Raw genomic sequence first — 115,343 nt, forward strand, 5'->3', positions numbered from 1 at the left:
GCATCCGGCGCGGTGGTGTCGACGGTGAGCGTGAAGTCGGCAGACGGTGCACTTTCGTTGCCCGCGGCATCGGTGGCGGTGACGCTGAAGACGTGTTCGCCATCGGCGAAGCCAGTCGCCGGCGTGAAGCTCCAGGTGCCATTGGCATCGGCGGTGACTGTCGCGATTTCCTCACCGTTGTGGGTGATCGTGATGGTGCTGCCGGCTTCGGCGCTGCCGGTTAGCGTCGGAGTCGCGTCATTGGTGCTGTCGCCATCGGCGAGGGCGCCGGTTACGGCCGCCACGTCATCGGTGGCAGATGCGATGGTCGGCGCATTCGGCAAGGTGACGTCTGCATCTTCCGGCACGGTCAATGCGGCAGAGGCTGCGCTTTCATTGCCTGCAGCATCAGTGACGGTAGCCGTCAGCTCGGTGCCAGCATTCTGCTTCGGCGACAGCGTGATGCTGAAGGTGCCGTCATCGGCAACGGTGCCGGTGCCAAGCACAACGCCATCGACATCGGTGATCTCGACGGTCCCCCCGGCCTCGGCGCTGCCATTGACGGTGCTGCCGTTGGCGGTCTCGCCATCGGTCTCGGACAGAATCGGCGCATCCGGCGCAGTGGTATCAACCGTCAGCGTGAACTCGCCAGACGCCACACTTTCGTTGCCTGCAGTATCAGTGGCAGTGACGCTGAAGACGTGTTCGCCATCGGCGAAGCCAGTCGCCGGCGTGAAGCTCCACGTGCCGTTGCTGTCAGCGGTGGTGGTGCCGATCTCTTCACCATTGTGGGTGAGGGTCACGGTGCTGCCGGCTTCGGCGCTGCCGGTCAGCGTCGGAGTCGCATCATTGGAGCTGTCGCCATCGGCGAGGGCGCCGGTATCGGCTTCCACGTCATCGGTGGCAGATGCGATGGTCGGCGCATTCGGTGCGGTGACGTCGGCATCTTCCGGCACCACCAGGGTGTCGGAGACAGCACTTTCGTTGCCAGCGGCATCGGTGACGGTGGCGCTAAGTTCGGTGCCAGCATCCTGCTCGGGAGACAGCGCGACCGAGAAGTTGCCATCGGTGTCGACCTCAGCAGAGCCCAGGACGTCGCCAGCAGTATTGGTGATCTCGATCGTGGTGCCGGCTTCGCCGGTGCCCGCGACGGTGGTGCCATCGGTCTCAGCCAGCACTGGTGCATCCGGCGCGGTAGTGTCGACGGTGAGCGTGAAGTCGGCAGACGGTGCACTTTCGTTGCCCGCGGCATCGGTGGCGGTGACGCTGAAGACGTGCTCGCCATCGGTGAAGCCAGTCGCCGGCGTGAAGCTCCAGGTNTTCACCGGTCCCGGTGACGGTGGTGCCATCGGTCTCGGCCAGAACGGGCGCATTCGGCGCGGTGGTGTCGACGGTGAGCGTGAAGTCGGCAGACGGTGCACTTTCGTTGCCCGCGGCATCGGTGGCAGTGACGCTGAAGACATGCTCGCCATCGGCGAAGTCAGTCGCCGGCGTGAAGCTCCAGGTGCCATTGGCATCGGCGGTGACTGTCGCGATTTCCTCACCATTGTGGGTAATCGTGACGGTGCTACCGGCTTCGGCGCTGCCGGTCAGCGTCGGAGTCGCATCATTGGTGCTGTCGCCATTGGCGAGGGAGCCGGTCACGGCTTCCACATTATCCGTGGCGGAGGCGATGGTCGGCGCATTCGGGGCGGTGACGTCGGCATCTTCCGGGACCACCAGTGTGTCGGAAGCCGGGCTCNGCTCGCCATCGGTGAAGCCAGTCGCCGGCGTGAAGCTCCAGGTGCCATTGGCATCGGCGGTGACTGTCGCGATTTCCTCACCATTGTGGGTAATCGTGACGGTGCTACCGGCTTCGGCGCTGCCGGTCAGCGTCGGAGTCGCATCATTGGTGCTGTCGCCATCGGCGAGGGAGCCGGTGTCGGCTGGCACATTATCCGTGGCGGAGGCGATGGTCGGCGCATTCGGCGCGGTGACGTCGGCATCTTCCGGGACCACCAGGGTGTCGGAGACAGCACTTTCGTTGCCAGCGGCATCGGTGACTGTGGCGGTCAGCTCGGTGCCGGCATCCTGCTCGGGAGACAGCGCGACCGAGAAGTTGCCTTCTGAATCGACGATCGCGGTGCCCACCACATCATCGTTGGCATTCGTGACTTCCACCGTGGTGCCCGCTTCACCGGTCCCGGTGACGGTGGTGCCATCGGTCTCGGCCAGAACGGGCGCATTCGGCGCGGTGGTGTCGACGGTGAGCGTGAAGTCGGCAGACGGTGCACTTTCGTTGCCCGCGGCATCGGTGGCAGTGACGCTGAAGACATGCTCGCCATCGGCGAAGTCAGTCGCCGGCGTGAAGCTCCAGGTGCCANCTCGGGAGACAGCGCGACCGAGAAGTTGCCTTCTGAATCGACGATCGCGGTGCCCACCACATCATCGTTGGCATTCGTGACTTCCACCGTGGTGCCCGCTTCACCGGTCCCGGCGACGGTGGTGCCATCGGTCTCGGCCAGAACGGGCGCATTCGGCGCGGTGGTGTCGACTGTGAGCGTGAAGTCGGCAGACGGTGCACTTTCGTTGCCCGCGGCATCGGTGGCAGTGACGCTGAAGACATGCTCGCCATCGGCGAAGTCAGTCGCCGGTGTGAAGCTCCACGTGCCGTTGCTGTCAGCGGTGGCGGTGCCGATCTCTTCACCGTTATGGGTGAGAGTGATGGTGCTGCCGGCTTCGGCGCTGCCGGTCAGCGTCGGAGTCGCATCATTGGTGCTGTCGCCATTGGCGAGGGAGCCGGTCACGGCTTCCACATTATCCGTGGCGGAGGCGATGGTCGGCGCATTCGGGGCGGTGACGTCGGCATCTTCCGGGACCACCAGTGTGTCGGAAGCCGGGCTCTCATTGCCAGCGGCATCGGTGACTGTGGCGGTCAGCTCGGTGCCGGCATCCTGCTCGGGAGACAGCGCGACCGAGAAGTTGCCATCGGTGTCGACCTCAGCAGAGCCCAGGACGTCGCCAGCAGCATTGGTGATCTCGACCGTGGTACCGGCTTCACCGGTCCCGGCGACGGTGGTGCCATCGGTCTCGGCCAGAACGGGCGCATCCGGCGCGGTGGTGTCGACGGCGAGTGTGAACTCGCTAGACGCTGCACTTTCGTTGCCGGCTTCATCGGTGGCAGTGACGCTGAAGACGTGATCACCATCGGCGAAGCCAGTCACCGGTGTGAAGCTCCACGTGCCGTTGCTGTCGGCGATGACGGTGCCGATCTCTTCACCGTTGTGGGTGAGGGTCACGGTACTGCCGGCTTCGGCGCTGCCGGTCAGGGTCGGAGTCGCGTCATTGGTGCTGTCGCCATCGGCGAGGGTGCCGGTTACGGCCGCCACATCATCTGTGGCGGAGGTGATGGTCGGCGCATTCGGTGCGGTGACGTCGGCATCTTCCGGCACCACCAGGGTGTCGGAGACAGCACTTTCGTTGCCAGCGGCATCGGTGACGGTGGCGCTAAGTTCGGTGCCGGCATCCTGCTTCGGAGACAGCGTGATGCTGAAGGTGCCGTCATCCGCGACGGTGCCAGAGCCCAGCAGGTCGCCATCACCGTTGGTGATCTCGACGGTGCCACCGGCTTCGGCGCTGCCATTGACCGTACTGCCATTGGCGGTTTCGCCATCGGTATCGGCCAGCACTGGTGCATCTGGCGCGGTGGTGTCGACGGTCAGCGTGAACTCGCTAGACGCCACACTTTCGTTGCCTGCAGCATCAGTGGCAGTGACGCTGAAGACGTGTTCGCCATCGGCGAAGCCAGTCGCCGGCGTGAAGCTCCACGTGCCGTTGCTGTCAGCGGTGGTGGTGCCGATCTCTTCACCATTGTGGGTGAGGGTCTCGGTGCTGCCGGCTTCGGCGCTGCCGGTCAGGGTCGGGGTCGCATCATTGGTGCTGTCGCCATCGGTGAGGGCGCCGGTTACGGCGGCCACATCATCCGTGGCGGAGGCGATGGTCGGCGCATTCGGCGCGGTGACGTCGGCATCTTCCGGGACCACCAGGGTGTCGGAGACAGCACTTTCGTTGCCTGCGGCATCGGTGACGGTAGCCGTCAGCTCAGTGCCGGCTTCCTGCTTCGGAGACAGCGTGATGCTGAAGGTGCCGTCATCGGCAACAGTGCCGGAGCCCAGCAGATCGCCATCACCGTTGGTGATCTCGACCGTCCCGCCGGCTTCGGCGCTGCCATTGACCGTACTGCCATTGGCGGTTTCGCCATCGGTCTCGGCCAGCACTGGTGCATCTGGCGCGACGGTGTCGACGGTGAGCGTGAAGTCGGCAGACGGTGCACTTTCGTTGCCTGCAGCATCAGTGGCAGTGACGCTGAAGACATGCTCGCCATCGGCGAAATCGGTCTCGGGCGTGAAGCTCCAGGTGCCGTTGCTGTCGGCGGTGGTGGTGCCGATCTCTTCACCGTTGTGGGTGATCGTGATGGTGCTGCCGGCTTCGGCGCTGCCGGTCAGCGTCGGAGTCGCGTCATTGGTGCTGTCGCCCGAGGCGAGGGTGCTGGTGCCATCAGGCACGTCGTCGATCGCGGAGGCGATGGTCGGCGTGTTCGGGGCGGTGACGTCGGCATCTTCCGGCACGGTCAATGCGGCAGAGGCTGCGCTTTCATTGCCTGCAGCATCAGTGACGGTAGCCGTCAGCTCGGTGCCAGCATCCTGCTTCGGCGACAGCGTGATGCTGAAGGTGCCGTCATCGGCAACGGTGCCGGTGCCAAGCACAACGCCATCGACATCGGTGATCTCGACGGTCCCCCCGGCCTCGGCGCTGCCATTGACGGTGCTGCCGTTGGCGGTCTCGCCATCGGTCTCGGACAGAATCGGCGCACCCGGTGCGGTGGTATCGACGGTCAGCGTGAACACGTTCGAGACGTCGCTGACATTGCCGGCCGCATCGGTGGCGGTGACGCTGAAGGTCTGATCGCCCTCGGTCAGCGCGCTCGTCGGGGTGTAGGTCCAGCTGCCATTGGTATCGGCCGTGACAGTAGCGATCACTTCACCGTTGTGGGTGATCGTGACGGTGCTGCCAACCTCGGCGCTGCCGGTCAGGGTCGGGGTGGCGTCGTTGGTGCTGTCGCCATCGGCGAGGGTGCTGGTGCCATCAGGCGTGTCGTCGATCGCGGAGGCGATGGTCGGCGTGTTCGGCGCGGTGGCATCGATACCGGTATCCACGACGGTCGGTGCTGAATCACTGCTGATATTGCCCGCGGCATCAGTGGCGGTCGCCGTCAGCGTCTCGCCATCTTCCTGTGCCGGATCCAGGACAATGTCGAAGGAACCGCCATCCTCGGCAGTGCCACTACCGACGTTCTGACCATCGCCGTTGGTGATGACGACATCGCTGCCAGCCTCGGCCGTGCCGGAGACAGTGGTGCCATCGGATTCGATCAGCGTCGGGGCACCCGGTGCGGTGGTATCGACGGTCAGCGTGAACACGTTCGAGACGTCGCTGACATTGCCGGCCGCATCGGTGGCGGTGACGCTGAAGGTCTGATCGCCCTCGGTCAGTGCGGTCGTCGGGGTGTAGGTCCAGCTGCCATTGGTATCTGCCGTGACAGTAGCGATCACTTCACCGTTGTGGGTGATCGTGACGGTGCTGCCAACCTCGGCGCTGCCGGTCAGGGTCGGGGTGGCGTCATTGGTGCTGTCGCCATCGGCGAGGGTGCCTGTGACAGCCTCCATATCATCGATGGCGGAGACAATGGTCGGCGCATTCGGCGCGGTGACGTCGGCATCTTCCGGCACGGTCAATGTGGCAGAGGCTGCGCTTTCATTGCCCGCGGCATCGGTAGCAGTGGCGCTCAGTTCGGTTCCTGGCTCCTGCAGCGGATCCAGCTCAACGACAAAGCTGCCTTCGGCATTAGCCGTTGCGGTGCCCACGATCTCACCGGATGCATTGATGACTTCGATAGTGGCGCCGGGCTCGCTGATGCCGCTGAGGACCATGCCATTTGTGTCGCTCAGAAGAGGAGCATCGGGCGCTGTCGTGTCCGCATCGGAGGAAGCGCTATCACCAGAAGTGGCTGCGGCAACCCCAACGCCGGCGGCTACTGCAACACCGCCTGCCACCAGTCCGGCAGTACTGATGCCGGCGCCAGCCCCTGCGCCTGTGGCTGCTTCCGCCCCGGCGCCGACAGAGCTTGCTCCCGCAGCCGCTGTGGCGAGGGCAGACTCTGCCGTGGTCAATGTCGCAGTGCTCGTGAAGGGGACTGCGCCACTAGCACCGGCCTCGCCAAGGCCGACCTGGAATAGTTCTCCAGCGAATTCATCACCCTGAAGATACAGATGACTGAGTTCGCTGGGGTCGGCGTAGAAACTCTCGATCGTGACCAGATCCCCGTTCTCGAGAGTGACGAGCAGGTTGTCCCCTTGGCGGGTCATCATTTCTACGTCACGTGGATGGAGGTCCAGACTGACATCCGAGGCTTCATTGAGGGTGATGTTATCGACTTCACGCAGGATAGCTTCCTGACTTTCGAGTTGACCGTGCGAAGCGACCTTGGCATTGACTGGCATATTGTTGTCCTCAATGGTTCTTCTTGTGTACTTTTACGACTTTTTATTAATTATCAATAATTAACATAGCATTGTGAGCGGGTGCATTTTTCTGGTACTACCGTATTGATGGATACCGTTTATATGTCGTTTAATATATTTTTTTGTATTTCTAAATTTCTTGTTCAACACGCCGAATGTCATTACGCCCCTGATGCTAGGGTACCATGGAGGTATGGCGTGTGTTTTCAAGAACGCTGCAAAGACGTATCTGGATCATTCCCTAGGTATGATTATTCTAGTTTCGTATTGATACGTTCATGGAATGTCGCTAACTGATTAATATCGTGGCGAAAAATCGCATTACTTTAAGATATCCTTATAAGTAGGTGCCCGCTGGCCAGTAATGTCCGTTGTTTAAACGTTTGAAATATGTTTCTGAGCTCACAAAAAAACGCCACCCTGGCGGGTGGCGTTTTCATGGTTCGAGAGGAAATCGTGTCGTCAGCGTTGGAGAGGGCGAGAATTCTCCCCTCCTTGCCACTCCAGGTAGGCATCGATCTGTGACCGAGAGGCTTCGATCGGTGATTTCATCACAAACCAGGTAACGGGTTCAGAACATGGCGGAGTGGTCAGCGAGCCGGAGTATTGCCAGCCAGCATTCTCGCGTGGCAGTAGCAAGTTGGCCGACAGTCCGCTTGTCAGAGTCTCGGAGAGTCCTCGCTGTGGAAGACGGCTCAACAGACGGCTGAGCGCCAGGTTGTCATGTCCTTCCTCGACCAACACGGCCAGCACTGCTAACTTGCCTTCTGGAGTGGTGTGCACCAGATGGATTTCCATGGCAGCGCGCTTGCCATCGATCGCGTGTTCCGAGGGCACATGCAGATGCACCTGTGACAGAGTGTAGGGGGTGCCATCCAGTGTCATCGTGTTTCCGCTGGCCCCTTCGATCTGCAAGGTGTGCCCCGTGTCCCGAGTGACGAGCAGCGGCGAGTGGTAGTCGAGCTTCGGCCCTGTTTCATCCAGAGGGCGTGACTGACTGTCGATGTCGATCGGTGATTGCCGGGCACCACTGGCGCATTCCGCGTAGCCGGGGGTGAGGTCTCCCCAGTGTTCCGGTCCATTGGCGCTGTCGCCCGACTCACTCGAGTAGCTCCATTCGGTGACGGATGTTCCCGGGGCTGGTGCCGTTTCATTGTCATTGGCCAAGGCCGGGAGGGATGACGAAGCGGTGGCAAGCAGCACAGCCATGGTGAGTGGGCGCAACAACGCACGAGGCGACGAGGAATTGGCTGGCATTGAGATGTCCTTGCTCAAGAGTCCGGAACATTCCAGCGTTCTGGCCTGCGGTTGGCAGGCCAGAACGCTGACGAATAAAAGCAGTCAGTGTGCCGGACTCAGAGGGAAGGTCAAGATGACGCTGGAGGGTCACTCGGTTGTCGCATTCCAGCGTCAGAGGAGGTGGGGATGCCGGTCAGTAGCGGAAATCACTCAACTCTCCAGCCATAGACACTCCACACTGTCGCCGGGGCTTATCTGTGCGTGGGGAGGGATCACGGCCAATGCCTCAGCGCCGACGCATGAGGAGAGCACGGCTGAGTTCTGGTCCGGGAAGGCGTGAGCCTCAAGCTGGCCATCATCGGCTGGCGTCAGCGTGACACGCAGATGGTCCTGACGGATGGCAGTGTTGGCCGAGAAGGCGGAACGTACCCGGAGGCTTCTCAAGGCCCGCAGTGCGTCACACTCGAGCATTTCGCCCAGTATGGGGCGAAGAAATAGCCAGCCGCCGACCCAGCTCGACACCGGGTTGCCAGGTAGCCCCACCACACGCACCGAGTCGCCTTGCGTGTTGAGGATGCGCCCCAGCGCCAGTGGCTTGCCCGGTTTGATGGCCAGGCGCCAGAGATCCAGGCTGCCGAGCGCCTCGATGGCAGGGCGGACGTGATCTTCCTCTCCGACGCTGACCCCGCCACAGGTGACGATCAAGTCGGCCTGTTCTGCCGCTGTCGCAAGAGCATCGCGAGTGGCCTCGAAGGTATCGGCCACATTGAGTGGCGCAAGCACCACGTCAGCCCCGAAGTCGCTGAGCATCTGGCTGAGCATCACGCGATTGGAGTTGTAGATCTGCCCCGGTTTGAGCGGCTGGCCGGGTTCGATCAGTTCATCGCCGGTCGCGAACAGGGCAACGCGTACCTTGTGTCGTACCGATACGTAGCTGAGCCCTTGACCACAGAGCAGGCCAAGCATCGCGGCATCCAGGCGAGTGCCGGCGGCGATCAGCCGAGTGCCACGAGTGACGTCGCGTCCCTGTCGGCGGATATTGTCGCCGGGAATTCGTGGGCCGGGCAGCCAGGCTTCCGTGGTGCCATCTTCGTTCTCACGCAGTGTCACTTCTTCCTGCATGACCACAACGTCGGCGCCTTCGGGGATTTCCGCCCCGGTGAACAGCCGTGCACAACTTGCCGAGGCGAGTGCCGAGGTGGGCTGGCCTGCCGCGATGCGCTGGCTGATTGGCAGCCAGGCGCCATCACCGATATCCGCCACTCTTGCACAGTAGCCATCCATCTGTGAGTTGTCGGCAGGAGGAACGTCCAGTTCGGCGTAGATATCCTCAGCGAGGACACGCCCCGCGGCCTTGCTGACAGGGACTTGCTCTACCGGCATTACCGGACAGCATTCGCGCAATGCGGACAAGGCCCTGGAAAGAGGGGCCAGGCCCTTGGCGCCAACCGGCACGCTATCGCAGCCGCAGGCGGTCGTTGCCTGGCCCGCCCGGGATGCCTCTTGTGCAGAAGAGGAGTCAGTGGGCATGGGTTCCGCGCTCCGGGATCACCAGATTGGCGAAGTTGCAGGGACGGTGACGGCTGTCGAGCTGCTCCTTGAGGATGCCGTTCCAGGCTGTCCTGCAGGCCCCGGTGGAGCCGGGTAGGCAGAACACCACGGTACGGTTGGCCAGCCCTCCAAGACAGCGGCTCTGGATCGTGGAGCTGCCGATTTCCTGATGGGAAAGCTGACGGAACAGCTCGCCGAAGCCCTGGATTTCCTTGTCGAGCAGCACGCGGATGGCTTCCGGTGTGGAATCACGTCCGGTGAAGCCTGTGCCGCCGGTGGTCAGGATGACCTGCACGGCCGGGTCCGCGATCCACTCGCTGACCACGGCGCGCAACTGATAGATGTCATCGGGGACGATACGTTTTTCATGCAGGGTATGGCCGGCTGCCGTCAGGCTCTCGACCAGGGCGTCACCGGAGCGATCAGTGTCCTCGGTGCGCGTGTCGGAGACGGTCAATACCGCGATGGTGAGGCCGATCTGTTCGTCATTGCCGCTCATGATCAGTCCTTCTTGCCTTGTTGACGAGCCTCGAGCGCTGCGAGTTGCTCAGGGGTCGCCTTGGCCTGGTGATGTGTCTTCCACTCGGAATAGGGCATGCCGTAGACGTGCTCGCGCGCCGCGTCATAATCGAAGCTAACGCCGCGTTCCTCGCCGGCGGCCATCAGCCACTTGGACAGGCAGTTGCGGCAGAAGTCGGCGAGGATCATCAGATCGATGTTCTGGACATCCTTGTTGTCATCCAGGTGCTTGAGCAGACGGCGGAAAGCGGCCGCTTCCAGCTCGGTGCGGGTCTGCTCGTCCAGCTGGTTCAGGTCCTGGACGGTCTGGGGGGTCGGGTCGCTCATGGAAATCTCCTGAGAAGGCGCGGCATGGCGCAGGCCTTCATGGTAGAGGGGGCCTGGTGAGACCAGGCCAGATACCTGAAACTTTACGCAACTAATGCAGGGCTGTGAACCGGTGCGAGAGGCCGGGCGACGGGCAGGGAGAGGCGATATCAATGCAAAACGCCCGGCAGGCGAACCTGACCGGGCGAATCATCACTCATCCAGCGGATGTCTGGCCTCGGACTAATTCGGGCGTTGCTGACGCGCCAGGCTGTCGTCAGGTGCCGTGGCGGGGTCTGATGCCGGGTCCGCCGCCTCGGCCTGCTTGACCTCGTCATACCACAGATTGTGGTGTTGCTTGGCCCAGGTTTCATCGACGTAACCGGTCTTCATGCCCTCGAAGGCACCTTCCGTGCCGGCGGTACCGATGTAGATGTGGCCGAAGGACACCGCGATCAGCATCAATGAGGCAACGCCGTGGAAGACATTGGCCCACTGCATGTTGTCACGGGTCTGACCGAATATCGGGAAGTCGAGCACCAGCCCGCTGGCAATCACCACCAGGCCGACCGTTGCCAGAATCCAGTACCAGGCCTTTTCCCCGCCATTGGCGAAGCCGGCATCCGGGTGCTTGCCCTTCATCATGCCGCCGCCCTGGCGGAACCATTCAAGGTCATGCTTCTTGGGAAGGTTGAGCTTCAGCCACTTGGCCAGCACCAGAATCAGCATGATCGAGAACAACGGCCCCACATAGTTGTGGATCACCTTGGTCGCCATGATCATGTTGGCCCAGAACACATCCCCGAAGACATTGCGGAACACGAACTTGCCCCACAACAGATTGATGCCGGTGATGGCCAACGTGAGGAACAGTGTGGCCAGTGTCCAGTGCATGGCACGTTCCAGTGCCGTCCAGCGCAGCATCAACTTGCCTGAGCGGGGGTGGTCCAGATCGTTGCGCCCCACCAGCAGATAGAAGATCGCCAGCACGGCCAGCATACCGCCCAGAGCGATCAGGCCACCCGGTGAGATCCAGCGGTTGCGGATCTGGCGCCAGGTCTCGCCGCTCTGGTTGATCAGGCTGTAGTTGGAGTCATGGCGACTGTCGATGGAATTTTCCCCATCTTTCACCTGACGCCAGGTGTCGGCATTCACCGTACCGACCGCCTGACCGATCTCGCCGTCCGGATTCGCGGCCAGCGCCTGAGGGGCCAGCCAGAGGCTGGCCAGCATCAGACACAGGAACATGGCGACGACGGTCAACCGTGAAGCTGTGAAGTGCGCGCGCATGTCGCCTCCTTACCCCTTGCGGGCTGCGTCGTAGGCCAGGTGATCCGCCTGCTGAACGCTGCTGGTGGTCAGGTTGGCCGAGGTTTCCGGGTGGCTGGCCTTGTCGACCGGCGACCAGGCACCATCCTCGTGACCGCGATAGACCACGCGCTGACGGAAGATGTCGGAGACGGTCTCGGCGTCACCGGCCAGCAGGGCCTTGGTGGAGCACATCTCGGCACACAGCGGCAGCTTGCCTTCGCTGATGCGGTTGGCACCGTACTTCTCGAACTCTTCTTCCGGGCTCTCGGCCGGGCCGCCGGCACAGAAGGTGCACTTGTCCATCTTGCCGCGCTCGCCGAAGGCACCTTGCTGCGGGAACTGTGGTGCGCCGAACGGGCAGGCATACAGGCAGTACCCGCAACCGATGCAGATATCCTTGTCGTGCAGGACGATGCCGTCATCGGTCTTGTAGAAGCAGTCGGTGGGGCAGACCGCCATGCAGGGCGCGTCGTCACAGTGCATGCAGGCCACCGAGATGGAGACTTCGCTCGGCTTGCCGTCATCCAGGGTCACGACACGGCGACGCTGAATGCCCCATTCCGTCTCGTTGGCGTTCTTGCAGGCCGTCACGCAGCCATTGCACTCGATGCAGCGCTCTGCATCACACAGGAATTTCATCTGGGCCATCTTGCTTCTCCTTCACGGCCCGTCGTCGAGTGGCTCAGACGACAGGCCGGATATTTCTGATCATCGACATATGATTGGCTCGATGATTCGGCGTTTACGCGATCGACAGTCAGGGTCGGGACGCGCTTCAGGCGAGGCTGACTCGGCACAGCGTGACCTTGGTTTCCTGCATCAGGGTCACGGGGTCATAGCCATAGGTCGTCGCGGTGTTGGCGGACTCACCCAGCACGTAGGGCACCGTGCCTTCCGGGTAGCGTGACTCCAGGGACTCGCCCTCGTAGTGGCCCCCGAAGTGGAAGGGCATGAAGACCACGTCCGGCCCGACTCGCTCGGTGACCAGCGCCTTGACCTTCACGCGGCCGCCTTCGGCACCCTCGACCCATACCATGTCGCCATCCTTGATACCCTGGTCATTGGCCAGCGCCGGATTGATCTCGACGAACATCTCCTGCTGCAGCTCGGCCAGCCACGGGATGGAGCGTGTCTCTTCGCCACCCCCTTCGTATTCCACCAGGCGGCCCGAGGTCAGGGTGATCGGGTATTTGGCGCTGACGTCCTTCTCCTGAATGGAGGCGTAGAGCGTCGGCAAGCGATAGATGGATTCGGAATCCGGCCAGGTCGGATAGTCCTTCACCAGGTCACGGCGCGCGGTATACAGCGGCTCGCGGTGCTTGGGGATCGGGTCCGGGAAGGTCCACACCAGGGCACGTGCCTTGGCGTTGCCGTACGGCATGCAGCCATGCTTGATGCACGCGCGCTGGATGCCACCGGAAAGATCGGTCTTCCAGTTCTTGCCTTCCGCCGCCTGCTTTTCCTCGGCCGTCAGGTCGTCCCACCAGCCCAGCTGCTTGAGCAGCTTGTCGGTGAACTCCGGATAGCCATCCTCGATCTCGGCGCCCTTTGACCAGGAGCCCTCGGCCAGGATATTGGTGCCGTTGTGTTCCACGCCGTAACGGGCGCGGAAGTTGCCACCGCCTTCGGCCACCGTCTTGGAGGTGTCATACAGGATGGGAGAGCCCGGATGGCCCATCTCCGGCGTTCCCCAGCACGGCCATGGCAGACCGTAGAAGTCGCCATTTGCCGGACCACCCCGTGCCTTGAGTGTCTCGAAGTCGAAGGTATGCCAGTTCTTCTGATGTGCCTTCAGGCGCTCGGGACTCTGGGCGGTATAGCCAACGGTCCACATCCCGGCATTGAATTCGCGGGTGATGTCCTCGACCACCGGCACGCTGCCCTCGACCTTGATGTTGCGGAACAGCTCGTCGGCAAAGCCCAGCTTGCGGGACAGCAGGTACATGATCTCGTGATCCGGCTTGGAATCGAACATCGGTTCGATGACCTGGTCACGCCACTGCAGGGAGCGACTGGAGTTGGTCACGCTGCCGGTGGTCTCGAACTGGGTCGCGGCCGGCAACAGGTAGACGCCATCGGTGCGGTCGTGCATGACGGCGGCGATGGTCGGGTAGGGGTCGACCACCACCATCATGTCCAGCTTGGCCATGGCCTTCTTCATCTCGGGTCCACGGGTCTGGGAGTTGACGGCATGCCCCCAGTAGAACATCGCCTTGAGCGCGGTGCGCTGGGAGATGCGATCCGGGTCCTCGAGCACGCCATCGACCCAGCGCGAGACGGTGATGCCGTTGGTGTGCATCGGCTTGCCGTCGTGGTATTCGGTCTGGTCGTAGCGGTTCTGGATCCAATCGAAGTCGACGTTCCATACCTTGGCCCAATGCTTCCACGCCCCTTCGGAGAGGCCGTAGTAACCTGGCAGGGAGTGGGACATCAGGCCCAGATCCGTGGCGCCCTGAACGTTGTCGTGACCCCGGAAGATGTTGGCGCCGCCACCGGACTTGCCGATGTTGCCCAGTGCCAGCTCCAGAATGCAGTAGGCGCGGGTATTGTTGTTGCCGGTGGTGTGCTGCGTGCCACCCATGCACCACACGACACTTCCCGGACGGTTCTGGGACAGTCGACGTGCGACGTCGAGCATGTCGGCTTCACCGACACCGGTGATGCGCTCGACCACGTCCGGCGGGAAGTTGGCGACTTCCGCGCGTACCTCGTCCATGCCGTAGACGCGCTGCTGGATGTAGGCCTCATCTTCCCAGCCGTTCTCGAAGATGTGCCACAGCAGGCCCCAGATGTAGGCAACATCGGTGCCCGGACGCAGACGCACGTACTTGTTGGCTTTCGCTGCTGTGCGGGTGAAGCGCGGATCGACGACGATGATCTCGGCGTTGGAGCGCTCCTTGGCCAGCAGGATGTGTTGCATCGCCACCGGGTGGGCTTCGGAGGGATTGGAGCCGATGAACAGGATCGAACGACAATTGTGCATGTCGTTGAACGAGTTGGTCATCGCGCCATAGCCCCAGGTGTTGGCGACGCCGGCGACGGTGGTGGAGTGGCAGATACGCGCCTGGTGATCGACATTGTTGGTGCCGAACAGGGCCGCGAACTTGCGCATCAGGTAGGCCTGTTCATTGCTGAACTTTGCCGAACCGAGCCAGTAGATGCTGTCCGGGCCATGCTGCTCGGTCAGCTCCAGTACCTTGTTGCCGACTTCCTCGATGGCCTGCTCCCAGGACAGCTTCTTCCACTTGCCGCCTTCGAGCTTCATCGGATACTTCAGACGACGATCAGAGTGACCATGCTCACGCAGCGAGGCGCCCTTGGCACAATGCGCGCCGCGGTTGAAGGGGTGATCGAAGGCGGGTTCCTGCTTGGTCCAGACGCCTTCCTGGACTTCGGCATAGACGCCACAGCCAACGGAGCAGTGGGAACAGATCGTGCGCTTGGTCTCGACAGGTGCCTGAGAGACTTCCGTCTTGGCCTCGGCACGCTTCATCATCGGGGTGGCCATGAAGCTGGCCGCGGCAAGGCCGCCGGTCGCAACACCGCTGCGCTTCAGGAACTGGCGGCGGTTGATGCCGAGTCCCGTACTCTCCGTGCTGGAGGGGGTGGGGGTCAGTCGCATGACATCTTTCTCCTCATCACCCGATACACGACATGCACCGCTTGGGCGGGTCAGGTGGCCGTGTCGGGAGTGGCGGTTCTTCAGGTGGCTCTTCTGGCATTCGCCAGCGAGCCCCTGTGCCGTCTTGTCGCTGTCAATGGCGGCTGGAGTGAACTCCACGCTGCCCTTTGTGTCTCTGATCGGTCACGTCGTCAGGCGAGTCTGTACTCTCCCGGAGGATCTGGCAGTGGCGGCGTTGCCACTGGCAGATTCCCCTGTGGAGACGTGACCGACAGAAGGTCAATCTCGCAGAGTGGCGTAGAACGCCTTCACGTGATCCGTCTCGCGATAGTTGTCGGTCACTCTGTCTGCTGTCTTGCCGTCCTGTGGCGCGGCCTGATCCGGGATGACGGCCCCGGCCAGCGTTCCAGCGGCTGCCGCCCCGACGGTGCTGGCTCCCAGTACCCTCAGGAACTTGCGGCGGCCCTGACGGGCCAGTTCCTGGCCTTGCGTGTTGTCATCAGTCTTCATGCTGATCTCCTGTCTGACATGTCATGTTCAAGGCGAACGTCGCTGAATCCGTTGTCGCTTGAAGGGTGTCTCACGGTCTTGCTTCAGGTCTTGCATCAGGGTTTTGCATCAGCCCCAGCACCGGCCATGGCGTGTGCCGGGGCTGTGGGTGCTGTCCGGCGCGTGTCTGTCGGTCTCACGATTGGGGAAGTTGTATGCCTTGCCAGCCAGTGGTGTCTTGGCTTGCGACGTCCGCCAATGAGGCTGTCGGATGGGGAGCCTCTCCGAGATTGCGTCGTTCGGCTGCCAGAAATGCCTGGCCAAGATAGCCAACCGCGGCATAGAAAGGACTCTTGCGGCGCGCAAGGTCGGCACAGCAACGCTCACCCCAGTTCGCCAGATGCTGACGGAAGAAGTTGACCTGTTCGCCGGGCAGCTCCTCGATCAGCATGGCCATGACCTCGCACAGAGCCCCCAGGTGGTCCTCCGGCTCGCGAACGTCGGCTTCGCGCTCGAAACCGAGGCGCTTGAGGTCATGGCGCAGTGCCACCAGCGGCATTTCCATCAATGAGCCGGTCAGGTACCAGCTGGCATACGGCACCACTTCGCCCTGCACGACCCCGACCAGTGCCTGGAAATACTCGTCCTCCAGTCGTCGAGGGTCACTGACGCGCGCCGAGAGAGACAGCGAGGCCAGCGCCCTGGGCAGTTGCTGCTGATCCGCGCCGGGCATGGTGATGGCCTCAGGCTCCAGCGCCGCCAGGAAGTCGATGAGTGGCTGATCGGGCGCTGCCCGCAGCAGACGAGCCAGCAGGCGGTAGAGATCGGCCCGCAGTGCCTGTTGCTCGGCACTGTGGCTGATCAGCGATCCATCATCAGGTGTCATATCAGTGTCATCACTTGAAGGCATGGACTCAGACCTTGAGTTGAGCATCGGGATTGCGGGCCATTTCGTGCCAGATATCCTTCACGCGGCAATCGCTGCACATCTTGAGGCGCAGCGCACCGTCACCCTGGAAATAGGCGTGGGAGGCCAGCTTGGTCTGCATCGCCGTGATGGTGGCGGTGGAGCCGAACGGGGTGCCGCAGCTGATGCAGGGGAACGGCGTGTCCTGCTTGAGCAGGCGCGGTTCACGGCGCACCTCTGGTTGTGCGGAAAAGCCCGGCGTCAGAGTGATGACGCTCTCGGGGCATGACTGCTCGCACAGGCCACATTGCACGCAATCTCCCTCGGTGAAGGACAGTGCCGGAGAGGTGCGGTTGGCGGACAGTGCGCTGGTCGGGCAGACCGCGACACAGGCCTGACACAGGGTGCAGCCGTCGCTTTCGACCTGAATCGCGCCGAAGGGCGCACCGGCAGGTACCTCGACGGCGGTCTGCGCCAGGTCAGCGGCGGCCAGCGTGGCCAGGTGATCCAGTACACGATTCAGGCGCTCACGCTTGCCGGGTCGGGCATCCGGTTGACCCAACAGCCAGTCACGCGCGATCGGCAGGCCCGGCTGGCCGTCCTCTTCGCGATCGGCACCGGGCGCCAGCGCGATGCAGAGCGGACTGACGAGCGTCATGGGCGAGGCCGGCACGGCGGACTCGGTGATCAGCACGAGACGGGGGGAACCCTGGGTGTCCGTGGCCAGTTGCATGCTCTCCAGCAACGCATTGCACAGACGCTGTTCCTGCTCGAGTTGCTGGTGCTGGCCGGCAGGCAGTGTCCGAGGCAGTTCGACGATGACCTGGGTGGCGCCCAGCGCCAGCGCGGCCAGCCACTCGTCGTGCCCGGTGGCGCTGATTTCATCCAGTGCGATGTCCAGGCAGCGTTCCTGATCCTCAGGTGCCAACGGCGAGTGGCGGTCACTGGCTGACTCGAGGCGGTAGCGCAGTATCGGCTGCGTGCCCCCTGCATCCTGATAGCGCTCAAGCAGACGCTGGATCTGTTCGAGACGCTGTTCGAGTGGCGGCTGGGTAAAGCTCAGCGCGCCGGTCGGGCAGGCACTCACGCAACTGGCGGCACCATGGCAGAGGTACGGGTCGATCTCGATATGCGCGTTGCGGCGTCCCGCCACGGAGAAGATGGCATCGGCGCTGCAGGAGGAAAGACAACGTGTACACCCGATGCTGCCCGCACTTGAATGGGCACAGATGTCGAGATTGACGTTGACGTAATTGGGCTTGTCGAAGCTGCCGACCAGACCGGCGAATTCTGTCGCCCAATGGGTCAGGTTCGCGATCTGATCGCCGCTCTCGACAAGGCTGGCGTCGCTTGCGAGACGATCCAGCTCGCCCAGCACCGTATCATCTGCACGCAGATAGCCCGGCGGCGGAAGTTCCGCCTGATTGAGGGGCTGGTGACCCAGATCGGCGATCAGGTCGAAGGTCTCGACCTGTCGGGCACCTGTGGACAGCAGTGCGCGCGCCAGATTGACCCCGCCAGCCAGCAGCGTGAAATGGCCAAGATGGCCGCTCAGCGAGAGCGCCTCGCGGGTGCTGGCATGGGAGGGCAGTGCTTCGCTCGTCGTGATATGCCGCTCGTCGAGGGATACCAGAGCGCTGTTGTCCTGCTCGCTGATCAGCAGAGACAGTGACAGGGAGTGAGTGTCGGGCAGTGCCAGCATCAGGCTGGACAGGGCACGCAGGCGCGCTTCGCTGCCGATCAGCAGTGTGCGGCCCTGGCTGCGATAGCGGATCGGGGCGCTGCCGGCATCACTGGCCAGCAGTGGCAGGCTGGAAGCGGGGGAGGCTCCGAGCACTGCCGCCAGGGCGCGTTGGCGTGCTTGCTGGTTGAGCGCGCGCTGGGCGTTCTCGAGACTTGAACTGAGCATCCTCATCCTTATTTCGGTCGTGGCGGCTCCGCCCCTGGCGCCTGTCAGGTGGCGCGGTGGACGGTTCCTGATCGCCGCTGATTCTCGAGGCTTGCGCCCGGTCAGCGGTCGAAGGTCATTCAAGGAAGTGCATGGGCTTCCAGCGACGTCTTGCGCCTGATGTCATCCGGATGATCCGCATGGCGGCATCATTGCGACTGGCTTCAGCATAGTCAGGGACTGAAGGGCCAGCGATGAGCATCGGGCGTAGTCGGTCAGGTATCGGGAGGCAGTGCCGTTCTCTTGGTAACGATACCTGCCTCTGTTGAGCGGATTCTTGCAGGCAGTGCGCCTCTCGCATGGGAGTGGAAGTCATGTGAGAGGCAAGGAAATGACCCCGCATGCCGAATACGGAGATCGCGCTGGGTCATAATGTCTCAGTGCCTGAGGGCAGGCGTGTCATTCTGGTGGTTGGGGCGATCTGTGGGTGGGCCCATGTCCGTCAGCCGTGACGCCATCGGTCTGGTCCCATGCGCCTTGCCGTGCATGCGTGCCATGCGCAAGGGCAGCATCAGTATCTGTGTGCTGGTCCTGCGCGGGTTCTCGATGGGTCTGTGGGCCGTGATCCGGTGATGTCTCATCCAGTGAGTCGAGGCCTTGCTCATCCGTTGAGGGTGCAGCCTCCGGCGCCTCATCCTGAGGCTGATCTTCCGAGCCGTTGCTGGTGGCTACGCACTCAGCCTCGTCATCTTCCAGCTTCTCGAGTCCCTCTTCGACATCGCGGGTCCAACGTCTCAGCGTCTCGGCCACACCTGCGGCGAGCGGACGCATCTGGGAGAAATCCTGATCGTAATCGTCCAGGCCATCGCGCAGGGAGTGCTCGCCTCCCATGAAGATGCGGCGCAGGGCGCGTTGTCGCAGCGCCGGGTCCACTCCTGCCTGCATGTAGGCACTGATATCCGCATCCGGCAGCAGGGTGTCGGGGTCTGGCAGCTCCACGACGGGAGGGGGCTCATCTGCCTCCTGTGCAAGGGCCTCGGCGTCGGTCGTCTCACTGCCGCCTTCAGCGGACGCTTCGCCATGCCGCTTGCTGTCATGCCGCTCACTGTGCAGAGCATGGCCCGGCTCGTCCGATGCCTCGCAGGCCTCTGTTACCGTGGGTGCGGTCTCAGTGGGTGCGGTATCAGTGGGTGCGGTGTCATTGGCCGTGGAGGGCCGAGCGACCGTCGCCAGTCCAGCGGCGGCGGCATCGGGGGAGTCCGTGGTCGTCCGTGAGGCTCCGGCGCGCTGCTTGCGGCGTGACCAGCGGGACAACAGGCCTTGCGAGGTATGGTCGCGGTCGTCGGAGTGACTCATGACCCTTCCTTGTTGGCAGCATCAGCGTCCGGGCGCACGGTGTCGGTCTGACTGGCGCGCCCCGCCCCCTTGCGTTTCTTCTTCTTGCCTTCGTCGATGCGCTCACCATGCCGGGCGAGATAGCCCTCCAGCCAGACCATCAGGGCAGGAGGCATCGGGGTATCCAGTACCAGCTGGTCGCCATCCAGCCAATGCGAGGCCACTTCCTGGCAGGCGGTGACGACCCTTGGCTGCATGCCATCCGCTTCACGCTCTTCACACAAGACGAACAGACGCGGCTGTTCGCAACGCAGGTTGTAACGATAGTCGGTGCGCTCGGTGAGATGCAGCTGCAGGGGCAGAGTGCGTTGAGGCTCCGGTTGCGCCGCCTGTTCAGGCGTCCGGGGCGTGGCCTCGCCGTGATCCGCGGGCGCGATCCGGGAAATCACCCAGGTGTCGAGAGTGAAGCGGCCGAGAGTCTGCTGCGAGGGGGCCAGTGTCACGGTCAGCCAGCGAGTGTCGTCAGGTCGTGATGACTCGCGTGAGGCGTCGAGTGCCGTGTCCATCAACGGGTCGGGTGGCTGGGTCATGGCGTATCTCTTGAGGGCGTTCTGGAAGTGGTTCAGGGGGGGACCCGAGTCGTGGTCGGCGGCGTATCGGGTCCAAGGCGAGTCTGTCATCAGCGCCGTGGCTTGCACGTTCACGAACATGCGACGCTCTACCGGTTTTAGCAAGAAGCGTGCCGCATGCGTCGAGAATTGCATGACGCGAGATCGCAATGGCTGCCGGATCAGGACAGCCTCTCGGCCTGACTGGTATTCTTTGAGCGCTGGGTGACGACGCATGCCGCAACCTGCATGGCAGGTTCGCCGTGTGGCGGCACCCTCCGGCATCAATTCGGCTCGAAGAGGGAGACCCCGACGCCATGAAAACCTCCATGCCTCCGGTCATCAGCAATGCTCGATTGCCCACCACGCTGGATATCGTCGTGATGGATGAGCGAGGCCAGCGCCAGACGCAGTCGATCGCCGCCGAGCGCGCGCTGACGATCTACCTCAACAAGCGTGAGATCGTCACTCTGATGACGCTGGGGGCCGAGCCTGAGGCGCTGGTCGCGGGCTATCTGCGCAATCAGGGCCTGTTGGGAGATATCGAAGACCTGGAGGCGCTGCAAGTGGACTGGGAGGTGGAAAGCGCCTCGGTGGTGACGCGCCATCTGCCGGAGGATATCGAGCAGCGACTGAGCAAGCGTACCGTCACCACCGGCTGCGGCCAGGGAACCGTCTTTGGCAATCTGCTGGAGCGTCAGACGCTGGAGGCGCTTGATGATCGCCCCTTTCTGCAGAGTGTGCTGTATCAGCTGCTGGCATCTCTCGCGGCCCACAATGCCACCTACCGCAAGGCGGGGGCGGTACATGGCTGTGCACTGTGCCGGGATGATGAGGTGCTGGCATTCATCGAGGATGTCGGTCGCCACAATGCCGTCGATACCCTGGCAGGCCTGAACTGGCTTTCACCTGTGCGCGAGGACGAGACGGATTACCGGGGTGCCAATATCTTCTACACCACGGGGCGTCTGACCTCGGAGATGGTGCTCAAGGTGGCGCAGGCGGGCATTTCGGTGCTGGTCTCACGCTCCGGGGTGACCCAGAAGGGCGTTGAGCTGGCCAGCCGCTTCGGGGTGCTGTTGATCGCACGCGCCAAGGGCAGCCACTTCCAGGTGGTGGACCCTGCCGGTCGGATGATACTGGACGCCATCCCTCCACTGCGTGCCGGTGATCAACTTCGTGAAGCCGGCAAGTCTCGCTCTGGGGGCGAGCAATGAATCAGCCTGTTCCCGGGGATGCGACGATGCATGACAACCCCTTTCTGACGGTCCATGAGGTCGCACGACTGTTGCACCTCAATGAAAAGAAGATCTACCAGCTGGCCAGTGAGGGCACCATGCCGGCCACCAAGGTCACCGGCAAATGGCTTTTCCCGCGGCGCCTGGTCGAGCAATGGATTCTGGAGTCCAGCCATCATGGGGTGCTGGCGGATCGCTTGATGATCACCGGTAGCGATGACCCCTTGCTGGCAGCGCTGACGATGCGACTCAACCAGCAGCACGATGGCAGTGCCTTCTATGGCATGAGTGTCACCGGGACACGCCTGGGGCTGGATCTGTTGAGTCAGGGGCGAGCCGATGTCTGTGCCATTCACTGGGGGCGTGCCGAGGAAGCATCGCTTCGCCATCCGGCCTTGATCCGCGGGCACGATGGTTATCGTCAGTGGGTATTGGTCCGGCTGGCCCGGCGCACCCAGGGGCTGATCATTCGTCAGGAAGATCGCCACCTGCCGATCAATCCCGGTGGCCTGTTCGGGTCTCAACGGCGCTGGGTGGTGCGTCAGGAGGGGGCCGGTTCGCAGCGCTTCCTGCAGGAGTGGCTGTCCGGCCATCAGATGCGCCCGGAGCAGCTCAACACCCTCGCCATCGCCTACTCGGAGCGGGAGGTCGCATCACTCGTCGCGCGCGGGGAGGTGGATGTCGGGCCGGGGACGTTATCGGCCGCGAATGAATTCGGTCTCGGATTCGTGCCGGTCTGTGAAGAGGCCTTTGATCTGGTCGTGCCACGCAACGTCTATTTCCGCGACCTCTTCCATGGCCTGCTGGACTATCTGTCCACGCCCAATGGCATCCAGCTGGCACAGTCGTTGGGAGGGTATGACCTGCGTGAATGTGGTCAGCTCATCTGGCGAGGCGACGCCGCCCAACATGACTGAGTCAAGATCGCCCGCTAGCACCAGGCTAAACGGTGATGATGTAGGCGCTGCCTCTGCCTCGCCAGGCCATTGTTCTGGCGAGGTAGAGATCTTTCACGTCACATGCTTCTGGAGAACGGTTTAGCATTGCGCCAGTGGGCGTATCATCAATCGGCGTCGTTGCGCGTGCAGACCGACAGCACTACGGCATCGTCTTCGCTGGTGGAAACCAGAGCATGGCCCATGTCGGAGTCGAAATAGATGCTGTCTCCATCCCCGAGAGGCAAGGGTTCATAGAACTCGGAATACAGCAGAATGCTGCCCTCCAGCACCATCAGGAATTCCTCGCCGTCGTGGCGCACCCAGTCGGGAAACTCCTCGAAGCTGCGAGCGCGCACCCGGGTCTTGAAGGGAATCATGCGTTTCTGAGCCAGCTGCCAGGAAAGCAGCTCATGTTCATAGGTCGGGGTCGGGTGGCTCTTACCTTCACCGAGGCGCGTCAGATCACGTCGGCCCAGCGTGCCGCTCTGTCGCTTGGGAGGACTCAGCAGTTGAGGAAGGTCGATATTGAGACCATTGATCAACTTCTGGACGGCGGTGAAGGTGGGGGATATCTGTTCATTCTCGATCTTGGACAGCGTAGAGCGTGCAAGCCCGGTACGCTGGCTGACGTCCTCGAGGGTCCAATGATTGGCGAGACGGATCTGCTTGACCCTCTCTCCAAGCTTGAGGGGCTCAACGAAGGCCTTGCGGCCGGAAGCGATCCGGACCGCGGCATCCTTGTCAGTCGGTGTACTCATGGGAAGCTTCGCTGTGGTCGATGGCGGCGGGAGTTCACAAGTTTACTATTGGAAACTTTTTCGCCAGCTTATCACAGCAAGGAAATCACGGTGTAGCTGAGCAAGGCATCGACGATGCTCCTGGCGACAGGGGATGCGTCTCTTGAAGTCGCATGTCTGGTCACTCAGAACAGCGGATGATCACGCTCATCTGGCCTTGCATGAACTTTGGGTGACGCGTGCGCGGCTGGCGGCGAATGACGAAGGGATATCCCGTCCTCCATCGGCAGACCCGCCAGTGCCTTGACATGGGCCTCAGTGCTGCGTGCCAACGCTTCCAGGCAGTAGCCGCCTTCCAGTACCGAGACGACACGTCCCTGACAATGGCGCCTGGCCACGTCCATCGCCAGGCGCGTGATCCAGTAATAGTCGTCGTCCTCGAGACACAGTTCGGCCATCGGATCCTCACGATGCGCGTCGAAGCCTGCCGAGATCAGGATCAGCTCCGGCTTGAAATCATCAAGCTTCTTCAGCCATTGCGCTTCGATGGCATGGCGAAAGTCCAGCGAACCACAGCCTTCTGCCAGCGGGGTATTGTGAATGTGCTCCCAGCGGCTCTCGAGATAGCGCCAGGGGTACATGGCGTTCTGGAACGATGAGCAGACCAGCGTGTCGGGGTCATGCTTGAAGATATCTACCGTGCCGTTGCCCTGATGAACATCGAAATCGAGGATGGCGATGCGTCTGACACCGTACTGCTGGCGGGCATGCAGCGCGCCTACTGCCACGTTGTTGTAGAAGCAGAAGCCCATGGCATCCGCGCGTTCGGCATGATGGCCCGGTGGGCGCACGGCACAGAAGACGTTGTCTGCCTGATTGCGCATCACCTGGTCGACCCCGCGCACGACGGCCCCTGCCGCGAGACGTGCCGCCACCAGGCTGTCTGCACACATCACGGTGTCCTCGCTGAGCGCCAGCAGCTGACCTGCCTGGGGCGGGCACTTGTCGAGAGCCTGCAGGTGGCGCATCGGATGGACTCTTGCCAGCTGTTCCAGCGTGGCAGGGCGTGCATCGTATTGCTGGACATGCTGAATCACGCCGCTCAATGCCAGCTGACGCTGGATGGCCTGCAGGCGCAATGGGCTCTCGGGATGTGTCGGACCCATGAAATGATTGCCACAGTCGCTATGAGAGATATAAGAGGTGATCATCGGCATGTGCCTGTTTGGCTGGGCGCTAGACTGAGGATAGTTCGAAACCTCACAGTAAGATTCACTGGTAGGCACGGATAGTGGCGGATGGTCTACCTTCTCCAGCACCTGCCGGCTGCTGTTCAGGCACTCACTTTCGCGGCATGCTGGTGGCATCGCGCATTGGATGCGCACCGGCTGACAGGACACCTCCATGGGGATGCGATTTCTGCGCAATTTCTTCGAGCCCACCAGTATCGCGGTGATCGGGGCCTCGGAAAAGACACACTCACTGGGCGGCCAGGTGCTGAGAAACCTGCTGGAAGGCGGGTTCAAGGGCACGCTTGTCGTGGTGAATCCCAAGGGCTATGACACGGTGCATGGAGTGCCCTGTGTGCGCCGGATCAGTGAGCTGGACACGATGCCGGACCTCGCCATCCTGTGCTCGCCTGCCGAGACCTTGCCGCGCATCGTCGAGAAGCTGGGGCGTCGCGGCGTGAAGGCTGCGTTGTTGATCTCCGGAGGAGTGGCACCGTCGCCGGCAAGCTCCCTGGCCCGCGTGACGGAAAAAGGGCTCGGAATGCTTGCCCGGCGTGAGCCTGTGGCCCCCGACCACGCGCGACTGCGCATCCATCCGGATCAGGAGAGTCTCAACAGCCGTCTGCTCAAGGCGGCACGTGGCAGTGGAATACGTCTGCTGGGCCCGGAGTGCATGGGGGTCTGCGTGCCCAATCGGAATCTGAATGCCTCCTTCAGTGGTCAGCCTGTCGCCAAGGGCAAGGTCGCCTATCTGGGGCAGTCGGGGATGCTGGGCAATGCCATGATCGACTGGGCAGCGGGGCGCGGTATCGGCTTCTCCCATCTGGTGACGCTGGGAGACAGCGTCGACGTGATGCTGCCTGACCTGATTGATTACCTGAATCAATATGGGCATGCCCAGGCGCTCCTGCTGCATCTCGAGCGCATCCATGACTCGATGCACTTCATGACTGCGCTGCGCGAGGCCTCTCGCAACCGACTGGTATTGGCGATCAAGAGCGGTCGCACGCCCGAGGCCGACCTGTTCGGGACTCACGTCACCCCCGGCATCCCCAATCGCGACCAGATCGTGGACGTCGCGCTGGCGCGAGCTGGGGTGGTACGCGTCAATGACAGCGAGGACATGTTCGATGCCCTCGAGACGCTCAATCGCATGAAACCGCTGCGGGGCGATCGGCTGGCGATCGTCTCCAATGGTCTCGGGCCGGCCCTGTTGGCGATCGACAAGCTGATGGCGGGAGGCGGCAAGCTTGCCGAGCTGAGCAAGGAGAGTCGGGATGCGCTGCTCAAGGATCAGCTGGATGTCAGCCTGCCCGGTCGCAATCCGGTGGATCTGGGGGGCAATGCCACGCCCGAAGACTTCGTTGCCGCAGTCAACATCGTGGCCAATGATCAGGGAGTCGATGCGGTGCTCGTCGTGCACGCGCCGACAAGACTTGCACCATCCAAGGACACGGCCGAGGCCCTGATCACGCATCGCAAGCAGTTCCGGCGCAATCTGCTGACCAGCTGGATGGGGCTCGAGCAGGCGCTGGCGGCACGTCATGCCTGCCACGCTGCGGGTATCCCGACCTATCTCTCACCTGAAAAGGGCGTCAAGGCCTTCCTGCAGATGGTGGATTACCAGCGGGTGCAGTCCCTGTTGCAGCAGACCCCGCCGAGCCTGTCCTTCACCACCAGCGCCGAGATTCGCGCCCGAGCACATGATCTGGTGCACAGCGCTCGGCGTGCCGGTCGTGAATGGCTGACCCATTCTGAAACGGCTCAGGTACTGGAGACCTATGGCATCGCGACAGCTGCCAGTCATTATGTGTCTGACGCCGCCGAAGCCGCGCAGGCCATTGCAGCTCTCAGGCAGGCGGCTGGCAAGGAAGACGCCGAGATGGCAGCGGGGCCCTTCGCCTTGCGGGTGGTCCACGAGCACAACAGCCAGCCATTCCGCTACCGCCGCTTCCCGCAGCGTCTGTCTTCTGGCGTGGTCCAGGATCTCAATGGCCCGGAAGACATCGCCCTGGCCATGCGTCGAATCACCAGCAAGGTGAGCGAGCGTGATGACGAGCGGGGACGCAGCGGCAGCGAACGCACCCGCATCCATGAGTTCTGCCTGCAGCCGATGCGTCGCGGCAAGCATTCGCTGCAATTGAGTGCGGGCATCACGCGTGACGAGGAGTTCGGGCCGGTGGTGGTCTTCGGGCTGGGGGGCTACAAGGTCAACGTGCTGGTAGACCGCCAGGTTGCCTTGCCGCCTCTCAACATGACGTTGGCACGCGAGCTCATCTCGCGCAGTCACGCCTCGCGTCTGATCGAGGAACACTCGCCGGACCCCGAGCGGGATATCGCGCGCCTGTGTACCTTGTTGATCAAATTGTCGCAGTTGGCATCGGATTTGCCTGACATTCGAGGGCTGGAGATCAATCCGTTGCTGCTCAATCGTGATGAGGCCGTCGCGGTGGATTTCACGCTGGATCTGGGCAAGCCCGCGCGCTTCGCCATCATGCCGTACCCGGAAGAGCTGCGGGAGTGGGTGCGGCTTGAGGATGGCACCGAGGTGGAAGTGCGGCCGATTCGTGCAGAGGATGCGCCATTGATCACCGCTTTCCATGCCAGATTGTCCGAGGAAAGCATTCGTTTCCGTTATTTCCATCACAAGGCTTCCCTGACGCAACGCGATCTGGCGCTGCTGGCCCAGATCAATTATGACCGCCAGATGGCATTCATCGCCGAGCGTGAAGTCAGTGAGCAGGAGGAGGGCGGCTCACGTCGTGAAATGCTGGGAGTGGTGCGGGTCTGGAATGACCCTGACAACATTCGCACGGAGTTCTCGGTGATCATTCGTGATGACCTGCAAGGTGAGGGGATCGGACGACTGTTGATGGAAAAGATGCTGCGCTATTGCCGTTCGCTGGGCACTCTCGAGATGGTAGGCAAGATCATGATGGACAATCACCCGATGCGTGCACTGATGAAGCATCTGGGGTTCACCTGTCGTTACAACATGGAGGAACAGGTCATCGATGCGAGTATCCGACTCAATGAGCCCACCAGTGATTGGCAACGCCTGAGGCTTGAATCCAAGGCCTGATGCGCGCGTGTCAGGGCATGATCGGTGGTATGCCACCTTCGTCGTATAAAGCTGTGTTGTTGTTTGAGTGAATATCAATAACTCTGTATCATTATTTTAAATATAAGAATCCTTTATGGAAATTGGCGCAGGGAATGACGTGGCATTCTGCTCAGTATCAGGCAGTGTCATGACGGGTGCCTCCCGCATGACGGCCTGATTGGCGCTATGCCACCCTCAGCGGCGCAACATCGTGAAAGCGCGTTGCCTGCCGTGTGACTGATCAAGCCTGTTCACGCTTCCCTGTGCACTCACAACAGGAAAGCCAATGACTGACACTCGCGATGTGAAGATCCGGGTGCGCAACCTGAGCAAGGTGTTCGGTAACCAGCCTGACAAGGCGCTCACTCTGCGTGACCAGGGACTCAAACGTCCTGAAATTCTGGAAAAGACCGGCCAGACACTGGGCCTGTCCAATGTCGATTTCGATGTGATGGAAGGTGAGCTGCTGGTCATCATGGGGCTGTCCGGCTCCGGGAAGTCCACCTTGATCCGTTGTCTCAATCGTCTGATCGACCCGACAGAAGGCGAGATCCTGATCGACGGTCAGGACGTGGCCAAGCTGGATGAGAAATCGCTGCTGCGCTGTCGTCGCAAGCACTTCTCGATGGTCTTCCAGAACTTTGCGCTCTTCCCCCATCGTACGGTTCAACAGAATGCCGAGTACGGCCTTGAAGTGCGCGGCGAGGCGAAGGAAGTCTGTTTCCAGCGCGGGCGTGACGCACTCAAGCAGGTAGGACTGGACGGGTGGGAGGATGCCTATCCCGATCAGCTGTCCGGCGGTATGCAGCAACGTGTCGGGCTCGCACGTGCATTGGCCAATGATTCTACCGTCCTGTTGATGGATGAAGCCTTCTCGGCACTGGATCCGTTGATCCGCAAGGACATGCAGCAGGAGCTGCTGGCGCTGCAGCACAAGATGAAGAAGACCACCATCTTCATCACCCACGATCTGGATGAAGCCCTGTCCATCGGTGATCGCATCATCCTGCTCAAGGATGGTGAAATCGTCCAGATCGGCACTCCCGAGACCATTCTCACCGAGCCCGCTGACGATTATGTCGCGCGCTTCGTCGAAGGCGTGGACATGTCGCGGATTCTGACCGCCCAGTCCGCCATGACGGATGTCCGTGCCACCGCGCGAGACGATGATGGCCCCCGTACGGCATTGCGCAAGATGGGAGAAAACGGCCTGGACAGTCTCTTCGTGGTGCGCCGCGACCGTACCGTTCTGGGAATCGTGACGGCAGAAGATGCCGAGCGTGCGGTGCGTGAGAACCTCACGGATCTCTCCAGTCTGATCCACTCCGATTGCTGTCGGGTCTCGCCTGATGAGCCCTTGCACAACCTGTTCGCGATGTTTGCTGGCCATCACCACCCGCTGGCAGTCGTGGATGAGCAATCGCGCTTGATGGGAGTCGTGGTCAAGGGATCCGTACTGGCTGAGCTGGCCGAAGCAGGGGAGGCGCATGCATGAGTGAATCGACAGGTTTCACCATTCCGAAGATAGAGCTGGGTGACTGGATCGAGGCAGGGCTGGATTACCTGACCAACAATTATTCCAGCGTGACCCGCGCCATTTCCAAGTTCACCGAGACCGGCATCGGTGCGCTCAATGACGCCCTGATGTGGATGCCTCAGTGGGCCTTGATCGCAATGGTCGCGCTGTTGTGCTGGCGGCTGGCGGGAACTCGCCTGGCGATCGGTTCCATCCTGGGCCTCGGCCTCATCTGGAATCTGGATCTGTGGGATCCGATGATCGAATCGCTCACCCTGGTGGTCATCGCGACGCTGGTGGCCGTGGTCATCGCCATCCCCCTGGGCATTCTGGCGGCGCTGTCGGATCGCTTCTATCGGGTCATCATGCCGGTTCTGGATTTCATGCAGACGATGCCGGCCTTCGTCTATCTGATCCCGGCCATTCCCTTCTTCGGTATCGGGTCGGTCTCGGCGATCTTCGCTACGGTCATCTTCTCGATGCCGCCGGCGATCCGTTTCACTACCCTGGGGATTCGTCAGGTGCCCAAGGAGCTGATCGAGGCCGCAGATGCCTTCGGGTCCACCCGTCGCCAGAAGCTCTTCAAGCTGCAGCTGCCCCTGTCGCTGCCGACGGTGATGGCGGGCATCAACCAGACCATCATGCTGGCCCTGTCGATGGTCGTCATCGCGGCCATGATCGGCGCCGATGGTCTGGGCAACGAAGTCTGGAAGGCGATCCAGCGTCTGCGTCCCGGAGATGGGTTCGAAGCGGGTATCGCGGTGGTGATCCTGGCCATGCTGCTTGACCGCCTGACCCAGACCTTGAGCAAGGAAAAGAAGTCACGCTCCTGAGGTGACTCACCTCGACCCACAAGCCGGCACCGCCTGTCGTGCCGGCTTGTCCCATCTCTTCAGGGCGTTTCTTGCCCACATTTCTGCACCGCGACACATTCTCCTGTTCTTTACACGTTGCATGGGGATACGGCATTCGCGGCAGCCAGTCTTTCTGCTGGTCCTGTATTGATGAAAGGCTGACCTGATCGGCGATCAGGCAATTCTCGCCCTAAGAAATAAGTAGATTCAAATAAAGGGGAAGTTGATGAATAAGCAAGGTACTTCACGCAGCCATCTGACCATCACCGCCAAGGCACTGTTGCTGGGGGCCGCCATGTCATCCTCGGTGGTCGGTGCCAGCGCGGCTCATGCGGCAGGTGACAAGGGAGATGTCACCCTGGCATATGTCGAGTGGTCCTCCGAGGTCGCCTCCACCAATGTCGTGAAAGCGGTGTTGGAAGCCCAGGGCTACAATGTCGAGCTCAAGGCGCTGTCCGCCGCCGCGATGTTCCAGGCGGTCGCCTTTGGTGATGCGGATGGCATGGTCGGTGCGTGGCTCCCCACGACCCATGAAGACTACATGGCCAAGGTCGGGCCCAAGGTCGAGGACCTGGGAGTCAACCTCGAGGGCACCAAGCTTGGCCTGGTGGTCCCGGCGTACAGCAAGCTCGAGTCCATCGAGGACATCACCTCGCATGCCGACGAGATTGATGAGCGTATCGTCGGTATCGAGCCAGGCGCCGGCCTGACCCGACTCACCGAGCAGGTGCTCGAGGATTACGATCTCGAGGATATCGACCTCACGACCGGTAGCGGCGCGACCATGACCGCAGCGCTGAGCAATGCCATCAAGGGCGAGCGGGATATCGTGGTGACCGGCTGGACCCCCCATTGGATGTTCGCGCGCTGGGACCTCAAGTACCTGGAAGATCCGAAGGGCGTCTATGGCGGTGCCGAGGAGATCCATACCCTGGCACGCAAGGGGCTCAAGGAGGACATGCCGGAGGTCTACGCGATCCTGGACAACTTCGCCTGGACGCCGGCGGACATGGGCGAGGTGATGCTCAACAATCAGGAGGATGATGCAGACCCCTACGAGACGGCCAAGGCGTGGGTGGAAAGCCATCCGGATATCGTCAATGAGTGGCTGCCGGCAACGGCTCAGTAACCTCATCGTGATGGCAGCGGTCCAGTCAACCTCGGCCTGCCATCAATGTGAGTAAGACCAAGACGAGACGCCCCCGCAGGCTTGCCTGCGGGGGCGTCTCGTCTATCAGGGTCGTCTATCCGTCTCACCATCCGTCTCACCATCCGTCTCGCCGATGCGGGACGTCAGAGACGCTCAGAAGGGGCAGGGGCTGCAGACTTTCATGCGCTCGCCGCTGACCGGGTGATCGAAGGCGATCATCTCGGCATGCAGCATCAGGCGCTCGGCCATGAAGAAGGCTTCATCACTGGCATATAGATCACAGCCCAGGATGGGGTGGCCCAGCTGCTGACTGTGGATGCGCAGCTGGTGGGTGCGCCCGGAGACGGGCGTGAATTCGACCCGGGTACGCCTGGGGGCCTCGAGCCGCTCAAGCACGCGATAGTCACTGATGGCGGTCTTGCCTGTCTCATGGCAGATCTTCTGCAACGGGAACTGATCCACGTCCTTGGCAATCGGCAGCGAGATCCGTCCACTGTCCTGCTCGACGTGTCCCAGCAGCATCGCGCGGTAGGACTTGTCGATGGTCCGGGCCTGGAACTGGCGCGTCAGGTTGCCGTTGGCCGGCTTGTTGAGCGCCACCAGCATGATGCCTGAGGTGCCGAGATCCAGACGGTGCAGCAGCTTGGCGGTCGGGTATTCCTTGACCAGCCGATGGTGCAGCGAGTCCAGATTGAGCGGATGCTTGCCCGACAGGCTCAGCAGACCACTGGGCTTGTGGATCAGCAGGATGTCCTCATCCGCGTAAAGCACCTTGTAGGTCTCATGACAGGGCGGAACGATGAACGGGTCGGCTTGTGGCTGCATGGGGTCTCACAGATGACGATGGGCGGTTCGACGGTGATGGTCGGCAAGGCGGGTGACGAGCTCGCCGTCACTCGTCAGGCAGCGGGGAGGCCAGCAGATCGATGTCTTCCCAGTGATACTCGTATTCCTCCTCCTCGGTGTCGTCGGGAGCTCGCCCGATGAACAGGCTGGCGGTGAAAGCCCGCACGAAGATCACCTCGCTGCCATCCAGTGCCGCAAGGCGCTCGCCTTTCCTGAGCTTCTTGATCTTGCGCTTGCGCGCCGCGACATCCTCACGCGCGGCGCGGGTCGCCTCTCGCCACTGGGCGGCAATCTCACCGGGGGCAGTGGACTGCGCCAGGAGTTTCGGTGGGCATTGCAGCGGAATATCTGGCGTGCCTTCATCCCGGATATGGTATTCCCAGCGGCTGGGGTCACCCTGTCGGGGAGCCTGCATCAGATGCTGGCGAATGAAGGTATGACCATGGGGATGCTCCAGCACGGTGTAGAGCACATTGCCGACCACGGCGTGATCCACCAGCGAGATGCCATGGTGATCGGAAGGTGTGTAGCTTGCCAGCAGGCGATCTACCAGCGTCTGACGAGCCACCTTGGGTGTTGCACTGTCGTCCCAGGCCATGTGGCCTCCCTTCCTGTAAACATGTGACGGTGTATGCAGAACATGAGCCGTGCAGCTGTCGCCGACCTGAGCATGCCCTGCACCGAAAAGCCGGCCATTGTCTGTTCTGGCACGGCGCAGGGCAAGTCATGCTTGATCTCGCATGCCGCGTCGATGGGGCGCATCGCGGGTGCCGCATGGCGTGATGTGAGGTGCTTGGCGTAAGGGGCATGGCGTGAGGGGCATGCGTGCATCGATCAGCACGCAGGCGCCTTCACGCAAAAGGCCCCGCCATGGCGGAGCCTTCGAGAGCGTGTGGCGATCAGGTGCCACTCACGGTGCGAGCATCACCTTGTGCCACTCATTGTCTTCGGTATCCAGACGCTGATAACGGACCCGGTCGTGCAGGCGTGATGGCTGGCCCTGCCAGAACTCAATCATCTCGGGCACCACGCGATAGCCACCCCAGTGCTCAGGGCGCGGGACATCACTGTCGGCATAGACCTTCTCGAAGCGGCCCTGTCTCTCGCTGAGCCAGTCGCGATCCGGAATCTCGACGCTCTGCTGCGAGACCCAGGCCCCCAGCTGGCTTTCCTTGGGACGGGAGGCGAAGTAGTGGTCCGAGGTGGCGTCCGAGACCTTCTCCACGCGACCCTCGATACGGACCTGGCGCTCCATGGCAGGCCACCAGAACGTCAAGGCCGCATGCGGCACATTGGCCAGTTCGCTGCCCTTGTGGCTCTGATAGTTGGTATAGAAGATGAACCCTTGTGCATCGTATCCCTTGAGCAGCACGATGCGCGCGTGCGGCTTGCCCTGGCTGTCCACGGTGGACAACGTCATCACATTGGCATCGTTGTCATCGGCGGAGAGTGCGCTGGTCAGCCATTCCTGAAACTGCTCGAAGGGTTCGGCCGGGGTGTTGTCAAGATTCAGGCCATCACCGGAGTAGGTTCTGCGCACGTCAGCGATATCGCGATTCATGGTGGGCTCCCTTGATGAATTGCTCATGTAATGTAAGGACTGTGTACCGTCGAGCGCCAGATCGCAAGGGCCTCAGGCCTGTGCCATGGGGCCGAGCTGTACCCACGCCATGTAAAGACCGGTACCGACGGCGATGGAGAGCAGCGCATTGCGTCGCCAGAGGTGAAGGCCGGCCACGCAGGCGGCGGATATCAGCATGCCGGCACCCTCGGCCTGCATCAGCCAGTCGCGCCAGAGCTCGCTGCGAGCAAGCGTGGAGGGCAGATCACGGGGGAAGTCGCCGGGCAACGACATGGCAGACAGGGACACGATGATCAGCACGACCATCACGATGGCCGGCAGATAGCGACCCATGTGCAGGATCAAGGGATGTGCGGAATGGCGTGAGAGAAACAGGAAGGGGGTCACGCGTGTCGCGAAGGTCGCCAGCGCGGCCACGCCGATCAGCAGCAGTGCCTGGGTCGTTGTCATCGTGTCCGGCTCCCGTCGCTCAGAGAGCGCTGTTGATGGAGGTAATGGCCGAGCAGAAGGACACTTGCCGCGGCGATGCTGCCGAGCAGCAGTTGGTCTTGGGGCAGCACCCATAGCCCCGCCAGGGTGATCACCAGGCCCAGCAGGAAGGGCCAGCGTTCCCGCAATGCGTACCATTGCTCGATGCCGAGCACGACGAACAGGGCGGTGAGGGCAAATTCGATGCCGCTGCTGTCAAAGGTAAGCTGGCCGGCCGCCAGTCCCAGTGCGGTCCCCAATACCCACCACAGCTGGTTGAGCGCCGTAATGCGCAGCATCAGACGCTGATCATTGCGCCTGGCGGCCTTGTCATCCCGCTCACCGCTGCGCGGCAGGCTGGATAGCAGCGAGTAGGTCTCGTCGGTGAGGCCGAAGATGAGATAGAGCTTGGTGATTCCGGCATCGCGGAAACGCTCCAGCAATGACAGGCCATAGAACAGGTGGCGTGAGTTGAGCAGCAGGGTGGCGACGGCCACTTCCGTGACGCCTGCTCCAGCGCCCAGCAGAGCGACCGCCAGGAACTGCCCGGCACCCGCCAGGATGATCACCGACATCAAGAGTCCCAGCCAGGGGCTCAGGGGCAACTGGGTGAACAGCACCCCGAAGGCGGCTCCCAGCGGGATATAGCCGAACATCACCGGTAGCGTCTGACGCAGCGCCTCACGCCACGCCTGGCGAGCGCTCAGCCATTCGCTGGCCGTGGTGATCGATTCAGGTTCGGCCATCTCCAGGGAGTGCGCGCCGTCGTCGAGGGTGCGTGTCACGCCATCGGTGGTGGGTGTCGTAGGCATGAGGCGTACGGGGTTCCTGTCGGCTCAATGGGCATTGGCATCACGCAAGGCTGCGTGACGACCCGATCCCGAAGGGGTCAGACGCATCAGCATAGCGTGACGATGATGGTGTGGCGATGCGGCCAAGGTGGCACTCTGCAGTGCAATCCTCTGGATTCTAGCGCCAATTGCCCAGCAAGCCACCGTCGAGCGCTGATCTGTCATAGGAATCCTCCGCGCATCTTCAAGGGATAAGCGCTGAGGCCGAGGAGAAAGGGGGAGAGGAAAAAGAGACAGCGGAAAGAGATAGCGGCAGGGACAGAAATGAGGGAAGGGGCATAAAATTCGAAAGAATCGCCGGTCGTGCAGACAGAGCGCCAGGCCTGATGACAGATAGCGCCCAAGGGGCGCTATCTGTCAGGTCCTTGGCGGCCGGCCTTTTACCCCATGGGGGTGCCGGCCCGCATCACGACTGAGGCTGACGCTTCAGATTGCGCGAGCGAAAGCGAGCATACGCCATGCTGGCGAGGAACAGGCCAAGTGCCGCCAGCGCCTCCAGTACGCCGATCACCCCATGGCCGGGTACGCTGGCCAGCATCACGCCCTGCATGAGATAGAGCAGACTGACGAAGGCCAGCCAGACGTGGCCGCGGGCGCGACGAGTCAGCACGGCGGGCAGGAAAAGGGCAATGGGCAGCAGGCGAATCAACAACGGCACCAGGCCGGTATTGTCACTCTGGGCCATCAACTGGATGCCACCTACCAGCAGGATGACGGCCAGGGCCGCGAAGCTCACGATCACGCCGCGGCGGCTCTTGGCCTCGAGGGTGTCGAGGCCCTGTTCACGTTCCATTCGTTCAAGCCAGGCGCGCATCTATCGGTTCTCCCTGAGGGGTTGCATGGCGAGGGCCAGACGCGCAATGCGCTTGCCTTGTGCGACGGCCAGGCGTCTCTCATGGTCGTTCACGTCATTGTCACCGCGCTTGCCGCTGACATGGGTGGTGCCATAGGGCGTGCCGCCCTGGGTGGTTTCCAGCAATTCAGTGGCACTGTAGGGCACACCCGCATAGACCATGCCGTGGTGAAGAAGAGGCACCAGCATGGTCATCAAGGTGGTTTCCTGACCGCCATGCAGTGAGCTTGAGGCACTGAAGGCGGTGGCGGGCTTGTCGATCAGTGCCCCGTTCATCCACAGCTCGCTGGTGGAGTCGAGGAAGTACTTCAGCGGAGCGGCCATGTTGCCGAAACGGGTCGGGCTGCCAAGTGCCAGGCCTGCACACTGACGCAGGTCATCGAGGGTGGCATACATGGCACCGCTGTCGGGGATTTCCGGCGTGGTCTGCTCGCAGGTCGTCGAGACTTCGGGGACACGGCGCAGGCGGGCCTGGATTCCCGGAATGGACTCGATGCCAGCGACGATCTGCTCCGCCAGGGTCTGGGTCGCACCGTGACGCGAGTAATAAAGCACGAGCACATAGGGTGTCGTATCGGGGGACGTACTGGAATGGGTGTCAGCTGACATGGGCGTCCTCAGGTCACGAAGGGATCAGGCGTCGTCGAGCAGGGCGAGTACATCCTGCGGTGGTCTGCCGATGATGGCGCGCTTTCCGTCATCGAGAATCGGGCGTTGCATCAACCTGGGCGTGGCAGCGATGGCGTCCAGACGTCGTGCATCATCGGGTTCCTCAAGGGCGAGCGCCTTCCAGTCACTCTCGTTCTCTCGCGTCAGGGCTTTCGCCCCGCCTTCGAGTCGAGCGGCCAGCGCACTCAGCTGCTCACGGCTCAACGGGGTGTCCAGGTAACGAATGGTCTCGAATTCGTCGCTTTTCAGGCGTGACTCCAGCAACGCGAGGGTTTCGCGTGACTTGGAGCAGCGCGGGTTGTGATAGAGTTTCAGCATTGGCATGACTGTCTCCGTTTCCGGACAGGCGGTAAGGCGAATGGACTGTGCCGTCAGTGATTCCTGACGGCAGCTTCACATCAGGGATGCATTGTAGAGGGGCGCATGAGAATGCCACAACTGCCACAACTCAAGCGGATGACGCCTGCCATCGGGGTCGTCCTCAAGCTGGTCTCACGTTTCAACTATCACGATGGCAAGAAGACTGCCTCCGCCTTGACCTATACCACCCTGTTCGCGGTGGTGCCTCTGATGACGGTGATCTATTCGATGTTCGCCGTCATCCCGAGCTTTGACGGTGTCGGGCAGCAACTGCAGACCACCGTCTTTGCCCAGTTCCTGCCCTCCACCGGCGAGACGGTGCTTGAGTACCTCAATGAGTTCTCGGGCCAGGCTCGCAATCTGACCTCCGTGGGCCTCATCTTTCTGTTCGTCACCTCGGTGTTGATGATGATCACCATCGAAGGGGCGTTCAATGCCATCTGGCAGGTACCGGAAGGGCGCAAGGGGCTGTCGAGCTTTCTGATGTACTGGGCGGTACTGACACTCGGGCCGCTGATGCTGGGGTCCGGTTTCCTGCTGTCTTCCTATCTGACTTCGCTGTCGTTCTTCGATTCAGCGGCCTCGATGCTGGGCGGCAAGGCGGTATTGCTGCGCCTGTTGCCACCATTGTTGAGCGCGGTGGCCTTCACCTTCATCTACGCCGCGGTACCCAATTGCAAGGTGCGCCTGCGGGATGCGGCCGTGGGAGCGGTGACGACAGCTCTGGCACTGGAACTGGCCAAGGCCGGGTTCTCGTTCTACGTCACGCAGTTCCCGTCCTATCAGGCCATCTATGGTGCCTTCGCGGCAGTGCCACTGTTCCTGCTGTGGGTCTTCCTGTCCTGGTGCATCGTGTTGCTGGGGGCGGAAGTGGCGGCCTGGATGGGAGAGCGATCCAACGCTGACTGGCACCGCTGGCCACCGTTCTGGCAGACCCTGGGGGCCGTCATGCTGCTCAAGGATGCGCATGAACGGGGCGAGCCGCTGTCGGATGACAGCCTGACCGAGGTATTGGGCAGCCGCTATCGTCGTGTACTCAAGCCCTTGATTGAGGAGAACATCGCCAGCCAGACCCAGGATGGTCAGTGGGTGCTGGGACGTGATCTCAATCACTATACGCTCTGGGAGCTGGCGCGAGCGCTGCCCTGGGATCTGCCGGCAGGCGAGGCCGGCGAAGCGCCGCACCCTCGTCTGGAGCCGTTGCGAGAAGCGTTGGCTCAGGCGCGTCAGGCCGAGAAGGAACGCATGGACTGTGGGCTGGTGGAGGTTCTGCCCAGTGTCGGTGAGGTCGAATCTGGCTCTGCCCACACCGGCGCCCCCCTTCCGACGAATCCGTCATCCACCTCCTCCATGGCGACGTGAGTTGTCCCTGGATGAATGCGAGATGACAGCAGGCCCTCGAGTGGGCAGAATGCGCACCTCACGATTTGCCTGAGGCTGGAGGATGCAAGCTGCCAGGCAATGCAAAAGGCCCGACTCCGGTACGGGCCTTTTCATGTTTCGTCGCTCAGGATTTGTTGCCGCGCGCATCGCCATGACGGCATGGACAACGGCTTGCATGACCGCCATGGCGCAGCGGCGAAGATCCTGAGCTGGACCTTCTGCGTGCAGGTCGCGCAGGAACTGAAGAAGACTCGACAGTGTGGCGCATCATTTCCGGCGCGCCATTTCATGTATCAGGGAGACGCGCGCGTTTCCCGCTGGAGGTGACCCCCTGCCGATGAATAGCTCTGCTCCTGAGACGACCCCACTGGTCAAGTTGCGCTCCATCACCAAGACGTTTGGCGAGCGCAAGGTGCTCGACAGCCTGGATCTGGATTTGAAGGATGGTGAGTTCGTGACCCTGCTAGGCCCCTCAGGGTGTGGCAAGACGACCGTACTGCGCTTGATCGCAGGCTTCGAGGACCCTGATGCGGGTACCATCACGCTCGAGAACGCGGCATTGCAGCACACGCCTGCGCACCTGCGTCCGGTCAATACCGTCTTCCAGAGTTATGCGCTGTTTCCGCACATGAATCTTTACGACAACGTGGCCTTCGGGTTGCGCATGGAGAAGGTGCCCAAGGCCGAGATCCACGAGCGTGTGCGGGAAGCGCTGGAAATGGTGCAATTGGCGCATCTGTCCGACCGTCGTCCGGACCAGCTCTCCGGTGGCCAGCAGCAACGTGTCGCCATTGCTCGCGCCGTCATCAAGCGCCCGCGTGTCCTGCTGCTGGATGAGCCGCTCTCGGCATTGGACTACAAGCTGCGCAAGCAGATGCAGAATGAACTGAAGCGTCTTCAGCGCCGTCTGGGCATCACCTTCGTCTTCGTCACCCACGATCAGGAGGAAGCGCTCTCCATGTCCGATCGTGTGGTCGTGATGCGGGAAGGGGGGATCGAGCAGATCGGCACGCCGCGTGAAGTCTATGAGTCGCCGAGCACGCTGTTCGTGGCGCGTTTCGTCGGCGAGATCAATCAGCTGGCGGCACGCGTCGAGCGGCCTTCGACAACGCCGGGGCGCATCCACGTCGAGGTGCTGGGAAAGTCGCTGGAACTGAGCAGCCACGGCCGCGAATACCTGGGTGGCGAGGCGGTGCAGGTACTGCTGCGCCCGGAGGACATGCGACTCAAGTCCGCCGAGGACAGCGAAGGCTTCGCGGCCCGTGTCATCGAGCGCAACTACAAGGGCATGACGCTGGATACGGTGCTGGAGCTCGACAGTGGCCAGCAGCTGCTGGCCAGCGAGTTCTTCGATGAGGATGATCCGGACTTCGATTATCGCCTCGGTGAGCGTGTCAAGGTCAGCTGGGTGCCGGACTGGGAAATCATCCTGCCGGATGATGCCCCCGTGGAGGCGGGGGCATGAGTGTGGTGCGCAATCCCTTCAAGACGGCCACGCTGACCATCATCTGGGGCTGGCTGATCGTGCTGGTACTGGCGCCCACCTTGCTGGTGGTACTGGTCAGCCTGATGCCCGAGGGCAGTGGGCAGCTACTGAGTGGCGACATCTCGCCTGCCACGCTCTGGCAGGGCTTGCTGACCAATTACGGCCAGATGATCAGTCCGGTCTATCTGGGAGTGTTTGGTCATTCGCTGTGGATCGGCCTGGTCACGACCCTGATCTGCCTGGTGCTCGGCTATCCGTTCGCCTGGATGATCTCGCGTGCCAGCCCCCGGATGCAGCCGCTGCTGCTGCTGCTGGTGATCATCCCATTCTGGACCAACTCGCTGATTCGCATCTATGCCCTGCGCACGCTGATCGCGACCCGTGGGCTGCTCAATGATGTGCTGATGACTCTGGGGCTGATCGATGCCCCCCTGCGGCTTCTGTATACCGAGGAGGCGGTGATCATCGGGCTGGTCTACATGCTGTTGCCCTTCATGATTCTTCCGCTCTACGCGGTGTTCGAGCAGCTCAGCCGTCCGACCCTGGAGGCGGCACGCGATCTCGGCGCCAATGGTCTGGCCACCTTCCGTCATGTGGTGTTGCCCCTGACCATGCCCGGCATCATCGCCGGCGTGCTGCTGGTGTTCCTGCCGGCGATGGGCATGTTCTATGTGTCGGATCTGCTGGGTGGCTCGCGTCACCCCTTGATCGGCAACATCATCAAGGGGCAGTTTCTGGAAGCCAACAACTGGTCCTTCGGGGCGGCCATCAGCGTGATGCTGACACTGGTGATGGCCTTCCTGCTGCTTGCGTATTACCGCAGCGTGAAGCTCTTCAAGCGGGAGGTGACACTATGAGCCTGAGCCGCCCCGTGCGCGTGTTCAGTCGTTGCTACATGACGCTGATCTTCACGCTGCTGTATGTGCCGATCCTGGTGTTGATCGGGATTTCCTTCAATGATTCGCGCAATCCGTTCCTCTGGGGTGGCTTCAGTCTGCGCTGGTACGACAAGCTGCTGGGCAACGCCAATCTGATGGATGCTGCGCTCAATACCCTGTGGCTGGGCGTGACGGCGGCGACTCTCGCCACGCTGATCGGCACCCTGACCGCCACGGCGCTGTACCGTTATCGCTTCCGGGGAAAGCCGCTGCTCAACGGCATGCTGTTTACCGTGATGATGATGCCGGACATCGTGATGGCGATCGCGTTCCTGGCGCTGTTCATCGCCCTGGGCATCCAGCTGGGCTATCTCTCGTTGCTGGTCTCTCATGCCACCTTCTGTCTGCCCTTCGTGGTGATCACGGTGTATTCGCGCCTGTCGGGGATCAATCCGCAATTGCTGGAGGCCGCACGTGATCTGGGGGCCAGCGAAGCACGAGCCGTCTGGCATGTGCTGGTGCCAGCGTTGATGCCGGCGATAGCCTCGGGTTGGCTGCTCAGTTTTACCCTGTCATTGGACGATGTCGTCATCTCGACCTTCGTCACCGGTCCGACCTTTGAAGTTCTGCCGCTGCGTATCTATTCCATGGTGCGCCTGGGGCTCAAGCCTGAAGTGAATGCACTGGCAACTCTGCTGCTTGGATTGTCACTCTGTCTGCTGGTGATTTCCCAGTGGTTGATCAAGGAGAAAAAATAACATGCAAGGTTCCCGTTTCCCGCTGCGCGCCGCTGGCCTGATGGCTGCCGTCAGCCTGGCATCCGTGGCGACATCCGCCCCCGTTCTGGCCGCGGATGACAGCGACAAGGTGCTCTACGTCTACAACTGGACGGAGTACATGCCCGATGAGGTCATCGAGCGCTTTGAAGAACAGACCGGTATCGATGTCATCTACTCCACCTTCGATTCCAACGAAGCGATGTACGCCAAGCTGAAGCTGCTGGACAGCGACAACAGCTACGATCTCGTCTTCCCGTCGACGTATTACATCGACAAGATGGCGCGCGAGAATCTGCTGCAGAAGCTGGATGTCAGCAAGCTCAGCCATTTCAAGGATCTCGATCCCAACCTGGTCGACCGCGACTTCGACAAGGGCAATCAATATAGCGTGCCTTACATGTGGGGCAGCGCCGGGATCGGTTACAACCCGGACTATGTCGAAGAGGGCGCGCTGACCAGCTGGAACGATCTGTGGGATGACAAGTATCGTGACAAGCTGCTGCTCTCCAATGACATGCGCGAGGTCTTCCATGTCGCGCTGGCAAGCCTGGGCTACAGCGGCAATACCACGGACCCGGACGAGATCAAGGCGGCGTACGAGAAGCTGACCGAGTTGATGCCCAATGTTCGCGCCTTCAACTCCGATGCGGCGCGTGTGCCGTTCATGCAGGGCGAGGTCGATGCCGGTCTGATCTGGAACGGTGAGGTCTACCAAGCCAATGAGGAAGGCGTACCGGTGAATTACGTCTATCCCGAGGAAGGCATCATTCTGTGGATGGACACCATGGCCATCCCGTCCAATGCGCGTCACGTCGATGCGGCCTATCAGTTCATCGATTATCTGATCAGCCCGCAAGTCAGCAAGGAGATCAGCGAATATGTGGGTTACACCACGCCGAGCCTTGCCGCCAAGGAGATGATGGACCCCGAGGTGCGTGACAACCCGGTGGTCTTCCCGACTCAGCAGGATCTCGCACGTGGCGAGTTCCAGACCGATGTCGGCGATGCGCTGTCGATCTATCAGAAGTACTGGGAACAGCTCAAGACGGGTCACTGATCCCGTCGTGACGCCAGACGTGTGGACGCACGAATTTGGCATGGACGCTTGAGCTTGGCTGACGCCCCGAGGCATTCTCTGTCTCGGGGCGTCGTCGTTGGCGTCCTCTGCGCCCCCGGGTGGCCAACCATCGCCCCGGGCGCTGGCAGGTCTTGATGACGACCTGCTCCCTGATTGCCACGTCCTGGTGAAGACTGGAGGGTGCCATGTCACGTTTTTCCCCTGCAATGATGTCGGCAGCGCATTCGCGCGAGATCACTCCTGATGAAGCGGATGCGCTGTTCAGTCGTGAGATGCAAGGTGTTGCTCCTCTGACGCGTGGCAAGGATCGCGCGGATGTGGCCACGGGGCCCAGGGCACCGAGCGAGGCACAGCTGGCCCGTCGGGAAGAGGCCCAGAAGACGCTGGGCAATGAGCTGGATGGGTTGTCAGACAGTTACGTGGAGCATCTGTCGCCGCATGATCCGGTCGAGTATCGGCGTGATGGCATTCAGGTGGGCGTGCTGGACCGTCTGCGTCAGGGCGGCTACCCCCCGGAAGCACAGCTCAATCTGATGCGTCGGCCCTTGATCGAGTGTCGTCGAGAGGTCCATCGCTTCATTCAGGATGCCTGGGGCAGTGAATTGCGCTCGCTGCTGGTGATCCATGGCAAGGGGCGTGATGGTGAATCGCATGCTGCCTTGATTCGCTCCTACCTGGTGCATTGGCTGCAACAGATGCCGGAGGTGCAAGCCTGGAGCAGTGCTCCGCAGCGTCATGGTGGCCTGGGGGCAACGCTGGTGATGTTGCGCAAATCCCGTGCGGCGCGTGACAACAACCGCGAGCGCCACCAGAAGCGTCGCGGCTGACGCTTCGCTTCAAGGCTCACGACACAGAGCTCACCACACAGAACTCACGTCACCAGGCCCTCAGGTCTTCTGCAAGCAGGCAAGCAAAGGCCCGCCACGATGAGGTGGCGGGCCTTTTTGCATGCATGCGGAGGGATGACTCGCGCCGGCTGACTTATTGCACGCTGTAGCCGCGTCCGCTGAAGCAGGCACTCAATGCGCGACGATAGGTGTCGGCATTGCCGGCGGTCACCGGCGGGGCGGCGGAATTGGCATCCGCGCCACTTTCCTGATTGGCCCAGCGATGGCACTCGTAGCGATCCCTGGCCTGCTGGTCCTGGCTCTGCCCCTTGGAGGGATAGGCGATGACATCCACCGCGGGGGCGGAGAGCGTCGCCGGAGCAGGGGCCTGGACCGGCAGGTACTGTTGCTGGCTGGCCTCCCAGAGGTAATAGGTGCCCGCCGCCAGGTAGTAGAGAGTGGCGCCAACCCAGATGCCGCGAGCGCCTGCCGGCAGTCCATGCCCGTGGCCGGGGCCGCCCGGGGCCCAGCGTACCAGCGGCCCAGGGCCACCATGCCCGATGAAGATATCCGGGCCATCCAGACGTGGGTGCCCCGGACCGGCCATTGCCGAAGCGGCCGGCAGGGCAGTCAACAGGGCAAGTGACAGCGCGAGGCCGCGCGTGGATCCTTTTCTGCTCATGCATTCAACTCCTCTGCATCAATCCGTCACGCCGATTATGCGCCTGCCGCGCTCGTTCAGTGTGCAAGCAACCCGCAAAGAAATGATATCTGATGATGTCGTGATACCCCGCAATGGCGTGTCCATGGCGTTGGGCGTGTTGCCATCAAGTGGTATTATCCGCGCCGCCATTGATGACGACTTTTCATTATGGATATGCGCGTTGAGGCGGCCAGGGGACATCAAGTGCCCACGCTGTCTCGCCAATACACCCACTAGGAAATGCCCATGCGTTCAACCCCTGCTGCGGGTGGCGGAGAGCCCGGCAAGGAGTCTCGTTCAGGCCTGTTTGCCAAGGTCAATCCGCCAGTCTTCTTCTGCGCCAACGCCATCATCCTGCTATTGGTGATCTTCACGGCAGTGTTCTCGGACACGGCCATGTCGGTATTTGACTCGGTCCAGCATTGGATCACCAATACCGTCAGCTGGTTCTATATCCTGTGTGTCGCGATCGTTCTCATTTCCGTGATCTATGTCGGTTTCTCGCGCCACGGCGAGATTCGTCTTGGTCCGGATCACTCGCTGCCGGACTACAGCAACGTCACCTGGTTCGCGATGTTGTTCTCGGCTGGCATGGGCATCGGACTGATGTTCTTCGGTGTCGCCGAACCGGTGATGCATTTCCTGAATCCGCCGACCGGTACCCCTGAAGAGGTGGAGACCGCGCGCGAAGCGATGAAGCTGACCTTCTTCCACTGGGGACTTCACGCCTGGTCCATCTATGCCATCGTCGCGCTGATTCTGGCCTACTTCAGTTATCGCCATGAACTGCCGCTGACGTTGCGCAGCGCGCTGTATCCGCTGATTGGTGAGCGTATCCATGGGCCGATCGGCCATGCGGTGGACATCTTCGCCATCGTCGGCACCGTCTGCGGGGTTGCCACCACGCTGGGCTACGGCGTGGCACAGGTCAACGCCGGGCTCTCGCACCTGACCGGCATGCCCAACAATGACTGGACCCAGGTGGCGATCATCGTCGTGATCACCGGCCTTGCGACCATCTCGGTGGTGACCGGGCTCGACAAGGGCATCCGCATCCTGTCCGAGGTCAATCTCGGGCTTGCCGTCGTGCTGTTGCTGTTCGTGTTGCTGCTCGGGCCGACCGCCTTCCTGCTCAAGGCCTTCGTGCAGAATTCCGGTTTCTACATGGCCGATATCGTCGGCAAGACCTTCGAACTCTACGCCTATGAGCCCAACGACTGGATCGGTGGCTGGACGCTGCTGTACTGGGGTTGGTGGATGTCCTGGTCTCCGTTCGTCGGCATGTTCATCGCGCGTGTCTCGCGCGGTCGTACCATCCGGGAGTTCGTGATCGGCGTGCTGTTCGTGCCGGCCGGCTTCACTCTGCTGTGGATGACCATCTTCGGCAACACGGCCATCTCGATGATCATGGAGCAGAACGTCACGGCGCTGGTCGATACCGTCAACGACAACTATTCGCTGGCCCTGTTCACCTTCCTCGAGCAGCTGCCGCTGGCGTCCATCACCTCGGTGATCGCGCTGGTGATGGTCATCGTGTTCTTCGTGACATCCGCGGATTCCGGCTCGATGGTGGTCGACATGCTGGCCTCCGGCGGTCGGGAAGATACCCCGACCTGGCAGCGTATCTACTGGGCCTTCGCGGTGGGCATTCTGGCGATCGTCCTGATGCTGGCCGGTGGGCTGGGCGCACTGCAGACGGCCACCATCGCCACTGCCTTGCCGTTCGGGATGATCCTGCTGGCGTCGATCTTCGGGCTGCTGCGCCAGCTCAATCTCGAGTCCGTCAAGCGGCGTTCACTGTCCGTCAACACGGCAGCGGCGACCCCGATGGGCGAGAAGGGCAACTGGCGCAAGCGTGCCCAGCACCTGATGAGCTTCCCGACGCGCGCCATGGTGCGGGGGTTCCTGCGCGGTACCGTCGCGCAAGGCATGCAGGAGCTGGCGGAAGAGCTGCGTGGTCAGGGGCTGGAGGTGGAAGTCACCATCAGTCGTGATCGCGTCTACTTCAATGCGCGCCATGGCGAGGAAGATGACTTCATCTACGGCGTGCGCATTCGCTCCCACCTGCGTCCGGACCTCAATCTGGATCAGGAAGACGAGGGCGATGAAGAGGATTACTGTCGTGCCGAGGTCTTCCTCAAGGAAGGCGGCCAGTCCTATGATCTGATGGGCTACAGCAAGGACCAGGTCATCAATGATCTGCTCGAACAGTACGAGCGCCATATGCACTATCTGCACCAGCTGCGCCTGACCCAGTCTGCCGGCTGACAGCGAGTCTCTGCGCGAGACCGTCAGACCCCAAGCCCCCGTGAGTTGACTCGCGGGGGCTTTTGTCTGTCTGGATGAGACGGACCGGATGAGCCGGACTGGATGAGTCGGACTGGATGAGTCGGACTGGATAGTGCATCTGTCGAGAGACGCCGTGTCCTGAGGCCTCGCTTTCTCAGCTCAGGCATTAGCTCTGCTTATCCAGACGACGTCGAGATCTTATTTGTCTCGCGAGCGGGGGCCCTCTAGCATGGATTCTTCCCACAAAGTCGCATACCGGCGGGGGCCAGATGACATGCCGTGGTGGTGTCTCCTGCCAGGGTTCTCGCCCATGACTGACCGAAGGTGAACTCGATCTGCCCGCAATGTCGCCATGACGCCTGAGGTTCCCTGAGCCCCAGTATCCGCTGTCATGAACCACGATACCGGTGTCATGAAAAACGATAATAACAACCCGTCACGAGGTAGAAACATGCTGAAAGGAAAGGAACTGGATGCACTGATCGAGCAGCGAGGTGTCCTGAAGGGACTCAACTCGACGCTCGGTATCACCGCGATCACCATGACCGTGTTCTTCATTCTCTATGCGATTCTGTTGGGCAAGACGGCCAGCGATCAGTTTCTGGGTATCAAGTCCTGGATAGAGAGCACCCTGGGCTGGTACTACGTGCTGGTCATGTTCTCGACCTTCGTGGTCTGTCTTTACGTGATGTGTTCGCGTGTCGGCAAGATCCGGCTGGGACGTGACGATGAACGTCCGGAGTTCAGCAATTTTGCCTGGTTCTCGATGCTGTTCGGCTGCGGTACCGGCGCGGGCATGCTGTTCTTCTCGATGTCCGAGCCCATGATCCATTTCGCGAGTGACTGGAGCGGGGGCAATCCGTTTCTGAGTGCTGACATCAAGGCGGCCGTCGCCGTCTTCTTCGAGGCCAAGCAGGCAGCCTTGGCGAGTGGGCTCATGCCGGGGGACGAAGGCTTCCCGGTGCCTGACAGTCGCGTCGCGGAAGCGGCGGCCGGTGGCATCAAGCTCACCGTCTTCCACTGGGGGACGATCGCCTGGGCCATGTATGCCATCGTCGGACTGTCACTGGCCTATTTCGCCTTTCGCAAGGGCCTGCCGCTCTCGATGCGCTCGGCCCTCTATCCGCTGATCGGCAACCGTATCTACGGGCCCATCGGACATACCGTCGACATCCTGACCGTGTTCGGCACCATTTTCGGCATCGCCACCACGCTCGGCCTGGGCGTCGAGCAGATCGGCTCCGGCCTGATGTCACTGGGCCTCATCGAAGAGAAGTCGCGCATGGTGACCGTGGTCTCCATCGTGCTGATCAGCGCCATCGCCACTCTGTCAGCGACCAGCGGCGTGGCACGTGGCATCAAGCTGCTTTCCACCTTCAATACCTGGGTATGCCTCGGCATCCTTGCCTACTTCCTGCTGGTGAGCGATGCCAACTATCTGATCGCGAGCTCCATCACCGCGCTCGGGGATTACCTCACCGATGGCGTCTCGATGACACTGTGGACGGCACGCACGCCGGACGAGCGCATCTGGCAGGGCGGCTGGACCATCTTCTACTGGGGCTGGTGGATCGCCTGGGCCGGATTCGTTGGCATGTTCATTGCCCGCATCTCGCGCGGCCGAACTATCCGTGAATTCATTCTCGGGGTGATGGTGATCCCCTCCATCGTGGCGCTGGTCTGGTTTGGCGTCATCGGCTCGGCGGGCATCTATCAGTCCCTGTATGGGGCCGACATGGGCATCTATACGGCTGCGGTCACCAACTGGGACTACGCCGGAACCCTCTACCACTCGTTCGAGGTGCTCACGCCCGGCATCGCCGCGAACGTAGCCAAGGTGGCGGCGCTGGTCGTGGTGATCATCTTCTTCGTCACGTCTGCGGATTCCGGCACCCTGGTGCTGGGACGCCTGTTGGCCTTCGGTCGTCGTCCTCCGGTTCAGCAACGCATCATCTGGGGCATGATGCTGGGCGCCGTGACCTTGATCCTGCTGTTGCTGGGGGGAGATCAAGCGCTCAAGTCCCTGCAGGCTGCCTCGATCGCCGGCGCCTTGCCGTTCACCTTCGTGTTGATCGCCATGATGATCGGGTTGTTGAAATCGCTGCGCGAGGACGGCGAATCGATGATCGAGAACGAAGAGCATATCCGCAAGATGATCGAGAACGAGGTCCGCGACCTCTCTTGAGTTGCCTGTTCCTGACGTGCGCGCCAGACGTGTGCGTCCGGTGTGCAAGACATGAGGCCTCTTCCCCCTGGGCAGGGGCCTCGTTGTTTCTCACTTTCGGGTGAGAAGGCGAGGTCTCGCTCATCCACGTAAGCGATTCTCCGGCTTTAGGCCAGGGCTGTTTCCTCCTTGGGCTCAGGGCTGTTTCCTCCTTGGGCTCAGGGCTGTTTCCTCCCTGGGCTCAGGGCTGTTTCCCTGCTCCAGAGCCAGCCTGCGCATGTCACCAAGGTCGCAAGGCAATATCAAACGTACGTATGTTCCAATACTGGCAGGTCCATCGATTCCGCCAACGGCGCGCAGCATGGGTTTGCGGCTATGCTGTCGAAAGTGAAGAGCCCACAGGCTGACACCCACCCGACGGAGCCCCAGCAGCGCCTCACCACGCAACTCACCACGATGTCTTACGACGTAGTCGCGCGACGATGTCTTACGACGTAGTCGCGCGACGACGTCTTACAACAACGTCATACAACAACAAGGTAGCGGGGGCAGTGACGCCGAGCGCCCCACGTACTGTTCAAGGAGCAACGCCATGCATGATCCCCTAGCGGCTCGACCCGATGAGTCAGGCAAGTCCACTAACGACTCCACCAACGACGTGACTACAGAACCTTCCCACGTGGCAGATGCCTCGCCCGACGCTTCGAGAGCACAGCCAACGACAGACGACATGAGCGGCATGTCGTGCCTGCGCTCCTCGCGGGAAGTGGACTTCACCGGCCTTGATTCCCTGATGGACATGTTCGAGAACGCCTGTCGCACCCACGCCCAGCGGCCGGCCTTCACTTGCATGGACCGCACCATGAGCTTTGAAGAGCTTGAAACTTCCAGTCGCCAGCTGGCGGACTGGTTCCAGCACGAGACCGATCTCAAGCCGGGCGATCGGGTCGCCATCCAGTTGCCCAATACCTTGATGTTCCCGGTGGTGGCCTTCGCCGTCATTCGTGCGGGGCTGGTGCTGGTCAATACCAATCCGCTGTATACCGAGCGCGAGATGGAGCATCAGTTCAATGACTCCGGCGCACGGGCGCTGGTGGTGCTGGCCAACATGGCCGACAAGGTGGAGCGGGTACGCGAGCGTACCGGCCTTGAGTACGTGCTGGTCTGCGAACTGGGCGACATGCATCCACCGCTCAAGCGCCTGTTGATCAATGCCGTGGTCAAGCACGTCAAGAAGCTGGTGCCGAGTTATCGCTTGCCGGATGCCATCCCGCTGCGTCAGGCCATCTCGCAGGGCAAGGCCGAGCGTTGGGAGCGGCCGACACTGGCACTCGATGATGTCGCCGTCCTGCAATACACCGGAGGCACCACAGGCGTCGCCAAGGGGGCGATGCTCACCCATCGCAACCTGCTGGCCAACATGCTGCAGGGCAAGATGGCGCTGACGCAGGGGCTCTCGGCCGGGAATGAGACGCTGGTGGCACCTCTGCCGCTCTATCACATCTATGCCTTCACCATTCATCTGGCCTGCATGCTCAGCGAGGGCAATCATTCACTGCTGATTCCCAATCCGCGGGACATTCCGGGCTTCGTGAAGACGCTGCAAAAGCATGACTTCACCATGTTCGTGGGGCTCAACACCTTGTTCGTGGCGTTGTGCAACAATCCCGGCTTCCAGGCACTGGATTTCTCTAAGCTCAAGATCACCACCTCGGGAGGCGTGGCGCTGACGCGCAAGGCGGCTGAAGAGTGGAAGCGGGTCACCGGCAGTGATATCTCCGAAGGCTACGGCATGACCGAAACCTCGCCGATCGTGTCGTTCAATCCGTTGGACGCCATCCAGCTGGGCACCATTGGATGTCCGATGCCCTCGACGGAAGTGCGTCTCTACGATGAAGAGGGCGAGCTTGTCGCGATGGGAGAGCCCGGTGAGCTGTGCGTGAAGGGGCCGCAGGTGATGAAGGGATATTGGCAGCGTGAGCAGGCGACCAAGGATAGCTTCACTGCCGATGGCTTCCTGCGCACCGGTGACATCGCGGTCTTCCAGGACGATGGCTATATGCGCATCGTCGATCGCAAGAAGGACATGATCATCGTCTCCGGCTTCAACGTCTATCCCAACGAGGTCGAGGACGTGATCGTGCGGCATCCGGATGTCCTGGAGGCCGCTGCGGTATCGGTTCTTGATGAACGTAGCGGGGAAGCCATCAAGCTGTATGTGGTACTCAAGGACGGTGCGGAGCTTGAGGCGGATGCGCTGAGAGAGTGGTCGCGCAAGGAGCTGGCCAGTTACAAGGTGCCACGCCATGTGGTGTTCATCGATGACCTGCCCAAGACCAATGTCGGCAAGGTGCTGAGGCGCGAGCTGCGCGATTCCCCGCCGGAGGCGACAGCCTGAGAGGAAATGGCGAGAGACTCCTGACGAAACAAGAAGCCCCGCTCGATGAGCGGGGCTTCTTCGTGTCAGTCACTGATCGTACGGCTGGGGTGACTCATGAGTGGCATGTCCTATGTGACAAGTCACCTGAGCCATCGGACGAAAGACGTCGCAAGCACTCCTGGTGGCGTCACTGCTTGTGCGGCGCGTTGTAGATCTCCAGATCCAGTTCCTTCTCGGACTTGCCGACGAGGGTGGTGACCATCAGGTCGCCCGCGACGTTGACGGTGGTGCGTGCCATGTCGAGGATGCGGTCGATGCCGGCGATCACGGCGATCGCTTCCAGCGGCAGACCCACCTGGCTGAGCACGATGGAGAGCATGATCAGCCCGGCACCGGGGACGCCCGCCGTGCCGATGGAGGCCAGGGTACCGGTCAGCACGATCATGCCGTAATCCATCACCGACAGCTCGATCCCGGTCATCTGCGCGATGAACAGCGCCACGACACCCTGATAGATGGCGGTACCGTCCATGTTGATGGTGGCGCCTACCGGCAGTACGAAGCCAGATACGCCTTCCGAGACGCCCAGATTCTTCTGGGCACAGCGAATCGAGATCGGCAGGGTGCCGGAGCTTGAGGCCGAGGAGAACGCCACGACCAGCGCATCGACGATGCCGCGCAGGTAGCGCATCGGGTTCAGCTTGCCCAGTGTCGCCAACAGGCCGGAGTAGACCACCAGCACATGCACGATGCTCGCCAGATACGCCACGGCGATGACCTTGGCCAGCGGCAGCAGCACATCCATGCCGTAGTTGCCGGAAACATGCGCCATCAGGCCGAAGACCCCGAACGGTGCGAAGGCCATCACGAACTCGGTCAGCTTGTACATCACTTCCGCGAAGCTGTCGAAGACACGCACGACCGGTTCGCCCTTGTCGCCGATCATGATCAGCGAGACACCGATCCCGATGGCGAAGACGATGATCTGCATGATGTTGCCATTGGCAAGCGCATCAATGGGGTTGCTGGGCACCAGGTCCACCAGGATCTGCACCAGAGACGGTGCTTCCTTGGTTTCCATGGCCTTGTCGAAGCTGAATTCGAAACCGGCACCCGGCTGGAAGATGGCAGACGCCAGCATGCCGATGGCAATCGCGAAGGCCGTGGTCAGCAGGTAAAGCGCGATGGTCTTGCCACCGATGCGCCCCATCTTCTGAGGGTCACGCATCGAGGTGATACCGACGACGAGGGTGCTGAATACCAGAGGTACGATCAGCATCTTGATGGCATTGATGAAGATATCGCCCAGCGGCTTGAAGACACTGGCGTTCTCACCCATGAGGGCGCCGGCAAGAATACCCAGAGCCAGGCCACCGAGGATCTTCTGCCATAGCGGCAGGCGGCGCCAGAGATTGGGACGTGAAGTGTCACTCATGTGGTTGTCCTTATTCGAGGTCGCGATCTCGATCGCTCATTGCACACAGGAGAACCCGAGCGCTGCTTGATAGGGGGTGTCGGAAGTTGAGGCACCGTTTTAGTGCGGGAAGATTACCAGTCCACCTGAGTGGTCCCCTTGCATCTTTAGTCGTAATTTTGCGGTCCCATTGCAGGATTCTGCGTTTCCATACCAATCCTGCATAAGCTCATGCCGCGAATCGTTCCACCAAAGATGTAGCGCTCAGGCAGTACTATTCACTGCAAACACCTATCTTTTACGTTAACGTCAACTTTCTAGCGCTGGCTGGACAACCTCGACTACGCTGACAGCAACGAGGCATGACGGAAACCACGTCGCATCGGCGATTGCCGGAGAGCGTATTGCATCGCGAGTCCTCCTCGCAGCACTTCTCTCTGCATTCCCGGGGTGGCTCAGCCAGACCATCTGCCTGCTCGCTCTCAAAAGGAGCGGGCGGGGGCCTCAGGCACCTGATCGGTAAAGAGGATGATGCGCATGTCCCATACAAGAACCACCGGCTCCTGCAAGGGCGATGGCTCCACCAGTGAGCCCGCCACTCGTGAAGAGGCCCCCGCGGCCGCCTCTACATCGTCTGCGAGTGCAGCCAGGGCCTCAGCCTCGGACGCAGTGAAGGCTGACACGATGGCCTCGGGCTCTGAGCCGACCGCACATCCCGAGTTGACGTCACTTCCCACTTCCCGGCAGCTGGCACCTGAAACCGCGAATGTCCTGCATCGCATCGCCTTCATGACCGGCGATGAGCTCTGCATCCCTCTCTTCCAGCGTCTGCGCCAGGATGGCTCGCTGCATGAGGGGGGGGAAGAGGTCAGTCTCACGCGCGAGAAAGCGCTCAGGATCTATCACACCATGCTGTTCATCCGGGTATTGGATGAGCGCATGCTGGCTGCCCAGCGTCAGGGGCGTCTGAGCTTCTATATGCAATGCACGGGTGAGGAAGCCACGGTGATCGGCAGTGCGGCCGCGCTGCAGGATGACGACATGATCATGGCCCAGTATCGCGAGCAGGGCGCATTGGCGTGGCGTGGGTTCAGCTGTGACGAATTCATGAACCAGATGTTCGGCAATGAACGCGACTACGGCAAGGGACGCCAGATGCCGATCCACTACGGCTCGCGTGATCTGAACTACATGACCATCTCATCGCCGCTGGCGACCCAGATTCCCCAGGCGACCGGCTACGCGTATGGTCAGAAGCTGGCGGGCAAGGGGCAATGCACCATTACCATCTTCGGAGAGGGTGCCGCGTCGGAAGGGGATTTCCACGCGGCCCTCAACATGGCATCGGTACATCGTGTGCCGTGCATCTTCCTGTGCCGCAACAATGGCTACGCGATTTCCACACCGTCCTGCGAGCAATTCGCCGCAGATGGCATCGCGCCGCGCGCCTTCGGTTATCACATGCAGTGCATCCGCGTGGATGGCAACGATGTGATTGCCGTCTACGAAGCCACCCAGGCGGCGCGCAAGATCGCCGTCGAGACGAATCAGCCGGTATTGATCGAGGCGATGACCTATCGCCTGGCCGCGCATTCCTCCTCTGATGACCCCTCGGGCTATCGCAGCAAGAAGGAAGAGGCCATCTGGCGCGACAAGGACCCCATCCTGCGCATGCGACACTGGCTTGAGGCCCAGGGCTGGTGGAGCGAGGAGGAGGAGAAGGCTACCGGCGATCAATTGCGCCGAGAGGTGCTCGAGTCGATGAAGCGCGCCGAGAAACTGGCTCCGCCTCCGCTGGAGAGCCTGATCACTGATGTCTATGACACGCCGCCCCCCTTGCTGGAAGCGCAGATGGAAGACCTCAAGCAGCATATCCGCAAATACCCGCATGCCTATCCCAAGGGGGCCAGCAGCATGGGGTTCAGTGCCGATGAGATCGAGCAGAGCCGCAAGGCCCATCAGCAGCGTCAGCAGGGAGGCCAGCCGGCATGAGCGATTCGACCCCGACCACTGCCCGTCACGACGTCACTCCCGCATCGGGTGAGACAGCCGGCGCGAGCTCAGGCAAGAAGCAGATGAACATGCTGCAGGCCATCAACAACGCGCTGGACATCGCGATGGCGGCCAACCCACAGGTGGTGCTGTTCGGTGAGGACGTCGGCGTATTCGGCGGTGTCTTCCGTGCCACCAGTCATCTGCAGGACAAGTACGGCCGTGAGCGTTGCTTCAATACGCCCTTGACGGAACAGGGCATCATCGGCTTCGCCAATGGACTGGCGGCGCAGGGCTCGACCCCGGTCGCCGAGATCCAGTTCGCCGACTACATCTTCCCGGCGTTCGACCAGATCGTGAACGAGGCGGCCAAGTTCCGTTACCGCTCCGGGGATCTCTTCAATGTCGGCGGGCTGACCATTCGAACCCCCTATGGCGGGGGCATTGCCGGCGGGCTCTACCACTCCCAGTCACCTGAAGCCTATTTTGCACATACCCCCGGGCTCAAGATCGTGATCCCGCGCAACCCCCATCAGGCGAAAGGTCTGCTGCTGGCGGCGATCCGTGACCCCAATCCCGTGCTGTTCATGGAACCCAAGCGCCTCTATCGCGCCTCCGTGGGCGAGGTGCCGGAAGCGGATTATGAGCTGCCGCTGGGCGTCGCCGAGGTCATCCGTGAAGGCCGCGACATCACGCTTCTGGGCTGGGGAGCCCAGATGGAGGTCATCGAGAAGGCGGCCGCATTGGCCGAACAGGACGGTATCGACTGCGAGGTGATCGACCTGCGCAGCATTCTGCCCTGGGATTTCGAGACCGTATGTCAATCCGTGCTCAAGACGGGTCGCCTGGTGGTCAGTCATGAAGCACCGCTGACGGGAGGTTTCGCCAGCGAGATAGCGGCAACCGTGCAAGAGCGTTGCTTCCTGTATCTGGAAGCGCCTATACGTCGCGTCACCGGTCTGGACACACCGTTCCCGCTGGTGCTCGAGAAGGAGCACCTGCCGGACGAGCTCAAGATATACGAAGCCATCAAGCAGAGCCTGAATTACTGAGCCCGAATGATGGAGCTCGAATGACTGAGCCTGAATGACTGAGCCTGAATGACTGAGCACGGACCTGGAATTGCTGACGGAGGCTCGATGATGTCGAGACCGCTCATGTCCAGGTGACGGCTTGTGTTTACGTGATGAGTTGCAGGGAGTGACGTGTGCCATGAATGATTTCATCCTGCCCGATATCGGCGAGGGGATCGTCGAGTGCGAGCTGGTCAAGTGGTTGATCAAGGAAGGCGATGTGATCGAGGAAGATCAGGCGGTCGCCGAGGTAATGACGGACAAGGCATTGGTGGAAATTCCCGCGCCTCACGCAGGTACCGTGGTTCGTCTGTATTGTCGGGAGGGCGAGATTGCCCGGGTGCATGCACCGCTGTTTGCGGTGGATGAGGCGGGCGAGTCGGATGGGAAGGGTGGGACAGGTGAAGCAGGGGGAAAAGAAGCGCCAGCTGGCGATCACGCCCCGTCCGGAGCGAAGGCGCCGGGCGCCGACAGCGCGGATCAGGCCGCTGGAGAAGCTGTCAGTGAACGACGTTCGCGTGATTTCATCCTCCCGGACATCGGGGAAGGCATCGTCGAATGTGAGGTGGTCACCTGGCATGTGGCCGAGGGTGACAAGGTCGAGGAAGACCAGACGATCGTCGATGTGATGACAGACAAGGCGCTGGTCGAGATCACGGCCTCCGAGCCCGGGCGAATCGTGCGCTTCCATTACGCTCAGGGGGAGAACGCCCGTGTCCATACCCCCTTGTACGCTTATGTGCCTGACAGCGATGACACGGCCGACGAGGCATCCCGCGTGGCGCACGAGGCAGTCACGGAGGCAGGGATGGCGCCGGCTGCAGCACAGAACGCTCCATCTGCCTGTGCCTCAGGCATGTCCCCGGCCCAGGCGCGCATTCCTGCCACGCCGGCGGTTCGTCGTCTGCTGCGCGAGCATGCGCTGGACATCAGCGCCATTGCGGGCTCTGGTCGCAACGGCCGGGTATTGAAAGAGGATGTGCTCGCCTATCTCGCGCGTGATTCCGTGGCTGCTGGTACGTCAGATCGCCCGACAGCATCTTCTGCAGATCAACGCCATCGGGACGTGGACCCCGCGGCTGCGGGGTCCTCCGATGTGGCGGTGGCCGAGCCGGTGGCGTGCGAGTCGCACGAGCCGCGTGCAGCGCGGCTGGAAGCCAGGCAGGTCCCCCTCAAGGGCGTGGCGGCCGTCATGGCCCGACGCATGGTGCAATCCAGCACCCAGATCCCCCATTTCCATTACGGAGATGAGCTCGATGTGACGGAGCTGCTCGCGCTGCGCGCGCGTCTCAAGTCACGGGCCGACAAGGAGGGGACTCGCCTGACGCTGATGCCTTTCATCATGAAGGCGATGGCATTGGCGGTGCTCGAAGAGCCGATTCTCAATGCAAGTCTCAGTGACGATGAAAGTCAGGTGCTCTATCACGCAAGCTGCAATATCGGCATGGCTGTCGATGGGGCCGCCGGCCTGATGGTGCCCAACGTCAAGGGCGTTGAACGCCTGAGCATCCTCGAGATCGCGCGCGAGGTGGCCAGACTGACCGAGGCGGCACGCAATGGTCGTGTCCCGCAGGCGGATCTCAAGGGTGGCACGCTGTCGATCTCCAACATCGGTGCTCTGGGCGGCACCTATGCGGCCCCGATCATCAATCAGCCCGAGGTCGCCATCGTGGCCCTCGGTCGTACCCAGCGGCTGCCGCGCTTCGATGTCGATGGCAATGTCTGCGCGCGCGACATCATGACGATCACCTGGGCCGGGGATCACCGCATCATCGATGGCGGTACCATCGCTCGCTTCAGCAATCTGTGGAAGCACTATCTGGAGCATCCCGATGAGATGCTGCTGTCGCTGGCATGACGGGGTTCGATGAGGGAGGCGCTTGTCCATGAGTGACACGCGCGCTCATGAGCGCCTGCAACAGTTCTATATCCCGGAAGAGCAGTCCATCTACCTGCTCTCGCATCATGATGCCAAGAAGCTCAAGGACTGGGTGGCACTGTGCATTGCCCAGCTCGAGGGGCTGGGCTATCGCGAAATCCATCTGGTGGGCAAGGGGGCTTATGGCTTCGTGTTTGCCGGGTGGCGCCCTGGTGAAGGCACGGCCATTCGAGAGGAGCACGTCTTCAAGTTCACGCGGGTCACCTTGCCTCAGGCGTTGCAGGACCGTCTGGAGGAAGAGGCCTTCATGCTCGACCAGGTCGCGCATCCGTTGATTCCGCGCCTGATCAGTTACCAGCGCGTTCGCCGTCAGTCGATACTGGTCATGGAGCGCGCACCGGGCATCAATCTCGAGGAGTACTCGCTCAAGCATGGCCGCATGTCACCGCGTCTGGTGGTCAGGGTCGCCAGTCAGCTTGCCGGGATTCTCAAGTCGCTGCGTGGGTCATCCGCAAGCCCCGGCACGCCTGCGGTGGTGCACGGGGATATCAAGCCGTCCAACCTGGTCTTCGATGCCGAGCGTGAGCAGGTGGCATTGATCGACTGGGGCAGTGCCGTCTTCGCGCAACTCGACGAGCACATGCAATACCTCACGACCAATGTGATGCAGCTGATGTCGGATGATCTGCAGCAGACCAACGCGCGACTGGGCGATGTCTACTTCATCGGCGAGGAACAGCTCAATGGCGCGCTGTCCTCGCCTCGCTTCGATGAGCAAGGCGTGGCCGCGACACTCTATGCACTGGCGTCAGGACAGTCGTGTCGCTTCGGCGTGCGGGCCATCCCGGCAACCGCGCTGGGACTGCCACGGGAGTTCGCGCGCATGCTGGATGGCATGCTGGCGGAAGACCCGATGCTGCGAATGCAGGCGGGTGACTACTTCCTGCGCGAGATGCCAAGAATGGCTCGTCTGGTCATGCCGGAACTGCCGTCATCGCCGATACCCTCTCTGCTTCCCGTCTGGGTGAGGCCTGCCGCCCGCGACATCGACACCGTCGTCTATACCTCGCGCAAATCCTTTCTGCGGGAAGCCTTCGAGATCGATGGCATGGACAGTGCGCAGGCCAACCACGAAGACGGCGACCACGCCAATGCGCTGGATGCCGTCAATGACGTCCAGCTGGATCGCTATTACAAGAACTTCATGCAGGGCATGGGAGATACGGAGAAAGCCTTTCTGGCCGCAGTGAGCCGGCTGGGGAAGTATCCGATCGTCGGGGGGCTGGCGATCCGCTGGGAGCCGCAGGGCATCTTCGTGGACACGGCGCTGCACCTGCATGACCCCTCGCTCAAGGCCGCCTTCGTGGTAGCGGTCAACAACATGGTGGCGCTGGCGCGTGCCATCTATCGACAGGGGGTGTTCAAGGCCTGTCTGTTCAATGCGCGTGATACCTTGCACCTGGAGCGCGACGACCCCGAGGACGCCTTCACGCTGCCGCAAGCCTCCCCTCGGCGTGAGGCACTCCGCTTTCCCTATGAAGTCAGCGCCGTTCCGGAGCTGGAGGACGAATCACGTGTGCACTCCTATTTCGAGGATGGTCCGGATCCTGAGGAGTTTCTGGCCCTGCCGGAACAGATCATGAACGCGCTGTCGGAACTCAATCAGATCCATCACACCGGAATGCTGATCTTCGAGGCATTGCCGCATCATCTCAAGATCCACAGTTATTACCGTCTGCTCGACCCCGGGCGTGAAGCCGATTTCGCGCATCTTCTGGATGTCATCCTGGCCGCCGTACCACTGATTTCCGGACTGGGGGTGTCGGGCTTCATGAAGATGCCCTACAAGAACACCAAGCACTTTGACCACGTCGAAGCGCAGCCCGAGCGCTTCTACCCGCGTGACCCTCGGGTCAACATGACGACTCGGCAGGATCCAGCAGGGCAGGCCAGATAGCAGCGTGACACTGGAGAGAAGCGAGGCAAGAGGCAAGAGGCAAGAGAAGCGACTTGTCTTGCCGCTATCCTGCAGACAAACGCCCCGCTCAGGTTTCAAGCCTGGGCGGGGCGTTCGTCATTTCAGACTACGCGTCAGACCACGTTACGGTTTGTCGCAAGGATAACCCGTGATGAGTCATCGGAACGCTACTGCAGCTTCAATCCTTCATCTGGCGCGGCCGTGTCATCGCCTGCGGCGACAGCAGTGCTTCAAGGCGCGCCTCATCCAGCAGGCCTTCCTCGCGCACCAGCTCCAATACGCTGCGACCGCTGACCAGGGCTTCCTTGGCGATGCGGGTCGCGTTGTCATAGCCGATGTAGGGGTTGAGGGCGGTGATCAGGCCGATGGAGTTGTTGACCAGCTCCGCACAGCGATCCCGATTGGCCGTGATGCCGATCACGCAGCGATTCTTGAGCATGGTCATGGCACGGCTCAGCTGGCGGATGGAATCCAGCAGCTTGTAGGCGATCAGCGGCTCCATCACGTTGAGCTGCAACTGACCGGCTTCCGCCGCCATGGTCAGCGCGGTGTCGTTGCCGATCACGTCAAAGGCGACCTGATTGACGGCTTCCGGAATCACCGGATTGACCTTGCCCGGCATGATCGAGCTGCCCGGCTGCTGAGGCGGCAGGTTGATCTCGTTGAAGCCGGTGCGCGGGCCGGAAGACAGCAGACGCAGGTCATTGCAAATCTTGGACAGCTTGACCGCAAGGCGCTTGAGCATGCCGTGGAACAGCACGAAGGCCCCCATGTCGCTGGTCGCTTCGACCAGGTCCGACGCCGGACGGAAGTCGATGCCGGAACGACGTGCCAATGCCTCGATGGCCAGGGCGCTGTAGCGCGGATCGGCATTGATGCCGGTGCCGATCGCCGTGCCCCCCAGATTGACTTCCTTGAGCAACTCGTTGAGGTTGGCGATGCGCTCGACATCTTCGCGCAGGGTGTTGGCGAAGGCGCGGAATTCCTGGCCCAGCGTCATCGGCACCGCATCCTGAAGCTGGGTGCGCCCCATCTTGACGACATCATCGAATTCCAGTGCCTTGCTGGCAAAGGCATTGGCCAGTTCGCTCAGCGCATCCACCAGCATCGAGTGGCTGCGCAGCAGGCCGACACGAATGGCCGTCGGATAGGCGTCATTCGTGGACTGCGCCATGTTGACGTGATTGTTGGGGTGCAGGTGCTGGTAATCCCCTTTCGGATAGCCAAGATATTCCAGCCCGAGGTTGGCGATCACCTCGTTGGCATTCATGTTGGTCGAGGTGCCGGCACCCCCCTGGATCATGTCGACCACGAACTGATCGTGATGATCGCCATTCATCAAGCGTGCACAGGCATGCTGAATGGCATCGTGCTCACGTGTCTCGAGATAGCCCAGCGCGTGATTGGCTTCCGCGGCAGCGGCCTTGACCAATGCCAGGCCTTCCACCAGACGCGGGAAGTGGGACAGCGGCACGCCGGACAGATGGAAGTTGTTGAGTGCACGCTGGGTCTGGACACCGTAATAGGCCTCTGTCGGGACCGGCTCGCGTCCCAGTAGATCCTTCTCGAGGCGGAAACCGTTTGCCAATGCCTCCTGCTCTGCATGGCTGAGGTCGGGCTGTGAGGATGGCATGGCGTTCTGAGCGGTTTCCGAGGCACTGTTCACTTGGGCGGAACTCCTGGCTGAAGTACACTGTTGCGCTTGAAGCGCGGTGAGGTGGACAAGGGTAACCAGCAGGATGCCCCGACGACCAATGCCTATCGCCGCTGCCGTATACGTCAAATGCATACGACGAAGGTAGTGATTCTCCCCCGTGAAGCTCACTGCCAGAGACAAGGCGCTACATGACCGGTTTTCACGCATATTGCCGGCATGATCGATATCGATGGGAGTTCGGGTGAACCTGGAAACAAAATGGCTGGAAGATTTCGTCGCGTTGTCCAACACGCGCAGCTTCTCCACCTCGGCTCGCCTCAGACATGTGACCCAACCAGCCTTCAGCCGTCGAATTCGCGCGTTGGAGCAGGCCGTGGGCACCACGCTGGTGGATCGTTCGACCACGCCTGTCAGCCTGACGCCGGAAGGGCAGTTGTTCCTGGTGACCGCGCGCAACCTGACCGAGCAGCTGTCCGAATGTCTGGCCCATCTACGCGGGCTTGGGATGGCCAACGAGACGCTGGACATCGCGGCGGCACACTCGCTGGCGCTGGCGTTCTTCCCCAAGTGGATCTCGCGCCTTCAGCAAGGGCTGGGGGAGTTGCCGACGCGGCTCTCCGCCATGAATGTCGGCGATGCCATCCATGCCCTGCGTGAGGGCAACTGCGATCTGATGCTGGCGTATTACGACCCTTACGCCAGCATGCAGCTGGATGCAGAGGCATTCCCCTCCTTCTCGGTGGCCAAGGTCAACATGCTGCCGGTCTGCGTGCCGCTGGAGAACGGCGAACCACGCTTCCCGCTGACCGGCCAGAGCGAAACCAGTCAGGACGCGATTCCCTTGCTCTCCTATACACAGGGAGCGTTCCTGGGGCGCAGCGTGAAGATGTTGCTCAAGAATGATCCATTGCGGCTTCGCCTGCGCACCGTCTATGAAATGGCGATGGCGGAGGGCCTCAAGGGTATGGCGTTGCAGGGTGTGGGGATGGCGTGGATTCCGGACTTCTGCATCCGGGATGAGCTGGAAAGTGGCAAGCTGGTGAGAGCCGGCAATGACGCCTGGGATATTCCGCTGGAGATTCGTCTCTATCGTTGCTCACTGGTTCACAAGCCGGGGATCGACAAGCTGTGGAAGCAGCTGATGAATCTGCCGCGAGATTTCCTTCAGGCCTGAGAGGCCACACCCAGACACGACAACGGCAGGCCAATGGCCTGCCGTTGTCGTGTCTGGCAAAGCTGTCTCTATCGGCGAGTCAGAAACTGCTTTGCCCCGCATGCAAGCCCAGAAAGTTCTGGATGATGAAGAAGTGGTCTTCGAACAAGGTGTCAGGCTCCAGATCCGCCAGTGCCACCCAGCGGGCCTGCTCTTCGCTGTCCTTGCCACTGCTGCGCAGTTTCGGTAGCTGCTGCTCCGGGCGCAGTGCGAAATAGAAGGCCTCTGCCAGCGTGCGACCGCGCCAGCTGCGATGAGGCTCATCGAACAGACGCTGCCCACGCAGTGAGCCGCGCAGGACGGGCTCTGGCACCTTGAGCCGCACGCGTTCTCTCAATTCGCGCAGGCAGGCGTCCAGCAGGCGCTCCTGCGACTGGACGAAGCCCCCGGGCAAGGCGTAAAGCCCCTTGCCAGGCGCCGCGCGTCGGGTGGTCAGCAGGATATGCCCTGATTGCACGACGACCGCATTGACCGTGATGAACAGGGGAGGATAGGGCGCGTCACTCCATGCCGCGCGATACTGCTCGAGCAGTCGCCGCTCCTCGACCAGACCTTGCCATGCCGTTTCCTCCAGAAAGCCGCGCAGATGTTCTGCGACGCTGCCGGGCAGCAACTCCAGTCCCTCGTTGTCCAGCCAGTCCTCGACTCTGGCCCGCTCGCTGAAGATCACATCGCGGATATGACTCGCCACCATGCCCTCGTGGTAAGGCCCTGCCACGGATTCCCACTGCGGGAACAGACTCAGATAATAGCTGGAACGTGCATTGTCATTGCCATGCGTGGCCCCGATCAAGGCGATGCGTGGCATGCGATTGGCCTGCGGGCGTGCGATGTCACGCACCTTGCGCTGCACATCCCGCACCCAGACATCGTCGTTGTAGAGAGCATCCAGCAGCGGCACGATTTCCAGTCGGGCATTGGCATCTTCCCCGAAACAGCTGCGAATCATGCGGGTGCGTTCATCGAAGGTGAAAGGGTTGCGCAAGGAACGCGCCTGCCAGGCAGACCCCACCAGGACGATGACCTGGCGTGCACGACGCAGGGCCTCCTCCATGATCGCGACATGACCATGGTGAACGGGTTGGAAGCGGCCGATGAAGACGAGACAGTCATACTGACAGGCGTTGTCTGCCGAGCCCTCGGAGCAGAGCTGAGACGGTGCACGCATGGCGGGCATGAGAGACGATGAGGGCATGAAACGCTCCATGGAATTCTGAAGACTGCGTCTGGGTGGCAGGTCGTGCGTCCCCGATAGCCTATCAGATAACGCGCATACGCTGAGCATGGCCTGGCAGTGTGCGATCTGTCTGCGTCTGCAAGCATCTTTTATTATACCGTTACCTTGTATCTCCGCACAGATATCAATCCTACCCACAACACTGTCATCGACGAGGTGGGAGAGGCAAAAGACGAGAGAAACGAGAGAGGCAATAGAAAGCGGAGAGAAGGCGAGGCATCACGCAGACTGGCTACCCCCCGCAAGGCATGCCTTGCAGGGGGCCAGCCGGTATCGTCATGACCCGCGGTGCGTCACGAGATATCGGGAGTACAAGGCTCAGGAAGCCTTGGCGGTCAGCACGTCTGTGATCCACTCGACGACCTGCTCACCGTTGGCATTGACGCAGACGTCGACCAACGGCGTCTGGGACCATTGATTGCCGAGGAACTCGCGTCCTTGCGGCGCGAACAGGGTCTGGCCTTCCGCCAGCCCTTCGACTTCGACGCTCAGGTGGCCACGCTCGACGGTGAACATCTCCGGCTTCATCAGCCAGGCCAGGGCACAGCTGTCGTGCGGACAGCAGCCATCGATGCCACGAGCTTCCTGGTAGAAGGCCTTGTAGAACTGATAGCTGCCGGACAGCACCTCGCCCAGGGCACCTTGCGCGACACGGATGCGCTCGACATGTGCCGGGGACAGCACGCAGCGGTGAGTGGCATCCAGGCCGACCATGGTCAGCGGCCAGCCTGCCGTGAGCACCTTGGAGGCGGCATGCGGGTCGTTGAAGATATTGGCTTCCGCGACCGGAGAGACGTTGCCGCCTTCACGGATGGAGCCACCCATCACGACCACCTGCTTGACCTTGGTGATGATGCTCGGGTCCAGTTGCAGGGCGGTTGCCAGGTTGCCCAGCGGGCCTACCGCGACGAGGGTGATCTCACCCGGACGCGCATTGACCTGCTCGACGATGAACTGCGGTGCACTGATGGGCAACGCCTTGCCCTTGGGCTCCGGGATATCCATGTTGCCAAGGCCGTTGGCGCCGTGGATGTGCGCCGGTGCGGGGAACTTGTCCTTGACCAGCGGTTGGGCAGCACCCTGTGCGACCGGGATATTCTGGCCCGCCAGCTCCCCCAGCAACAACGCATTGGACGTGGCGGTCTCGATGGTGACGTTGCCGAAGGTGGTCGTCATGCCGAGGAATTCGATGTCCGGATGTGCCAGGCAGATGGCGATGGCCTGGGCGTCATCAACGCCCGGGTCGGTATCAAAGATGATGGGAGTCTTCATGATGTCCTCTTGCCGATAAAGCCATGAACCGGTGCCATCGGCACCTCAATCAGCGTGCCGTGGTCTGAGCCTCACCCTCAGGAAAGGCTCAGACCTGTCCGGTTCAAGGGGGTGATCGTTCAGTTGCTCAATGCGTCCAGGGGGGGCCACTTAGCCAGGGCGTCAGCGACATCGCTGCTGCCCGGAATGCTGGGAGCGGCGCCTTCACGACTGACACAGAGTGCGGAGGCCGTGCTGGCGCGACGCAGACTGTCTTCGATGTTCATGCCATCGATCTGGCTGGCCAGGTAATAGCCGATGAAGGTATCGCCGGCAGCGGTGGTATCCACCGCCTTCACGCGATGGGCAGGCAGTTGGATGCGCTGCTCGCCCAGCTGATAGCAGACGCCCTCGCTGCCCAGAGTCAGCACCACCTCGGTGGCGGGCAGGCGCTCATGCAGGGCATTGAGCAGCGTGTCGACCGGGGCGCTTTCTTCCAGCTCGACCAGTTGCGCCGCTTCGCCACGGTTCAAGAACAGCACCTGGCAATGCTCCAGCGGGAGATCCAGCACTTCAGCACCCATCGGCGCCGGGTTGAAGGCGATCTTCATGCCCTTGGCATGCGCCATCTCGATGACCTTGCCAAGCGCATTGCACTCGTTCTGAAGCAGCAGCCAATCGCCCTGGGTGACTCCGGAGAACAGCTCGGAGAGGTGTTCGTCGGTGAAGCCATGATTGGCACCAGGGTAAAGGATGATGCTGTTCTCGGCGTGATCATCCACCTGAATGATGGCGTGACCGCTGGCGCTGGCACTCAGTTCGACCTGAGACGTGATGACACCGGCGCTCTCCAATGGCTCAAGTGCCCAGCGGTCGGCATTGCCGAGACGTCCCCAGTGGGTGACATCTCCGCCTGCGCGTGCCAGAGCGAGGGACTGGTTGGCCCCCTTGCCGCCCAAGACCTGACGGAAGGAGTGACTCGCCAGAGTTTCACCGGGGCGAACCAGATGAGGGACCCGGTAGACGTGATCGATATTGATGGAACCGTAGTTGTAAAGCATGCAGCCTCCTTGGGGGCGAGCATCCTAGCAAAGCCTTGGCCGCCTGTCCGCAGTCCTGACACCAAGGTCTGACCTTTTGGACATGTTTGAGCGTTGAAGCGCGAAGTCCACCTATAGGCAAGAGAAGGCGCATACTCGATTCACTTATGGAGGAATCAGGAAATCCGCCAATGCCGGGAATTCAACGTACCCCCATCACCATCAAGAAATGGGTCTGGCGCGCGCTGTTTACCAGTACCATGATCCCGTTGCTGCTGGTAGAGACGGCGCTGGTAGCGGTGTACTTCCTGTCCAACGACGAGATACGTGATGCCAACCTGAATTACCTTCAGGCGCAGTCGAGCAGTGAGTTGAATCTGGCCATGCTGCGCGAGGCCAAGAGCCTCAATCGTCAGCTGGAACATATACAGGATCTCTCCACCGGCATGGCGGCTCAGGCCCGCATGATTCGACTCGACAGTGCTTCTCCCGTCAGGGCGGAGCAAGCGGCTCGGCATGGATTCGAGCGCAGTGGCGCCTGGGCCAGCCAGAGGGATGAAGGGGATCAGGCCAGTGGCTTCCATGCCGTGCTGCCTGATATCGAGATCGATGTGCCACTGGCATTGCGAATGACGGCCGTGGACCCCCTGATGCGCAATATCGTCTCGACCCATCCCGCGGTCATCCAGACCTTCGTGACGCTGGCGAACTGCTATGTGCGAATCTATCCCTATGTGGATCTCGTCGAGTTGTTGCCCCCCGATCACGATTGCCGAGACTTCTCCTTCTTCTACCTGGCCGCACCGGCCATGAATCCCGAGCGCCACACCGTCTGGACGGATCTCTATCAGGACCCCGCCGCCAATGGCTGGATGACGTCTGCCGTCACGCCTTTTTACGACGGTGACGAATTTCTCGGTGTGGTAGGCATCGACATGACCCTGGATGTCATCGTCAACCAGATTCTGGCCATGGAACTGCCCTGGAGCGGCTTCGCGATGCTCTACGATGCCAAGGGGCGCTCACTGGCGGTGCCGTCGAGGGGCGAATCTTTGCTCTCTCTGGCACCGGTCGAGCAGCCGGACGTCAGCATTATCCAGGAGGAGGACGTGCTGCGGCCGGCGCAGATGGAGCTGTCCAGGCATCCCGTCTTCGCCACCCTGTCCGAGCAGATCCTCGGGCAGCGTCGTGGCTCTGCAAGCGTCTTGGTGAATGGTGAGCCCTTCAAGGTGGCCTGGGAGCGTCTGAGCAGCAATGACTGGATCATGTTGAGCATGGTGGAGGAGTCGGCCGTCTTCTCGCGTACCGCCGAGATCGGGCGCAATTTTCAACTGGTCGGCATGGCGCTGGTGGGCGGCCTGATTCTCTTCTATCTGAGCTTCTTCCTGCTGATGAGCTGGCGCACCCACCACATCAGTCGCCATCTGTCCGTGCCGCTGGCAGAGCTCAGGGATCGCCTGCATCGTATCGGCATGGGGGCGGAGATCGAGTCTCCTGGGCAATGCGGTATCGTCGAGCTGGATGATGCCCATAATACGGCGGAAGAGATGTACCGACGTCTGCGCCAGACCCAGCAGGAACTCCAGGCCAGTGAGCGGCGCTTGCTCGACTCCCTGGAAGCCAGTGGCGACAGTCTGTGGGAGATGGATATTCCCGGGCGCATCATCCACATTCACCCCAATCTGTGGCGGATGCTGGGAGCGACAGGGCGTGAGCCGCTGGTGATGCGCGAGCTGGACTTTGATCGGCTGATCCATCCTGATGACCTGGAAGCCGTGCATGTCCTGCGTCACCGCGTGTTCACCACCTTCGGCGATACCTTCGAATGTCAGTACCGCATGCGCGCCCCGGGAGAGGAGGATCTGCGGCACATCGAAAGCATGGGCTGCAATGCGCATTCTGATCTAACGGTTGAACCGGGCATCGAGCCGCAAGGCGGCGAGGGCCATGCGGCATCGTCGGCGAGTCGGCATGACGAGGATCAGGCGGCGGATGCCATTGATTGGGTATTGCTCATCTCGCGCGGGCGGGTAGTGACGTGGGATGCCGAAGGCCACCCCGTCAAGGCCGCTGGCATGCATATCCGTATCGACAGATCCTCATTCGCCAGCCACCTGCGCTGAGCGAGCTCAAGAGTGATCTCAGGCTAGCTGCCATCGATGTCGCGTCACTCCTCTTGAATGACGCGGCAATCCCGGCACCAGAAGGGGCCAGATGCCTTGCGCATCTGGCCCCTTCTGGTGTCTATCCATGCCTCTGCCAGCGGGCGGGCATCGGAGTGCAGCCCCCTCGTCCATGTCTCAGACGTTTTCGCCGAGATAGGCCTCGATATTGGCAAGACTCAGATCGAGTATGTTCTGACGCGCTTCACGACTGATCCAGGCATTGTGGGGCGTGACGATGAGGTTCCATCCGGCCTCAGACGCCGTGCGGCCGTCAGCCAGCGCTGTCAGCAGGGCATGGCCTTCCCGGGGCGGTTCCTCCGGCAGGCTGTCGACGGCCAGTCCACCGAGGTGCCCACGCTTCAAGGCGGCAAGTGCAGCCTCTTCATCGATGATGCCACCGCGTGCACAGTTGATGAGCAGGGCGCCGGGCTTCAGCAACGCCAGGGCCTGCTCGTCGATCAGATGGTGTGTCTCAGGCGTCAGTGGGCAGTGCAGGCTGATGACGTCCGCTTCAGGCAGGAGGTGTTTCAGGCTCGGTCGTTGAGACGTCGACTCACTGCCCGGGCGCGCGGCGAAGGTGACGCGCATGTCGAACGCCTCTGCCAACCTGCCCACGGCAGTCCCCAGCTCTCCCTTGCCGACGATCACCAGATGCTTGCCGGCCAGTTGCAGGGTGGGGCGGCCCATCAGGCAGAAGGTATTGCTGCGCTGCCATTCACCGCTCGCGACATCTCCCTGGTAGCCAGGCAGTTGTCCGGCCAGTGCCAGCATCAACATCCAGGTGTGCTGTGCGACAGAGGCGGTGCCATAGGCCGCGACGTTCATGACGCGTATGCCTTGCGCCCTTGCCGCTTCCATGTCGATATTGTTGGTGCCGGTGGCCATGACGGCGATCAGCTTCAATGTCGGCAGGGCCTCCAGATGCTGCGCCTCCAGGCGTACCTTGTTGACCAGCACGATTTCGGCACCCTCCAGACGCTCCACGACCTGCTCGGGCAACGTGGCATCATGGCAGACAAGCCCATTGACCCGGTCCTTCAGGCGGCTGAAGTCAAGGCCGTCGCCAAGTGATGCCATGTCGAGCATCACGGCCTGCGGGCCAGAACCAGCGGCAGCAGTAGGGGGAGTTGCAGATGCGAGTTGGGGATCAGACATCGGTGTCCTCATGACGTGAGACGGCCGGGCGGCAGTGAATGAGGCCTGACCCTGGCCGGGCATGACGGCGCATTGCCGGGAATCTATCGAGGTGTTGCCCCGCAAGGGGCCGAGCACGCTATAATGTGGCCCTTTCGCTTTGACTTGAAAGACGTTCAACTGGCCTTATTGTACGCGTTCCGAAGCTGTGCTTGAGATGTCACTCATATTGATGTCTCCGGCACGTCTGATGCAAGGGCGCCGCAAGGCATAACATTGTCATGGTCCGCGATTCGCATTCATGCGCTCGGGACCAGTATCGTCAGGAAAAAACCATGCCGATCTATGAATACCACTGCAAGGCCTGTGGCCATCGGATGGACAAGTTGCAGAAGATCAGCGCCGCGCCGCTGACGGAATGTCCGGAATGCAAGACGGACCAGCTGGAAAAGCTGGTATCCGCCGCCGGTTTCCGTCTGGCGGGCAGTGGCTGGTACGAAACGGATTTCAAGTCCGGCAGCAAGAAGAATCTGGCCGGAGGTGGCGATAGCTCGTCCTGATGTCTCCCATCATCAGGCCAGCTGTCATGCCTGCCATCCATGTGCAAGGTCATGCATGAGTGGCAGGCATCTCCAGCGTCAGGCCCTCTGAGACAGACGCGCACCAGTGCGTCGATCACGAATTTGAGCAACAAGGAATCAACATGCGCAGCCACTATTGCGGCAAACTGAACGAGACCCTGATCGATCAGGATGTCACTCTGTGCGGGTGGGTGCACCGCCGTCGCGACCACGGTGGCGTCATCTTCCTCGACATGCGCGACCGTGACGGTATCGCCCAGATCGTCGTCGATCCGGACACCGTCGATGCCTTCGCCACTGCCGACAAGGCGCGCAGCGAGTACGTCCTGCGCATCAAGGGCCGTATTCGCATGCGCCCGGAAGGCACCCAGAACCCGAACATGCCGACAGGCATGATCGAAGTGCTGGCCAAGGATGTCGAAGTGCTCAACACCGCACAGACGCCGCCGTTCCAGCTGGACGACCACAACAAGGTCGGTGAGGAAGTTCGCCTCAAGTATCGTTATGTCGACCTGCGTCGTCCGGACATGATCGACAAGCTGCGCCTGCGTTCACGCATCACCCACAGCGTGCGTGCCCAGCTGGAAGCCCTGGGCTTCCTCGACATCGAAACCCCGATTCTCACGCGTGCCACGCCGGAAGGGGCACGTGACTATCTGGTGCCGAGCCGCACCTATGCCGGCAGCTTCTTCGCGCTGCCGCAGTCCCCGCAGCTGTTCAAGCAGCTGTTGATGGTCGCCGGTGTCGATCGTTACTACCAGATCGCCAAGTGCTTCCGTGACGAGGATCTGCGCGCCGATCGTCAGCCGGAATTCACCCAGATCGACCTCGAGGCCAGCTTCGTCGACGAGAAGGACATCATGGGCATGACCGAGACCATGATCCGTGGTCTCTACAAGGAAGTGCTGGATGTCGAGCTGGGCGACTTCCCGACCATGCCGTATTCCGAAGCCATGCAGCGCTTCGGTTCCGACAAGCCGGACCTGCGTATCCCGCTGGAGCTGGTCGATGTCGATGACCTGATGAGCGGTGTGGACTTCAAGGTCTTCTCCGGCCCGGCCAAGGATGACAAGGGCCGTGTCGCCGCGCTGCGTGTGCCGGGCGGTGCCAGCCTGTCACGCAAGGAAATCGACGCCTACACCAAGTTCGTCGGCATCTACGGTGCCAAGGGCCTGGCGTGGATCAAGGTCAACGAGCGTGCCAAGGGCATCGAGGGTCTGCAGTCGCCGATCGTCAAGTTCATGGAAGACGTCGTGGATGACGTGCTGGACCGCTGTGGCGCCGTCGATGGCGACATCGTGTTCTTCGGCGCCGACAAGGCCAACATCGTGGCCGAGGCCATCGGTGCGCTGCGCGTCAAGCTGGGCGAAGATCTCAACCTCTACACCCACGAATGGGCACCGCTGTGGGTCGTCGACTTCCCGATGTTCGAAGCCGATGCCAACGGCCGCCTGAGCGCGCTGCACCACCCGTTCACCGCGCCGTCCTGCACCCCGGAAGAACTCAAGGCCGATCCGGAAGCGGCACTGTCTCGCGCCTATGACATGGTCATCAACGGCACTGAGCTGGGTGGCGGTTCCATCCGTATCCACGACCAGGCCATGCAGCGTACCGTGTTCGAAGTGCTGGGCATCGGCGAGGAGGAAGCGGAAGAGAAGTTCGGCTTCCTGCTCGACGCGCTCAAGTTCGGCGCGCCGCCCCATGGTGGTCTGGCCTTCGGTCTCGACCGTCTGGTCATGCTGATGACCGGCGCCAAGACCATTCGTGAAGTCATCGCCTTCCCGAAGACCCAGAGCGCTGGCTGCATGATGACCGACGCCCCGGGGGAAGTCAGCGGTGAGCAGCTCAAGGAGCTGAACATCCGTCTGCGTCAGAAGGTCAAGGTTGAAGAGGAAGGCGGTCAGGCCTGATCCAGGCGAATGACCCCGGGGTGATCAACCTCTCCTGATAGGCGCCATCAGCGCCCGGGAGAGGGGGAGTCCCGCGCAAGCGGGCAAGTGACCCCCGGCAAGGCGGTGTGAGACTGTTACCTGCAGATGATGCAGGCAATGACAGTGTCGCACCGCCTTTTTTGTGGCATTGTGGCTGGTTATATACACAGTAAGCACGAAAGACGACAGGGATGGAGAGGCAATGAGTGTGAGACGTGAGGCGGTGGCATGATCATTCTTGGCATTGATCCGGGGTCACGCCTGACCGGTTACGGCGTACTGGACGTCTCGGCGGCTCAGCCCCGCTATGTGGACAGTGGCTGCATCCGCATGTCCCAGGTCAGCCTCGACCAGCGGTTGGCGCAGATCTACGCCGGTATCAGTGAAGTGATTGCCATGCATCGCCCGGCGGAGTTCGCCATCGAGCAGGTCTTCATGTCCAAGAATGCCGACTCCGCGCTCAAGCTCGGTCAGGCACGTGGGGCAGCCATCGTGTGTGCGGCGAACCACGGCCTGCCGGTATCAGAGTATGGGCCGCGACAGATCAAGCAGGCTGTCACGGGATCGGGTGCAGCAGACAAGGCGCAGGTCCAGCATATGGTGACCCATACGCTCAAGCTCTCTGCAACGCCTCAGGCGGATGCCGCGGATGCTCTGGCCATCGCGCTGACACATTGCTTTGCACGCATGCGACTGACCCCGAGCAGCGCGCAGCTGGAGGCATTGGGTCTGGGGGCGGGTGCAGGGCGCAAGAGTACCCGCGCACGACGCAGCAGTAGCTGGCGTGACTTTGAGCCGGGCAAATGAGGTGTCTGCCGGTCACGTAGGGGGCTGGTTAGGGTCTGAAGAGTGTCTGGTCAGGGGCTGAAGAGAGTGGGGAGTAGACTCCGGCGTGTGCCGAAGACGGCCTCTACAGGCGAGAAGTGACAAGCCCGCTTGCGCCAGATACGCTATCGTTATCAATAAATTCCAATTTTTCAGTCACTTGTAGGCTTGTTTTCACGATGTCAGGCAGCATCTTGCGTTCTGCTGGCATCCGCATGCTGCCTGCATCTGGCCTCATGGCAACAAGTGACTGTCAGATTCATGCGACAAAATCGTCGTGACACTCGGACATGCCGCCTGCACGTTATCTTTGGTAGGCTTGCCCGCATCGCAACAACCCGTGCCGCCTGACACCTGATGTGATGAGCAGGCGGCACTGAAGACTCAAGGACAGCCCGAAACATGATTGGACGTCTGACCGGGCGTTTGCTCGAAAAGCAGCCGCCTCATCTGGTACTCGATGTACAGGGTGTGGGCTATGAACTTGAAGCCTCCATGAATACCTTGCTGGGTCTGCCGGCTGTCGGGGAGGACTGTCAGCTGTTCACCCATCTGGTCGTGCGTGAAGACGCCCAGTTGCTCTATGGCTTCGGCAAGGAGCCGGAGCGTCGTCTGTTCCGGGAATTAATCAAGATTTCCGGGGTCGGGCCGCGCCTGGCGCTGGCGATTCTCTCGGGAATGGAGCAGGCCGATTTCATTCGCTGCGTGCACGACGAAGACAGTCGGGCACTGACTCGCTTGCCCGGCGTCGGCAAGAAGACGGCGGACCGCCTGATCATCGAGATGCGCGACCGGCTCAAGCATTGGACGATTCCGCAGGACGATGGTCTGTCGGAAATGGCGCGCGCTTCGCAGCCACAGCCGCCGGTTACCCATCCCCTGGCCGACGCCGAAGCCGCTCTGGTCGCGCTGGGCTACAAGCCGGTCGAGGCGGCCAAGATGCTCTCGGGACTCGAGACAGGTGCCTCCACGGAAGCCCTCATCAAGGCGGCGTTGGCCCGCAAGATGGCCAGCTAGCGCACGTGTCTCGTGCCTGATAGCGTGAATGACAGAATAGGCACGATCTGATTGGATTTATTGACTAGGGAATGGCCGGCGACTGGGGTAGAAAGTGCGCGCTTGATTGCATTGGCGCAAGATCATTTCACTGCCTCGGTCAGACCACCTCTCGCCACATGATTCATGTCTGCAGCATGAGTCATCAGGAGTTGAGCAAGCATCATGATGGAGTCGGATCGACTGATCTCCGCGGCCACGCATGATCCGGAAGAACGGATCGATCGCGCCAATCGGCCGCGAACGCTGAATGAGTATATCGGTCAGCCGATCGTGCGCGAGCAGATGGAAATCTTCATCAGTGCCGCTCGCGGTCGTGGCGATAGCCTGGATCACACCCTGGTATTCGGGCCCCCGGGACTTGGCAAGACCACTCTGGCACACATCATTGCCAGTGAGATGAGCGTGGACATCAAGTCGACGTCCGGACCGGTTCTGGAGCGGGCAGGTGACCTGGCCGCCATGCTGACGAATCTTCAGGAAGGCGATGTACTGTTCATCGACGAGATCCATCGCCTGTCACCGGCGGTCGAGGAAGTGCTGTATCCGGCGATGGAGGATTATCAGCTGGATATCATGATCGGTGAGGGCCCGGCTGCCCGCTCGATCAAGCTGGAACTGCCACGATTCACTCTGGTGGGGGCGACGACCCGGGCTGGTCTGTTGACCGCGCCCCTGCGAGATCGCTTCGGAATCGTTCAGCGCCTCGAGTTCTACGATATCGAGTCGCTGACCGGTATCGTCTCGCGCAGTGCGAAGCTGTCAGGCATGGAAGTGGAGATGGATGGCGCGCGCGAGATCGCACGACGCTCGCGAGGGACGCCGCGTATCGCCAATCGGCTGCTGCGGCGGGTGCGTGACTTTACCGAGGTGCGCGGCGATGGCCGTCTGACGCTGGATGTCGCGGACAAGGCGCTCAACATGCTCAATGTGGATAGCCACGGGCTGGATCATATGGATCGCCGGTTGCTGCTGTCGATGATCGAGAAGTTCGATGGCGGGCCCGTCGGTGTGGATTCGCTGGCGGCCGCCATCGGCGAGGAGCGCGATACCATCGAGGATGTGCTGGAGCCCTATCTGATTCAGCAGGGCTTCATGATGCGAACGGCGCGTGGGCGCGTGGTGACCAGTTCCGCCTATCAGCATTTCGGCATCACGCCGCGTGAGACCCAGGCGCGTCTGACGCCGGGTGGGCAGGAGGACGCATGATGTCGTCTCTTCAGACATCCAGACCCGGCGAGGAAACGTTGACTGGGCAGACGGGCGATTTTCATCATGCGGTGCGGGTCTATATCGAGGATACCGATGCGGGTGGCATCGTCTATTACGTCAATTACCTGCGCTTCATGGAGCGCGCACGCAGTGAATGGCTGCGCGCACGTGGCTATTCCCAGCAGACACTTCTGGAGCGCGGTATCCAGCTTGTCGTGCACAGTGTGGCCAGTCGCTATCATCGTCCTGCGAGACTGGATGATCTGCTTCAGGTCACGGCAACGGCAGGTGAATTGCGGGGCGCGCGCCTTGTCTTTCATCAACAGGTGATGAAGGACGGGGTGATGTTGAGTGATGCCGAGGTGGTGATTGCCTGTGTCGATGCCAGCACATTGCGTCCGCGTCGATGGCCCGTGGAATTGCTGAGCGCTCTTGAGGTCTGAGTCACTGATACCAGATTGACCGAGAGTCGCCGTGGTCAAGGCGTGAACGAGTGAGACGCCGTTGCACCCATCCTTCTGGTCGGATGTCAGGCGACGGAGTCGGACGAATGTTAAGGGTGTCGCCTCATCGGCGGCACTGACTGAACCAAGTAAAAGAGGGATTTCCGTGGAAGATTCGATGTCGATCATTTCGCTGTTCGCGAATGCCAGCCTGGTGGTGCAATCCGTCATGTTGCTGCTGTTGGCGGCTTCCATCGCCTCCTGGGTAGTGATCTTCCAGCGGGGGATGGCATTGTCACGAGCGAAACAGGCGTATACCGCCTTTGAAAAGCGTTTCTGGTCCGGAGTGGATCTCAATCACCTCTACCGTGAATTGCCCAGTGAAGAAGAGGCGACGCCGGGTGCTGCAGGCGTCTTCCGTGCAGGCTTTCGTGAGTACAGTCGTCTCAAGCCCAAGTCCAGCAATGCCGATGCGGTGATGGACGGCGTTCAGCGCAGCATGCGTGTCACGCTGTCACGCGAGGAAGAACGTCTCAATATCCATCTTCCGTTCCTTGCCACCGTCAGCTCCGTAAGCCCCTATGTGGGTCTGTTCGGGACGGTGTGGGGCATCATGGGCTCTTTCCAGGCACTGGGGACTGCACAGCAGGCCACACTGACCACTGTCGCTCCCTGGATTGCAGAAGCGCTGGTCGCCACCGCCATGGGGCTTTTTGCCGCGATTCCGGCAGTCATCTTCTATAACCGTCTGGCCAGCCGTGCCGATCAGCTGCTGGGCCGTTATGAAGACTTCGCCGAAGAGCTTCACTCCATTCTGCATCGCAATCTGCACGGCCGTGGCAGCAACGACGCCTGAAAGGAGAGTCGAGCATGAAAGGACCTTACAGCCGGGGGCACAAGCGCAAGCTGTCCTCTGAAATCAATGTGGTGCCCTTCATCGATGTCATGCTGGTGCTGCTGGTCATCTTCATGATCACCGCGCCGATGATGACCCAGGGGGTACAGGTCGAACTGCCCAAGGTCACCTCCAAGCCCATCGACAATCCTGATGACGTGACACCGCTGATCGTCTCGCTGGATGACAGCGGCAACTACTACATCGATCTGGGCTCTGATCAGGACAAGCGGACTCCCGTCGCCCTGGATGACCTGGGCAGCAAGGTGGCCGCCATCGTGTCGGAAAAGCCCAAGACACCCGTGCTGGTCAAAGGCGCCAAGACAGCGCCATATGGTGATGTGATGGGGCTGATGAGCACTCTGCAGGGGGCGGGCGTTCCCAATGTCGGGCTGATTTCAGAACCGCCGAACGAGGGCTGATGGATGAGTCAGCCGGAAATCGAAAAGCGGGCAGGCTATGGATTACCCGTCGTGCTGGCCGTGGGTCTGCATGTGGTCATCCTGGTACTGACCCTGGTGAGCTGGCCTGAGTCCGAGCCGGATCAGAGCAGCACGACCATCGTCAACGCGACGCTGGTCAGCACCGAAACGACGACCAATCAGCCCCAACAGGCCAAGGCCAGCAAGGCGCGGGACGCCGCCGAAGAGGCCGATGAGCGTCAGAGTGCCAAGGAGGAGGCCTCCCGGGAAGCGGAGCGCGCTGCAGAACAGCAGAAAAGTGCTGCGCGCGAGAAAGCCGCGCAGCTCAAGGCAGAGCAGGCCAAGGCTGCCGAGCAGGAGAAGGCGGCACAGGCCAAGGCGGCTGAGCAGTTGAAGGCGGAACAGAAAGCGGCTGCCGAGGCGGCAGACAAGGCCAAGGCAGATGCAGCGCGTCGGGCGGAAGAAGCCAAGGCGATTGCGCTTGAGCGCAAGAAGGCTGAAGCTGAAAAACAGGCCAAGGCAGACGCCTTGAAGAAGGCGGAAGCCGAAAAGGCGGCCAAGGCCAAGGCGGAAGCGGAGAAGGCCGCCATGGAAAAGGCAGCCGAGGAAGCGCGCAAGAAAGCCGAGGCGGAAAAAGCCGCGAAGGCCAAGGCAGAGGCTGAAAAGGCGGCCAAGGCCAAGGCGCAGGCTGAAAAGGAAAAGGCAGCCAAGGCAGCCGCCGAGAAAGCGGCCAAGGAAAAGGCGGCCAAGGAAAAGGCAGCGGAAGAGGCTCGCAAGAAGGCAGCCGCGGAGGCCGCGCGCCAGAAGGCGCTTGCCGAGAAGGCGGCACAGGCATCAGCCGGGTCACTGGATAGTCTGATCGACAGCGAAAGTGACGCCATCAGTGGCGCCAAGCAGGCCGCACAGGCGGCCAATGGCTTTGAGAGTCTGCTCAAGAAGTATGTCGGGCAGAACTGGAATCGGCCTTCAGGTACCGTACCCGGCATGACGGTGACGCTGCGCGTCTCATTGCTGCCGACAGGAGAACTTGTTTCGGCTGCGGTCAGCAAGAGCAGTGGCAATGCCGCCTTTGATCGTTCCGCGATTCAGGCGATACAGAAAGCAGCACCGTTTACCGAGATGCAGGACCTGCCGGCTTCAGCCAAGAGCCAGTTCCGCAACTTCAATCTGTACTTCAATCCAGAGGACCTGGGCCGATGAGACGAGTGACTACATGGATGATGGCAGCCGCCATGCTGGTCGTGACCAGCATGGCGCGAGCGGACCTGACCATCGAGATCACCAAGGGCAATGACAGCGCGACGCCGATCGCCGTGGTGCCGTTCGAGAACCTGACGGGGGGAAGTCTCCCTCAGGATCTGGCCCGTATCATCTCGGATGATCTGGCGCGCAGCGGCCAATTCGAGCCGATCAAGCGTGACAACCTGATCGCGCTGCCGGGGACTACCCAGGATGTCTTCGTCAATGACTGGAAGCGTCTCGGCGCCAGCTATCTGGTGGTCGGGCAGGTCAAGAATGCGAGCAGCGGTGGCTACAGCATTCAATACGAGCTGATGGATGTGCTCGGGAACAAGCGCATGCTGGGAGAAGTCATCACGGGCAGTGATGGCCAGTTGCGTTCGCGCGCCCATTACATGAGTGATGAAATATTTGAGGAAATCACTGGAATTCGCGGTGCTTTCTCGACAAAAATCGCCTACATTACCGCCAATGGCGTGGGTGACAACATTCGTTTCGCACTGTATGTTGCCGACTCGGATGGCCATGGTAGTCAGGAGATTCTTGCATCCGATGAACCGATCATGTCTCCTGCATGGTCGCCGGATGGAAAGAAACTGGCGTACGTGAGTTTCGAATCAGAACGGCCTGCGATTTATGTTCAGGAGCTGGGAAGTGGTCGTCGTGCCAAACTGACCGGTTTCCGTGGCATCAATGGTGCTCCGGCCTGGTCTCCGGATGGCCGCAAGTTGGCGATGGCATTGTCAAAGGATGGTCAGCCCGAGATTTATGTGATGGATATCGCGTCACGCAAATTCCAACGTCTGACCAACAATCCTGCGATCGATACCGAGCCGGACTGGCTGCCGGATGGCAGTGGCATGGTCTTCACGTCTGATCGTGCCGGCTCGCCGCAGATCTATCGTCTTGATCTTTCCGGTGGTACTGAACGCGTGACGTTTACCGGAAACTACAATTCCCGTGGGCGTGTGTCGCCCGATGGGGAAACCCTGTTCATGATCAATCGCTCCGGCAACGGTTATCAGGTTGCCAAGCAGGATCTGAAGAGTGGTCGAGTGACATCCCTCACGGATACTCAGTGGGATGAATCTCCAAGTGTTGCACCGAATGGCACTATGGTGATATATGCCACTCAGCAAGGAACCCGTGGGGTCCTGGGCGAGGTCTCGGCAGACGGAAGAGCACAATTTTCCCTGCCGTCACCACAAGGCGAAGTGCGTGAACCTGCGTGGTCGCCGTTCCTGAACTAAACCACTAGAATGCATCCGAGTCACAAAGAAAGGCTTGGCATTCGTTTTCATTAGAGCAAGGAGTTTTACAATGCAGTTCACCCCGTATGCAAAAGGTCTGTTGGTTGCCCTGTCCCTGAGCGTCATGGCCGGTTGTTCCAGCAGCGGTGGCGCCCAGGACGGCGACATGGATTCAGCCAACAGCGGTGCCAACACTGCCGGCATGAACTCTGGTGCCAACACCAACGGCAACCAGATGAGCAACGCTTCCATGCCTGACGTGCGTACCATCTACTTCGCATTCGACAAGGACACCATCCGTCCTGAATTCGAAAGCGTCCTGATGGGCCACGCCCAGTACCTGAAGGCCAACACCAGCGCCAACGTCGTTCTGGAAGGCCACGCTGATGAGCGCGGTACTCGTGAATACAACCTGGGTCTGGGCGAGCGTCGTGCCAAGTCTGTCGCACGCTTCCTGACTGTTCAGGGTGTGTCTCCGTCCCAGATCGAGATCGTCTCCTACGGTGAAGAGCGTCCGGCCGTTCAAGGTCACGGCGAATCTTCCTATGCCAAGAACCGTCGTGTGGTCTTCGACTACTGAGTTCGGCAATCTCTCTGAGGTCCCTGCGGGATAACAGAGACGCTTGAAACTTGTGTTGAGCAGGCCTGAGTCGCAAGGGCAACCTTGAGGCTCGGGCCTTCTCGCACGGCAACATGATGATTCGGCGGAGCCGACAGCATGAAAGACAGCCTGAAATGGTTGTGCGGTGTGGGAGCCCTGGCGCTTCCGTTGTCAGTTGCAGCCGCACCCGCAGTGGAAGACCTTACCGTACAGTCCAACTCGCTTTATCAGCAGGCCAACACTCGCTTGAGTGGTGGCGGCACCCTGACCCTTCTCAACCAGCTTGATGAGCAGGCCCAGGAAATTGCGCGGCTGCGCGGGCGTGTCGATGAACTGGAATATCAGTTCAAGCGACTCACCGAGATGTCGCAGCAACGGTACCTGGACCTGGAGCAACGTGTTTCGGGAACAAGTCCAGCCGGTGAGAACGGTCAGGAGGTCGATGCGCAGACCGCAGCCGCGGTCAGTGGTGGTGCGGGCAGCAATGCCAGCAGCGCCAATGCCTCCAGTGGAGGAGATGCCCAGAAGGATTACGAGAACGCCTTTGCCAAGGTGCAGTCGCGTGATTTCGACGGAGCGATCGATGCCTTTGAATCCTTCGTGGTGGATCACGGGGATTCCAATCTCGCGGCCAATGCCCATTATTGGTTGGGGGAATTGTATTCCGCGAAGAATCAACTGGATGCTTCTGCCCAGGCCTTTGATACTGTCATCAGTGAGTTCTCGCAATCCAGCAAGGTGCCGGATGCGATGTACAAGCTGGGACTGGTCAAGGCGCGGCAGGGCAAGGCGCAGGAAAGTCGCAAGTTGCTCGAGGAACTGGTTCGCCAGTACCCCGACAGCAAGGCCGGCGGAATGGCCAAGGATTTCCTCGCCTCTGGCGCATGACGCCAGATGATGATGACAAAGCCCGCACTTGTTCACTGACAAGGCGGGCTTTGTGCGTTCTGACATGCGCCCGCATGTCATCGATACACCTCAGGCCTTGCCCTTCGGGTCAGCCTCTCGGCAAGGCCAGCGTTCAGGACGGGATATCCTCATGGCGGAATGCAAGATCGATTATCAGGCACCAGCGGATCTGCTGAAAGGGCGAATCATTCTCGTGACTGGTGCAGGCTCGGGCATCGGTCGTGAAGCAGCCATTGACTATGCCAGGCATGGCGCGACCGTCATCTTGCTGGGGCGCACCATTGCCAAGCTCGAGGAAGTCTATGACGAGATCGAAGCATTGGGGGCTCCTCAGCCAGCGATCTACCCGCTGAACTTCGAAGGGGCCACGCTCAAGGATTACCAGCAGATGGCGGAAACGCTCGACAAGGAATTCGGGCGACTCGATGGGGTGCTGCACAATGCCAGTCTGCTGGGCAAGATCACCCCGTTCGAGCAGTATGATCCGGCGTTGTGGGAGCAGGTCATGCAGGTCAACATCAATGGGCCTATCTGGATGTTGCAGGCGCTGCTGCCACTGCTGAAAGCGTCTCGGGATGCGTCCGTGGTGCTGACGAGTTCCAGTGTCGGCCGCAAGGGGCGTGCTTTCTGGGGGGCCTACAGTGTCTCGAAGTTCGCCACCGAAGGCTTTTCACAGCTCTTGGCACAGGAACTCGAGAATACCAGTCAGGTCCGCGTGAATACCCTCAATCCCGGTGGGACTCGAACGTCGATGCGCAAGTCGGCCTTCCCGGCGGAAGACCCGGATACCCTGCGTACACCAGCCGACATCATGCCAAGCTACCTGTGGCTGATCGGTCCGGAGAGTCGTGGCCGCACCGGCGAGATGTTCGATGCCCAGCCGCCCAGGACGTGAGATGTCCGAGCGGGTGACAGTGACGAGCACTTGATGGTGAGAAGTTGTCACTGACAGGATTGCCTGCAATGAAAACGCCGACGGCCATGGCCGTCGGCGTTTTCATTGGCAGGGCGTCAGGGTGTCGCGCGACCCGTCAGCGCAGTTCTGCTGCGCGCAGAGCGGCATTGATGACTTCTTCCGAGGTGTCGAACCACACATCGGCAGGCCAGGCGTCCACATCATCCCCGTCGCGGACGTAGCCATAGCGCACGGCGACCGCCAGCATGCCCGCCGCGCGCGCCGCCTGCATGTCGCGATCATGATCCCCGAGATACCAGCATCGTGACGGTTCGACGCCGAGGAGGCGGGCCGCCTCCCACAATGGCTCAGGATGGGGCTTCTTGACGGGCAGGTCATCGGCGCACAGCAGACAGCCCGGTGTGAGCGCCAGGGACTCGATCAGCGGCTCGGCGAACTGACGCGGCTTGTTGGTCACGATCCCCCAGGGCAGGCCGTTGCGCTGACAGATCTCGATCAGGGCGTCATAGCCCGGGAACAGCTCGCTGTGGGCCGCGACATCACGGGCATAGAAGTCCAGCAGGCGTGTACGCTCCTCGGCATGCGAGGGATGATCGATGTCGTGACCCAGCGCCAGCCTCACCAGGGCGCTTCCGCCATGCGAGACCTCGGCGCGAATCACCTCATAGCTCAATTCGGGCAAGGCATGATGGCTACGCAGCTCGTTGGTCGCACGCGCCAGGTCCGGCGCAGTGTCCACCAGGGTGCCATCGAGATCGAAGATCAGCGCAGCGGGACGGGGCAGTGCGGCCGGCAGACTCATGCGAGTTCGTCTTCCGTCGGGCGGCGCGTATGCATCAGATAGTTGACGCTGAGGTCGGCGGTGTTGAGGCGATATTTCCGGGTCAGCGGGTTGTAGGTCATGCCGGTGGAACCCTCCATCTTGAGGCCCGCCTCACGCGTCCAGCGGCCAAGCTCAGCCGGGCGGATGAACTTGCGGTACTCATGCGTGCCGCGTGGCAGCATCTGCAGCAGGTATTCGGCACCGATGATCGCGAAGGCGTACGCCTTGGGATTGCGATTGATGGTCGAGAAGAACACCTTGCCTCCCGGCTTGACCAGTCGCGCGCAGGCGTTGATCACCGAGGAAGGGTCAGGAACATGCTCGAGCATCTCGAGACAGGTCACGACATCGAATTGTCCCGCCATTTCCTCGGCGGCAGCTTCCGCGGTGGTCTGGCGATAATCGACTTCCACACCCGATTCCAGCTGATGCAGGCGTGCCACTGACAGCGGAGCTTCGCCCATGTCGATCCCGGTCACGGTGGCGCCACGGTGTGCCATGGCTTCGGACAGGATGCCACCGCCACAACCGACATCGATGACTCGCTTGCCCGCCAGTCCGGCGTGGGTGTCGATGTAATCGACGCGCAGCGGGTTGATGTCGTGGAGTGGCTTGAACTCGCTGTCGCGGTCCCACCAGCGGCTGGCGAGCGCGGAGAATTTGGCGATTTCGCTGGCATCGACGTTGCCCAGATGATCCGGGGCAGTGGAATCTTGCTTGGCGTCGCTATGGCTCATGATCGGATCCTTACCGTTACGGAAGTGCATCGCAAGCATGCACGCCCCTGTACAGACGCGTCACCCTCGGGCACGATTCCTCCATTCTAATCCGCCTGTCGTCGCGGGTCAGCGGTAACTGCAAAAAACTCGTCATGACGGGAACTTGCAGATGGCCTCAGCCATTATCGCGCCGCGGTGTTCTCCAGTGCGAACCCCTTTGTCCGTGAGCCTACAGGGAAGTGTCATGAGCCTGATTCCAATTCGCTGGCTGACCCAGTCAGACAATGCCACCGGTAGCGACGAAGATGCCTTGCCGCGACTGGCACTGCTGGATCAACGTCTGCTGCCGGGCGAGACCCGAGAGATCGAACTGCGGGATGCAGGCGGCGTGGCTCGCGCCATTGCCGACATGGTAGTGCGTGGTGCACCGGCCATCGGCATCGCGGCCGCCTATGGTGTGGCACTGGAGGCGGTTCGCGCCGCACATGAGGGCGGGGCATGGGGGGCGCGTCTGGAAGCGGCCTGCGAGGTTCTGGCGGCTTCTCGGCCGACGGCGGTCAATCTGTTCTGGGCGCTGGATCGCATGCGTACGGTGATCGCTGCGCACGCCACGCGTGAGCTTGCCCCCCACGAGGCACTGTTGCGGGAAGCCGTGCGCATTCATGAGCAGGATCTCGAGGACAATCTGCGCATGGCGGAATTCGGTGCGCAGGTGATTGCCGCGTCCCTGCCGGCCGACACCCCCCACTGTGAGGTGATGACCCACTGCAATACCGGTGCGCTGGCGACTGGGGGGCACGGTACCGCCCTGGGCGTGATTCGCACGGCGTATGCTCAGGGGCTGATCAGCCGCGTCCATGTCAACGAGACGCGCCCCTGGTGGCAGGGGGCTCGACTGACCGCCTGGGAACTGGTGCAGGAAAAGATTCCCGCCCGACTGGCCGTGGAGGGGGCTGCCTCGCTGATCATGCAATCCAGGGACGGTGATGCCGATGTGCGCTGGTTGATCGTCGGTGCGGACCGCATCGCGGCCAACGGCGACACGGCCAACAAGATCGGCACCTTTTCCCTGGCGGTCCAGGCGCGTGCCCACGGGGTCAAGGTGATGGTGGTGGCGCCCCTTGCCACCTTCGATGCCAGTCTGGACAGTGGGGCCGCCATCCCCATCGAGACTCGCGATGCCGATGAGCTGCGTCAGGCAGGAAATCGCAGGATCGCTCCCGATGAGATCGAGGTCTTCAATCCGGTCTTCGATGTCACACCGCATGAGTATATTGATGCCATCGTCACCGAGCATGGTGTGGTAGAGTCGCCCGATAGCGACAGTGTGGGTGCCCTGCTGGGGCGTGCCCAGCGTCGCTGAGAAGGCACCCTGTCCGCGGAGCGAAGGCTTCGCGTGGACTGGCCTGTCATGGACGTCTCAGACAGCCGATGATGGGCCAGTGTGGAAAATCTGCGGTCAATTCGCACTTTTTTGCCAAACTGGCATAATCCCTGCCTAGATTTCAGGACGGTCGCCATCTCGTCCGGGCGGCAGTAACTCGGTAGAGTCGTCACGATCTGCCACGACATAGACACAAGGAAGACGCTTCATGATACGCAAGGCTGTATTGCCTGTTGCAGGTCTCGGAACTCGTTGCCTGCCGGCCTCCAAGGCCATCCCCAAGGAAATGATCACCATCGTCGACAAGCCGGTGATCCAGTATGTGGTGGAAGAAGCGGTTGCGGCGGGTATCAAGGAAATCGTCCTGGTCACCCATTCCAGCAAGAATGCCATCGAGAACCACTTCGACAAGCACTTCGAGCTCGAGACGACTCTGGAAGCCAAGGGCAAGTTCGAGCTGCTCGAGGAACTTCGTCACATCATTCCGGATGACGTCAAGATCATCAGCGTGCGTCAGCCGGAACCGCTGGGTCTGGGCCATGCGGTGCTGTGTGCCAAGCCAATCGTCGGAGACGAGCCTTTCCTGGTGATGTTGCCGGACGTGCTGGTCGACGGCGAAGGTCTCGAGAAGAATGACCTGGCGCGGATGATGGAGGCCTATGAAGCCACCAATGCCGCCCAGATCATGGTCGAGAACGTGCCTCAGGAGATGGCCTACAAGTACGGTATCGTCGCCATCGATGGCGAGACGCCGGAAGCGGGCAAGTCCGCGATGATCAGCGGGATGGTCGAGAAGCCGGCTCCGGGCACCGAACCCTCTACTCTGGCGGTGATCGGCCGTTACCTGCTGCCGGGTCGTATCTTCGAGTTGCTCGAGAATACCCCGCCGGGTGCCGGTGGCGAGATCCAGCTGACCGATGCCATCGATACCCTGCGCGATGACAAGGCGGTCGCCGCCTATCGCATGGCCGGTGATACCTATGACTGCGGCCATCAGCTGGGCTATCTGGAAGCCACCATTTCCTTCGCCAAGCGTCACCCGAAATTCGGGGAAGGCTTCCGCGAGCTGATGACCCGCTATCAGGAGAAATGAGCCATGCAGGTGCTGGTGCACGGAAGCGAACTGGCGGCTGCCACGGCCAGTGCCGCCTTGGCGAGTGTCGGCCACAACGTCTGGTGGTGGCCGCATGAAGACATGGACTGGGAGTCACTGGACCGGGTCGACTGGCTGAACAGTGAGCCGGGCCTGCGAGAGCGGCTGGACCGCCACGTCGAACGTGGCGATCTGACGCTGGTGAAGGGGCTTGGTTCACTGCGTCGCATCGATGTGCACTGGGTGGCCGTCTCGCCGGATCAACGTGAGGGTGCTCTGGCGCGTATCGAGCAGGTCGTCGCGGCACTCGCGGAGCCGACGGTGCTGGTCAACAATTCGACCTTCCCTGTCGGGACCACCGAGCGTTTCGAGGCGCTGCTGTCGCGGGATGATCAATATGCGGTGGCCTTGCCGGACATGCTGGAAGAGGGGCGCTCACTGGCGACCTTCGAGCGCCCCGCGCGCTGGTTGCTGGGCAGCGAGTCCGAGGTCGCGACACGTCGCGTCCAGGAGCTTCTGCGCGCCTTCAATCGTCGGGAAGATGTCTTCCAGATCATGCCGCGCCGCGCCGCCGAGCTGACCAAGCTGGCCATCAATGGCATGTTGGCGACCCGGATCAGTTACATGAACGAAGTCGCCGGGCTTGCGGATTCCCTCGAGGTGGACGTCGAGTACGTGCGCCAGGGCATGGGCGCCGACCCGCGCATCGGCTTCGGCTATCTGTATCCGGGCTGTGGCTTCGGTGGTCCCAACTTCTCGCGCGACTTGATGCGTCTGGCCGATGTCCAGCATGAGACCGGACGTGAATCGTTGCTGCTCGAGCATGTTCTCGACATCAACGAGGCCAAGAAGGAGACGCTGTTCCGCAAGCTGTGGCAGCACTTCGATGGCGAGCTGCGCGGTCGCACCATCGCCATCTGGGGGGCGGCGTTCAAACCGGGCACGGCGCGTATCGACCATGCGCCGGTGTTGACGCTGCTCGAGGCGTTGTGGGCTCAGGGCGTACGCGTTCGTGTGCATGATCCGGCGGCGCTGTCCGCGTTGGGCGAGGCCTGTGGCGCACACCCCTTGCTGGAGCTGGTCGATGGCAACATGTACGACGCCCTCGAAGGGGCGGACGCCCTGATGCTGGTCACGGAATGGAAGTGTTACTGGAATCCGGACTGGCAGCGTCTCAAGCGTGAGCTGGGCGCGAAGCTGGTGCTGGACGGTCGCAATATCTATGACCCCAGCTACGTGGCCAGCCAGGGGCTGACCTATCGAGGCATCGGGCGTCGCGCGACGCCGTGACACCGTCTCGGCACCTGACGAATGTGCATGACATTCGCCTGGCATGAACAAGGCCCCATCCGGCAACGGATGGGGCCTTTTGCTTGGTCACTCCTGTGGCTCATCAGGCCCAGGGCTCAAGCACGAACTTGCCGACATGGGTCTTCTCGAGGAAGGCCTTCTGGGCCTTGGCGATATCCTTCAGCGGGAAGCTCGCCGCGATCAAGGGGCGAATCTCCCCGCGCTCCACGTAGCGCACGAGATTGGGGAAGGTCGCCTTGCACCAGGCGGTGGTGCCCAGCAGGCGGAGATTCTTGAGGTACAGATCACGCAGGTCCAGGGTGACCATGGGCCCGGCGATGGCACCGGTGGTCACCAGCCGCCCACCACGTGACAACAGCTTGAGCATCACCGGGAAGTCATCGCCGGCGACATTGTCGACCACCAGATCGACGGATTCCTGCCCAAGTTCGGCGACCAGGTCCGCATGGCGATCAAACAGTCTGTCGACCCCCAGCGTGCGCAGGGCCTCATGCTTGGAAGCGCCTGCCACTGCATAGACGATGGCGCCACGTCGCTTGGCCAGTTGCAGGGTGGCGGAGCCCACGCCGCCCGACGCGCCGGTGACCAGTACGCGTTCGCCGGACGTGAGCTCGGCCTGTTCCAGCATGTTCTCCGCTGTGCCATAGGCGCAGGGCAGTGAGCCCAGTTCCACGTCGCTCCAGTCACATTCGACCGGGAAGACGTCACTGGCCCGGATACTGACGAATTGCGCGAAGGCGCCATCGAAGTCAGAGCCCATCCATTCGTTTTCCAATGACTCCCAGCCTGCACTGCGCATGCAGGCCCGCACCAGTACGCGCTTGCCGAGCAGCGCTGTGTCGGCACCTTCGCCGAGCGCGACCACTTCACCACAGCAGTCGGTTCCCTGGATCAGGGGGAAGGGCGTCTCGCCTTTCCAGCCACCTTCAGGCGGGACCGGCTTGTCGATTGTCGTCTCGCCAGGCGAGGTGTCGTGCTGGCTGCTGGCCTGGTTCGTGGCCGTGGTGATGCTGGAGGAATACCAGCCAAGGCGCGTATTGATCTCGGTATTGTTCATGCCAGCCGCCAGTACCTTGATCAGCACTTCCCCCTTGTCTGGCACTGGGACAGGCCGTTCTTGCGCCTCGAGGCGTTCATAGCCGCCGTGGCCGGTGGTCACGATGGCGAGCATGGTGTCGGGTAACGAGGAGGTGGTATCGGATGGCATGACGTTCCCTCTGGGGATGACGGAAGAGTAGAGTGAATGTTCTACCTTGCAGGCTAGCAAATGGCGAGGCGGCATGTCATCTGCAAGCGCGCTTCGTAAAGGATCATCAGGCGATAGGGGAGCCAGAAACCAAAAGACCCCGCCGATTGGCGGGGTCTTTCCTTGCACCATCCTCTCACTCGAACGTCACTGTCAGGTCATATCATCCATGACGTCTGATGTGAGAGTGAAGTGAAGGTGCCATCACTCATGCCGGGTGTCTCAGGCTGCGAAGTTCTGTGCAGCGAAGTCCCAGTTGATGATGTTCCAGATGCTTTCCAGATACTTCGGACGCGCGTTGCGGTAGTCGACGTAGTAGGCGTGTTCCCAGACGTCGACGGTCAGCAGCGGGGTCTGGCCTGCCTTGGCGATCGGGGTGTCTGCGTCGTCGGTGTTGACGATTTCCAGCTCGCCCTGAGCGTTCTTGACCAGCCAGGTCCAACCGGAACCGAAGTTGCCGGCAGCGGAAGTGTTGAAGGCTTCCTTGAAGTCAGCGACGGAGCCCCACTTGGCCACGATGGCATCTGCCAGCGGGCCTGTCGGCTCGCCACCACCGTTCGGAGACAGGCAGTGCCAGTAGAAGGTGTGGTTCCACACCTGAGCTGCCTGGTTGAACAGGCCGCCCTGAGCGCTCTGGATGATGTCTTCCAGAGACTTCTCTGCGTCCGCAGTGCCTTCGACCATGCTGTTGAGCTTGGTGACGTAGGCCTGGTGATGCTTGCCGTAATGGTACTCAAGGGTCTCGGCGGAGATGGTCGGCTCGAGTGCGTTCTTTTCGTACGGCAGTGCCGGGAGTTCAAATGCCATGGGGGATAAGCTCCTTTTCCTCACCAATAGAATCTTGCTCTGACTTCGTTGGGGCAGGCATGAAGGCTTTCAAGCCTCCTTCAGTGTTCTCTTCGACGTCAGGCGACGAGGAGACAATCGCCAAGGATCCATTCAGCCAGCACATGATGGAAAATGTGCAATTAGCGTGAAAAACCTTGTGAATCCAGATAGCTACGAAGCCAGAGGCTGCGAGAGTCGCAGTGCTTTGCACTATAGCACTCGTGTTCCTGCAGGCCAACGCCGCCGGGACCTGCTGGCGGGAAAGCACCGAAGGATGTCGGTGAGCGATGTCAGGCATCCCGGGCGACGTCGCCGTCTGGCGGGAAGGTACAGTGCGGTTACATGAGCGGGACCGCGGGCCGTGCTGCCGGGGAACCTGATGAGATGGCCGGGGTCTGCTGTTAGACTCGGCAGAGCCGGCAACTGAAAACCGGCCAGTCAATCAGCGGGATACGGGCGTTTTCCCTCCAGGTGTCGCATGAGGCTCGAGCCTTGCCGCGGATGATGCCGACGCCTGTCGCTGGAACCTTGAGTCGATGTGCCAGTCATGGAGCCAGTATGCGGCAGGACACTACGGAACCTTCGATGGACAATTCCCGGGAGGAATCACTGATAGCACGGCGTGATGAAGCGCTGGCCCGTCATCCTGATGCAGCCCCGCCCCCGCGTCGTTGGCCGCTGTGGGTGTGCGTGCTGGCACTGGGAGGAGTGATCGCCTGGCAGCAATGGCAATTGCAGCAGCTTCAGGACATGCGAGGCCAGCAGAGTGATCAGCTGAGTCGTCAGATCTCGGGACTCAAGGGCGATGTCGAGAACGACGCCCGGCTGCTGGGGGATGTGGATGAGCGGCTTGCCCAGCTCACCACGCGGGTGGACGAGTCGCTGAGTGCGCGCATCGACGGCCTCACGCAGACCGATGAATCCCTTGCCGACAGCCTCGCTGAACAGCAGGCCGCCTGGCGGGAGCGTCTTGCCGCGCTCTCGGACACGCTGACGGCATCGCAGGACGCGCAGGCGAGTCGTCTCGCAGCGCTTGCCGAGTCCACCGAGGCCCAGCTCGAAGGACTACGCCAGGCGGGTGACAACCGCACCACCTTGCTGAGTGCCTTGCAGGGCTCCGTCAGTGCCCTTGAGTCCTTGAGCCGGGATGGGCGTGCGACGCTCAAGGCACGCCTAGATGCACAGGCTGACACCCTGGCCCATCTCGAGACCGAGCTCAAGGCAGTCGAGCAAGCGCAGCAGCAGTCGCTGCCCCGACTCGAGCAACGCCTGAGCGATCAGTCCAGCCGCCTGGATCAGCAGGCCGCGCAGCTTGAGCGTCTCGCCTCGCAGTGGGACGCCCTCAGGCAAGCGCAGGATGAGGCGACGACAGAGGATCGCCAGACAAGCTCGCAGGCGCTGACGGCCTTCAAGCAGTCCCAGCAGGAGGCGTTGGACGCGTTGCGTCGCAAGCTCGAGCAGCAGCAGGCGTCCCTGACGGGGTTGGTGGACTCCCGGCTCGCGCCGTTGAGCAAGACCCAGACGTCGCTGTCTTCCCAGCTGGGGGAGCTGCGACGCCAGCAGACAGCGCTCAGCGCCGGGCTGGAAGCCCTGGATGAGGCATCCCCGCAGGACGAGCAGCTGCGCTCCCTGGATGCCAGCCGTCGGCAGTTGAGTGGCCGCGTGGCGTCCATGTTGAGTCAGCTGTCCCGGTTGGAGCAGCGAGTCGCGCGCCTGGAGCGCTGAGCAGTGATGGAATCCTGGAGGGTCACGTACCCGTGAAGGACACGAACCTCCCCGAACCGGCCTGCGGCAGATGACATATGGTCAGTAACAGTGATGGACAGTACTCGCATGAGTACCTAACAAGGGACGTGCAATGAGTGGCGACAAGAATGGGAGAGCGGGTTCGCTCGAGCCTCGAGGCAAGGTGTTGAGCAACGACGCTGCACGCCGCTATCTGCGCTGGAGCAAGCCGCTGGTCCTGTGCACCGGCCTGCTGCTGGCACCACAGGCATTGGCGCTGGATGCTACGGTGAAAGGCCTGAAAGGTGCCGCTGCCACCAACGTGGTCAATTATCTGGCGGGGCTGACGTTGGAGGAGGATGTCCCGGCCGAGCGCTACGAGGACGAGATCATCCGGCGCATCCAGGAAGCGCTGCAGGCCTTCGGTTACTACGATGCCCAGATCACTCTCCGCTATCCCGAGAAGGGGTTGCTTGGGGGCGATGATGTGGTGGTGACGGTGGATGCCGGTGAGCCGGTCACCATCGAGACACTGGAGCTGCGACTCGAGGGCGACGCCGCGCGCGACAAGGTCATGAAGAAGGCGCTGGCCGATGCCAACCTCGAGGAAGGCGATGTGCTGCGTCACTCTCGCTACGACAGCCTCAAGTCGACCCTGGCGTCGCTCAGTCTCGAGCGCGGCTATTTCGATACCTCCTTCTCCCAGCAGCGCATCGAGGTGCGCCCCTGGTTGCACTCGGCACGCATCTATCTGGTCATGCAGAGCGGTCAGCGTTACCGCTTCGGCGATATCACCTATCTCAACAGCCAGATAGAGCTGGATCGCGTCAAGGCCATGCAGCCGTTCCAGACGGGGGATTATTACGAAGCCGGCAAGCTGACCCAGTTCAACCAGCGGCTGAGTGAGGCAGGCTGGTTCCGCTCGGCCGCCATCAAGCCACAGCTCAATCCGGGCGCTGAACTCAAGACCACCAGCCCTGACAGCAAGATCAAGACGCGCAACGTCAAGACAGCCTATGCCGAGGCACAGGGGTATGAGGGGTCATGGCTTGCCGATGTCGAGCGGACTGACGTCGAGCAAGACAGTCAAAAAGGCAGTGAGAAAGACCGTGACACAGAGACGAATCGTCGTGCTGGCGCGTCCTCACGATCAGCCTCGTCGGTGCCTCCCGGGCAGGCGACCTTGGCCGCCGGCGGTGCTGCGAGTGAAGCGGGTACTGATCAAGCCTCCGGCAGCGACACGCCGGTACTGACTGGCGATGCGCTGGAGGCGGCGGTCAAGACGGCCAACGGTCCCATCATTCCCGTGGATATCAGCCTGATTCCCGCCGACCGCCACAAGTTCGAGACGGGCATCGGTTACGCCACGGATGTCGGGCCACGCCTGCAGTTCAGCTGGGAGATGCCGTGGGTCAATCGCTATGGCCATAGCATGACCAACAGCCTGTTCCTCTCCTCACCGGAGCAGACCTTCGAGGGTGAATACCGCATGCCATTGGCTGACCCGCTCAAGGACAGCTATGTGCTGGAGTACGGGGTGGCCATCGTCGACGACGATGATGAGACCAGCAATGAAACGACAGTGCGTTTCGGGCGTGAGTGGAAATTCGACAATGGCTGGCAGCAGAAGATTTACCTGGGCGCGAGCTATGACGACTTCACCATCGCCTCAGATACTGGTCAGGTGTTTCTGCTGTATCCGGGGGTCAGCTGGACGCGGACACGAACTCGTCCCAAGGCCTTCCCCATGTGGGGGGATCGTCAGAAGCTGACAGTAGAGTACGGCAATCAGATCTGGGGATCTGATGAAAACTTCGTGTGGACCCAGTTCGATACCAACTGGATCCGCTCCATCGGCAACAATCACCGTTTCGTGGCGCGTGCCGGTATCGGTAACCTCGATACCGATAACTTCCACGGCATGCCCAACTCCAAGCGCTTCTATGCTGGCGGCGACAGCAGTGTTCGCGGTTACTCCTACGAGAGCCTCTCGCCGGAAGATGATGACGGGGATGATGAAGGCGGGAGTTCCCTGCTGACCAGCAGTCTGGAATATGACTACCGCCTGACCGGTGACTGGTGGGGCGCGGCCTTCTATGACGCTGGCAACGCCTTCGATGGCTGGGATGCCCTGGAGCTCAAGACGGCGGCGGGCATGGGGATTCGCTGGATCTCCCCGGTGGGCCCGATTCGCCTCGATATCGCTCATCCCTTCGATGACGATGACAACGATTATCGCATTCACTTCTCGATCGGGCCGGAGTTCTGATCCGCAGGTCTGATCAGCAGGTCTGTTTCGCAGGTCTGATCAGGGGGCGAGACGGAGTGCCTCCTGAAGCCGGGAAGTGTGATCGCTGTATGGACGCGTGATCGGCTCTCAAGCGCAGCAAGCGCCTGCTCAGTTCTATCAGCTGGGTGGGTGAGCTGATAAAAGATATGGAGATGTTGGAATTGTCTAATCCCTATGTACGTCGGGGCGGCCTGGTCATCCGGTTGCTGATATGGCTGCTCGTGTTCCTGATCGGGCTGACGATGCTGCTGGTCGGGGGCGTGTTGTCTCCGTGGGGCACAGGGCTCGTGCTCGATCAGGCACGCTCACGTGGCTTCATCGATTATTCGCAGGCCTCAGGCTCACCGCTGGAAGCGCTGTCACTCAAGGACGTCTCGCTGGACCTGCCGGGACTGGCCGTCACTGCCGATTCCCTGTCGCTGGCCTGGGGCGAGGACTGTCTGCTCCAGGGCAAGCTGTGTCTCGAGTCGCTTGAGTCCAGCGGGCTCGCCATCACCCTGAGTGATAGCGGTGCCAGCGAGGAGCCTGAGCCAGAGAGCGGTGAGAGTCTCAACGTGCCCATCGTGGTGCCGATTCCCATCGAGGTGCGCAAGGTCGCCATTGATGACTTCGCCCTGGCGCTGGCGGATGGCAGTCGCGTCACCTTCGATCACTTCCATACCTCGGCCGCGCTATCGGTGAGTACGCTGACGCTGGGCGAGACACGCTTGATCACCAGTCGTTTCATTCCGGCTGATGCCATCGCGGCTCAAGCGACGTCTGACACTGTGAGTCTCGAGGGGGTGAGCCTCACGCCTGAGGCGCAGCAAGCGGCGAGCGCAGTGGTCAACGCTCAGAGGGTGGCGCCACAAGCCGAGAGCGCCGCCAGGGCCATCTCCAATAAGGCCATCTCGAACAAGGCCATCACGGATGATGCCGCAGAGCCGGCTGGCAAGACTGCAGACAAGACCTCAGATGAGACAGCGCAGGCCGGGCGCATCGCCTTGCCGGAGGTCTATATTCCGCTGACCATCGAGGTCCCTGATCTGGCCATTGAAGACTTTGCGCTCAAAGGGCCGAGCCCGTATGAGGTCAGCCGTCTGTCGCTGGCGCTCAAGGCGGAAGGGCATGACATCACGCTCTCGCGTCTCGAGGTCGACTCGCGTGACGTGAATGCCGATCTCGTGGCGCAGGTCACGCTCAAGGACGAGTATCCCCTGAGCGCCACGCTCAATGCCGAGACCCTGATCGACCCCGTGCGTCATGAAAGGCTCCGCCTGTCGCTTGAAGGCTCGCTGGCGGATCTTGAGGCCTCTCTCAAGGCCGACGGACCACTGGCCGCCGAGCTTGTGGCTAGCGCGGATGTGCTGGACAGTGATTTGCCCTTCGAGGCGCGTCTGAGCGCCAAACGGATCACCTGGCCCTTTGCTGCCGTCGCTGATGCCTCTGATAACGCCTCCGCGGATGCGCAGAAAGGCGCTCAGACAGCGACGCAAGCCAACGCTGGCAAGAACAAGACGGCCTCCGCTGGCGCTGCCTCCTTCACGCCTGACTATCTCGTCGAGAATCTGGCACTGGTCGCCAAGGGCTCACTGTCAGGCTATACGACCACGCTGGATGCCATCATCGAGGGCCGTGACATTCCGCGTGCCACCGTGTCATTGGCAGGCGACGGCGATCTCGAGCATTACCGTTGGCAGCCGCTCAAGATCGCGCTCAAGCGGGGCTCCGCGACGACCCGCGGCGAGATCCAGTGGAAGGAAGGACTCCGGGTCGTGGCCCAGCTGGCGCTCGACAAGCTGCATCCCGAGGATCTGCTGCCGGCCCCGACCGGTGGAGGGCAGAAAGCCGTGCGCGGTGAGCTGAGCGGCAATCTCGCGGCCAGCTTCCATCAGCCACTGCAAGGCCCGTGGGCCGTCGATGTCAGCAAGCTGGATATCCATGGCACCTTGCTCGAGCGGCCGCTCACGCTGACCGGCAAGCTTTCAGGCAATGCCGACATGCAGTGGAACGTCGACGCGCTGGAGCTGCGCCAGGGGCAGAACCGCCTGAGCGCCAACGGCAAGATTGCCAAGACCATCACGCTTGCCGCCAATATCGATTTCCCGGCGCTCTCGACCCTGATGCCGGATGTCGCGGGTGAGCTCAAGGGCAAGATCGATGCCACGGGCACCCTCGACAAGCCGCGACTGGCGAGTAACTTCACGGGACGACGCCTGCAGATCGGGGAGAATCGTATCTCCGACATGGCGCTGTCCGCCGGGGTCGATGCCCGCAAGCGTGGTGTGGATGACCCGGCACTGGATATCGCCCTCAACGCCGACGGCGTTCGGGCTGGCGGACAGCAGATCGCGACGGTCGCGCTGACGCTGGGGGGCTTCCTGAGCGACCACACCTTGCAGTTCGATACCGAGATGGCCGGCGAGATGCCATTGTCACGTCTGGGATTGACCCTCAAGGGCGGGCTCGACAAGGCGCGTGAGCATTATCGCGGTGCGCTGTCTCCGCTGACGGCGAATACCGACTTCGGTGACTTCAACTTCGACACGCCGGCACGCTTCGATGCCAATCTCGCCAAGGGCAGCGTGCTGGTGCAGCCGTTCTGTCTGAGTCGGGAACAGGGGGGGCAGATCTGTGTCGCTGAGCCCTTGAGTGCGGGCAATGACGGCCAGGCCGTGGTGACGCTCGAGGGGATTCCCCTGGACATGGCCCAGAGCGCCATGCCGGAGAGCTGGACCATCGGTGGTGCCACGGGCGGCAAGATCACGGCAAGCTGGAAGCAGGGTGGCCAACGCTGGAATGCGGATGCGGAGCTGGCAGGCAAGTTGACACTGGCCGGGGAAGACGCCGATGGCAATGCCTGGTCGCTGCCGGAAACCACCTTGCAACTGGCGTTGGAGGCCACGCCCGAGAAGGCTGATCTCGATACCCAGATTCGCCTCGACAGTGCTGGCGGCATCGGGCTCACCGTGTCGGTCCTCGACCCGGCGGGCGCAGGTCAGCTGGATGGCTCGCTGGCCATTCGCGACATCGATCTCTCACCGTATCGTCCGCTGGTGGCGGGCATGACTCAGCTGGAGGGCAAGCTGGCGGGTGACGTCAAGGTCGGCGGCAATCTGAGCCTGCCGTCGTTGACCGGCCCGATCGCGCTGACCGGCGTCAAGGTACAGGGTGAGGGGCTGCCGGTGTCGCTGTCGGATGCCCAGTTCACCGTCGACTTCGATGGCAACAGTGCCGATATCGATGGGTATCTGGTGGGCAATGATGCGCGCTGGGGTATCGATGGCGAGGCGGCCTGGCCGACCCTGGATGACTGGACGGCGGCAGTGAATCTCGACGGTGCGAAGAATCCGCTCGAGCTCAATATCGCCGGGATCGGGCGCATGCGCGTCGCACCGGATCTCGAGATCAATGCCAGCCCCACGCTGCTCAAACTGCGAGGTGACGTCAATGTGCCGTGGACACGCATCGAAGTGGATCAGGTGCCGCCGTCTGCCGTGTCACCCTCCAGTGACACCATCATCATCGAGCGTCCCAGTGATGAGGACACCTCCAACCCGGCTGAGCTGGCGGATGGCAGCGATACCGCCAAGGCGCTCAATGAGGCCGGCATGGCGCTGGATGTGAGGATCGGCATCCATATCGGGCCAGATGCTCGCCTGGAGGCGATGGGGCTCAAGACCAGGCTCAGAGGCGATCTCGATGTGCGTCAGTCCAAGGGCGGCGTGCAGGTCTTCGGTGAGGTCAATCTCGTCGACGGGACCTACAAGAGCTTCGGGCAGGACCTGCAGATCAGCAAGGGGCAGGTATTGCTGGCCGGTCCGCCCTCGAGTCCGCGTCTGAATATCGAGGCGATCCGTGATCCTGACAACACCGAGGACGACGTGACCGCAGGGGTGCGTGTGACGGGGCTTGCCTCCTCACCCAGCATCGAGATCTTCTCGGACCCGACGATGGATGAGTCATCGGCACTGAGCTATCTGCTGCGCGGCGAAGGCCTGGACAGTGATACCAGCAGTGACAGTGCGGTCACGTCCGCCTTGATCGGCATGTCGCTGGCGCAAAGTGGTCAGGTGGTCGGACAGATCGGCGAAACCTTCGGCGTGAGGGATCTGAGTCTGGACAGTTCCGGTAGCGGGGATGATAGCCAGGTGGTGGTCAGCGGCTATATCGCCCCGGATCTGAAGCTCAGTTACGGCGTCGGGCTGTTCTCGCCGATCGCGGAGCTGACGCTGCGCTACAAGCTGTTCCGCAATCTGTATGCCGAAGCGGTGTCCGGTACGGCGCAGGCCGTGGATCTGCTCTACAGCTTCTCATTGGGTCGCAGTGAGCTGGCGCCCAGAGTCGGCAAGGACAGATGACACGCCAGGCCAATTGATTGCCACAGATTCAGCCCCCATCGATAGCGTCGGTGGGGGCTGTTTCGTTTTGCAGGGCGTTTTTCAGGATTGTTTTGCAGGGCGCGTCTTGCAGGGCTTGCAGGGCTTATGCCCGAGATCGTGATCGTGCGCGTCAGCACCAGGCGCTGACGGTCAGCGTCATGCCGTGCAGCAACGCTTGATCTTCTTGCCGCTGCCACAGGGACACAGGCTGTTGCGCCCTGGCGTCAATGTCTGCCACTCGGCATCACCGTCGACATAACGCCAGTGATGGCCATCATGATGAAAGCGGCTAAGTTCCTGCAATCGTTGGAACTTTCCCTGCTCGAAGAAGGTGGCGTGAAAGCGTACCATGCCGGTATCGGCATCTTGTCCGCTGTCCAGAATCTCCAACGCCAGCCATTGCGGGCCAGCACCTTCCAGGTCGGCGCGTGCTGGGCAATGTGCCGCGTCCCAGCTGTCGATGAGGAAGTCGCTCAGCGAGAGGCAGAAGGCACTGTAGCGGGCGCGCATCAATTGCTCAGGGCGTTCGGCGAGGGTGATGTCCGCATGAATCGGCTGACAGCAATCGACGTAGCGTCGTGCCTCAGCGGTGTTGGGCTGGCAGGGGCAGATCTTGGGGGGCAGAGATGACATCATTGAACCTATACACGATTGCACGACGCGACACAGGAGAGAGTCCGCCATGTGGAAGACGCAAGACAAGCAGGCCATTCCCTCGGCAGAAGATGCCTTGCCGGGGCGCGAACAGCCGCTGCAGATAATGGGTACCCATCACGTCAATGGGCGCTCGATTGTACCTCCCTATCCCCAGGGATGTGAGGAGATCGTGCTGGGACTGGGATGTTTCTGGGGCGCGGAGCGTCTGTTCTGGCAGCTGCCGGGCGTCGTGGTGACGGCCGTCGGGTATGCTGGCGGCCATACGCCGAACCCGACCTACGAGGAGACCTGTACCGGCAAGACCGGACACACCGAAGTGGTACGTGTGGTGTTCGATCCGACGGTCATCGGTCTGCCGGAAATCCTGCGTGCCAGCTTCGAAGCGCACGACCCGACGCAAGGCATGCGTCAGGGCAATGACATCGGCAGCCAGTATCGCAGTGCGATCTACTACGTCGATGACGCGCAGCGTGAGATCGTCGAGAAAAGCCTGGCGGATTATCAGCAGGCGCTCAATCAGTCCGGTCTGGGACGGATCACCACCGAGGTCGCTCCGCTCGAGACATTCTATTACGCGGAAGATTTCCATCAGCAGTATCTTGCCAAGAATCCGGGCGGCTATTGTGGCCTGAAGGGCACGGGGATCAGCTGCCCGATCGGCTAGCTGGCGGGCGGCGAGCGCATGAACGGTCTGCCCTGATTGCGCTGCCCTGAAGAAACGCGAAAGCCTCATGGTGACCGTCAGCACGACGCCTGCCATGAGGCTTTCTGGTTGCTGGGTCCGCCTGCTGGGCGACGGCCGATCGCCCGGTCTCAGTCCGTCGTGGGGGAGGCCTCATCCTGGCTACCTGAGCGACTCACTAGCAGCCATGCCAGTGCCACGAGCGGCAAGGCGCCACCGATCGCCATGATGCCATTCCAGCCGAGATGGGCGTAGATCAGACTGGTCAGCGCCGAGCCGATCGCACCGCCGACGAAGATGCTGGTCATGTAGATGGCATTCAGGCGGCCACGGCTCTCGGGGTCGAGGGAATAGATGGCGCGCTGGCCGAGGACCATGTTGGTCTGTACCGCGAAATCGAGCAGCAATCCCGTCACGGCCAGTGCAACGACCTGTAGAGTCATCGGCATCAGCCCCGTCGCGAAGCTGGCACTGGCGAGTACCAGGGCGCCTACGGTGGCAATCGAGGTGTGGCCTGCATCTGCCAGGCGTCCGCTGATCGGGGCGGCGACAGCTCCCAACACCCCCACCAGGGCGAACAGCGCGACCTGCGTCTGCGAAAAGCCGTGTTCGTTGACCAGCTCGAGCGGTACGGCACTCCAGTAGAGACTGAATGCCGCGAACATCAGCCCCTGGTAGAGGGAGCGACGACGCAGTACCGGTTCATCACGCAGCAACTTGCCGAGGGTCTTGAGCAGCGCGGGATAGCTTGAGGTATGGCGTGGCTGGCGGCTGGGGACCACCCGCCATACCACGCCCCCGACCAGCAGCATCAAGGCGGCACCGACGAAGAAGATGCAGCGCCAGCCGAAGTGATCCGCCAGCAGGCTGGAGGCGGGCCGTGCCAGCAGGATGCCCAGCAGCAATCCGCTCATGATGTTGCCGACCACGCGGCCACGGCTCTGTTCCGCAGACAGGTGAGCCGCCAGCGGGATCAGGATCTGCACCGAGACCGAGCTGACACCGATCAGCAATGACCAGAGCAGAAACGAGGAGGGAGCATCCGCCAGCCCCGCCAGTACCAGACTCGCCGCCGAGATCAGGATCGTGGTGATCAACAGCCGGCGGTTTTCCAGCAGATCGCCCAGCGGTACCAGAAACAGCAGGCCAAGCGCATATCCTCCCTGGGTCAGCGCCACGATGAGACTGGCGCTGCTTTCTGACAGTCCGATGTCGCCCGCGATCATGTTGATGATCGGCTGCGAGTAATAGACATTGGCGACGATCGCGCCGCAGCAGAAGGCAAACAGCATCACCAGGGCGCTGCTGATGCCGTCGCTGGGGGTCGAGGAAGAGGTGTCGGAGGGAGTCATGCGTGATTGCCCCGTGTCATGAATGAAATCCATCATCGTCACGGGGAAGGTGAATCCCCATGGCCGCGTCGAAAGAACAGCTCTGACATGCGGTCAAGGGGACGCGACCATAAGGGCTGGATGGCGCAACTCTGGATTCCAGTCGGTCATGGCGTCAGCCAGCACCGATGTCACCGGGCAGGCGGCCTGACCTTCTGCTTGAGGCGATGCCGCCCGTCGTCTCGGCTTCAGCGATACCGCTGGCGATCCTGTTCGGCTTCGGCGAAGCGATCGATCCACTGTACCAGCGCACCGTCACCCGCCACATTGCAGGCGGTGCCGAAGCTGTCCTGCGCCAGATAGAGCGCCATCATCAGGCCGACGGCGGCAGCATCGAACCCCAGCAGACTCTGGAGCACTCCGACCGATGTCATCGCGGCGCCGCCAGGCGAGCCCGGCGCAGCGATGATGGTAACCCCGAGTGCGGCAATGAACGGCAACAACGACATCAGGTCGGGCTGTGGCAATGCCGGCGTCACCAGGATGACTCCGATGGCGCAGATGGTCAGCGTGATGGCGCTGCCACACATGTGGATCGTGGCAAGCAGCGGAATGGCAAAGCTCGAGACCGAGGGCGAGATATGATTCAGGCGCGTCTGGCGCACGGTCACGGGGATCGTCGCGGCGGATGACATGGTGCCGGCGGCAGTGAAGTAGGCTGGCAACATGTTGCGTAGCGCCACCAGTGGTACACGGCCGGTACTCATGCCACTGGCAAGGTAGAGAAGACTCAGCCACAGCCAGTGCAGGGTCAGCGCGAGAATCAGGATCATGCCGAAGCTTTTCAGCGTGTTGGCCACCGTGCCGGCGATGGTCATCTCGCAGAACAGTCCGGCGATATAGAAGGGCAATGCCGGTATCAGTGCCTTGGCGATGAAGCGCTCGACGATGTCACGACCACCGTCGGCAAGATTGCGCAGGCCATCATGGCCGGTGGCGGAGATACCGATCCCGAACAGGAAAGCCGTGACCAGTGCAGTGCTGATGTCGGTCAAGGGGGGGATGTCCAGCGCGAAATAAGGTTGGAGCACCATCGGGTGACTGGCGGGCATCTGGGTGTGGCTCACGATATGTGGCACCAGTTCGAGACCCACCACCGCCGACATCAATCCGGCCAGCGTGGTAGAGGCATATGCCAGCACCATGGTCAGTGCCAGCAGCCGCCCGGAGGAGCGCTCGAGACGTGCGATGCCGCTCATGATGAAGAACAGGATGATCAACGGGATGGCATACTCCAGCAGCTCGCCGAACAGCACCTTGAAGGTGAGCAGGCTTCGCACGAGGATGTCCGGGGCCCATTGACCCAGCAGTACACCGGCGACGATGCCGAGTACCAGACGAAAAATGAGGTTCATTATCAGACCAATAGCCTAGGTATCAGGCGCGCAGTCTACCATCCTCGTGGCATCGCGACAGTGCAATCCTCCTTCTCTCCATATACCGTTATCTTGATGTTGATTGCCTTTACGGAAAGATCAGCGTCTTCGGGCCGGAAGACGTCTGTAAATCTGACCCGCGGAGATCTCCGCGGGCTCGCCCCACGATACATACCGTCAGTCACGCGGCAGGTGCTCGAACGAGGCGGCAGGCAACGTCAGTTACAGCGTTTCCTGCTGAACACTGTGACGCTGACGGGAGTGTGACAATGCTGACCAATCCGTGAGCTGGCGCGTGATTCTGCGTGCCAGCCAGGACGACAGGCGACCGCGCCGCCACTCGATGAAGCCCACATGCCCGCCGCGTTCGCTCAACTCGATCCGCACCGCTTCAGAGGGCTGCGGAAACCGCGAGAACAGATCACGAGGCATGAAGGGATCGTCCAGCGACTGCAATATCAGGGTCGGTAGCTCGATGTCTCGCAACAGCCGGCCGGCCGAGGCACGGGAGTAGTAGTCACTGGCCGAGGAAAACCCATGCAAGGGCGCCGTGACTTCGTTGTCATAGGCCCAGAAGCTGTTCAACTGCGTCAGCTGGTGTGCACCGATGGAGATGGGCAGCGGCCCGTTGGCCAGCTTGGCGGCCACCTTGGCTTTCATGCTCTTGAGCAGATGTCGCTGATAGAGTCGCGAGCTGCCCTGATTCAGCACATCCGAGCTTGCCGCGAGATCCAGTGGTGCGCTGATCGCGATCGCCCCGGCGAGGTCCAGCCCATCTCCGCCTTGTTCCGCCACCAGCTTGAGCAGCATATTGGCCCCAAGAGATACGCCACAGGCCACCTTGAGGGCATGAGGGTAACGCCTGCCCATCTCCCCCAGAACCCAGTAGGCATCCGCCGTGTCACCACTGTGGTAGGCCCGCGGCAGTCGGTTGGGCGATTGTCCGCATCCCCGGAAATGCATCAGCACGGGCCGCCACCCCAGACGCGCTGCCGCATTGAGCAGATCCCGAGCGTAGGGTGACTCCAGATTGCCTTCCAGGCCATGGAACAGCACGAACAGCGGGGCGTCATCGGACAGTTCAACTTCCCGTTCGCGACGGCTGTTGCCATCACTGGTCACCCAGGAGAGTTCGACGAAATCACCGTCCGGCAGGTTGAGTATCTCGGTGCGGCGAGACAGCGGGGCGCGAGGCAGCAGGCGGGGCAGCAAGGTCTGGACATGGCGATTGCGCAACCCCAGAGCGGGCCGGAACTCGGAGGTGAAGATCGAATGAGGCATGACGCTGACTCCAGAGACAGGAAATCCCGAGCAGGGGCATCGCGCGCCACATGCCAGGATTTCCTGACTTCCATTCAGTGATTCTTTACGTCTGATACCAGGGCTGGCTGCATCATTTCATTATCCATCGGTCACTGCTAGTTGCACTGCAGCATGATGCGCCGTCGTCGGTCAGGTCACTGCGCTGCTCACAATCCGGTGTCGGGGCTGCGCGTCAGGTTCTCGGCGCCATCGGCGGTGATGACCAGATTGTCCTCGATTCTGACACCGCCATGAGGCGCCAGGGCGTCTACCAGTGACCAGTTGATCGCCTCGCCCCGTGCATCGTTGCGCAGTGGCTCGAGAAGCATGGGAATGATGTAGCATCCCGGCTCGATGGTGAGGGCCATGCCGGTCTCGAGTACGCGGGTCAGGCGCAGCATCGGGTGACCTTCCGGAGGGTGACGCACCTCACCGCTGGTGTGATCCGGAATTCGACCCGCGACATCATGCACCTGTAGCCCCAGCAGGTGCCCGAGACCATGCGGACAGAAGGCGGCGGTGATGCCTTGTGCGACCTGCTCCTCGGCAGGCAGGGAAACCACGCCCAGTTCACGCAGCAGCTCCCCCAGCTCACGATGCATTTCCAGGTGAAGCTCGACGTAATCGACCCCGGGCGCCAGTCTGGCGATCAGGCGCTTCTGGAGTGCCTCCACGCCCTCGATCAGTGAGCGGTAAAGGGGCAGCGCGTCATCACCCGCCCAGCTGCGGGTGATATCGGAGGCATAGCCGTGCACGCTGGCACCGGCATCCACCAGCAGGCTGCGGCGGGAATCAGGCGTCTTCAGGCCATAGTGCTGGTAATGCAGTACCGCGGCATGTTCGTTGAGGCCGACGATATTGCCGTAGGGCACATCGGATTCGCGTTGGCGGGACGCGCCGAGATATGCCAGCTGGATATCGAGTTCCGCACCGCCTTCCATGAAGGTCCGCCGGGCAGCCAGGTGGCCACGGGCAGCGCGCAGGCTGGCCTCTCTCAGACAGGCGATCTCGAATTCGCTCTTGCAGACGCGCCCCTCGTCCAGCTGACGGACAAGCCCGAGCGGATTGGGCAGCGCCCCAAGCTCGCTGACCACCTCCGGCTGAAGCTCGGCGATCTCACCCACCAGCGCCACGCGGCCCTCGGGACGCTTCGGCAGTGTCGGCTTGCGTAGATGCACGATCTCGAAGCACGCAGCCCAGGGGGCGATGTCAGGCGTCGGCAACGTGGGCGACAGGTGCCAGAAATCATCGGGGGCATACAGATAGAGCGTCGGACGCTCACCCGGTCGAACCAGCAGCCAGCTATCGCTCAGGCCTGCCATCGGCACCCAGTGAAGGAAGTGAGCATGGGACTTGAAGCTGGCATCCTGGTCATCGGCGAAATGCCGTTTCGGCTTGCCGCTATGCAGCACGATGGCGTCCAGATCATGCTGTTGCATGGCAAGCTCATAGCGCGCCTGCAGCGCCGCCAGATGCGCGCGATGTGCCTCGGCATGGGTCAGTGCGGGGTCATTCAGGCGAGGTTCGAACATCTGTCTTCCTTATGTCAATGTGGTTCAGAGCTGTGCTGTCGCCGGCGAGTCCTTCAGGTCAGTCCGCCGGACTCCGGTGGCTTGCCAAGCCGCGACCATAGCTCACTGACGCTGGCGTGACGTGGCTCACGCGGGCGATAGAGTCGAATATGCAGTGGCAGATCCCAGCGTTCATCTCCGGCGCGCACCAGTTGCCCGCTGGCCATCTCCGCGGCCGCCAGACGCTGTGGCAACCAGCCGATGCCGTAGCCCTGCAGCACCAGTGCCTTGATGTTGGCTGCCTGGATGTTCTCGTTCATGGTCACCAGGTGTGCCTGGACGGGCACCTGAGCCAGGTGAGCCGTCAACGAGGTCGCGATGACGGCGCGGGGGTGAGGACTGATGAACGGCAAGGGATTGCGACGCGTGCCCGGCAGGGGGTGAAGCGGGCTGCCATCCGCCTGGGGCGCACATAGCGGGATGAAGCACTCCTCACCGACCACCAGGTATTGGTAGCTGTCCAGTTCAAAGCCGAGATCCACACGTGCCTGAGGCCAGTAACACATGGCCAGATCACACTCGCCGCGATCCAGACCATGAAAGTAATCCGCCGCCAGCCAGCCCGTCGCACGCAGATAGGGAAACACCTGCTCCCGCAGCTGGTGCTGATCCAGCCATTCGGGCAGGAAATGTGATACCAGCGATTGCGGCGCACCGAGCGAGATCTTGCTGGCCTGCTGCTGGGCCATGTCCTGCAGACGTTCACGCGTGATGCGTACCCGCTCGGTAATCTGCTCGCACAGCTGGAGAAACTCATCCCCGGCAGGGGTGAGTGACAGTGGCAAGGTCTGACGATTGATCAATGTGGTGCCCATCTCCTCTTCCAGCAGTTTGATACGGCGAGAAAAGGTGGGCTGAGAGACATTCTGTGCATCGGCTGCCCGTGAAAAGTGACGGGTCTGAGCCAGAACGATGAAGTCTTCGAGCCAGCGTATTTCCATGGATTCGGTGTGCCTCGTCGGCCTGTCAACAGGCCATGTCAGGAGGTCGGGCGCACATCTCTGCGGACGTGTCACACCAGGGTATCTTGCGGGGAGGTCAATGGCGCCATGCCCGGCAGCGTTCATCGTGACGATTCGCTACCGGGCGGATTGACCCCTTGGTCAATATCGGATCTGCGAGATGTTGCCCTAGACCGAGAGTGGGATGCAATCGTCGATCCGTCGATGTCTACCCGAAAGTCCACGCCAGGCATGTCATCAGACGGCAAGGCAGTCGGCTTGCGCCGGCTGCCTTGGAATCGCCATCCGTGCCCCGAGGGCCGGGCCCTGAGGCACGGGGCGACTCACCACGGAGTGGCATCTGGGCAGGTGTCCCGCTCAGTCGATTCTGCCTTCCTCGACGGCATGGCAGGCCACCTGACCACCCTCGATGGCGATCAAGCGCGGGATCTCCCGACGGCAGCGCTCATTGGCATGCGGGCAGCGGCCATGGAAGACGCAGCCCGATGGCAGATTCACCGGGGTCGGCACCTCACCCTCCAAGCGGATGTGATTGGGCTTGTCATCATGCAGGCGCGGTATCGCCGACATCAGTGCCTGGGTGTAGGGATGTCTGGGGCGAGCGAACAGCGAGCGAGTGTCCGCCAGCTCACACAGGGTCCCCAGGTACATCACGGCGACACGTGTCCCGAAGTGCTCTACCACGGCAAGATCGTGGGTGATGAACAGGTAGGTCAGATCCCGCTGTTCCTGCGCATCCATCATCAGATTGAGCACCTGAGCCTGAATCGAGACATCCAGTGCCGAGATCGGCTCATCGGCGACGATGAACTCGGGGTCCACCGCCAGTGCGCGGGCAATCGAGATGCGCTGGCGCTGGCCACCGGAGAACTCGTGGGCATAGCGCTTGCCCCAATCCGGGTCGATCCCCACCGAGCGCATCACCTCCTCGATCTTGTCGCGGATCTCACCATCCTTCAGTGTCGGCTGGTGGAAGCGCAGCGGCTCCTCCAGCGTCTGCTGGATGGTCATGCGGGGATTGAGCGACGCATAGGGGTTCTGGAAGATCATCTGCATGCGACGGCGATAGGGCAGCAGGTCCCTGGGTGCCATGTCATCGATACGTGTCCCGTCGAACCGTATCTCCCCGCCACTGGGCTTGAGCAGTCCCATGACGGTACGTGCGACCGTCGACTTGCCACAGCCGGACTCGCCGACGACACACAACGCCTCGCCACGCTTGACGTCGAGAGTGACGCCATTGATGGCATGCACGTACTCCTGCTTGCGCCGCAGGCGTCCCTTCTCGAAGGTCAGCTGTTCGAGGAAGTCACCGGACAGCGAGAAGCGTTTCTCGAGATCACGGATCTCGACCAGGGTGTCGCCGAGCGCGGCACTTGTCCCGCTGGCGAGACGCTCCTCTGGTGTGAGAATGGCCTGACTCATGCGTTCACCTCCGTTCGGGGAGCCTGGGAGGCATCGGTGACGATCGGGGTCCACGACTCTCCTTTCACCATCGCCTGCACCATGTGACAGGCCACCTTGCAATTGCCGGATGCCACGAAGGCGGGCACCTGCTCATGACAGACATCCGCCGCGAAATCACAGCGCGGATTGAAGGCGCAGCCAGCCGGAATCTTGGTCAGCGTGGGCATCGAGCCGCGAATCTGATTCAGGCGACTACCGGGCGTGGCCATCTGGGGCAGGGCGTTGATCAGCCCCTGGGTATAGGGGTGCTGAGCATCATTGATGATCTCGCGGGTCGGGCCCTGCTCGATCACACGGCCGGCATACATCACCAGGGTGCGCTGGGTCACCTGGCTGACGACACCCAGGTCGTGGGTGATCAGGATCAGCCCGACATTGTGCTTCTCGCACAGCAGCAGCAGCAGCTCCATGATCTCGGCCTGGATGGTCACATCCAGTGCGGTGGTCGGCTCATCGGCGACGATGATGTCCGGGTCCAGCAGCAACGCGATGGCGATGATGATGCGCTGACGCATGCCACCGGACAGCTCGTGCGGGTACTGATCAAGACGCTTTTCCGGTGAGGGAATGAAGACCTGATTGAGCTTGTGCAGGGCGATGGCGCGCGCATCCTTGCTGGAGATGCGGCGGTGCGCCTTCAAGCACTCGATCATCTGTTCGCCGATGGTCAGCACCGGATTCAGCGTCATCATCGGGTCCTGGAAGATCATCGAGATGCGATTGCCGCGAATCGATTGCATCGCCTTGGGCTTCATGGTGTTGAGCACTTCGCCATCGAATTTGATCTCGCCGCCGGCGATGTAGCCGGGCTTGGCGATCAGATTCAGGATGGTGAAGGCGGCGACCGACTTGCCGGCCCCCGACTCGCCCACGATGCCCAGGCGTTCGCCACGTTCCAACGTGAAACTGACGTCACGCAGGGCGCGGACCTCGCCGCCTCGCATGGCGAAGCGGACATCGAGGTGGTTGACTTCAAGTAATGCCATTGTCTTGATTCCTCGCGGCTTCAGCCCTTGTAGAGGCGGGGGTTCATCACGTCACGCAGCCAGTCGCCCAGCAGATTGATCACCAGTACCAGCAGAATCAGCACGCCACCGGGAATCAGCGTGATCCACCAGCTGCCTGACTGCAGATAGTCGAAGCCGGATTTGATCAATGAGCCCAGTGACGGCTGGGTTTCCGGCATGCCGAGGCCGAGGAAGGACAGCGCCGCCTCCGAGATGATCGCGTTGGCGATCTGCACGGTGGAGATGACGAAGATCGGCGACAGGGTATTGGGCAGAATGTGGCGGAACATGATGCGGCGGGAACGGAAGCCCATCACCCGTGCGGCATCGACATATTCCTTGCTCTTCTCCGCCAGCACGGACGCCCTGACGGTGCGCGCATACTGGGGCCATTCCGCCAGCCCGATGATCAGGATCAGCAGGATCAGCGCATAGTCCGAGAAGGCGGCGCCACCGAAGGTCGCCTTGATGATGGCACCCACCACGATGGCCACCATCAGGGTCGAGAACGACAGCTGGATATCCGCCATGCGCATCAGGAAGGCATCGACACGTCCCCCCAGATAGCCCGCCAGCAGCCCGAAGGTCACGCCGAGCAACGCCTGCAGAATCACGGCACCGAAGCCGATCAGCAGCGACACGCGCGTGCCGTACAGAATGGTGGAGAGCAGATCCCGCCCCTGGGCATCGGTGCCCAGCAGGAAGGCCGGATCACCACCCGCCATCCACGCCGGCGGAAGCTCCGAGTTCATGATGTCGATGGTGGCCAGGTCATAGGGGTCCGCCGGGGCGATCCATGGGGCGAGAAAGGCCCCGAGCACCATGGCGATGAAGACCAGCAGGCAGGCCTGGGCCATCCAGTCACGCTTGAAGCTGTAGACCAGATAGGACTCACGGAAGCGCTGCCAGCGTCCGGGCACCGCGATGGAGCTGGTCTTCGGGGTGACGGGCGTATGGGTCTCGGAAGTGGAATGGCTCATGCCGATTTCCCCGCAAGCTTGACGGTGGGGTTGACCAGACCGTAGATCAGGTCGACGAGCGTATTGGTGATCACGAAGATCACGCCGACCATCATCAGGTAGGCCACGATCAGCGGAATGTCGGAGCGGGTGATGGCCTCGAGGAACATCAGGCCCATGCCCGGCCACTGGAAGACGGTCTCGGTCAGGATGGTGTAGGCCACCATGGTGCCGATCTGCACGCCGCCGACGGTGATCACCGGCAGCATGGTGTTCTTCAGTGCGTGCAGGAAGTAGATGCGCTTGAGGCCGATCCCCTTGGCACGTGCGAACTTGATGTAGTCCGACTGCAGGACCTCCATCATCTCGGCGCGAATCAGGCGGATGAACAGCGGCAGCATGATCGAGGCCAGCGAGATGGCCGGCAGTACCAGATGCCAGAGGCCATCGGCGGTGAAGAAGCCGCTGGACCAGGGGCCTGCCACATGGACCAGCTCACCCCGCCCGTAGGAGGGCATGCCGCCATCGGTGGAGAGCATGCCGTTCAGCACACTGCCCCAGGGGGTATCACCGGGGAACCAGTCCACCGTGACGCCGATCGCGAACAGCTGGATCAACACGATGGCGGTCAGGAACACCGGCACCGAGATTCCGATGATCGAGGTGCCCATGAACAGGCGTGACAGCCAGTTGCGTGGGCGGATCGCCGCGAACACGCCGATGGGGGCAGAGAGCAGGATGATGATCAGGCTCGAGGCCATCACCAGTTCCAGCGTGGCGGGCAGGTGCTTGAGTATCACCTCGGTCGCTGGCTGCTTGTAGAAATACGAGGTGCCGAGATCCCCTTGCAGGGCATTGCCGGCAAAACGCAGATATTGGGTGATGAAGGGGTCGTTGAGCCCCATTTCATCGCGCATGACTTCACGCTGGGCTTCTGACACGGCCTGGCCGGTCATCTCGCGCAGCGGGTCGCCCAGGTTGTCCTGAATGGCGAAGCTGATGATGCTGATCACGAACATGACCAGTACGGCGTGCATCAGGCGTTTGATCAGAAAGGCAATCATGGATCGCCACCTTCCTCGTGAACATCACGGTCTCGCGCGCGGCGGCCTGGTCTGGCTGGCCAATCGCGCTGGGTGTCAGGAGTCCCGCCTGTCGCTGGCCTGTCATCGGGCACAGGCTCCCCAACCCATCACCGAGAGGCGATGACCAAGGGGAAGGAACAGGCGGGGGTAAGTCGTCGCCTTCAGCCAAGCAGGGCAACCAGAGAGCTCACGTTGCCTATCTCCGGTTGCCTGACTTGCCTGTCGCGAGGGGTGCGTGGCCAGGAACATGGCACTGGACGATGCAAGACGGTCCAGTGCCTGTCGCTCACTCACGGCGTGGGATCAGTCCTGGTCGATGACCAGATCACCCAGGTACGGGAAGTTCATCACGTTGAGGACCGGCTCGATGTTGACGCCATCACGCGCGCCCCAGGCAAGGTTCTGCCAGTGCAGCGGCACGAAGCCAGCATCGTCGTAGACGGCTTTCTCGGCAGCCTGCAACATCTTGGCGCGCTTCTCGGTGTCGGTCTCCAGGTTGGCCTCGGTGACCATCTTGTCGACGTCCGGGTTGCAGTAGTTGCCGGAATTGTACTGACCGACACCGCTGTCGGCATCCGGGCAGAAGGTCAGGAATTCGAAGAAGTTGGCGCTGTCTTCGGTATCCGAGTGCCAGCCGATCATCATCATGTCGGCCGCACGTGCATCATATTCCGGCCAGTACTGGGCCTTGGGCAGGGTCTTGAGATCTACCGTGATGTTGATCTTGGCCAGCATCGACGCGACGGCCTGAGCGATCTTGGCGTCGTTCACATAGCGGTTGTTGGGCGCCATCATGCTGATCTTGAAGCCATCCTCGTAACCGGCTTCCTTCATCAGCTCCTTGGCCTTGGCCACGTCATAGCGCGGTGTCAGCTCAGGATTGTGGCCCTGATAACCATCCGGCGACATCTGGGCAGCGGGGGTCGCGAAGCCCTTCATCAGCTTCTGGGCGATACCTTCCTGATTGATGGCGTAGTTGACCGCCTGGCGGACACGCTTGTCCTTGAAGGCTTCGACACGTTCCTGGTTCATCTGGAAGGTGATGATGCGGGTGCCGCCCATCTCGACCAGGTGCACGCCATCCTGCTTGCGGATGCGTTCCAGGTCAGTCGGCGGTACCGGCGCGATGAAGTCCATGTCGCCGGAGAGCAGCGCCGCGACACGGGTGGCGTTTTCCTTGATCGGCGTCAGCACGATGTCGTCGACATTGCCCGGGGATTCGGTATCCCAGTAATCCTCGAAGCGCTCGAAGCTGATCTTCACGCCCTGCTGACGGTCAGTGACCTTGTAGGGGCCGGTACCGGACTCGTTGCGTGAGGCGAAGGTGTTGGCGGCCTTGGCGATCTCATCCTTGGCCTTGCCGTCTTCGGTCTCGCCGGAATAGAACTTGCTGTCCATCGGGAAGATGTAGGTGGCGGCATTCAGCACCAGCGGGAAAGGCTTGTCGGTCACCAGATCCACGGTGTAGTCATCCACTGCCTTGACGTCAGTGAACGGTGCGAAGATGGCCTTGAAGTCAGCACTCTTCTTGAGGCGCTCGATGGTCCAGACCACATCCTTGGCGGAGAAATCATTGCCGGAATGGAACTTGACGCCTTCGCGCAGATGGAAGCGCATGGTGTTGTCATCGACACGCTCCCAGCTCTTGGCCAGACGGCCATCGAAGCCCAGATCCTTGTTCCAGCGAATCAGCGGGTCATAGACCATGTGCGACAGCTGCAGAGTGCCGCCGGAGAGTTGCTCGTGGATATCGAGCGTGACCGGGTCTGCGTCGTAGGCCATGCGCAAGGTGACATCTTCGGCCAGGGCTGGTGTCGCCATGGCCAATGTCGCGCTGCCGATCAGCGCGCACAGGGTCTTCTTTTGGAAGAGGGACTGGAAGGCATTCTGACGGGTCATGAGCTTCCCTTTGCTTGTGATGTTTGGTTGTTCTTGTGGCTCTCTTCGCATTGTCTCCCTCAGGGCGACACGCAAGGATGCGCTTTCACAGTAGTGAGACACGCCGCACAGAGACAATCGAAATGTTGACTAGCCAGATTCAGGCCGTGAATAGCGGTGTCGACAAAAGCGCAACACACACGTTGCTGGTGCATCACGAGGCAAGGGCGTCTTGCATGGCGTTCGTTGGACGATGGCAAGTGTCGTTCAGGGCGGTTGGTTAAGTCTCTTGCCTGCGTCACGTGGGGAGAGCGTGACTGGTGATGGCATCCCGACAAAGGGGGTTGAAGAGATATTCTTATTCAATTCAATGGCTTGATGGCGATATGCATCCTGGCTCATCGAAAGGCGGCAAGAGAGTCACGCCATCGTGTCCTCCCGCGAGTCGGGCAAACGATGGAGCCTGTCTTGCGGAGATGACGGCGGGGAAATTCTTGACGAGGCGGCGTTCCCGGACGAGGAATCCGAGATTGCCTGGAAGGAAACGATGAGATGCACCGTTCTGGTGCGAGGCTTGATTCTCGACTAAGGTCTAGTCGTTGTGCGCAGTCTCGCGGGCGTCATACACCCGAAATCAACGCTGCAACGTGACACGCCTCCCGAAAGGAAGGCGTGTGGGTGGCGCACCGCTGACGAGCCGAGAAGCCTCAGGCGTGGAGGCAGAGCAGGGTGCGCCTGCTCACTTACTCATTTCACTTACTCTTTGCTGCCGGCGACAGGCGTCAGGCGGTCAACCCGATAGAGGTTCGGCACCTGGGAGAGACCGCTGATGGTGCACTCCAGGTTGTTGACGCGACCATCCGAGAGGCCATAGACCCAACCGTGGATCTGCAGATTCTGACCGCGCTCCCAGGCACGCTGGAGAATCTTGGTACGCGCCAGGTTCTGTACCTGAGAACGCGCATTCAGCTCACACATGCGGTCGACCTGTTCGTCCAGCGGCAAGTCCTTGAGCTCGGCGTGATGCAGGTTGTAGAGCTCGCGCAGACTGTGCAGCCAATAGTCCACCATGCCGTTGTCCCCGCCGGTGATGGCAGCGCGTACACCACCACAACCGTAATGGCCGACGATCATGATGTGCTCGACCTTGAGGACATCCACGGCGTACTGGATCACTGACAACGCATTCATGTCGTTGTAGTGAATCAGGTTGGCGACGTTGCGGTGAACGAAGACTTCACCCGGCGGGAGATCGATGATCTGGTTGGCGGGGACGCGTGAGTCGGAACAGCCGATCCACAGATAGTCCGGATTCTGCTGGTCGGAGAGTCGCTTGAAGAAGTCAGGATCGCGCTCGGTCATGGACTTGGCCCAGACCTTGTTCTGCTCCAACAGCTTTTCAATATTGCTCATGGCGAGGGGACCACTTATCAGGATGACGGGGCAGGGGAAGATGTTGTACAGACATGCTTGCCGCCGCCAGGCCCTCTGCAATGCAATACGTCAACATCGCAGGCCATCGTGAGCGGCGCATGTTGTAACTTTTGTCTAACATCATTGGTATTTTTACCGCGCGATGACCTGCAGGGTCAACCAGCAGTCACGATGGCGGATGACCGCGGCCCACGTCATGGGGCTGCCGAGGGGCATGACTCCTGATACCATGTGGCCAATTTACCAAGGAGATTCCCGTGTCCGATCAGACCCAACAGCCTGTGACAGGCCAGTTTGACTTCGACCTGTTCGTCATTGGCGCCGGTTCCGGCGGTGTGCGTGCAGCGCGTACTGCCGCAGCCACCGGTGCACGCGTTGCCGTCGCGGAAGATCGCTATCTCGGCGGCACCTGCGTCAACGTGGGTTGCGTGCCGAAGAAGCTCTACTCCTATGCGGCTCACTACCATGATTCCTTCAAGGACAGCGCAGGTTTCGGTTGGAACATCGGCGAGGCTCCCCGGTTTGACTGGGCCACTCTGCGAGATCGCAAGACCGCCGAGATCACGCGCCTGAACGGCATCTACCGCAACATGCTCAACAACTCCGGCACCACGCTGATCGACGGCCGTGCCACGATCGCCGATGCCAACACCGTCGAAGTCAACGGCAAGCGCTATACCGCCGCGAAGATTCTGGTGGCTACCGGTGGCTGGCCTTTCCTGCCGGACTTCCCGGGCCGTGAGCATGCGCTGGATTCCAACCGCATCTTCGATCTCGAGCAGTTCCCCAAGCGCTTCTTCGTCATTGGCGGCGGCTACATCGCCGTCGAGTTCGCCAGCATCTTCAATGGCCTGGGAGCCGAGGCGCATCTGAGCTATCGCGGCGAGCTGTTCCTGCGGGGCTTTGACGATGAAGTGCGTGCCTTCACGCGTGACGAGATGGCCAAGAAGGGCGTCAACCTGCACTTCAACACCACCGTGCAGTCCATCGACAAGCAGGGCGATGTCTATCAGGTCAGCCTCAGCGATGGCCAGGTGCTGGAAGTCGACTGCATTCTCGCCGCGACCGGTCGCAAGCCGAACATCGATGGTCTCGGGCTCGAGAATGTCGATGTCGAGCTGAATGCCGACGGTACCGTGCGCGTCAATGAGCGCTTCGAGACCACCACGCCTTCCATCCTGGCACTCGGTGACATCACCGGCGGGCCGGAACTCACGCCGGTTGCGCTGGAAGAGGCCATGCATCTGGTTCGCGCACACTTCGGTGATGGCGTGGTCGGTGGCCTGGATTACGACACCATCGCGACGGCGGTGTTCTGTCACCCCAACATCGGCACCGTCGGCCTCAGCGAGGAAGCGGCGCGCGAGAAGTTCGACAGCATCCGTGTCTACACCGCCGATTTCCGCCCGATGAAGCACACGCTGTCCGGCAGTGACGAGCGCAGTCTGATGAAGCTGATCGTCGATGATGCAACCGACAAGGTCGTCGGCGTCCACATGGTGGGGGATGAGGCAGGCGAGATCATGCAGGGCATCGGCATTGCCGTACGTGCTGGCTTGACCAAGACCGACTTCGACCTGACGGTCGGTATCCACCCGACCGCTGCCGAAGAATTCGTGACCATGCGCAGCGTGACCCGCACTTGACGCCCCATGCAGGCGACGGTGAGGAAGCTCTGGGCTATTCCATGGGCAGCGTTACCATTCGTTGACACTCGTCAGCGATCGCCAGCTTGAAAAAACGCCTCGCGGCATCACCGCGGGGCGTTTTTTTATGCGCGAAGGGCGCTTGACCAGTGAATTTCTTGTCTGCCAGTTCAGGTCACCACATGATCTTGCCAGCGCATACACCTTTCGTAGCATAAAGCTTTTCCGTTACGTACCAGAGACATCAGCTATGCTAATCTCATCTCAGCGTCGAGCATCCACAAGTTGCTGAAATATCAACCTTGTCATGCAATGCGGTGATCAGGTTGTCACCTTCGCAGTATTCAGCCGGGATGCAAGACGGCAACACCAATAACAAGCCAGCAAAGGGAGTTTCAAGATGACCATGATCAAGAAGTCGTTGACAGCGGCGGTCGCGACCGCAGGTCTTGGCCTGATGGGGATCTCCGGTGGCGCCAGCGCCGCGGAGCAGACCTTCGTGACCATCGGCACCGGCGGTGTCACCGGCGTCTACTATCCGGCCGGTGGTGCCATCTGCCGCCTCGTGAATCGTGGCAAGGCGGAACACGGCATTCGTTGCAGCGTCGAGTCCACGGGGGGTTCAGGCTACAACCTGAACAGCATTCGTACCGGTGAGCTGGACATGGGCGTCGCTCAGTCAGATGCCCACTACAACGCCTATGAAGGCGAGGGTGACTTCGCGGACTTCGGCCCCAACAAGGAACTGCGCTCCCTGTTCTCCCTGCACCCGGAACCGTTCACCGTCGTTGCCCGCAAGGACAGTGGCGTGACCGAGTTCGATCAGCTGGAAGGCAAGCGCATGAACATCGGCAACCCGGGTTCCGGTCAGCGCTCCACCATCGACACCCTGCTGTCTTCCCAGGACAAGGACACCAGCGTCTACTCGGTGGCATCCGAGCTCAAGGCTTCTGAGATGTCCTCCGCGCTGTGCGACAACAAGATCGACGGCTACGTCTATGTCGTGGGTCACCCGTCCGGTTCCATCAAGGAAGCCACCACCACCTGTGACGCGACTCTGGTCAACGTCACCGGCGACGCGGTCACCAAGCTGGTCGACGAGAAGCCGTACTTCTCGGTCGCCACCATCCCGGGCGGCATGTATCGCGGCAACGATGA

The 115,343-nt window shown here is 61.5% G+C and carries 89 protein-coding genes and 2 pseudogenes (1 of these 91 running past the window's edge); 43 read left to right on the top strand and 48 right to left on the bottom strand.

Going from position 1 to position 115,343, the window contains the following annotated elements:
* From HXS66_RS17445 to HXS66_RS08180, 15 genes and pseudogenes are all read right to left on the bottom strand, one after another.
* Nucleotides 1–1,328: Ig-like domain-containing protein (locus HXS66_RS17445; RefSeq protein ID WP_176503270.1), on the bottom strand; the 1,328-nt coding region annotated here is incomplete at its 3' end.
* 43 nt (nt 1,329–1,371) lie between these two features.
* A pseudogene (locus HXS66_RS17350) lies at nt 1,372–2,292 on the bottom strand (Ig-like domain-containing protein); the annotation flags it as partial.
* 50 nt (nt 2,293–2,342) lie between these two features.
* A pseudogene (locus HXS66_RS08120) lies at nt 2,343–6,518 on the bottom strand (Ig-like domain-containing protein); the annotation flags it as partial.
* A gap of 483 nt (nt 6,519–7,001) precedes the next feature.
* Nucleotides 7,002–7,796 (bottom strand): carbonic anhydrase, encoded by a 795-nt coding sequence (locus tag HXS66_RS08125; RefSeq protein ID WP_176503272.1) that lies wholly within the window; start codon nt 7,794–7,796, stop codon nt 7,002–7,004.
* A 192-nt stretch (nt 7,797–7,988) separates the two neighbouring features.
* Complete coding sequence (gene glp / locus HXS66_RS08130; RefSeq protein ID WP_176503273.1) at nt 7,989–9,308, bottom strand: gephyrin-like molybdotransferase Glp; 1,320 nt, start codon at nt 9,306–9,308, stop codon at nt 7,989–7,991.
* Nucleotides 9,298–9,828, bottom strand: coding sequence for a molybdenum cofactor biosynthesis protein B (moaB, locus tag HXS66_RS08135; RefSeq protein WP_176503274.1), 531 nt, complete (start codon nt 9,826–9,828; stop codon nt 9,298–9,300). Before moaB ends, glp begins: the two co-directional genes overlap by 11 nt.
* A 2-nt stretch (nt 9,829–9,830) precedes the next feature.
* The gene (locus tag HXS66_RS08140) at nt 9,831–10,175 is read right to left on the bottom strand and encodes a DUF1244 domain-containing protein (RefSeq protein WP_077376629.1); all 345 of its coding nucleotides are present in this window, start codon (nt 10,173–10,175) and stop codon (nt 9,831–9,833) included.
* A gap of 222 nt (nt 10,176–10,397) precedes the next feature.
* The gene (locus HXS66_RS08145) at nt 10,398–11,444 is read right to left on the bottom strand and encodes a formate dehydrogenase subunit gamma (RefSeq protein ID WP_077376626.1); all 1,047 of its coding nucleotides are present in this window, start codon (nt 11,442–11,444) and stop codon (nt 10,398–10,400) included.
* 9 nt (nt 11,445–11,453) lie between these two features.
* The gene (fdh3B, locus tag HXS66_RS08150; RefSeq protein WP_084208727.1) at nt 11,454–12,113 is read right to left on the bottom strand and encodes a formate dehydrogenase FDH3 subunit beta; all 660 of its coding nucleotides are present in this window, start codon (nt 12,111–12,113) and stop codon (nt 11,454–11,456) included.
* A 127-nt stretch (nt 12,114–12,240) separates the two neighbouring features.
* Nucleotides 12,241–15,087 (bottom strand): molybdopterin-dependent oxidoreductase, encoded by a 2,847-nt coding sequence (locus HXS66_RS08155; protein WP_176503275.1) that lies wholly within the window; start codon nt 15,085–15,087, stop codon nt 12,241–12,243.
* Between the two features lie 279 nt (nt 15,088–15,366).
* Nucleotides 15,367–15,597, bottom strand: a complete 231-nt coding sequence (locus HXS66_RS08160) for a hypothetical protein (protein ID WP_077376618.1) — start codon at nt 15,595–15,597, stop codon at nt 15,367–15,369.
* A gap of 175 nt (nt 15,598–15,772) precedes the next feature.
* A complete protein-coding gene (locus tag HXS66_RS08165; protein WP_084208724.1) occupies nt 15,773–16,462 on the bottom strand; it encodes a molecular chaperone in 690 nt (229 codons plus the stop codon).
* A gap of 28 nt (nt 16,463–16,490) precedes the next feature.
* On the bottom strand, nt 16,491–18,392 hold the full coding sequence (locus HXS66_RS08170) for a 4Fe-4S dicluster domain-containing protein (protein ID WP_176503276.1): 1,902 nt from the start codon (nt 18,390–18,392) through the stop codon (nt 16,491–16,493).
* A gap of 438 nt (nt 18,393–18,830) precedes the next feature.
* A complete protein-coding gene (locus HXS66_RS08175) occupies nt 18,831–19,727 on the bottom strand; it encodes a DUF3306 domain-containing protein (protein WP_176503277.1) in 897 nt (298 codons plus the stop codon).
* Entirely contained in the window at nt 19,724–20,296 is a 573-nt protein-coding gene (locus HXS66_RS08180) for a DUF3305 domain-containing protein (protein ID WP_255303164.1), read from the bottom strand. The genes HXS66_RS08175 and HXS66_RS08180 overlap by 4 nt, the downstream gene beginning before the upstream one ends.
* A 335-nt stretch (nt 20,297–20,631) precedes the next feature.
* On the opposite strand from HXS66_RS08180, the gene HXS66_RS08185 reads away from it, so the two are divergent.
* Together HXS66_RS08185 and HXS66_RS08190 are read left to right on the top strand one after the other, a co-directional pair.
* Nucleotides 20,632–21,531 (top strand): formate dehydrogenase accessory sulfurtransferase FdhD, encoded by a 900-nt coding sequence (locus tag HXS66_RS08185; RefSeq protein ID WP_373996123.1) that lies wholly within the window; start codon nt 20,632–20,634, stop codon nt 21,529–21,531.
* 26 nt (nt 21,532–21,557) lie between these two features.
* Nucleotides 21,558–22,469 carry a helix-turn-helix transcriptional regulator gene (locus HXS66_RS08190; RefSeq protein ID WP_176503278.1) on the top strand — a complete coding sequence of 304 codons (912 nt, stop codon included), beginning with the start codon at nt 21,558–21,560 and terminating at the stop codon, nt 22,467–22,469.
* Between the two features lie 146 nt (nt 22,470–22,615).
* Here HXS66_RS08190 and HXS66_RS08195 read toward each other — a convergent pair whose 3' ends face one another.
* Nucleotides 22,616–23,248, bottom strand: a complete 633-nt coding sequence (locus tag HXS66_RS08195; protein ID WP_077376603.1) for a helix-turn-helix domain-containing protein — start codon at nt 23,246–23,248, stop codon at nt 22,616–22,618.
* A gap of 164 nt (nt 23,249–23,412) precedes the next feature.
* Nucleotides 23,413–24,438: a histone deacetylase family protein gene (locus tag HXS66_RS08200; RefSeq protein WP_084208720.1), complete on the bottom strand. Its 1,026-nt coding sequence runs from the start codon at nt 24,436–24,438 to the stop codon at nt 23,413–23,415.
* A gap of 193 nt (nt 24,439–24,631) precedes the next feature.
* Here HXS66_RS08200 and HXS66_RS08205 point away from each other — a divergent pair, with 193 nt between their 5' ends.
* From HXS66_RS08205 to HXS66_RS08220, 4 genes are all read left to right on the top strand, one after another.
* A complete protein-coding gene (locus HXS66_RS08205) occupies nt 24,632–27,538 on the top strand; it encodes a bifunctional acetate--CoA ligase family protein/GNAT family N-acetyltransferase (protein WP_084208719.1) in 2,907 nt (968 codons plus the stop codon).
* 307 nt (nt 27,539–27,845) lie between these two features.
* Nucleotides 27,846–29,054 (top strand): glycine betaine/L-proline ABC transporter ATP-binding protein, encoded by a 1,209-nt coding sequence (locus tag HXS66_RS08210; protein ID WP_084208718.1) that lies wholly within the window; start codon nt 27,846–27,848, stop codon nt 29,052–29,054.
* Nucleotides 29,051–29,908, top strand: a complete 858-nt coding sequence (locus HXS66_RS08215) for a proline/glycine betaine ABC transporter permease (RefSeq protein WP_077376591.1) — start codon at nt 29,051–29,053, stop codon at nt 29,906–29,908. The genes HXS66_RS08210 and HXS66_RS08215 overlap by 4 nt, the downstream gene beginning before the upstream one ends.
* 247 nt (nt 29,909–30,155) lie before the next feature.
* Nucleotides 30,156–31,058: a glycine betaine ABC transporter substrate-binding protein gene (locus HXS66_RS08220; RefSeq protein ID WP_176503279.1), complete on the top strand. Its 903-nt coding sequence runs from the start codon at nt 30,156–30,158 to the stop codon at nt 31,056–31,058.
* 174 nt (nt 31,059–31,232) lie between these two features.
* Here the strand turns inward: HXS66_RS08220 and HXS66_RS08225 are convergent, their stop codons facing one another.
* From HXS66_RS08225 to HXS66_RS08260, 8 genes are all read right to left on the bottom strand, one after another.
* Nucleotides 31,233–31,904 (bottom strand): RluA family pseudouridine synthase, encoded by a 672-nt coding sequence (locus tag HXS66_RS08225; RefSeq protein ID WP_176503280.1) that lies wholly within the window; start codon nt 31,902–31,904, stop codon nt 31,233–31,235.
* A 67-nt stretch (nt 31,905–31,971) separates the two neighbouring features.
* Complete coding sequence (locus HXS66_RS08230; protein ID WP_176503281.1) at nt 31,972–32,523, bottom strand: hypothetical protein; 552 nt, start codon at nt 32,521–32,523, stop codon at nt 31,972–31,974.
* 312 nt (nt 32,524–32,835) lie between these two features.
* Nucleotides 32,836–33,486: a pyridoxamine 5'-phosphate oxidase gene (gene pdxH / locus HXS66_RS08235; protein WP_077376576.1), complete on the bottom strand. Its 651-nt coding sequence runs from the start codon at nt 33,484–33,486 to the stop codon at nt 32,836–32,838.
* Between the two features lie 72 nt (nt 33,487–33,558).
* Nucleotides 33,559–33,957, bottom strand: coding sequence for a branched-chain amino acid transporter permease (locus tag HXS66_RS08240; protein WP_136937841.1), 399 nt, complete (start codon nt 33,955–33,957; stop codon nt 33,559–33,561).
* Nucleotides 33,954–34,787, bottom strand: a complete 834-nt coding sequence (locus HXS66_RS08245; protein ID WP_255303165.1) for an AzlC family ABC transporter permease — start codon at nt 34,785–34,787, stop codon at nt 33,954–33,956. Before HXS66_RS08245 ends, HXS66_RS08240 begins: the two co-directional genes overlap by 4 nt.
* 445 nt (nt 34,788–35,232) lie before the next feature.
* Nucleotides 35,233–35,640 carry a DUF2069 domain-containing protein gene (locus HXS66_RS08250; RefSeq protein WP_176503282.1) on the bottom strand — a complete coding sequence of 136 codons (408 nt, stop codon included), beginning with the start codon at nt 35,638–35,640 and terminating at the stop codon, nt 35,233–35,235.
* Nucleotides 35,641–36,288, bottom strand: coding sequence for an NAD(P)H:quinone oxidoreductase (gene wrbA, locus HXS66_RS08255; RefSeq protein ID WP_077376567.1), 648 nt, complete (start codon nt 36,286–36,288; stop codon nt 35,641–35,643).
* A 24-nt stretch (nt 36,289–36,312) separates the two neighbouring features.
* Nucleotides 36,313–36,672 (bottom strand): ArsC/Spx/MgsR family protein, encoded by a 360-nt coding sequence (locus HXS66_RS08260; protein WP_084208713.1) that lies wholly within the window; start codon nt 36,670–36,672, stop codon nt 36,313–36,315.
* Between the two features lie 99 nt (nt 36,673–36,771).
* On the opposite strand from HXS66_RS08260, the gene HXS66_RS08265 reads away from it, so the two are divergent.
* The 6 genes from HXS66_RS08265 to smrA all read left to right on the top strand — a co-directional run bounded on the left by HXS66_RS08265 (nt 36,772) and on the right by smrA (nt 43,139).
* Nucleotides 36,772–38,070, top strand: a complete 1,299-nt coding sequence (locus HXS66_RS08265) for a YihY family inner membrane protein (RefSeq protein ID WP_176503283.1) — start codon at nt 36,772–36,774, stop codon at nt 38,068–38,070.
* Nucleotides 38,071–38,428: 358 nt separating this feature from the next.
* Complete coding sequence (gene potA, locus HXS66_RS08270) at nt 38,429–39,556, top strand: spermidine/putrescine ABC transporter ATP-binding protein PotA (RefSeq protein ID WP_077376558.1); 1,128 nt, start codon at nt 38,429–38,431, stop codon at nt 39,554–39,556.
* Nucleotides 39,553–40,434, top strand: a complete 882-nt coding sequence (gene potB / locus HXS66_RS08275; RefSeq protein WP_176503284.1) for a spermidine/putrescine ABC transporter permease PotB — start codon at nt 39,553–39,555, stop codon at nt 40,432–40,434. The genes potA and potB overlap by 4 nt, the downstream gene beginning before the upstream one ends.
* The gene (potC, locus tag HXS66_RS08280) at nt 40,431–41,213 is read left to right on the top strand and encodes a spermidine/putrescine ABC transporter permease PotC (protein WP_176503285.1); all 783 of its coding nucleotides are present in this window, start codon (nt 40,431–40,433) and stop codon (nt 41,211–41,213) included. Before potB ends, potC begins: the two co-directional genes overlap by 4 nt.
* A gap of 1 nt (nt 41,214) precedes the next feature.
* A complete protein-coding gene (locus tag HXS66_RS08285) occupies nt 41,215–42,291 on the top strand; it encodes a PotD/PotF family extracellular solute-binding protein (RefSeq protein WP_205632690.1) in 1,077 nt (358 codons plus the stop codon).
* Nucleotides 42,292–42,497: 206 nt separating this feature from the next.
* Nucleotides 42,498–43,139: a DNA endonuclease SmrA gene (gene smrA, locus HXS66_RS08290; protein ID WP_307722806.1), complete on the top strand. Its 642-nt coding sequence runs from the start codon at nt 42,498–42,500 to the stop codon at nt 43,137–43,139.
* 154 nt (nt 43,140–43,293) lie between these two features.
* Here the strand turns inward: smrA and HXS66_RS08295 are convergent, their stop codons facing one another.
* The gene (locus tag HXS66_RS08295; protein ID WP_084208710.1) at nt 43,294–43,821 is read right to left on the bottom strand and encodes a hypothetical protein; all 528 of its coding nucleotides are present in this window, start codon (nt 43,819–43,821) and stop codon (nt 43,294–43,296) included.
* 267 nt (nt 43,822–44,088) lie between these two features.
* Between HXS66_RS08295 and HXS66_RS08300 the strand changes: the two genes are divergently transcribed.
* From HXS66_RS08300 to HXS66_RS08310, 3 genes are all read left to right on the top strand, one after another.
* On the top strand, nt 44,089–46,110 hold the full coding sequence (locus tag HXS66_RS08300) for a choline BCCT transporter BetT (RefSeq protein WP_077376546.1): 2,022 nt from the start codon (nt 44,089–44,091) through the stop codon (nt 46,108–46,110).
* A gap of 472 nt (nt 46,111–46,582) precedes the next feature.
* Nucleotides 46,583–48,316, top strand: coding sequence for a BCCT family transporter (locus tag HXS66_RS08305; protein ID WP_176503286.1), 1,734 nt, complete (start codon nt 46,583–46,585; stop codon nt 48,314–48,316).
* A 709-nt stretch (nt 48,317–49,025) separates the two neighbouring features.
* Entirely contained in the window at nt 49,026–50,693 is a 1,668-nt protein-coding gene (locus HXS66_RS08310) for an AMP-binding protein (RefSeq protein WP_141391659.1), read from the top strand.
* A 169-nt stretch (nt 50,694–50,862) separates the two neighbouring features.
* Here HXS66_RS08310 and HXS66_RS08315 read toward each other — a convergent pair whose 3' ends face one another.
* Nucleotides 50,863–52,110 (bottom strand): dicarboxylate/amino acid:cation symporter, encoded by a 1,248-nt coding sequence (locus HXS66_RS08315; RefSeq protein ID WP_084208707.1) that lies wholly within the window; start codon nt 52,108–52,110, stop codon nt 50,863–50,865.
* Between the two features lie 768 nt (nt 52,111–52,878).
* On the opposite strand from HXS66_RS08315, the gene HXS66_RS08320 reads away from it, so the two are divergent.
* The 4 genes from HXS66_RS08320 to HXS66_RS08335 all read left to right on the top strand — a co-directional run bounded on the left by HXS66_RS08320 (nt 52,879) and on the right by HXS66_RS08335 (nt 58,990).
* A complete protein-coding gene (locus HXS66_RS08320; protein WP_176494037.1) occupies nt 52,879–54,081 on the top strand; it encodes a thiamine pyrophosphate-dependent dehydrogenase E1 component subunit alpha in 1,203 nt (400 codons plus the stop codon).
* An 83-nt stretch (nt 54,082–54,164) separates the two neighbouring features.
* On the top strand, nt 54,165–55,133 hold the full coding sequence (locus HXS66_RS08325; RefSeq protein WP_084209720.1) for an alpha-ketoacid dehydrogenase subunit beta: 969 nt from the start codon (nt 54,165–54,167) through the stop codon (nt 55,131–55,133).
* 160 nt (nt 55,134–55,293) lie between these two features.
* Complete coding sequence (locus tag HXS66_RS08330; protein ID WP_176503287.1) at nt 55,294–57,012, top strand: dihydrolipoyllysine-residue acetyltransferase; 1,719 nt, start codon at nt 55,294–55,296, stop codon at nt 57,010–57,012.
* A 28-nt stretch (nt 57,013–57,040) separates the two neighbouring features.
* Nucleotides 57,041–58,990, top strand: a complete 1,950-nt coding sequence (locus tag HXS66_RS08335) for a phosphotransferase (RefSeq protein WP_176503288.1) — start codon at nt 57,041–57,043, stop codon at nt 58,988–58,990.
* A gap of 199 nt (nt 58,991–59,189) precedes the next feature.
* Here HXS66_RS08335 and HXS66_RS08340 read toward each other — a convergent pair whose 3' ends face one another.
* Nucleotides 59,190–60,644: an aspartate ammonia-lyase gene (locus HXS66_RS08340; RefSeq protein ID WP_077377375.1), complete on the bottom strand. Its 1,455-nt coding sequence runs from the start codon at nt 60,642–60,644 to the stop codon at nt 59,190–59,192.
* A 265-nt stretch (nt 60,645–60,909) separates the two neighbouring features.
* Here HXS66_RS08340 and HXS66_RS08345 point away from each other — a divergent pair, with 265 nt between their 5' ends.
* A complete protein-coding gene (locus HXS66_RS08345) occupies nt 60,910–61,842 on the top strand; it encodes a LysR substrate-binding domain-containing protein (protein WP_077377372.1) in 933 nt (310 codons plus the stop codon).
* Between the two features lie 79 nt (nt 61,843–61,921).
* Here HXS66_RS08345 and HXS66_RS08350 read toward each other — a convergent pair whose 3' ends face one another.
* The 3 genes from HXS66_RS08350 to HXS66_RS08360 all read right to left on the bottom strand — a co-directional run bounded on the left by HXS66_RS08350 (nt 61,922) and on the right by HXS66_RS08360 (nt 65,430).
* Nucleotides 61,922–63,049, bottom strand: a complete 1,128-nt coding sequence (locus HXS66_RS08350) for a bifunctional nicotinamide-nucleotide adenylyltransferase/Nudix hydroxylase (RefSeq protein WP_240499743.1) — start codon at nt 63,047–63,049, stop codon at nt 61,922–61,924.
* A 387-nt stretch (nt 63,050–63,436) separates the two neighbouring features.
* Nucleotides 63,437–64,390, bottom strand: a complete 954-nt coding sequence (locus HXS66_RS08355) for a nucleoside hydrolase (protein WP_077376524.1) — start codon at nt 64,388–64,390, stop codon at nt 63,437–63,439.
* Between the two features lie 119 nt (nt 64,391–64,509).
* Nucleotides 64,510–65,430, bottom strand: coding sequence for a ribokinase (locus HXS66_RS08360; protein ID WP_077376521.1), 921 nt, complete (start codon nt 65,428–65,430; stop codon nt 64,510–64,512).
* A gap of 170 nt (nt 65,431–65,600) precedes the next feature.
* Between HXS66_RS08360 and HXS66_RS08365 the strand changes: the two genes are divergently transcribed.
* Nucleotides 65,601–67,532, top strand: a complete 1,932-nt coding sequence (locus HXS66_RS08365; protein WP_176503289.1) for a hypothetical protein — start codon at nt 65,601–65,603, stop codon at nt 67,530–67,532.
* A gap of 177 nt (nt 67,533–67,709) precedes the next feature.
* On the opposite strand, the gene HXS66_RS08370 is transcribed toward HXS66_RS08365, so the two are convergent.
* Nucleotides 67,710–68,729 carry a D-2-hydroxyacid dehydrogenase gene (locus HXS66_RS08370; RefSeq protein WP_084208699.1) on the bottom strand — a complete coding sequence of 340 codons (1,020 nt, stop codon included), beginning with the start codon at nt 68,727–68,729 and terminating at the stop codon, nt 67,710–67,712.
* Between the two features lie 314 nt (nt 68,730–69,043).
* Between HXS66_RS08370 and HXS66_RS08375 the strand changes: the two genes are divergently transcribed.
* From HXS66_RS08375 to HXS66_RS08435, 13 genes are all read left to right on the top strand, one after another.
* Nucleotides 69,044–69,268, top strand: a complete 225-nt coding sequence (locus HXS66_RS08375; RefSeq protein WP_136937831.1) for an FmdB family zinc ribbon protein — start codon at nt 69,044–69,046, stop codon at nt 69,266–69,268.
* A gap of 143 nt (nt 69,269–69,411) precedes the next feature.
* On the top strand, nt 69,412–71,199 hold the full coding sequence (aspS, locus tag HXS66_RS08380) for an aspartate--tRNA ligase (RefSeq protein WP_176503290.1): 1,788 nt from the start codon (nt 69,412–69,414) through the stop codon (nt 71,197–71,199).
* A gap of 249 nt (nt 71,200–71,448) precedes the next feature.
* On the top strand, nt 71,449–72,027 hold the full coding sequence (ruvC, locus tag HXS66_RS08385; protein WP_077376507.1) for a crossover junction endodeoxyribonuclease RuvC: 579 nt from the start codon (nt 71,449–71,451) through the stop codon (nt 72,025–72,027).
* Between the two features lie 420 nt (nt 72,028–72,447).
* Nucleotides 72,448–73,062, top strand: a complete 615-nt coding sequence (gene ruvA, locus HXS66_RS08390; RefSeq protein WP_077376504.1) for a Holliday junction branch migration protein RuvA — start codon at nt 72,448–72,450, stop codon at nt 73,060–73,062.
* A 204-nt stretch (nt 73,063–73,266) separates the two neighbouring features.
* A complete protein-coding gene (ruvB, locus tag HXS66_RS08395; protein ID WP_077376500.1) occupies nt 73,267–74,310 on the top strand; it encodes a Holliday junction branch migration DNA helicase RuvB in 1,044 nt (347 codons plus the stop codon).
* Nucleotides 74,307–74,756, top strand: a complete 450-nt coding sequence (gene ybgC / locus HXS66_RS08400) for a tol-pal system-associated acyl-CoA thioesterase (protein WP_240499523.1) — start codon at nt 74,307–74,309, stop codon at nt 74,754–74,756. The genes ruvB and ybgC overlap by 4 nt, the downstream gene beginning before the upstream one ends.
* 178 nt (nt 74,757–74,934) lie before the next feature.
* The gene (gene tolQ, locus HXS66_RS08405; protein ID WP_077377369.1) at nt 74,935–75,612 is read left to right on the top strand and encodes a protein TolQ; all 678 of its coding nucleotides are present in this window, start codon (nt 74,935–74,937) and stop codon (nt 75,610–75,612) included.
* A gap of 14 nt (nt 75,613–75,626) precedes the next feature.
* On the top strand, nt 75,627–76,073 hold the full coding sequence (gene tolR / locus HXS66_RS08410) for a protein TolR (RefSeq protein WP_077376494.1): 447 nt from the start codon (nt 75,627–75,629) through the stop codon (nt 76,071–76,073).
* 3 nt (nt 76,074–76,076) lie between these two features.
* Nucleotides 76,077–77,273 carry a cell envelope integrity protein TolA gene (gene tolA / locus HXS66_RS08415; protein WP_176503291.1) on the top strand — a complete coding sequence of 399 codons (1,197 nt, stop codon included), beginning with the start codon at nt 76,077–76,079 and terminating at the stop codon, nt 77,271–77,273.
* On the top strand, nt 77,270–78,562 hold the full coding sequence (gene tolB / locus HXS66_RS08420; protein ID WP_077376488.1) for a Tol-Pal system beta propeller repeat protein TolB: 1,293 nt from the start codon (nt 77,270–77,272) through the stop codon (nt 78,560–78,562). The genes tolA and tolB overlap by 4 nt, the downstream gene beginning before the upstream one ends.
* A 70-nt stretch (nt 78,563–78,632) precedes the next feature.
* Nucleotides 78,633–79,142, top strand: a complete 510-nt coding sequence (pal, locus tag HXS66_RS08425) for a peptidoglycan-associated lipoprotein Pal (protein WP_065392600.1) — start codon at nt 78,633–78,635, stop codon at nt 79,140–79,142.
* A gap of 138 nt (nt 79,143–79,280) precedes the next feature.
* On the top strand, nt 79,281–80,051 hold the full coding sequence (gene ybgF / locus HXS66_RS08430; RefSeq protein WP_077376485.1) for a tol-pal system protein YbgF: 771 nt from the start codon (nt 79,281–79,283) through the stop codon (nt 80,049–80,051).
* A 151-nt stretch (nt 80,052–80,202) separates the two neighbouring features.
* Nucleotides 80,203–80,967: a YciK family oxidoreductase gene (locus HXS66_RS08435; RefSeq protein WP_077376482.1), complete on the top strand. Its 765-nt coding sequence runs from the start codon at nt 80,203–80,205 to the stop codon at nt 80,965–80,967.
* 136 nt (nt 80,968–81,103) lie between these two features.
* On the opposite strand, the gene HXS66_RS08440 is transcribed toward HXS66_RS08435, so the two are convergent.
* Nucleotides 81,104–81,790: an HAD-IA family hydrolase gene (locus tag HXS66_RS08440; protein WP_084208694.1), complete on the bottom strand. Its 687-nt coding sequence runs from the start codon at nt 81,788–81,790 to the stop codon at nt 81,104–81,106.
* On the bottom strand, nt 81,787–82,503 hold the full coding sequence (gene ubiG, locus HXS66_RS08445; protein ID WP_103751442.1) for a bifunctional 2-polyprenyl-6-hydroxyphenol methylase/3-demethylubiquinol 3-O-methyltransferase UbiG: 717 nt from the start codon (nt 82,501–82,503) through the stop codon (nt 81,787–81,789). Before ubiG ends, HXS66_RS08440 begins: the two co-directional genes overlap by 4 nt.
* 271 nt (nt 82,504–82,774) lie before the next feature.
* Between ubiG and mtnA the strand changes: the two genes are divergently transcribed.
* The 3 genes from mtnA (at nt 82,775) to HXS66_RS08460 (ending at nt 86,297) form a co-directional block, all read left to right on the top strand.
* Nucleotides 82,775–83,893: an S-methyl-5-thioribose-1-phosphate isomerase gene (gene mtnA / locus HXS66_RS08450; protein ID WP_176493900.1), complete on the top strand. Its 1,119-nt coding sequence runs from the start codon at nt 82,775–82,777 to the stop codon at nt 83,891–83,893.
* Nucleotides 83,894–84,122: 229 nt separating this feature from the next.
* Nucleotides 84,123–85,007 carry a UTP--glucose-1-phosphate uridylyltransferase GalU gene (galU, locus tag HXS66_RS08455; protein WP_077376470.1) on the top strand — a complete coding sequence of 295 codons (885 nt, stop codon included), beginning with the start codon at nt 84,123–84,125 and terminating at the stop codon, nt 85,005–85,007.
* 3 nt (nt 85,008–85,010) lie between these two features.
* Nucleotides 85,011–86,297, top strand: coding sequence for a nucleotide sugar dehydrogenase (locus tag HXS66_RS08460; protein WP_176493901.1), 1,287 nt, complete (start codon nt 85,011–85,013; stop codon nt 86,295–86,297).
* Nucleotides 86,298–86,400: 103 nt separating this feature from the next.
* On the opposite strand, the gene HXS66_RS08465 is transcribed toward HXS66_RS08460, so the two are convergent.
* Complete coding sequence (locus HXS66_RS08465; RefSeq protein ID WP_218015157.1) at nt 86,401–87,525, bottom strand: alcohol dehydrogenase family protein; 1,125 nt, start codon at nt 87,523–87,525, stop codon at nt 86,401–86,403.
* A 261-nt stretch (nt 87,526–87,786) separates the two neighbouring features.
* The gene (locus tag HXS66_RS08470) at nt 87,787–88,371 is read right to left on the bottom strand and encodes a superoxide dismutase (RefSeq protein WP_065392414.1); all 585 of its coding nucleotides are present in this window, start codon (nt 88,369–88,371) and stop codon (nt 87,787–87,789) included.
* A gap of 606 nt (nt 88,372–88,977) precedes the next feature.
* Between HXS66_RS08470 and HXS66_RS08475 the strand changes: the two genes are divergently transcribed.
* From HXS66_RS08475 to HXS66_RS08485, 3 genes are all read left to right on the top strand, one after another.
* Complete coding sequence (locus HXS66_RS08475; protein ID WP_176503292.1) at nt 88,978–90,117, top strand: hypothetical protein; 1,140 nt, start codon at nt 88,978–88,980, stop codon at nt 90,115–90,117.
* Nucleotides 90,118–90,304: 187 nt separating this feature from the next.
* Entirely contained in the window at nt 90,305–92,386 is a 2,082-nt protein-coding gene (locus HXS66_RS08480) for an autotransporter assembly complex family protein (RefSeq protein ID WP_176503293.1), read from the top strand.
* Between the two features lie 173 nt (nt 92,387–92,559).
* The gene (locus HXS66_RS08485; protein WP_176503294.1) at nt 92,560–96,747 is read left to right on the top strand and encodes a translocation/assembly module TamB domain-containing protein; all 4,188 of its coding nucleotides are present in this window, start codon (nt 92,560–92,562) and stop codon (nt 96,745–96,747) included.
* 177 nt (nt 96,748–96,924) lie between these two features.
* Here HXS66_RS08485 and HXS66_RS08490 read toward each other — a convergent pair whose 3' ends face one another.
* Entirely contained in the window at nt 96,925–97,401 is a 477-nt protein-coding gene (locus HXS66_RS08490; protein WP_176503295.1) for a YchJ family protein, read from the bottom strand.
* A 49-nt stretch (nt 97,402–97,450) separates the two neighbouring features.
* Here HXS66_RS08490 and msrA point away from each other — a divergent pair, with 49 nt between their 5' ends.
* A complete protein-coding gene (msrA, locus tag HXS66_RS08495) occupies nt 97,451–98,089 on the top strand; it encodes a peptide-methionine (S)-S-oxide reductase MsrA (RefSeq protein WP_176503296.1) in 639 nt (212 codons plus the stop codon).
* A 149-nt stretch (nt 98,090–98,238) separates the two neighbouring features.
* Here msrA and HXS66_RS08500 read toward each other — a convergent pair whose 3' ends face one another.
* The 11 genes from HXS66_RS08500 to can form a co-directional block, all read right to left on the bottom strand.
* Entirely contained in the window at nt 98,239–99,459 is a 1,221-nt protein-coding gene (locus HXS66_RS08500; RefSeq protein ID WP_176503297.1) for an MFS transporter, read from the bottom strand.
* A 227-nt stretch (nt 99,460–99,686) separates the two neighbouring features.
* Entirely contained in the window at nt 99,687–100,853 is a 1,167-nt protein-coding gene (locus tag HXS66_RS08505; RefSeq protein ID WP_176503298.1) for a dicarboxylate/amino acid:cation symporter, read from the bottom strand.
* Between the two features lie 243 nt (nt 100,854–101,096).
* Nucleotides 101,097–102,155 carry a hydrolase gene (locus tag HXS66_RS08510; protein WP_077376448.1) on the bottom strand — a complete coding sequence of 353 codons (1,059 nt, stop codon included), beginning with the start codon at nt 102,153–102,155 and terminating at the stop codon, nt 101,097–101,099.
* A gap of 188 nt (nt 102,156–102,343) precedes the next feature.
* Complete coding sequence (gene pepQ / locus HXS66_RS08515; protein WP_176503299.1) at nt 102,344–103,708, bottom strand: Xaa-Pro dipeptidase; 1,365 nt, start codon at nt 103,706–103,708, stop codon at nt 102,344–102,346.
* 53 nt (nt 103,709–103,761) lie between these two features.
* Nucleotides 103,762–104,688: a LysR family transcriptional regulator gene (locus HXS66_RS08520; protein ID WP_077376443.1), complete on the bottom strand. Its 927-nt coding sequence runs from the start codon at nt 104,686–104,688 to the stop codon at nt 103,762–103,764.
* Between the two features lie 378 nt (nt 104,689–105,066).
* Nucleotides 105,067–106,134 (bottom strand): ABC transporter ATP-binding protein, encoded by a 1,068-nt coding sequence (locus tag HXS66_RS08525; protein WP_077376441.1) that lies wholly within the window; start codon nt 106,132–106,134, stop codon nt 105,067–105,069.
* Complete coding sequence (locus HXS66_RS08530; protein ID WP_136937816.1) at nt 106,131–107,162, bottom strand: ABC transporter ATP-binding protein; 1,032 nt, start codon at nt 107,160–107,162, stop codon at nt 106,131–106,133. Before HXS66_RS08530 ends, HXS66_RS08525 begins: the two co-directional genes overlap by 4 nt.
* A 20-nt stretch (nt 107,163–107,182) precedes the next feature.
* The gene (locus tag HXS66_RS08535) at nt 107,183–108,163 is read right to left on the bottom strand and encodes an ABC transporter permease (RefSeq protein WP_077376435.1); all 981 of its coding nucleotides are present in this window, start codon (nt 108,161–108,163) and stop codon (nt 107,183–107,185) included.
* Complete coding sequence (locus HXS66_RS08540; RefSeq protein ID WP_077376432.1) at nt 108,160–109,206, bottom strand: ABC transporter permease; 1,047 nt, start codon at nt 109,204–109,206, stop codon at nt 108,160–108,162. The genes HXS66_RS08535 and HXS66_RS08540 overlap by 4 nt, the downstream gene beginning before the upstream one ends.
* A gap of 324 nt (nt 109,207–109,530) precedes the next feature.
* Nucleotides 109,531–111,126: an ABC transporter substrate-binding protein gene (locus HXS66_RS08545; RefSeq protein WP_136937815.1), complete on the bottom strand. Its 1,596-nt coding sequence runs from the start codon at nt 111,124–111,126 to the stop codon at nt 109,531–109,533.
* Nucleotides 111,127–111,861: 735 nt separating this feature from the next.
* The gene (can, locus tag HXS66_RS08550; RefSeq protein WP_176503300.1) at nt 111,862–112,518 is read right to left on the bottom strand and encodes a carbonate dehydratase; all 657 of its coding nucleotides are present in this window, start codon (nt 112,516–112,518) and stop codon (nt 111,862–111,864) included.
* A gap of 278 nt (nt 112,519–112,796) precedes the next feature.
* Between can and gorA the strand changes: the two genes are divergently transcribed.
* Both gorA and HXS66_RS08560 read left to right on the top strand, forming a co-directional pair.
* The gene (gorA, locus tag HXS66_RS08555) at nt 112,797–114,185 is read left to right on the top strand and encodes a glutathione-disulfide reductase (protein WP_254696484.1); all 1,389 of its coding nucleotides are present in this window, start codon (nt 112,797–112,799) and stop codon (nt 114,183–114,185) included.
* 406 nt (nt 114,186–114,591) lie between these two features.
* On the top strand, nt 114,592–115,343 hold the 5' portion of the coding sequence (locus tag HXS66_RS08560) for a TAXI family TRAP transporter solute-binding subunit (protein ID WP_217622094.1). It continues 232 nt past the right edge of the window; the window shows 752 of its 984 coding nt (coding positions 1–752); its start codon is at nt 114,592–114,594; its stop codon lies off the right edge, out of view.

This window comes from Cobetia sp. 5-11-6-3, assembly GCF_013374055.1.
Taxonomy (GTDB): Bacteria; Pseudomonadota; Gammaproteobacteria; order Pseudomonadales; family Halomonadaceae; genus Cobetia; species Cobetia marina.

Bases quoted from the DNA above. Each gene is read 5' to 3' on its own strand.
- HXS66_RS08125 (WP_176503272.1), bottom strand. From the start codon at position 7,796: ATGCCAGCCAATTCCTCGTCGCCTCGTGCGTTGTTGCGCCCACTCACC.
- glp (WP_176503273.1), bottom strand. From the start codon at position 9,308: ATGCCCACTGACTCCTCTTCTGCACAAGAGGCATCCCGGGCGGGCCAG.
- moaB (WP_176503274.1), bottom strand. From the start codon at position 9,828: ATGAGCGGCAATGACGAACAGATCGGCCTCACCATCGCGGTATTGACC.
- HXS66_RS08140 (WP_077376629.1), bottom strand. From the start codon at position 10,175: ATGAGCGACCCGACCCCCCAGACCGTCCAGGACCTGAACCAGCTGGAC.
- HXS66_RS08145 (WP_077376626.1), bottom strand. From the start codon at position 11,444: ATGCGCGCGCACTTCACAGCTTCACGGTTGACCGTCGTCGCCATGTTC.
- fdh3B (WP_084208727.1), bottom strand. From the start codon at position 12,113: ATGGCCCAGATGAAATTCCTGTGTGATGCAGAGCGCTGCATCGAGTGC.
- HXS66_RS08155 (WP_176503275.1), bottom strand. From the start codon at position 15,087: ATGCGACTGACCCCCACCCCCTCCAGCACGGAGAGTACGGGACTCGGC.
- HXS66_RS08160 (WP_077376618.1), bottom strand. From the start codon at position 15,597: ATGAAGACTGATGACAACACGCAAGGCCAGGAACTGGCCCGTCAGGGC.
- HXS66_RS08165 (WP_084208724.1), bottom strand. From the start codon at position 16,462: ATGACACCTGATGATGGATCGCTGATCAGCCACAGTGCCGAGCAACAG.
- HXS66_RS08170 (WP_176503276.1), bottom strand. From the start codon at position 18,392: ATGCTCAGTTCAAGTCTCGAGAACGCCCAGCGCGCGCTCAACCAGCAA.
- HXS66_RS08175 (WP_176503277.1), bottom strand. From the start codon at position 19,727: ATGAGTCACTCCGACGACCGCGACCATACCTCGCAAGGCCTGTTGTCC.
- HXS66_RS08180 (WP_255303164.1), bottom strand. From the start codon at position 20,296: ATGACCCAGCCACCCGACCCGTTGATGGACACGGCACTCGACGCCTCA.
- HXS66_RS08185 (WP_373996123.1), top strand. From the start codon at position 20,632: ATGAAAACCTCCATGCCTCCGGTCATCAGCAATGCTCGATTGCCCACC.
- HXS66_RS08190 (WP_176503278.1), top strand. From the start codon at position 21,558: ATGCATGACAACCCCTTTCTGACGGTCCATGAGGTCGCACGACTGTTG.
- HXS66_RS08195 (WP_077376603.1), bottom strand. From the start codon at position 23,248: ATGAGTACACCGACTGACAAGGATGCCGCGGTCCGGATCGCTTCCGGC.
- HXS66_RS08200 (WP_084208720.1), bottom strand. From the start codon at position 24,438: ATGATCACCTCTTATATCTCTCATAGCGACTGTGGCAATCATTTCATG.
- HXS66_RS08205 (WP_084208719.1), top strand. From the start codon at position 24,632: ATGGGGATGCGATTTCTGCGCAATTTCTTCGAGCCCACCAGTATCGCG.
- HXS66_RS08210 (WP_084208718.1), top strand. From the start codon at position 27,846: ATGACTGACACTCGCGATGTGAAGATCCGGGTGCGCAACCTGAGCAAG.
- HXS66_RS08215 (WP_077376591.1), top strand. From the start codon at position 29,051: ATGAGTGAATCGACAGGTTTCACCATTCCGAAGATAGAGCTGGGTGAC.
- HXS66_RS08220 (WP_176503279.1), top strand. From the start codon at position 30,156: ATGAATAAGCAAGGTACTTCACGCAGCCATCTGACCATCACCGCCAAG.
- HXS66_RS08225 (WP_176503280.1), bottom strand. From the start codon at position 31,904: ATGCAGCCACAAGCCGACCCGTTCATCGTTCCGCCCTGTCATGAGACC.
- HXS66_RS08230 (WP_176503281.1), bottom strand. From the start codon at position 32,523: ATGGCCTGGGACGACAGTGCAACACCCAAGGTGGCTCGTCAGACGCTG.
- pdxH (WP_077376576.1), bottom strand. From the start codon at position 33,486: ATGAATCGCGATATCGCTGACGTGCGCAGAACCTACTCCGGTGATGGC.
- HXS66_RS08240 (WP_136937841.1), bottom strand. From the start codon at position 33,957: ATGACAACGACCCAGGCACTGCTGCTGATCGGCGTGGCCGCGCTGGCG.
- HXS66_RS08245 (WP_255303165.1), bottom strand. From the start codon at position 34,787: ATGCCTACGACACCCACCACCGATGGCGTGACACGCACCCTCGACGAC.
- HXS66_RS08250 (WP_176503282.1), bottom strand. From the start codon at position 35,640: ATGCGCGCCTGGCTTGAACGAATGGAACGTGAACAGGGCCTCGACACC.
- wrbA (WP_077376567.1), bottom strand. From the start codon at position 36,288: ATGTCAGCTGACACCCATTCCAGTACGTCCCCCGATACGACACCCTAT.
- HXS66_RS08260 (WP_084208713.1), bottom strand. From the start codon at position 36,672: ATGCCAATGCTGAAACTCTATCACAACCCGCGCTGCTCCAAGTCACGC.
- HXS66_RS08265 (WP_176503283.1), top strand. From the start codon at position 36,772: ATGAGAATGCCACAACTGCCACAACTCAAGCGGATGACGCCTGCCATC.
- potA (WP_077376558.1), top strand. From the start codon at position 38,429: ATGAATAGCTCTGCTCCTGAGACGACCCCACTGGTCAAGTTGCGCTCC.
- potB (WP_176503284.1), top strand. From the start codon at position 39,553: ATGAGTGTGGTGCGCAATCCCTTCAAGACGGCCACGCTGACCATCATC.
- potC (WP_176503285.1), top strand. From the start codon at position 40,431: ATGAGCCTGAGCCGCCCCGTGCGCGTGTTCAGTCGTTGCTACATGACG.
- HXS66_RS08285 (WP_205632690.1), top strand. From the start codon at position 41,215: ATGCAAGGTTCCCGTTTCCCGCTGCGCGCCGCTGGCCTGATGGCTGCC.
- smrA (WP_307722806.1), top strand. From the start codon at position 42,498: ATGTCACGTTTTTCCCCTGCAATGATGTCGGCAGCGCATTCGCGCGAG.
- HXS66_RS08295 (WP_084208710.1), bottom strand. From the start codon at position 43,821: ATGAGCAGAAAAGGATCCACGCGCGGCCTCGCGCTGTCACTTGCCCTG.
- HXS66_RS08300 (WP_077376546.1), top strand. From the start codon at position 44,089: ATGCGTTCAACCCCTGCTGCGGGTGGCGGAGAGCCCGGCAAGGAGTCT.
- HXS66_RS08305 (WP_176503286.1), top strand. From the start codon at position 46,583: ATGCTGAAAGGAAAGGAACTGGATGCACTGATCGAGCAGCGAGGTGTC.
- HXS66_RS08310 (WP_141391659.1), top strand. From the start codon at position 49,026: ATGAGCGGCATGTCGTGCCTGCGCTCCTCGCGGGAAGTGGACTTCACC.
- HXS66_RS08315 (WP_084208707.1), bottom strand. From the start codon at position 52,110: ATGAGTGACACTTCACGTCCCAATCTCTGGCGCCGCCTGCCGCTATGG.
- HXS66_RS08320 (WP_176494037.1), top strand. From the start codon at position 52,879: ATGACCGGCGATGAGCTCTGCATCCCTCTCTTCCAGCGTCTGCGCCAG.
- HXS66_RS08325 (WP_084209720.1), top strand. From the start codon at position 54,165: ATGAACATGCTGCAGGCCATCAACAACGCGCTGGACATCGCGATGGCG.
- HXS66_RS08330 (WP_176503287.1), top strand. From the start codon at position 55,294: ATGAATGATTTCATCCTGCCCGATATCGGCGAGGGGATCGTCGAGTGC.
- HXS66_RS08335 (WP_176503288.1), top strand. From the start codon at position 57,041: ATGAGTGACACGCGCGCTCATGAGCGCCTGCAACAGTTCTATATCCCG.
- HXS66_RS08340 (WP_077377375.1), bottom strand. From the start codon at position 60,644: ATGCCATCCTCACAGCCCGACCTCAGCCATGCAGAGCAGGAGGCATTG.
- HXS66_RS08350 (WP_240499743.1), bottom strand. From the start codon at position 63,049: ATGCGTGCACCGTCTCAGCTCTGCTCCGAGGGCTCGGCAGACAACGCC.
- HXS66_RS08355 (WP_077376524.1), bottom strand. From the start codon at position 64,390: ATGAAGACTCCCATCATCTTTGATACCGACCCGGGCGTTGATGACGCC.
- HXS66_RS08360 (WP_077376521.1), bottom strand. From the start codon at position 65,430: ATGCTTTACAACTACGGTTCCATCAATATCGATCACGTCTACCGGGTC.
- HXS66_RS08365 (WP_176503289.1), top strand. From the start codon at position 65,601: ATGCCGGGAATTCAACGTACCCCCATCACCATCAAGAAATGGGTCTGG.
- HXS66_RS08370 (WP_084208699.1), bottom strand. From the start codon at position 68,729: ATGTCTGATCCCCAACTCGCATCTGCAACTCCCCCTACTGCTGCCGCT.
- HXS66_RS08375 (WP_136937831.1), top strand. From the start codon at position 69,044: ATGCCGATCTATGAATACCACTGCAAGGCCTGTGGCCATCGGATGGAC.
- aspS (WP_176503290.1), top strand. From the start codon at position 69,412: ATGCGCAGCCACTATTGCGGCAAACTGAACGAGACCCTGATCGATCAG.
- ruvC (WP_077376507.1), top strand. From the start codon at position 71,449: ATGATCATTCTTGGCATTGATCCGGGGTCACGCCTGACCGGTTACGGC.
- ruvA (WP_077376504.1), top strand. From the start codon at position 72,448: ATGATTGGACGTCTGACCGGGCGTTTGCTCGAAAAGCAGCCGCCTCAT.
- ruvB (WP_077376500.1), top strand. From the start codon at position 73,267: ATGATGGAGTCGGATCGACTGATCTCCGCGGCCACGCATGATCCGGAA.
- ybgC (WP_240499523.1), top strand. From the start codon at position 74,307: ATGATGTCGTCTCTTCAGACATCCAGACCCGGCGAGGAAACGTTGACT.
- tolQ (WP_077377369.1), top strand. From the start codon at position 74,935: ATGTCGATCATTTCGCTGTTCGCGAATGCCAGCCTGGTGGTGCAATCC.
- tolR (WP_077376494.1), top strand. From the start codon at position 75,627: ATGAAAGGACCTTACAGCCGGGGGCACAAGCGCAAGCTGTCCTCTGAA.
- tolA (WP_176503291.1), top strand. From the start codon at position 76,077: ATGAGTCAGCCGGAAATCGAAAAGCGGGCAGGCTATGGATTACCCGTC.
- tolB (WP_077376488.1), top strand. From the start codon at position 77,270: ATGAGACGAGTGACTACATGGATGATGGCAGCCGCCATGCTGGTCGTG.
- pal (WP_065392600.1), top strand. From the start codon at position 78,633: ATGCAGTTCACCCCGTATGCAAAAGGTCTGTTGGTTGCCCTGTCCCTG.
- ybgF (WP_077376485.1), top strand. From the start codon at position 79,281: ATGAAAGACAGCCTGAAATGGTTGTGCGGTGTGGGAGCCCTGGCGCTT.
- HXS66_RS08435 (WP_077376482.1), top strand. From the start codon at position 80,203: ATGGCGGAATGCAAGATCGATTATCAGGCACCAGCGGATCTGCTGAAA.
- HXS66_RS08440 (WP_084208694.1), bottom strand. From the start codon at position 81,790: ATGAGTCTGCCGGCCGCACTGCCCCGTCCCGCTGCGCTGATCTTCGAT.
- mtnA (WP_176493900.1), top strand. From the start codon at position 82,775: ATGAGCCTGATTCCAATTCGCTGGCTGACCCAGTCAGACAATGCCACC.
- galU (WP_077376470.1), top strand. From the start codon at position 84,123: ATGATACGCAAGGCTGTATTGCCTGTTGCAGGTCTCGGAACTCGTTGC.
- HXS66_RS08460 (WP_176493901.1), top strand. From the start codon at position 85,011: ATGCAGGTGCTGGTGCACGGAAGCGAACTGGCGGCTGCCACGGCCAGT.
- HXS66_RS08465 (WP_218015157.1), bottom strand. From the start codon at position 87,525: ATGCCATCCGATACCACCTCCTCGTTACCCGACACCATGCTCGCCATC.
- HXS66_RS08470 (WP_065392414.1), bottom strand. From the start codon at position 88,371: ATGGCATTTGAACTCCCGGCACTGCCGTACGAAAAGAACGCACTCGAG.
- HXS66_RS08475 (WP_176503292.1), top strand. From the start codon at position 88,978: ATGGACAATTCCCGGGAGGAATCACTGATAGCACGGCGTGATGAAGCG.
- HXS66_RS08485 (WP_176503294.1), top strand. From the start codon at position 92,560: ATGTTGGAATTGTCTAATCCCTATGTACGTCGGGGCGGCCTGGTCATC.
- HXS66_RS08490 (WP_176503295.1), bottom strand. From the start codon at position 97,401: ATGTCATCTCTGCCCCCCAAGATCTGCCCCTGCCAGCCCAACACCGCT.
- msrA (WP_176503296.1), top strand. From the start codon at position 97,451: ATGTGGAAGACGCAAGACAAGCAGGCCATTCCCTCGGCAGAAGATGCC.
- HXS66_RS08500 (WP_176503297.1), bottom strand. From the start codon at position 99,459: ATGACTCCCTCCGACACCTCTTCCTCGACCCCCAGCGACGGCATCAGC.
- HXS66_RS08505 (WP_176503298.1), bottom strand. From the start codon at position 100,853: ATGAACCTCATTTTTCGTCTGGTACTCGGCATCGTCGCCGGTGTACTG.
- HXS66_RS08510 (WP_077376448.1), bottom strand. From the start codon at position 102,155: ATGCCTCATTCGATCTTCACCTCCGAGTTCCGGCCCGCTCTGGGGTTG.
- pepQ (WP_176503299.1), bottom strand. From the start codon at position 103,708: ATGTTCGAACCTCGCCTGAATGACCCCGCACTGACCCATGCCGAGGCA.
- HXS66_RS08520 (WP_077376443.1), bottom strand. From the start codon at position 104,688: ATGGAAATACGCTGGCTCGAAGACTTCATCGTTCTGGCTCAGACCCGT.
- HXS66_RS08525 (WP_077376441.1), bottom strand. From the start codon at position 106,134: ATGAGTCAGGCCATTCTCACACCAGAGGAGCGTCTCGCCAGCGGGACA.
- HXS66_RS08530 (WP_136937816.1), bottom strand. From the start codon at position 107,162: ATGGCATTACTTGAAGTCAACCACCTCGATGTCCGCTTCGCCATGCGA.
- HXS66_RS08535 (WP_077376435.1), bottom strand. From the start codon at position 108,163: ATGAGCCATTCCACTTCCGAGACCCATACGCCCGTCACCCCGAAGACC.
- HXS66_RS08540 (WP_077376432.1), bottom strand. From the start codon at position 109,206: ATGATTGCCTTTCTGATCAAACGCCTGATGCACGCCGTACTGGTCATG.
- HXS66_RS08545 (WP_136937815.1), bottom strand. From the start codon at position 111,126: ATGACCCGTCAGAATGCCTTCCAGTCCCTCTTCCAAAAGAAGACCCTG.
- can (WP_176503300.1), bottom strand. From the start codon at position 112,518: ATGAGCAATATTGAAAAGCTGTTGGAGCAGAACAAGGTCTGGGCCAAG.